We start from the raw sequence: 110,763 nt of genomic DNA, 5'->3' as shown, positions 1-110,763 counted from the left end.
AACTGGCTTGTCGGGAAACTCCATGTTCACGCAACTGCATCATCTATCCTCTTTGCTGGTGACTGAGTGATACACTCCATCACTCAGAGATGCAAGAGGAAAATGATATAGTGACTCATCGCCTCACTACCGTTTGGCTAGGTTGAGCCCGTGACCGACAGTCGAGGGTGGCGGCGGCGCATTCGACATCAGTACGGCTCCCATCGCACCGGGCGATCAAGTTTGAACACGGCTCTGCCGTTCTAACACGCTAAAACACGGATACGCCCATCAACAAATACCCTCGCCAACGAACTCTGTCGGCTGGTACTCGTCGCTTCGGTCGTTCAAAACACGATGAAGGAAATCAACGGGCAGCTACCCACATGATCATAGTGCTCGATACCAACATTTGGAAATCTAACCTGTACCTAAAGGCCGGCGCCGCAGCCGCTCTCCGGTTTTACATGCAACAGAAGGGCGCTAAGGTGGGGCTCCCGGAGGTCATACGCTTGGAAGTTGAGCATCACCTTCGAGCCGACCTAATGGGCCTGCGGTCTAGGCTAGCTGCGGACCACCAGCGTCTCCTCGGCATCGTCGGCGATTTGACCGAACTGGCCCTACCCGACGACGCCCGCATCGACGACATCGTCACTGGGTTCATTGCGCGGTTGGGGTTTGATACGCACGAGGTTCCTTTGACGATCGAGGCCGCACGATCGTCGTTTTTGCGCACAATCGACAAAGTCCCGCCGAGTCGTAACAGCCAACAATTCAAGGATGGAGTAATCTGGGCCGAATGTTTAAATTTTGCCCAGGTGGAAAACGTAATCTTGGCAACGAATGACAAGGCATTTTTTGAAGGCGAAGACACGAGGCGTGGTCTAGCAGCGCCGCTTGAGCAGGAAGCGGCTGGCCTCCCACACAAGATCATCGTGGTAGCATCGCTGGGCGATCTTCTGGCAGAAATGAAAGCGCCTGTGAGCATAGACGATGACCTCCTGCTGCGCGCGATTGACGAGCAACTTGCCTCACAACTGGACGGTCTGGCAGAACAGAATGGCTTTAGTCGCGCTGGTGCCGCGACCGTCACCAAGAATTTCTATGCCACAGAGACGGCCAACGCACTTTTTCTGGAGTTTACCGCACAAATCCCCTACGAAGACACCACTGGCACCGGCCGGGTAGAGGCCATGATGACTGTGGTCGGCGACGGTCAGTTCTCCACGTCTGAACGGCGCTTCGTTGGACTCAGTCCGACTGAGATGGGAATAACTTACCACACGGCCGAAGGCATCCCTGAAGAGCGCCGAAACGTCTACCTTCGCGCGATGGGCATGACGCTCGGCTCTCGTACTGTTCGCCACAAAGTCCGAGAGCCACTCTGATTACAACCTGCTTTACACAACTTTCGTCAAATCCACACGCTGGCCGTTCCGCTATTTTTATCAACTAAAATTACCCCAATCTGACTGAGATAATAATCTAATGTTTATTACAAATAACTTGGACCCTGGCGAAATGCTTGCCGAACTCCTTAAAGGACGCCGCGTGCGGCCCGACGAAACAGATGCATTCAGTAAACTTACCCACGACAAGGATCTTTGCCCACAATTCAAGACCCAAGTGGAAACGATGCTCCAAGTATATCGAGCATACGGCCAGGATGTTCATGATATCCAGGGCATGCGGGATGACGGCATCGATGTTTTGCTGCGATACGAGACACAAGATGGCACTCAGCGCCGGGTGGGACTCCAGGTCAAAAGCGAAGCCGAATTTCAACAGTGGGCCGACAAGAAGCTTGCACTCCCTCAGCTACTAAAAGCACAATATGCAACAGCAATAGAAAATGTCGGACTGAACGATTTTTATGTTCTCCTCTGCGTAAATGCAACCAGGCACAAAAAGAGAATTCGCATGCTTTGTTCTGAGATGAAGAAATTCAAAGTATGCACGATTATTGAGCCAATATATATTCTAGATTTTTACGAAATGGGTTATGTTGACCTCTGGGGACGCGCAACTCGTCTCCTTTGCAATAACGACACCATCCTAAAGAAGGCTACAGATGAGGTCGACGAAAGGGATGCCGATGTAGCCTTTTTCCTAGTCGCCCTTGTCTGCAAGGCGCTTGGCGAAGGCTACCATGTCTCCGATGCGGACTTGAACGATTTATGGACCGAGTGGTTGGAATTCTCCGAGGAGGACGCCGGCTCGGACCGCCTCGCAGTCATTGTTGACGACCTGAGCGAAGAGGAAATCCTCAAATACGAAGGTGGGATTTATCTCTTGCAGGTGCATCAGCTCCCACCTGGCCTTTGCGCCTTGTATTTCGATCAAAGCATCCGAATGCCCGGCTTACACCCGGATGTCAGAAGCCAAATGCTGAGCTTACTCGAACTGAGAGACCGCCTGATGATCGACGAATAGGGCTGCGAACCACACGAAGAAAGCGAAATCAGATCACTCGCAGTTCGGGTGACGACGTGCCATAGTTTCGTCGTCCTGATCCAGCCGTTTCCTCAGCACGCCAACGATCGCCTCCTCACAGGAGACAAAGACTGTCTCCTCGAAAAGACTCCGCATGGGCTGGCGCGACCCAGACGGAGGGACGACCGTATCAAGGCTCGCTGATCGGAGAGTGTTTCGCCATCCTGCTGGCTAAGATTGACTACGGCTAGGCTGAGCGCGGCGATATGGACCAGTTCAATCCCGCCGGTGCCAGAACTGGATACGGGGCCGGCCGGGATTACCGCTTGTAAGACTTCGCGCACAGAGGTCTTCCGTCGACAATGATCTCGGCCTGAAACCGCAACACCGGTCCGGTTACGGCCCGACCGGCATCGTGCTCAAATTCCCGGCATGGGAGCGCCGGTTGAGCCGGCGGTCCTGATACCTGCCGCGATAGTTCATGAGCACGAGCAATTGCATCTCGAGCAGCCATTGCGACGCATTCCACACGTCAAAAATGTCGTGGTCATATTCGAACACGCCCGGATGTGTGACGCCATTCCTGAACTCGGTGATCAGACTGAAGCCGTCGCGTCCTTGAGGCTGCCCTTTCCTCGGCCGAAGCCTCTTGGCCAGCAGCGCCGACTGGTCGGCAGGGTCACCCTTGATCCCGAGCAGCCGTGTACAGGCCCTAATCTGCTCTGCGAGCGTAATGTTCTTGATCAAGTTCGGCGTCCAGCCGCCGGCAGTCCCGAGGACGTGGCCGGCAAGGGTTTCAAGCCCAGCCGCTGACATGATGACAGCAGTCTCGACCGCATCGTAGCGGGTCACATTGGAAATCTGGTAGTAGGCGAGCGCGCGGCCAAGGCTCCGTCGGGCCTCGTTCGTCGAGAAGAGCTTCATGTAGTTCTGGAAGATCTTTGGAAGCTCCTCCTGCAGAGCCCAGTGGTACCAGCCGGGCAGCGTGCGAAGGCGGTCCGCCTTGGTAAACCCAAGACAGCGGAAGCCATTGAGGGCGTCGTTCCGCACTTGGCCGTATCCCACTCGAGTTCCCTTTGTGAAACCAAGAAATCCACAAACCTGACCAAGAAATTCATACAAACGTGTCGCCCTGAAGGGTTTGCTGTTCAACGTCCGTAGCATCGTGATGTGCGAGATGGTCGGTTGCAGTGGCAGCCGTTCCTTTCGGGAGTCCATGGCACGAAAGTGCTCAAACGGGGCGAGTGACGCCTCGTGGTTTTCGTACCCCAGGACGATCGGGCCCGCCTTCGGGTGCAAGTGAGGTCCGTTCAGGATAAGGGCCGTCGCCGAGCCCTTCGACTTTCCAGCCAAGTCCAAGGGCGAAATTCTGGACGTGGCTACGAACTCCTCATGACCTACAAGGTGCATCAGGTGACTGCTCATTACGAATTCAGCGGTGGTACCGCCTTCGAATGTGATGAGCAGTTCTTTATTTATCTTGTCGGATCCGGGTTCTAAGGCTCCCTGCCACTTCAGTTCAAGCTCGAGATAGTTATCGAGCCGCAGGGCCACGTCTCGCGCGGCCATCGGCTTGCCATCGAGGGTAATGGCCAAGACCCTGTCGTTCATCCCCACGGGTCCATGGGGATGACCTTCGTAGATCGCAGTTGGCGACCGGTCCGCAGCCAATGCATCCTCCCGAGGCGTGGAGCCGTCCCGATAACCTTATCGAGTCAAAACGGCAGCTCGCTCAGTCAAATATGGCAGCAAAAGCCGCGGTTCGGCAGTGGTGCCTTGAAATTCTCGCAAGGCCGCAAGACACCAGCGCCCTGTCCACACTGCTTCGCGGTTCGCAAGGGGGAGATTTCTTCTCGAAGCAAGCTATGAACAGCACTGTGTGAAAACGCGAAAAGGAGCCACCGTTTTCGGACGAAAATAGTAGCAGTCTTCTTATCGAGCTTACGGCCGACATCGTCTCCGCCTACGTCAGCAAGAACTCTATGCCAGCCGGGTCGCTTCCGGATCTCATCGAGAGCATCAACGCCTCGCTATCAAATATCAGACAGCCGACCCAACCCGGGCGCGCGCCGTCAATCCCAAGCGGTCGGTGTTTCCTGACTAAATCGTCTGCCTTGAGGACGGGAAGAAATTTAAGTCGCTAAAGCGCCATCTCAATGTGCACTATGGGCTGACGCCCGATGAATATCGGCAGAAGTGGGGTCTGAAGACGCATTGTCCGATGGTGGCCCCGAACTACGCCGCCCAACGGTCGGCGCTGGCGAAGTCGAGCGGACTCGACCGGAAAGCGCCAGCGAAGTCGGCGAAGAAGGCAAGCAAGAAGGGCAGACTGTAGGCAGGCAGTTTGCGATCGGGCAGGACCTTTTCACTGATCCTGAGCGGACCGGGAGTCTTACGTATATCATCGAGAGCGCACCGTGTCCGCGGGGCAAAAACGTCAGAAAGCGCTTCTCGGGGTGAGAACAATAAACTCACCAACGGCGACAATGTAATCGCGAGAGCAAGCATACCGCCGAGCTTCAGCGGGGTCATGTAGGTTCGGAGAAACTTTGTTGACTGACCCCGCCAACATCAGCCGTATCCTCTCTGTACCCGCATTTCCAAGTTGCAAGATTGCCGTACAGCGAAAAATAGCTAAGCTCTTGCCTGTAGGGGTGTTTGCTTGGCCATTCCAACCACGAACTTTAGTGCAGCTCCATCCGCTGCGGGCTATCTGTATCAGGCCCGCTTAGCGCTGGCGTTGTGTCTGAAATACGTGAATACCGATGCAAGCGTCGAGGTGGGCATCGAACGATTGGATGATGTATCGTTCGAAACCGAAGGAACGGCGCTGGAGCTTCTTCAGGCGAAGCACCACATCAATCGCGTCGCGAGTCTTTCAGACAAGAGCGCCGACCTCTGGAAGACGCTGCGTGTGTGGAGCGAAGCGGTTGCCAAGAACCCGACCCTTCCAGCGCGGACCCGGCTAGCGTTGATGACTACGGGCTCTGCGCCAGACGCCAGTGCAGCCGCAAAGCTCCGTTCAGCGGGCAGCTATGAACCAGGAAAAGCACGAGACCCAAGGGGAGCGGCGTCGCAACTTGAGGCGGTCGCCTTAGCAGGAGGCAATCAGGAACTGCAGGCCGCCTACGCGGCTTTCCTGGCGCTCAGCCCGACTATGCGTGCTTCGCTTCTAAGCTCAATCGAGATCCTAGACGATCAGCCGTTGGTAACGGATTTGGACGTCGCGATAGAGACCGACCTGCGCATGCTCGCACCGCGGGGACAAGCCGCAATCGCTCGCGAGCGATTGGAGGGCTGGTGGTGGCCGCGCGTCTGCAAGGCGCTTATGGTCAGTCCTGCCGAAGCCATATCTGTGCTGGAGATCGAGGCGAAGCTAGACGACATTCGCGACGGTTTGAGGCGTGATGCCTTGGTCGCCGACCAGGAGCATGTTGATCCAACCTCAGAGGAGATCGCGGACTACGAAGGGCGCCCATTTGTCCGCCAGTTGAAAGCGGTTGGCGTCGGCGGAAACCGCATCGAGTATGCCAAACGGGACTACTACCGGGCATTCACCCAGCGGTCAAAATGGGTCCGCGAGCATCTGGTGTTCGACGGAGAGATCGCGAAGTACGAGCTAACCCTGATCGAGGAGTGGGAACCGCGGTTTCAGCAGATGCGTGACAAGTTCCGCACCGGGGAGACCTCGGATGCAGCGCGACGTCTGGCCGGACAGGAACTGTACAGTTGGGTGGAGGCCGATGCCCGCTTCCCCTTTCGTGCCGTCAGCCATCGCTTCCTGACCGTCGGGTCCTATCATATGCTGGCCAACGAGCTACGCGTCGGATGGCATCCGGACTATCTGACGGCCTGTGCCACCGAGGAGGCCTAGCCATGGCGGCACGATGGAGTTTAACGTGGCGCGACCGCCCTCCTGAGGAAGCGGCTCTGCTCAATCCCGCCTTCTGCGGGGAGTTAATTGCTCGCGCCACGAGGGAATATGAGCGGCTTCGCGCCGCGGCGTTTCCCCTTCCCCTAGGTTTTCTTGTCTTACCCTTGGTTCTGCACCCACCAACTCTTGCCAAGTTGCCCGGCCGAGCGAATACAACCTTTGCTACCTGGTCGGCGGACAATGAAGCCCTGCTCGTCGAGTTGCCGGAACGCACGCTGCGTCTCAGACCCATCAGCCGTGAAGCCCTGCTCTTCCTCACCCAGCATCGAGCTCTGATGGTGGACGCCGCGGGCCTGCGGACGGGAGAGAAGCCCATAAGGCTAACGGCGAAGTTGGCTACGGTAACGAAAGATGTCGACGACATCCGCCGCGCTGCCGGCCTCCTCGGGCGATGGTTCGCTAACCAGGGCGCGCCAGTCCAAATCCTCCAGACGATGGGAGTTACCCCTTGACGCTGCAGCTGCGAGCCATCGCGATCTATTCCCACGTCGGCGAACGCCGCGACATCGAATTTGCCCTCGGCCGGCTCAACATCGTTACCGGGGCTTCGAAGACGGGAAAGTCCGCCTTGCTCGATATCGTCGACTACTGCTGGGGGCGAGGCGAGTGCACCATCGCGGAGGGCGAGATCCGACGCAGCGTGTCATGGTTCGCAATCCTCTTAGACCGCGACGGAGAAGGTATCCTGGTTGCCCGGCGCAATCCTGGGCCGGCAGGCAAGGCCAGCGACGACATCTTCTTCGAGCGCGGCGTAGCGGGTTTCCCCGAGACGCCGGAGCCTTTCATCAAGAACGTGACTTCAGAAGGCTTGCGGGCCCAGCTCTCTATGGTTTTGGGCATCGCCGAAAACAGGCATGTTCCCGAACCTGGGTCGACCCGGGCGCCGCTGGAGGCATCGGCGAGCCAGGCGATCTTCTTCTGCCTTCAGGCTCAAGATGAAATCGCAAATCGTCGCCTGCTTTTCCATCGCCAAGGCGAACAGTTCATCCCATCACACATCAAGGACACGTTGCCCTATTTCGTCGGCGCCATGGGTGAGGATCACTATCTCCAACGCATGCGCTACGACGAGGCTCGGGCACGCTTGCGTCGGCTCGAACGCGACTACGCCGAGGCTCGCGCCTTAACGAACGAGGCGTCCGGGACCGCCCAGTCGCTGCTTGTGGAAGCCAAGCGAGTGGGCCTCTTGCCGGCCGACGCGTTCGCCGAGAGTTCCGCCGATTTGCGCAACCTCCTGGCCACCGCTGCGGCGCCCCGCGAGCTTGCCTACGCTCGCGATGACGATCCGGCCGCGGACTTGACCGACTTGGAAAACCGCCGTCGTCGTCTAAGGGGTGAGATGCAGGAGGTGCGGGAGGAGATTGCAGACGTTCAACGGCTTGAACGCGAGGCTTCGGAATTTCAGATTGAGGCCCGTGAACAGGAGGCTCGCCTGGCGTCGATTGGCTTGCTCTTCGATGACAGCGGCGATGCCGAGACGTGCCCGCTTTGCGACAGTCACCTATCCACTCCCATACCCTCGGTCAGCGAGGTTCGTAGATCGCTCACGGCGCTCGAAGGCCAATTGAGGTCGGTGCGCCGAGACAATCCGCGACTGCAAGCCCGGCAGGCAGAGCTTGAGGCGCGGCGGAATGCCCTCGACGAACAGCTGAAGAGCGTCCAGGCCGACATCCTGACGCGGATCTCAGAAAATGAACGGCTGAGGATCGAACAGGATCAGTTCACCGAACAAGCCCGCACTGCCGGGCGGATCGGCTACTATCTTGAAAATGCTCGTGCGATTGCGTCCGATGAGGGCATCCGGCTGGCCATCGCGCGGGCCCGGGCCGAGGTGTCCGAGCTCGAACAGTTGCTGGATCAAGAGGCGCTCGAAGAGCGACTCACTACCGCACTGGGTCTCGTGGGGCGCGATCTCACCCGATATGCGCGTTTGCTTGAACTTGAACACGGCGACAATGCTCTGCGGCTCGATCGCAAGAACCTAACCGTCGTTGCTGACACGATTGATGGTCCGCTGGCTCTTCCGCAGATCGGAAGCGGTGAAAACTGGGTCGGCTACCACGTTGCCGCTCACCTCGCGCTCCACGGCCTGTTCCGCGCTCGGAAGCGGCCCGTTCCTGCGTTCCTGATGCTGGATCAGCCCTCGCAGGCACATTATCCGCCCGAACGAGACGTTGGGGAGATTGACGGCAGGAGCGATGAGGACCAAGCAGCCGTCGCTCGGCTGTATAGGCTTCTTTTTGACTATTGCGCTGAGCACTACCCGGACATGCAGATCATCGTGATGGACCATGTCGAGCTACTCGAGGACTGGTTTCGAGACTCTACGGTCCAGAAATGGCGGGACAACATCAAGCTGGTGCCAGTCAGCTGGCTGCGGTCCACATAAGACAATCGGTCAGAACGCCTCACCGGCGAGCGGGCGGTCACGACCGGACGAAATCGCGCTATTTCCTAAGTGAAAGATATACGGAAAGCAGGCCCGTCAATGATCCGATGATGCCGACAATGACACCCGACCAGGTGATGGCCACCTCGCGCCGCTCGCGTTTTTCCTGCCGGATCGCCTTAGGTCATTAGTTGATGTGATTGTCGCCAATGCGAGCTCTGGTCGGAGGGGCTTTCAAAAGGAACCTCCAGCCGCATTGCCTTGCGCAATATCCTGCGTGTTTTGATTTCCTCTATCTGGTCGTAATACAGTTCGGTTTCCCACCGCCGCCGGTCGGCTATCCTCTCGCGGTCTCTTTCCTTGCTGGCATCGGAAAGTTCCGGTTCGTAGGCGCGATCAATCTTCCTGATCTTTGCAAGATGTTGACCGATTTCAAATGTTTCCCGCAAGCGCAATGGGAGCCACATATCGTTTCTCTATCTTGGCAACGTCCCGAGCAGGCCATAGAAGAGATGCCACGTCCATGACGTGCGCGTCTCGACAGTATTAAGGCACTGGATGTCGGGCAGAAGTGGAGCGCTTTTCGTCTCGTCAAACAGAACAGGCATCATCGACAAGACGGTCGGCGCCATCCGCAACCACAAGATCGCTTTCACCGGCTACGGCAACAAGAAGCTGATCATCCAGACACACCTCCAGGACATGGTGCCCGTCGAGCTGCCGGAACAACCGGCCAAATGGGTCAAGCTCACCGGCGACGACCACTTCTTCCACGCGGTTGGCTATCTCCTCCATTCGCTGCGCGTTCACGACTACATCATGACGCTGGCAGACGAGGAAGAAAGGCAGATGGCCAGCATCTTCGGCCTCATGCCAACGGTGCCGCAAAGTGAAGCAGGGCTCAATTACAGAACCCGCGTCCGGTCCCCATCTGTGTTGGGTCTCGGGTAAGGGGAGCCTGATGGCTGGTTCAGACCGGCGAGTTCGCTTGTGCTGTACAAATTATTGTAGTTTATTGCTTTTTACAAATGTTGTTCAAGGGGGACGAGGTCTGGATGTTAGACAGGTTTGTGCTGGGAATTGTCACCTTCTTGGCTTTGATGAAGCCAATTGATTCGAACGCAGACGTAGTAAATCCAATAGTGATTTATCCTCAAGTCGTCTCCGTTGGCACGACGTCGGACAACCCAAGGAAAATCAGCAGTTACGCGCTGATTATCGCCGAAAACTCAGAGATATTTAACTGTATGTTTTGGATCGATAATCTCCATTTGCCACAGCAAATGCCGGCAATAATATGTAATAAAAATGGCAGCCTTTTATCAAACGCGCAGCCGAATTTTAGTTATTCAACTAACCCGGGAACTGTCGCCAATCTTGGTTCCGGTGTGCGCTCGAGTAACGTTGTGTGGGGAACTCAGCGGAACATTGCAACTCAGCAGATCGAGGTTTCTGCCTGCTACGTGATGATCACTACAACCGCCATTGCCCCCGTATGTGCTGCGACGAGTTTTCGATAAGATCATTAGCGAGTTAAGTCACCCACCAGCGGTGATGCGACACCTTTCGCCTATCAGCTGATCCAGGACAGTGGCGCCGTAGACGCGGCAGGCCTTACCCGCGCAGGGGCTTTAGCCGGCGGGTAAGGAAAAGTCCTTTGTCGATGATCAGAACTTGGGCACGGTAGATTTTTCGAGTTCCTCTTGCGCCTTTCGATCCGCGTCGAGGAGCGAGTCGTTCCAGATGCTCAAACTGAGGCCAAGCTCGTCGAAGGTACACCCGTTGTGGACTTTCTCCTTCAAATAGGCTTGGAGGCCGTCACTACGCACTGTAAGATCTGGAGGCACGCCATAAGCTTGCTCGATCTCCGCAAAAACCAGCTCTTGTGTTGACGTGGTGCAGAACCATAGTTCTACACCGACGACGTGTTCAGTTTTTGAAAAGCGCAGCCAATAGAATTCCTTTTCACAGAACATCGCAAATTCTGGCCTCGGCCTGCAGTCCGGCCTAGCTGCAACGACTTCGGCAGGTAACATCCCCAAGGCCACGCCCCGAACGTCAGTCTTTGGCTCGGCAAGGGCCAAAGAGGACGAAACGCCAAAAATAACGGCGACAAGGCAATATGTCAGTGATCTTGGTAGCACGCTACACCCCCAGCTTCCTTCAAGACAATAGTGGACCACATCGTTGATCTGCGGGCAACTATACGCGACTGCAGCACTACGCAGCACACCCGAGTGTCCATGCCGTCGGGTCGTCCCCATCTGACGGGGAACGACATAAGGACACGTTGTGGCGGTACTCGATTTTCTCAGCGCTATCATCCCGCCCAAGAAAAAAGCCAAAGCTGGCGGCACCGCCTCCACGCCCACTTTCAACCCGCAGCAGACCGACCGAGTCCTGACCGTCCCGCAATACCGGGACCATCTCACGGACCTATTCACCTCCCGCCAGTCCGACGACAGCCGGACCCTCCTGCAATCCCTGTTCAAGTTCGACCCCGACGTCTCGGCGGCGCTCAACGCCTACCTCACGATGGCGAACACCGACTGGATCATCCTGGCGCGCGACCTGGAGAGCAACATCGATCGGGACGCCACCAAGAGCCTGATGCTGGCCATCGAGAAGATTGGCCGGCCGACCGATTACACCTTGGGCTTCCAGCTCAAGAAATCTATGGAGACGTTGGCCCGCAGGGTAACCATGGCCTGAAGGGCGGCCAGGGAGACGTTGGCCCACAGGGTGAGCAAGGCATTCAGACTCCCGCCGGACGAAGCAACTGCCGGAACCGCTGTGGGCCTGCTGGAAAACCAGCACGCCGCAGGACACAGGCCTACGTCCGCGTCTAAGCATTGGAAGGCGCCGTCTCAGCGTCAAGATTTACTTATCCTATAGTAGTAGATTTGCAATTCAAATTTGAGCCTCCACATAGTCAGCCTCGCGGTAAACCACGTTAATCATGGGATGAGCTACCGCATAATTCTGAACTATCCACGAGGTACTAGATGAACGTTTTCTCCGCTGTAGCATCGAAATATTGGGCTCTCGGCAAGCCCGCGATCCCGCTCAGGCCGCGGTTCAAGAACCCCTGGATCGACAGCTGGCAGCTTTTTGCCGATCGTATGCCCACTGAGAGCGAGCAGAAGCTCTGGCTGGCTCAGAAGGGCCACGGCAACATCGGTCTGCCGATGGGGGCCGCTTCCGGCGTCGTCGCAATCGACATCGATACCGAGGATCCGCGGGTTCACCGTATCGTCGAGCAGCTTTTGCCCAAGTCTCCTTGGCGCCGCGTCGGCCGTAAGGGCGCCGTCCTGGCGTTCCGCTTCGAGGGTGAACGCACGTTCCGCATCAAGGACGCATCAAGCCAGATGCTCCTCGAGTGTTTGTCCAAGGGCACCCAGATCGTGCTCCCGCCGTCGATCCATCCGGACACCGGCAAGCCCTATACTGCTAACTGCCATCTCCTTGAGGTCATTGGCTCCCTCCCGGCGCTCCCCAGGAACGTCGAGAGCCTGCTCCGCGAGGCCCTGAAGGCCGAGGGCATCGAGCTCTCGTCGTCGGGCAACACGAAGATCACGTCTTTCGTGCCCGCCGGCGCGCGCGACAACGCGCTCGTCTACAACGCCGGCCTGCTGGCGCGGGCAGTGACGAGGGGTGAGCGCACCTTGGTCGAAGCCATGGGCGAGATGAAGGCCTGGGTCGAGGGCTACACCGAAAAGGTGGCCGGCGATGAGGTCGACATCGGTAAGGCGCAGACAAAGGTCGTCGACTTCCTGATGCGCGACGTGCTTGGAGACAAGCGCAAGGCCCTCCCGCTGGGTTGGGACGACGGCCTGACCGCCGAGGATAAGGAGAAGCTCGGTCTCAACTTCACCGAAGAGAACGTCGTGTGGGATAAGGCCAGGATCATCGCCTTCCTGCAGGGTGAGTTCGAACGCCACGTCTCGCCCGAGGCGGACGGCTGGACGCGTGCAATCGAGGTTGTTATCGACCGCATGGCACGCAACCACGAGCTGGGCAGCATCGACGAGGAGCGCATCCTCAGGTTTATCGTCAGCCAGTCCAGGGGGGTTCACTCTTTCGGCGTGCTTCGCATGGAGCTCAAGAAGCGGCGTTCCGGCGACATCAACGGTAACGACCACTCCGAGATCGCCAAAGCGGCGATTAAGGACCTGGAGGCCTTCGGAGACATCAGGTTCGACAAGGGCCAGCTCTGGCAGTGGAAAGGCGCAGCTTGGGAAACCCTGCACAAGAAGACCTTGGTCAATCATTTGAGTGAGGAGTATGGCCACTTGCCGGCAAGCAAGCGCTATGGCGACCTTACCCAGATCGCGAACTTGATGAGCAGCTTGGTCACCCGCCCGCTTCAGACGATTGCCTTGCCCGGCGTGAACTTCGCCAACGGCTTCTTGACCACCGACCTCGAGTTGAGGAAGCACTCGCCGGAGTACGGTTGCACCTACGTGCTGCCTTACCGCTACCAGGAAGACACCCGCTGCCCGCAGTTTCTCCAGATGCTCGATGATTGCTGGGGGGATGACGCTGACTACTGCGACAAGGCTAGGGCTCTCCAGGAGGCCATCGCCGTCACGCTGATGGGCCACGCTTCCCGCTACCAAAGGGCGTTCTGCCTTTTTGGCGCAGCTCACAGCGGGAAGTCGCGCATCCTGGAAATCCTCAAGGGCCTGGTGCCCCACGGGAGCTTCTCGTCAATCCCGCCGACCGATTGGGACGACAAGTTTCTGCCGGCACAGATGGCTGATAAGCTGGTCAACTTCGCGGGCGAGATCTCCGAGAAGCGTGAGATCGCAGGCGAGACCTTCAAGCAGATCGTGTGCGGGGAGTCGATGACCGCCCAGCACAAGAACCAACCACCGTTCGACTTCCACTCGAAGGCGGCTCAGTGGTTCGCATCGAACCATGTGCCCAAGACGAGGGATGCTTCGGATGGCTTCAATCGTCGTTGGCTCTTCATCGAGTTCCCGCGCAGGATCCCGGACGCGAAGAAGGTAATCGGTATCGACCAGATCATTCTGGCCTCAGAGCGCGAGCAGATCGTTGCCTGGGCTCTTCAGGGGCTTTCGCGGCTGAAGAAGAACAAGGACTACACCATCCCCGCCAGCCACCTGCTGGTGATCGAAGAGATGGCGAACCAGAACAGCTCGGTCCGCTATTTTGTGTCCCAGGGTCATCGTCTGCGGGTCGGGAAGCCGCAGCACGAGGGTGTTCACGCTTCAAAAGCGCGTACGTCGGGGTCCGCTCTCTACGACGAATACTTGAACTTCTGCGCGATCTCAGGTGGCGTCAGGAGAGTGTCGCTGACCAAGTTCCACAGTGCGATGCGGGGGCTGGCGGAGGCCTTCAAGTTCGAGGTCGTTCGGGAACAGCGGAACGGTGGCGTCGACTTCGTGTACAACTACATCACCGTGATGTCGTCACCACGGTAACCACCCTCGAGGGCGGGCGCGGACAAATCCGCGCCTGCCCTCTAATGTGTTGGGCACAGCTATGGCGGTCGCCAGGGGAAACCCGATTACGCTGCGGCGCGAGCCCGTCGGAGGATCTCGGCCAGCATCTCGGGGTTGGACGTTACGTCGATGACATCATCCTCGGTCACCTCGCCTTCGATCAGGCTCTGGACCTCAAGCTCGATCATTTCGCGCTCTCGCTCACTGAAATTGTCCGACCTGCTTATCCGGGGGTCGCGCCAGGACGACTTCGGTCTGTCGTGGTGCCTAAACGAAACCTCCTCGATCACGCGGTAATGGTGCAGGTGGATGCACGCCTCTAGGCCGCAGTTGTTCCGAACCTGAAAGCCGCGATGATCAACGAGACACAGGGCCACTCGCACCGGGTTACCGACACCCTTAAGGTGTGGTCGACCCTTTTTGAAACGGCCGTCCCAGACCACGTGGTCGCCAACGCGGCGGGACAGGCGGCTGACGCGAACAGGAAGCGGTACTTTGGGGCGGGCCATTAGTCACTCTGCAGATTAACGTCTCCGTCATGTGGGGTGTTTGGGGGGCTCCGGCGAGGTCGTTTTTGAAATCAATAAACCGACTTTTATCCTATAGTATCTCCTGCTTCTGTCAGTCCTGAACTAGGAAGAATTGGTACCCCCTTTATCCTTCACCAAGGTGGGTAAAAGGAGAGAACTGTAGGTTGAACCTCACTCGACGTACGGAATTCCAATCCGTGGCTGTCAGCTCTTTGACCCAGCCGGCCTTCCCGACCCATCGGCCCACCGCAGGTTCCCCTCCCGACGTTTTTGGCCTTCCTGACTGACAGAAGCATGAGGGTGATCCTCCAGAACCTCCCTGCGCGCACGCGAGAAGAAAAATTGGTGGAGAACCGTTTTTGTCGGTCTCCCGCCCGCGCCACCACCCGATCCCGGTTAGGTCCCCGAGACGTCCCGTTGAACGACCATCACCGGATCCGAGCTTGAACAGGCGCAGGCGCTAGCGCTGTCGGGATCCGCTAGACCCCAGCCACCGGCTGGAGCAGCCCCGTAGGCCAAAGATACAACAACTCAGGTAGCTTGCCGACCTGGCCGACGCTCGAATGGAGCGCGCCTCAGCGTCTGTCTCCGCTCGCGCCAACACCCGACGCGGTCGGCGGCGCACCTTGGAGCCTCCGCTAACGATCCTGGTGTCCAGATCTGGTGCGGGGACGAGGTGCAGGCCGGCGCCTCTCCGGTGTCAGTCGAGCTTCAGCCTCTGCGAACCGATCGCTTGGAGGCACTGGGCGAACCAGACCGCAGTGAAGCTTCCACGTGCGAGCTTGTTGGCTATGTTGACCTCTTTTTCGTCGACCCCGATGGCGGCAAGCTTTTGGACCAGATCGGCGTAGCTGAGGCCCCGGAGCTTAAGCTCGGCCTTCACGAGCCCGCTGAGCAGCTGCTCCCATTCGGTCTTGGTCATCGGGATAGTCTCCGCGAAAAAAATTTCGGTCGACCCATTGCGCTGCGCGGCTTCATATTTATCTATCTCAAACCTTCAGTTATATACTGATTAAGATATATTCACGATCACTCAAACTCGCCTAGGAACCCGCTTATGATCATCAACCAGACAACAGCAAAAGTGCTGACCGACCTGCTGCGCGAACTCTCCTCGGAACTAGACCTCCACTACGATGACGAGGATTTCCACGCCCTTAAGGCCACGATCGAGACGCTGCGACAGGCCGCCACCCTGATGACGGACGCCGGCCACGAGGCCCCTGAAGTCTACCACCATGTGATGGGCCGCTTTGAACGGGCGACTCGCTCCTAACATAGCGATCCGACAGCGGAATTTCACGGCGCGCAGCCTTTCTTCTCCACAGGACTTTTCAAACATGATTGAAGCATTCGATCCGACTACCCCGAGCTCCAAATATCTGGCCATGGCGCGTGAGCGCCACACCGGAACAGCCAGGTTGAGCGGGGAGTTGGCATGGATGCTGGAAGACGAGACCTATGACTGCGGGCTCAACAGGGAGCATGTCGCGATCCTGGTCGACCAGCGCAACTGGAGCGGTGCCGTGCGCAACGCGAATGGCAAAGCCAGGGTGTTCCTGGATGCTCGAACAAATCAAAAGGGCAACGCGGAGATCGGATGGGTGCGAGGTGACCACGACATACTCTATGACGAGGACTTCCTTGTCCGATACGTGAACGCGGCCCGGACACACGACGCCGTTCCATGGCGGAGCCTGGGGGAGCTGATGTGGTGGAAAGGCTACGAGATGATGGCCAGCCTTGCCACCTTTCGGCAGTCGCCGTTAGCAACAGTTCTACTCTATGCGCACGCGGCCCGGCTCAATGATCTCGCGGCCCACCTCGCCCAGCACGTGACACTGGTCGGAGCCGTGAAGCTCCACTTCACCTACGACCAGGATCATCTGTCGTCGGTCGAGTTCGTCCCGACCATCCCACCTGAGCGCTTGCGGGAGATGACCCAGGAGCGTCGTCACCGGACGGGTCAAAGGTTGCGGGAAGCCGTTGAGCGAATGGCGAAGTTTGATCCTGAGGATCCTGAATAATCCGCTCAAGTTCTGCCGTCCATCCTTCCTCAGCAGCCAATGATCGCCCAATGGTCCTCCTCAGCGCCCTTTCCCCCTTGGCCACTCGCCGGGTCCTTCGTACTGCGCGGCGCCTCCAGGCGTCTCGCAGGCGCCGCCTCCTCGACGGGGCTGTCCAGCTGCGGGGCAAGCACGGCATGGCCAGCTATCTTCGGTCGGCATTTCCGTCCTGTCGCTCGGCCGCCGGCCCGAACGTTTTGGAACCGGCTCGGCCGCGGATCTTTCGATCACCCGCGCGCCTCAAGCCGGCGCGCGGAAGGAGTACACCCTTTTTCGTGAGGAGGGGCCGGGTTGGGGCGGGAATAGACCGACCCACGGCCCGAAAAAAATTTTGCGTTTTCAGGTAATAGCACTCGCCGCAGCGAGCCCCTCCGGCTGACAAAACGGACTTCCCCTAGAATACCGCGCAGATGGCCCATAGAACCAAGACACGGGCGGAATTAGATCGAGGGCCTTCCAAATGATTGGGCCCGCACTGCATGAGACGACCGTCAAGCCGACTGCCAGACAACCTCCCACCTGTTGGGGTCAACCTTGACCAAGCTGCCGCGCTCATCGGGATCGGCACGTCGCTGTTCACTCAGCTAGTGACCGCCGGCCAAATGCCAGAACCTCGGCCGATCGCTTCACGCCTTCTTTGGGACGTGGATGAGGTTGTAGCCGCCTTTCGGGCGATCCCACATCGAGGCGAGACCAACAGAACAGGGCCATCTTCCCCGACCAACAACCCCTGGAACTGATGCCGAGAAAACTACCAAAAGGCGTTACCCACGATCGTGACCGGCATGGAAACGTGCGCTTGTATTTTCGCACCCATGGCCGGTGGAAAGTTCGACTTCGGGAACGGCCCGGGACGAAGGAGTTCGAGGCCGAGGTGGCCTGCGCTCGGCTTAACGTCCCGTACTCACCCCTCAAAACCGGCGCCACTGTGGATCGACCTGAAGCGGTGTCCCAGAGGTCCTTCCGCTGGCTGTGTCAGGAGTACAAGCGACGCGTAAGGCTCTCCCCCAAAATTCTGGCCCGGCGGTCATCGGTTCTCGATGAAATCTGCAACAGCGAGCACAAGAGCGGCAACAAGCGGGGTACGCTACCCTTTGACCTCCTAGAGCGGCGGCACGTCCTCGAAATGCGTGACGATCTCCGCTCGACGCCAGGCGCCCAGAACGAGGTCGTCAAGGTCATCTCGGCCATGTATGGGTGGGCCATTGAGAACGATATCCTTCGGAGCAACCCAGCCCTCGGCATCAAGCGGCTGAAGTCTGGCGATGGATTTCACACATGGTCAGTCGAAGAGGTGCTCCAGTTCGAGGCCCGCCACCCAATCGGCAGCAAGGCACGCCTGGCACTCCACCTGGGACTGTTCACAGGGCTGCGTCGCCAGGATCTCGCGATCCTTGGGCGCCAGCACGTCAAGAACGGGTGGCTCCACATCCGCCCTCAGAAGACCAGTCAATCGTCGGGCGTGGAGGTGGAGCTCCCAATCCTCCCCCAGTTGAAGGCAACCATCGACGTCAGTGCCTGCGGTGACCTGACCTTCTTGACGTCTGAGTGGGGAAAACCGTTCACCGTTAATTCACTTGGTAACAAAATGCGAGACTGGTGCGACCAGGCCGAGTTGCCCCATTGCACCCTCCACGGGCTCCGAAAGGCAGGAGCCACCATCGCGGCCGAGAACGGGGCCACCGACGAACAGCTCATGGCGATCTTCGGCTGGACCACCAAGCAGCAAACGACGCACTACACCAAGAAGGCGCAACGCCGCCGAATGGCTGAGCATGCCGTCCATCTACTGGTCATCCCAGAACAAAGTCAGGACAAAATTGTCCCACCGAAAAAGGCGCGGGCCACAGGTGGGACAAAAATCAGAAAAAGTCCTGATGACTCAACACCTGCATAAAGGTGGTGGTGCCCCTAGCCGGAATCGAACCAGCACTCCTTGCGGAACTCGATTTTGAGTCGAGCGCGTCTACCAATTCCGCCATAGGGGCTCAGGCCCAAAGGCCTGGATGGGCGCGGACTATACGGTTGGAGGCCTGTTCGTCAACTGGCCAAATGCGCCGCCGTGCCCTGCTTGCGGCAAAAGCCCGCCTTTCTGTTTCATGAAGCTCCTGCCATTGTGCGGCGCGGGAAATCTTTCTAAACAGACGCGCATCAAAGCGCGTTGCGTGTGGCAACCTGCATCCAGGAGAGCCGATGCTTCGCGGACTTTACGACTGGACCTTGTCGCTGGCGGCCCGCAAATCCGCCGAATGGTGGCTGGCCTTCATCGCTTTCGTCGAAAGCTCGGTGTTTTTCATACCTGCCGACGTCTTGTACCTGCCCATGGCGTTGGCGCGGCCCGAACGCGCCTATCGGTACGCGCTGACCGCCACCGTTGCGTCCGTGCTGGGCGGCATTGCCGGCTGGCTGATCGGTTACTATGCCTACGACACGATAGCACGGCCGATGCTGGAGCACTTTGGCGGCCTTGACGCGTTCGAGAGGTGGCAGTCGGCCGGCACCGGGCTGATGCTGGTGCTGCTCGTCACATCGGGTGCCGCCCACCTGCCGCCGATCAAGGTGGTCACCATTCTGGCAGGCGCCCTCCACGTCAATCTTGTCGTCTTCATCGTCTCCGCCATCCTGGCGCGTGGCGCTCGTTTCCTGCTTCTTGCCTGGCTGCTGCGCCGCTATGGCGAAGAGATCAAGGAATTCATCGAGAAGCGTTTGGGATTGATCGTCGGCGCCGGCGCCGCCGCCCTGATTTTGCTCTATATCGTCGTCAAATACGCCTTCTGACCGCCCAAGGCGGGCGGTGGTTTCAGGACTATGCCGGCGGACGGCGAATTCAACGGACGAAACATGACAGCCACGATGACAGCCGATACCGGACGCCAGCGCACGCGCACCGCTTTGTTTCTCGCCGTCGCCATGGCCGCCACGGTCGGCTCCGCGCTCGCCTTCCAGCACATAGGCGGCTACATCCCCTGCCATCTCTGCCTGGAGCAGCGCACGCCCTATTATATCGGCGCCCCGCTGATGCTGCTGGCGGTGATCGCCTCGATGTTCAGCGCACCCGCATGGCTGACGCGCGGCCTGCTTGCCGTCGGCGGCCTGCTGATGCTCTACGGGCTCTATCTCGGCGTCTATCATTCGGGCGTCGAATGGGCCTGGTGGCAGGGCCCGGCCGATTGCACGGCCGGCGCCGGCCCGGTCGATACCGGCGGCAAAGGCGTGCTCGACGCGCTCGACAAATTCGTGCCGCCATCCTGCGACAAGGCAGCCCTTCGTATCCTCGGCCTGTCGCTGGCCGGCTGGAACGCCATCGCCAGCTTCATCCTCGCCGCCGTCGCCTTTCGCGGCGCGCTGGCCCGCGATTAATCAAGTGCGAGGTCGCGCCATACGGCCAGTCTCTAAATGTTGGCACCGCCCCTCATTGCCCTGCCGGGCATTTCTCCCCGTATAGTGACGGGGAGAAACACGCAGTCATCAATGGTTTCGCCAATCCCGAACGCTGAAAGAAGGGCGCCAAATTTGCAGCCAATTCCCTTCTCCCCGTCAATATACGGGAGAAGGTGGCGGCAGCCGGATGAGGGGCAGCACCTGACATCGGCGATTGCCCTGGCAAGGCCGATCGCGCCAATCCCTACGGCTCCAACTCCACATCCCAGTAGAGATAATCCATCCAGCTTTCATGCAGATGGTTAGGCGGGAACAGCCGGCCATTGTTGTGCAGGTCGTGCACGGTCGGCTGGTAGGGCTTCTGCAGCGGCCACATCTTGGCGTGCGCCGGCATCATGCCGCCCTTCCTCAGATTGCAGGGTGAACAGGCGGCCACGACATTCTCCCACGTCGTCGCCCCGCCGCGATGGCGCGGGATGACGTGGTCGAAGGTCAGATCCTCGGGCGTGCCGCAATACTGGCACTGGAAGCGGTCGCGCAGGAACACGTTGAAGCGGGTGAATGCCGGGTGCCTCGACGGCTTCACATAGGCCTTCAGGCTGACGACGCTGGGCAGCTTCATCGAAAAGGTCGGCGAAGACACCGCATGCTCGTATTCGGCGACGATGTTGACCCGGTCGAGGAACACCGCCTTGATGGCATCCTGCCAGGACCAGAGCGACAAGGGGTAATAGCTGAGCGGACGGTAATCCGCATTCAGCACCAGCGCAGGAAGCCCATCCGGAGATACGGCAACCGTCACCTTGTTGACCTCCTCGTTCTAGAACCGATCGGCGCGGATACTGTAAGCCCGACATGACAGGGATGTGAAGCGGATTGTCATCAGCCAAACGCGGCAAAAATGCAGGATTTTCATGCTTTTTTACGGTTTCAGGCCGGAGGTGCTGCGTCCCGGCCCCTGGTTTCGCGATAATAGGACCAGAAAAGCCGCGATGCGACGCCTCGCCACGGGCTCCATGATTCGGCCAGAGCGATCAGCGTTTTCTCCGGCGGACGCGGCTCGATGCCGAGCGCGTGGCCGACCGCGCTCTGCAGCGCGACGTCGCGCGCGGGGAAAATATCGGGGTGGCCGGCGGCAAACAGGAGATAGACTTCCGCCGTCCACGGGCCGATGCCCGGCACCGCGATCATAGCCGCGATCGCCTCTTCGGCGTCGAGCGAACAGAGGTGATGCAGGTCGAGCCCCTCAACCACGGCCTGCGCAACCGCGATCAGACCGCGCTGCTTCGGCCGCGACAGCCCGGCCTCGCGAAACATGTCCTCGCCGGCGGCAAGGATCGCCTGCGGCGTTAGCGGATCGACCAGTTTCACCAGCCGGCCGAAAATCGCATCGGCGCTCGCACGGGATACTTGTTGCGAAACGATAATGGAGGCCAGGCTTCGAAAACCGGGTTCCGACAGCCGCAGCGGCACCTCTCCGGCCATGCCGCGCACCTTTTCCAGGCGCGGATCGATTGCGCAAAGCGCATCCAGCCCGCGCGCAATATCGTCCAGTGTCGCGATGCGTTGCATGTTTTCTTGTTCCTGAACCGACCTCACGGTAGCAATTGGCAAAACCGCTGCACAACCCGATTGCCGCTTGTGAGATGACGCTCCTGACATTCCGCTTCGCGCCGAGCCCGAATGGCGAACTGCATCTCGGCCATGCCTATTCGGCACTGCTCAACCAGCAACTGGCGCGTGCGGCCGGCGGCCGCCTGCTGCTGCGCATCGAGGACATCGACACGATCCGCTGCACGCCTGAATTCGAGGCCGGCATCTTTCGCGACCTCGAATGGTTAGGTCTCGAATGGGAACAGCCGGTGCGGCGCCAGGCCGAGCATTTCACCGACTATCAGGCCGTGCTCGACCGGCTGGTCGGCGAAGAACTCGTCTACCCTGCCTTCATGAGCCGTGGCGAGATCAGGGCCTTCATCGCCGACAGCGAAAAGCGCGGCCGCGACTGGCCGCGCGACCCGGACGGCGTGCCGCTTTATCCCGCCGCCGACAAGGCGCTGCCGGTCAGCGAACGCAACCGCCGCATCGCCGAAAATGCGCCCTTCGCCTGGCGCCTCGACATTGATGCGGCGCTGGCGCGCGTCGGCACGGATTTGTCCTGGCGCGAATTCACCAACGAGACGCTTTCGGCGACGCAGCGTGTCGAGGCGCGTCCGCAGGACTGGGGCGACGTCATTCTGGCGCGCCGCGACATCCCGACCAGCTATCACCTGGCCGTCGTCGTCGACGACGCTCTGCAAGGCGTCAGCCATGTCGTGCGTGGCCGCGACCTCTATTCCGCGACCGGCATCCAGCGCCTGCTGCAGGAATTGCTCGGCCTCGGCCAGCCGCAGTATTTCCACCACCGTCTCATACTCGGTCCGGATGGGCGCAAACTGTCGAAGAGTTTTGCTGATACCGGCCTTGCCGCGCTGAGGCAGGCAGGCATGTCGCCGGACGAAGTCAGGCGGCTGGCCGGGCTATGACTAAAGCCGGGCCAGCCCCGCCTTGAGCAGCGCCAACGCGCCGATAAACGCGAAGGCGCCGCCCAGTCCCCAGGCAACCGCGAGCTTCAGATCTCTCAGGACGATGCCATGTTCGTTCGCGGCCATGACCGCGGCGAAAAAGCCGAGCGTGAACAGCAGCGTGTTGCCGGTCGACCCAAAACCGTCCTCCTGCATGATGGCGTCGAGCGCTGAGCCGAAGAAGAAGCCGAACACGGCCACACTGGCCACCGTCATCAACAGCCAGCTTGTATCGAGATGCAACAGCATGCGCGCTCCCTGTCGAAGCCAAAACGCCATGTCGCCGGATCGATCGACAGAAGTCGATTGCCCTGACGCCGCCCTTTGAATTCGGCCACCTCCTACATCAGGATGAGCTTATGTACCAATTGTTTCACTTTGCTTGCCGGATTGAACCGCATTAGAGCAATTGCCGTATTTGTCTCTTCACCGAATCGGACCTCTCCACCGGAAACGGCTTCCCCGAAATGCACAGTCTCAAGCGGTTCATCCCCGCCTCGTTTGTCGTCCTGTGGGCGACAGGTTTCATCGGCGCGCGCTACGCCATGCCCTGGGCGGAGCCCTTCACCTTTCTGGCAGCCCGCTTTGTCATCGCCGCCTTGCTGCTTGCCGGGCTGATGCTCGTGCTTGGCTCGAAGCGAGCCACAAGGGCAGAAGCGCTTCACGCCACGGTCGCCGGCATCCTCATGCATGGCATCTATCTCGGCGCCGTGTTCTGGGCGATCCACAGGGGCATGCCCGCCGGGCTTTCGGCGCTGATCGTCGGCCTGCAACCGCTGATCACCGCCGTGCTTGCCGGCCGGTTCCTCGGCGAGGACATCCTGCCGCGCCACTGGGCCGGCCTTGCCGTCGGCCTTGTGGGAGTGATCATCGTGCTGTGGCCGAAGCTCGGTGCTCTCGGCGGCGGCGTTACGCCCGAAACCCTGACGGCGTCGCTGGTCTCGGTGCTGGGCATGAGCGCCGGGACCATCTGGCAGAAGCGCTATGCCTCGGGTGGCGACCTGGTGGCGGCGACGATGTGGCAATATATCGGCGGCGGCTCGCTGATGATCCTGGCTTCGCTGGCACTGGAGACCCACACGGTGATCATCAACGGCGAACTGATCTTCGCCATGGCCTGGCTGGTCCTGGTGCTGTCGATCGGCGCCATCTTCCTGCTGATGGTGATGATCCGCGACGGCGAGATGTCGAAGGTCGCGTCGCTGTTCTACCTGGTGCCGGCCGTCACCGCTGTCATCGCCTGGGCGCTGTTCGGCGAACAGCTCAGCCTCGTGCAGATCGTCGGCATGGCAATCGCGACGCTCGGCGTCGGGCTGGCCACGGCTCGGCCAGCCAAAACCTAGCTGCCGACACGTGCGCGCGCTTCGAGAAAGCGGCTGATCGCCGCATTGAGTTCGCCGCCGAGGATGAAGATCGCCGACAGCATATAGAGGAAAACCACGGCGATCATGATCGAGGCGAGGCCGGCATAGGTCGTCACATAGGACGAGAAATGGTCGAGGTAGGTCGCGAACATCGTCGAGCCGACAAGCCACGCAGCCAGAGTGAAGATGATGCCAGGCACCAGCGAGACAAAGCGGCGCTTGCCCGCCGGCAGCCAGTAGTGGACGGCAAACAAGCCACCAATGATGACGGTTGAGGCGATGACGTAGCGCCACAGCGTGATCGTGCCCGTATAGGGTTTGATCCACTCGAAATGAGCTTCCGCCAGCCGCGCCAGCAAAGGCGCAAAGACCAGGAGCACGCTGATCGCCAGGAAACCGGCCGTCGCGATCAGCACGAAGAAAATGCTCTGCACCCGGCGGTAGATGATGCCGCGCGTTTCGGCGACGCGGTAGGCGCGGTTGAGCGAGGTGCGCAGCGCCTCGATGCCGTTGGAGGCGAAATAGGCCGCCAGAAGCACGCCGTAGGTCAAAAGGTCGGTGCGCCGCACGGTCAGCACGTTGAGCACTTCGCGCGCGATAGGCTTGGCGATCTGTTCGGGCCAGGTGTCGAAGACCAGGTGCACGGCAGTATCGGCGAACGCCTGCGCGCCGAGGAAGCTCGCCAGCGTGGTGGCGAAGATCAGGAACGGGAACAGCGCCATCAGCGAAGTGATCGCCAGATGGCTGGCCATGGCCCAGCCGTCATCGGTGTTGAAATGGCCAAGCGCGTCATAGAGCACGCGGCGCAGCACGACGATATTCCGCATCAAGAGCCGCGTTCCCTTCGATTGTCTCGACGCCGCGAATATGGGAAGGGATTGTGGCAAATGGCAACCCTTGCTCAAACCACGATCCCGCCTGCCAAAGAGTTGCGCACCATCATCGTCACCGGCGCCTCGTCCGGGATAGGCGCCCACTGCGCCCGTGCGCTGAAGGCGGATGGCTGGCGGGTGCTTGCAACGGCGCGCAAGCCTGAAGACATAGCCGCACTCGAAGCAGACGGCATCGAAGCGTTTTACCTCGATTACCGTGAGCCGGACTCTATCGAAGCCCTTGTGGGCTCGGTGCTGGAGCGGACAGGCGGACGCCTCGACGCCCTGTTCAACAACGGCGCCCATGCACAGCCCGGCGCCGTGGAAGACCTGCCGGTTGCGGCATTGCGCGAGCAGTTCGAGGCCAATTTCTTCGGCTGGCACGACCTCACCCGACGCATCGTACCGGTAATGCGTCGCCAGGGACATGGCCGCCTCGTTCATTGTTCCTCCATCCTTGGGCTCGCGCCGGTGCCTTTTCGCGGCGCCTACTCAGCCTCCAAGCACGCGCTCGAAGGCCTGATGCTGTGCATGCAGCAGGAACTCAGGGGCAGCGGCATCCATGTCTCGCTGATCGAACCGGGGCCAGTGACCTCGAAAATCGCCAGCAACGGGCTGTTCTGGTTCCTGAAGAACATCGACCACAAGAATTCCGTCCACCACCTCGCCTATGCCTCGCAGCTGGCGCGGCTTCGGGCCGGCGGCAGCTCATCGCGGCTGAAAAAGGGGCCGGAGGTGGTCTATGCGGCCTTGCGCCATGCACTTCTGTCGCGGCGCCCGCGCCCGCACTATGTGGTAACAGTGCCGGCCAGGATCGGCGTGATGCTCAAGCGCATCCTGCCGGCATCGATGCTCTACCGCGTTCTGGCCAGACGCGCCTGACCGCAACAGAACTGGGAACAGATCATGGCAACCGTCATCAAAGTCCTCCTCGTCCTCGTCATGGTCGCCGTGGTGATCGTGCTTGTCCGCGGCCTCATCAACATGATGCGCGGCGGCTCCGGTGTGAGCTCGAACAAGCTGATGCAGGCGCGCGTGCTGTTGCAGGCGCTGGCGTTGGCACTGATCCTGCTGGTGGTGTACTTCACCCGCAAGTGACGGCCGTTCGGGAGGCGACGTGGTCAAGCTCAACAAGATCTACACCCGCACCGGCGATGACGGCACCACTGGCCTCGGCACCGGTGAACGCAGGCTGAAATCCGACCTGCGCGTCGATGCCTACGGCACCGTCGATGAAGCCAATGCCTGCATCGGCATCGCCCGCCTGCACACAGCGGCAAGTTATCCCGCCATCGACGCCATGCTGTCCCGCATCCAGAACGATTTGTTCGACCTCGGCGCCGATCTCGCCGTGCCCGACGACGGCAAGCCGCTCGGCTACGAGCCGCTGCGCATCATCGCCTCGCAGACCGACCGCGTCGAAAAGGATATCGACCTTCTCAACAAGGATCTGCAGCCGCTCAAATCCTTCGTGCTCAATGGCGGCACGCCGGCGGCGGCAGCACTTCATCTTGCCCGCACCGTGGCGCGACGGGCCGAGCGGATCATGGTGGCACTGGCGCAGGACCCGGCCGAACATGTCAATCGCGAGGGGCTGAAATACATAAACCGCGTCTCGGACTTTCTGTTCGTCGCCGCTCGTGCGGTCAATGACAACGGAAATGCCGACGTGTTATGGGTGCCCGGCAAGAACCGCTGAATTTTCGAAGGCGGGAAAGGGCTTGGGGCATGTTCATCCCGCTTTACGACTCCAACAGGTTGCGCCACATCCGGCTGCAATATGTGACGATCGGCCTGATCGCGGCCAACGTGTTGGTCTTTCTCATCACCACGATCGGCGGCGAAAATTTCAACAACGCCGCCGTGCTCGGCCTCGGCTTCATCCCTTCGGTTGTCCACGACACGGCAGAACTCTCGCCCCAATTCGTCGTCATTCCGGAGAGCCTGAGTTACCTCACCTATGCCTTCCTGCATGCCGATATCTTTCATCTCGGCGGCAACATGCTGTTCCTGTGGGTGTTCGGCGATAATGTCGAGGACGCACTCGGCCACATCCGCTACCTTATCTTCTACCTGCTTTGCGCCATCGCCGGCGCCTTCTTCCAAGGGCTCGTCGCCTGGAGTTCGGAGGTGCCGCTGATCGGCGCCTCCGGCGCCATTGCCGGCGTCGTCGCCGCCTATCTGGTCCTCTACCCCCGGGTGAAAGTGTGGGTGCTGGTCTTTGCCCGCATTCCGCTGCGTATCCCGGCCTTCATCCCGCTGATCCTGTGGATCGGCTTCCAAGTGGTGATGTTTGCCGCCGGCGGCGAAAACCAGATATCCTGGGCCTGCCATATTGGCGGCATCATTGCCGGTGGCGTGCTGGTGCTCATCATGCGCAGCCGCGGCGTGCCGCTGCTCGCCGGTGACGACGGCGAGCCGGAACCCGCCGATCAGCCAGCCGCTTCTACTGGGCCGGCGCCAGCCGGTCCCGCTCCCGTGCAACCTGAGACGCGTTGGGGCCGGGGTGGCGCTTCCGGTCACAACTGAACCGATTTGAGCGGTTTGGCCGCTGCCGTGGCATATTGACGTGTTGCGTCTCCACAACTACGGAGAGCGCCACCGCTAGGCGGCAGAAGACAAGAATTCCGTCCGGCCAGAATTCCGTTTGGCCGCAATTCAGTCAGGAATGTCGGCTTTCGACAACTCTGCGGAGGCGCACGCTGCTATAGCGCGCCCGGATATCTCAGGAGAGGTGACAGGCAAATGAAGATCCTTGTGCCCGTGAAGCGGGTTGTGGATGCGAACGTCAAGGTTCGCGTCAAGGCTGATGGTTCGGCGGTTGAACTCGCCAACGTCAAGATGGCGATGAACCCGTTCGACGAGATCGCGGTGGAAGAGGCGCTCCGGCTGAAGGAAGCCGGCAAGGCCGAAGAGATCATCGTCGTGTCGATCGGCCCGCAGCAGGCGCAGGAAACGCTCCGCACCGCGCTCGCCATGGGCGCCGACCGCGCCATCCTGGTCAAGACAGACGAACAGACCGAGCCGCTCGGCGTCGCCAAGGTGCTGAAGGGCGTCGTCGACGCCGAGCAGCCCGGTCTCGTGATCCTGGGCAAGCAGGCGATCGATGATGACTCGAACCAGACCGGCCAGATGCTGGCCGCCCTGCTCGGCTGGGCACAGGGCACTTTCGCCTCCAAGGTCGTGATCGACGGCGACAAGGCCAAGGTGACGCGCGAAGTCGACGGCGGCCTGCAGACGGTAGAGCTGAAAATGCCGGCGATCATCACCGCCGACCTTCGTCTCAACCAGCCGCGCTATGCCTCGCTGCCCAACATCATGAAGGCCAAGAAGAAGCCGCTCGACGAAAAGAGCCCGGCCGATTACGGCGCCGACGTCAAGCCGCGCCTGAAGGTGCTCAAGACCGAGGAGCCCAGCGGCCGCAAGGCGGGCGTGAAGGTCAAGAGCGTCGCCGAACTGGTCGACAAGCTGAAGAACGAAGCCGGCGTGCTCTGAGACTGGAAGGAACAGATAAAATGACCATTCTCCTCATCGCAGAACACGACAACGCAACTCTTTCCGACCAGACCGCCAAGGCGCTCTCGGCGGCGCTGCAGATCGGTTCGGACGTGCATGTGCTGGTCGCCGGCAAAGGCGCCAAGGGCGCGGCCGACGCCGCCGCCAAGCTCGAGGGCGTGAGCAAGGTGCTGCTGGCCGAGGCCGACGAACTGGCCGAGCGCCTCGCCGAACCGCTCGCCGCACTCGTTGTCTCGCTGGCCGGCGCCTACGACACCATAATCGCGCCGGCGACCTCGTCGGGCAAGAATGTCGCGCCGCGCGTGGCGGCCCTGCTCGATGTCGCGCAAGTCTCCGAGATCATCGAAGTGGTTTCACCAGACACGTTCAAACGGCCGATCTATGCCGGCAACGCCATCCAGACGGTGCAGTCGAGCGACGCCAAGAAGGTCATCACCGTGCGCACCGCCTCCTTCCAGGCTGCCCCCGAGGGCGGCTCGGCAGCTGTCGAGACGGTCAAGGCCGCGTCCAATCCGGGCCTGTCCACCTTCGTCGAGAACAGGCTGTCGGAAACCGACCGTCCGGAACTGACCTCGGCCAAGATCATCATTTCGGGCGGCCGCGCGCTCGGCTCCTCGGAAAAGTTCCAGGAAGTCATTCTGCCGGTCGCCGACAAGCTCGGTGCAGCCGTCGGCGCCTCGCGCGCTGCCGTCGACGCCGGCTACGCCCCGAATGACTGGCAGGTCGGCCAAACCGGCAAGGTCGTGGCGCCGGACCTCTATATTGCCGTCGGCATTTCCGGCGCCATCCAGCACCTTGCCGGCATGAAGGATTCGAAGGTCATCGTCGCCATCAACAAGGACGAGGAGGCGCCGATCTTCCAGGTTGCCGATTATGGCCTCGTCGGCGACCTGTTCGTCATCCTGCCGGAACTGCAAAAGGCGCTTTGACGCTCTCTGCCAAAGCGTATTAAATTGTGAAAGGGTGGGGTAGACGAAGCTACCCCACCCTTTTAGTTTGCACTGCACAAAAAGCAGGCCGCAAAGGCCTTTTCGACGGGATCGCTGCAAATGGCCAAGATCGAGACGATCGGCATCATCGGCGCCGGCCAGATGGGCGGCGGCATCGCGCATGTATCAGCACTTTCGGGTTTCAAGGTGCTGATCTACGACGTCTCGCCCGACCGTATCGAGAAGGGCATTGCCACGGTCAGCGGCAACATGGCCCGTCAGGTCGGCTCCGGCAAGCTTGAGGAAAAGCTGCGTAACGAAGCGATGGCGCGCATTTCCGCAGCCCCCACCATGGCTGATCTCGCCGGTGCCGATCTGGTTATCGAGGCGGCGACCGAGGACGAGACGGTCAAGCGCAAGATTTACGCGCAGCTCTGTCCCCAGCTCAACCCGGAAGCCATTCTGGCGACCAACACCTCGTCGATTTCGATCACCCGGCTTGCGGCGCAGACCGACCGTCCCGAGCGTTTCATCGGCATACATTTCATGAACCCCGTGCCGCTGATGAAGCTGGTCGAACTGGTGCGCGGCATCGCTACCGAGGATCAGACCTTCGAGGCGGCCAAGGCCTATGTGAAACAGCTCGACAAGACGATCACCGTCTCTGAAGATTTTCCGGCCTTCATCGTCAACCGCATTCTGTTGCCGATGATCAACGAGGCGATCTACACGCTCTATGAGGGGGTCGGCTCGGTCGATGCCATCGACACCGCCATGCGGCTCGGCGCCAACCATCCGATGGGACCGCTGCAGCTCGCCGATTTCATCGGCCTCGACACCTGCCTGTCGATCATGCAGGTGCTGCATGACGGCCTGTCGGATTCGAAATATCGCCCCTGCCCGCTGCTGGTGAAATATGTCGAGGCCGGCTGGCTCGGCCGCAAGACCGGGCGCGGCTTCTACGATTATCGCGGCGAGCATCCGGTTCCGACGCGCTAACCACCAGACCGAAAGTTCCGTGCTACCTCAGGACGCCGCTGCAAGCGGCGGCTCTGCTTGGCCTCTTGACCCGGTATCGTCAGGCGCCACGGAAACACAGCCGCGGCCGGCGGCCTTGGCCGCATAGCAGGCAGCATCGGCCCGGGCGATGATCTCGTCGACTTCACCGCTGTTGCTGTGGATCGGCGCCAGCCCGATGCTGGCATCGATCGCATGCGGCCGGCCGTCCCAGCTGAACTGCAGGCCGCGGATGGCGTCGATGACCGAGCGTGCGGCAATCCTGGCGCCGGCGCTCGACCCGGCTTTCAGGATGACCGCGAATTCGTCACCGCCGAGGCGGGCCACGATATCCTCCGGCCCAAGCGCACCGCGAATGGCCTCGGCAACCCGCTTCAGCAAGGCGTCGCCGGCGGCGTGCCCGCCAGTGTCGTTGACCAGCTTGAAATGGTCTAGATCGATGAACATGAAATGATGCTCGCCCGCCGGCCTGGCCGTGCCGGCCTTGCGGCTCCGGTCGACCAGTTCCTCCATGGTGCGGATAAAGCTCGAACGGTTGGCAAGGCCGGTCAGCGCATCATGCGCGGCGGCATAGGCGAGTTGGCGCTGCAAGGCGCGCGCATCTGTGAAGTCCTGGAAGACGATGACCAGGCCGCAGAACTCCTGGCGGTCGTTCATGATCGGCGACACCACCTGGCGGATGCTGCAGCGCGTGTCGTCGCGACGGATGAGGACGGCGCGACTGTTCTGGTCGGCAGGGCTGGCGCTGCCGAGCGCCGGCCGCGTCATGCCGATCCTTTGCCCGGTTTCTTCGTCCACCGCCCAGTAGACATGGCCAAGCGTCTTGCCGAGCGCCTCCGCGCCAACAACGCCGGTGAGCTTTTCGGCGACCGGGTTCATGAAGGTGATGCGGTTGGCGGCATCGGTGCAGATGACGGCGTCGCCGATCGACTGCAGCGTCACCCTCAGCCGCTCCTTCTCGTCGGCCAGCATTGCCGCCGATACGATGAGGCTTTCCTCGGTTTGCTTGCGCTGGGTGATGTCGGTCAGGCTGCCGATGGCCCTGACCAGCCGTCCGTCCTTGTCGCGTTCGAGCGTCTTGCCGCGGTCGAGGATCCAGACCCAGTGGCCATCCTTGTGGCGCATCCGGAACTCGGCTTCGAAGAACGGTGTCCTGCCCTCCAGATGGGCACGATCGGCTTCGGCGACGTTTTCGCGATCGTCGGGGTGGATCATCGCCAGCCAGCGGTCGGGGTCGCCGTCCAGTTCGCCATCGGCATAGCCCAGCATCTTCACCCAGGTGGCGGAGTAGGTGGTGCCGCCCTTCCGCATATCAAGATCCCAGACGCCTTGTCCGGCGCTGGCCAAGGCAAAATTCCAGCGCGTTTCGGCTTCGGCTATGCGCGCCTCGGATTGCTTGCGCGCATCGATATCCTCGATCTGGGAGACCAGGTAGAGCGGGCTCCCGCTCTTCTCGTCGCGAATGACGGAACCGGCAAGATGGGCCCATACCGGCGTGCCGTCCTTCCTGAGGTAGCGCTTTTCGAAGTGGAAGGCGTTGACGGTGCCCGCCCGCATGCCTTCCATCGTCTCACGGCCGATCTGCACATCGTCGGGATGGGTGATCTGGAAGAAGGTCAGCGCCTCGATCTCCTGCTTGCTATAGCCGAGCATGGCGGCGAAGGCCGGGTTGGTTTCATGGATGCGGCCGTCGAGGCCGACAATGGCGATGCCGATCGCCGAATCCTCCATGGCGCGGCGGAAACGCTGCTCGCTTTCGGCGATCTGCCGGCGGTCGTCCAGTATCCGGTAAATGAACAGGGCGGCGAGAATCAGCGCAACGGCGGCGACCGGCACCGATATCTGCAGGCAGAGTTTCAGCACTTCGGCGCTGACATCGAGCCGCGACAGCAGGAGCGCGACCACGGCAGCGCAAAGCCCTCCGGCCGCAAGCACCAAAGCCACGTGACTGTCAGCCCGCAGGCTTTTTCGCTCTCGTCGCATCACTGTGCATGCCATCCCATGCGCAACACATTTCTGCAAAAAACACTGGATGATCGATTTTAAGGAAAGGTTGCGCCGGAGCCACCGGCAACACGGTGAACCCGCAAACAATTCCCGGCATGATTAAGGATCGGTGATTATTGGGCGATCTTGGACGGCCCGGTCACCAGCGCACGAAGAACCGTCCCCCGAGCGCGCCCAGACCGGCGAGGACGGCGATGGCGAGCGTGTACCAGGTGGCGACGAAAAGCGGAGAATCGTCGAAGCAGTGCGCGGCGTAGAAGGTCGCCGCCAGGCCGCCGGCGAGCAGTCCCGCGACCGCCCCGGCCAACACCGGCCGCGTCGGCGCTCCATAGCGCAGCATCCACAGGAAGACGGCAAGCGGGCCGATTCCGATCAGCGGGATGAAGCCCATGCAGATCATCATGTTGGAGCCGACCATGCGCGTGCTCCACATCGGCTCCGGCACCATGAACAGTTCGAGAGCCACCGCCACGGCCACCAGCAGCGGCGCCGCCAGCATCCAGGCCGCGGCTCTTGCCGTCGAAGCGCCCGGCGTCGACAACGCCCGGACCAGGCCAAAGGCGGTGACGGCGAGCACGATGGTGAACACGAACTTCGCCAGGAACCGCATCGTGTGCATGGCGGTCATGATGTCGGGACGCGGGCCGATGGTGAGAAAGAAGACCAGAGCCGCGATCACCGCCGCGGCTGCCGCCGCCATCAACCAGGCCGAGCGCAGCGGCATCGCCTTGCTGCTTGTGTCGGCGTCGAGTGCCTTGATGAGATCCTCCGTCCTCATGTCACTGCCGCCCGAAGCGCCCCTGCCCAAATCGCTTGGCGATCGCGGCAAGCCCGCGATGCAGCGACACCCGCACCGCCGTCTCGCTGACGCCGAGCCTGGCCGCCGTCTCGCCGATGGAGCGGCCGTCGACCGAGATCGAAGAAACGACGGAACGCTGCGCAGCCGGCAGTCCGTCCAGCGCCCGGTTGATGTCGCGTTCGCTGACGGTCTCGGTTTCCGGCTCGGCAAAGGTCTCGGCGATCTCGTCGATCTCGATTTCGATGCGCCGTCCGCGCCGCCGGAAAGCATCGATCAGCTTGAAGCGGGCTATCGCATAGATCCATGGCAACACCGGCGCGTCCTGGCGCCAGGTATGCCGTTTCACATGAATGGCCAGCAAGGTTTCCTGCACGACATCCTCGGGATCGACCCCGCCCTGTACGATCTTGCGCCTCGCAAAGCCGCGAACCAGCGCGGCGATCCGGTGCAAAAAGTCGGCGTAGGCCCTTTCATCTCCCGCGATCGCGGCCCGCATCAGCCGGGAAAGCTCGGCCTCATCCTTGCCGCTCACAAGAGTTCACTCCCCGATCTTCGCGCCTCGGCACCGATTTGTTACGTGTCCGGCGAAATGATGTCCAAGCCAAAGTGCCGCAAAATCACGAAAGTTTGCGGGAGCGGCGACCGATTGAAGCAGCCGAGCAATGTTGACTACTGCTGTCAGGTATCGATAGGTGCAGCCTGCGAAACCAGAACCACCGAGACTGAGGATGACGCCATGAGATACACGCTCTCCACCCTAGCGGGGGCCACAGCGCTGGCCGTGAGCATGATCGCCGGGCCGGCGATGGCCGCGGATGCCGGCATCATCGTCTACAACGCCCAGCATGAGAGCCTGGCCAAGGAATGGGTCGAAGGTTTCACCAAGGAAACCGGCATCAAGGTCACGCTGCGCAATGGCGGCGACAGCGATTTCTCCAACCAGATCGTCGCCGAGGGCGCTTCTTCGCCGGCCGACGTGTTCCTGACCGAAAACTCGCCGGCGATGACCCTGGTCGAAGCGGCGGGCCTTTTCGCGCCGGTCGACGCCGACACGCTGGCGCAAGTCCCGGCCGAATTCCAGCCGAGCAGCGGCAGATGGGTGGGTGTCGCGGCGCGCAGCACCGTCTTTGCCTACAACAAAACCAAGCTCACGGCCGAAAAGCTGCCCAAATCGATGCTCGATCTCGCCGATCCGAGCTGGAAAGGCCGCTGGGCAGCCTCGCCTTCCGGCGCCGATTTTCAGGCCATCGTCAGCGCGTTGCTCGAGCTCAAGGGCGAAGCCGCAACCGCCGACTGGCTGAAGGCCATGAAGGAGAATTTCACCGCCTACAAGGGCAACGGCACGGTGATGAAGGCGGTCAATGCCGGCGAGATCGAAGGCGGAATCATCTACCACTATTACTATTTCGGCGATCAGGCAAAGACCGGCGAAAACAGCAAGAACGTCGAACTGCATTATTTCAAGAACCAGGATCCCGGCGCTTTCGTCTCGATCTCCGGCGGCGGCGTGCTCGCCTCGAGCAAACACCCGAAGGAAGCCCAGGCGTTCCTCAAATGGGTGACCGGGAAAGGCGGCCAGGACGTGCTGAAGACCGGCACGTCCTTCGAATACGCTATCGGCAAGGACGCGCAGTCCAATCCCAAGCTGGTGCCGCTGGCCGACCTGCAGGCGCCGAAGGTCGATCCGGCGACACTGAACTCCAAAAAGGTGACGGACCTGATGACGGCAGCCGGCTTGCTTTAGGCTGGGTTCGTCCTAAAAGGGCAACGATTGCGCTCCTGCCGGACTTTCCGCAGGAGCGCTCTGTTTTCGAGATGGCATTGTCCATGACAACACATTGCGTTTCCGGCCGCGCCTGCGGCGCCCCCGCCCCGGCGGCAGTGGCGCGGTCGAGCTGATGCAAACTGCGGTCGATCTCGCACGTTCAGGCCAGACAGTCGGGCGGTCCCGCCGGAAGCCCATGTCCTGGATCGCGCTTGCCGCCATAGTTGTCTCGCTGCTGTCGCTGCTGCCGCTGGCGTTCATCATCTGGATCGGTGTGCAGATCGGCTGGGACACTGCTTCGGCCCTGGTCTTCCGGCCGCGCGTCGGCGAACTTCTGGTCAACACCGTGCTTCTGGTGGCGCTCACCGTGCCGATCGCCACCGTGCTGTCGGTGACGCTGGCATGGCTGACCGAGCGCAGCGACCTGCCCGGCGCCCGCCTGTGGGCCTGGCTGTCGGTCGCGCCGCTCGCCATCCCCGCCTTCGTGCACTCTTATGCCTGGATTACCCTGGTGCCGGGGCTGCACGGCCTGTGGGCCGGCGTGCTGGTGTCGGTCCTTGCCTATTTCCCGTTCCTCTATCTGCCACTAGCGGCCGCATTGCGCCGGCTGGATCCCGCCCTGGAAGATGCGGCCGCAGCGCTTGGCCTCGGACCATGGCGCGTGTTTTGGCGCGTCGTGCTGCCGCAGCTCAGGCTCGCCATTTGCGGCGGTGCGCTGCTGGTTGGACTTCATCTGCTGGCCGAATACGGCCTCTATGTCTTCATCCGCTTCGACACTTTCACCACCGCGATCGTCGACCAGTTCCAGTCGACCTTCAACGGCCCAGCCGCCAACATGCTGGCCGGTGTCCTGGTGACATGCTGCTTCGTGCTGCTCGCGCTGGAGGTGCTGGTGCGCGGCGAGGAACGCTATGCCCGCGTAGGCTCGGGTGCCGCGCGCCACCGGCAGCGCACCAGGCTCGGTCGCGCCACCCTGCCCTGCCTGGCTCTGCCTACCGTCACCACGCTGCTCGCCATCGGCGTGCCCTTCGTAACCGTCGGCCGCTGGCTGGTCGCCGGCGGGGCCGATGTCTGGCGTTTGGACGAGATCGGCCTGGCGCTGGGCCAGACGCTGTTCCTGGCGCTGGCCGGCGCCTTGCTTGCGACCATCGCCGCCATGCCGATGGCCTGGATCTCGATCCGCGCGCCGGGACCGCTGCAGCGGCTGCTCGAAGGCTGCAACTACATTGTCGGTTCGCTGCCCGGCGTGGTCATCGCGCTGGCCTTGGTCACCATTACCGTGCGCATCGCCATGCCGCTCTACCAGACGCTGTTCACAATCCTGGTCGCCTATGCCCTGATGTTCCTGCCGCGCGCCTTGATCAGCCTCAGAGCCTCGATCGCACAGGCGCCGGTCGAGCTCGAACGCGCCGCCGCCAGCCTTGGCCGGCCGCCGCTGAAGGCGCTTTGGTCGACAACGATTCGACTGTCGGCGCCGGGGGCTGCGGCCGGCATGGCGCTGGTCGCGCTCGGCATCATGAACGAGCTGACCGCCACCCAGATGCTGGCGCCCAACGGCACGCGCACGCTGGCCATGGCGTTCTGGTCCTATAGCGGCGAGATCGACTATGCGTCGGCCGCCCCTTACGCCTTCATCATGGTGACGATGTCGCTGCCGCTGACCTGGCTGCTCTATGTCCAGTCGAAACGGATGGCCGGGCGATGAGCTTTCTCGAAATCAGTGGCCTCACCAAGCACTACGGCCCGGTCGCAGCCCTTGCCGGCATCGAGCTCAGCGCCGCAAGCGGCAGTCGCACCGCGATCGTCGGCCCGTCCGGCTGCGGCAAGACGACGTTGCTGCGGCTGATCGCCGGCTTCGAGGCGCCCGACCAGGGCCGCGTCGTGCTCGACGGCGAGGTGCTGGCCAATGGCGGCCAAGCGGTGCCGGCGCACCGCCGCGGCATCGGCCTGGTGGCGCAGGACGGCGCCCTGTTCCCGCATCTCAGCATCGGCGACAATATCGGCTTTGGCATGGCCCGCGGCGAGGACCAGCGCGCCGAGCGCATCGCCGAGCTCGCCTATACCGTCGGGCTGGACAAGGCGATCCTCAAGCGCCGCCCGCACCAGCTCTCCGGCGGCCAGCAGCAGCGCGTGGCGCTGGCCCGCGCCATGGCGATGAAGCCCAGGCTGATGCTTCTCGACGAACCGTTCTCGGCGCTCGACACCGGTCTGCGCGCCTCGATGCGCAAGGCGGTCGCCGAACTACTCGAAGCCGCCGGCATCACCACCATCCTGGTCACCCACGACCAGGCCGAGGCGCTGTCCTTCGCCAGCCAGGTGGCGGTCATGCGCGACGGAAAGTTCTCTCAGATCGGCACACCGCGAGAACTCTATCTGCAGCCGAAAGACCGCATGGTTGCCGAGTTTCTTGGCGACGCCATCATCTTGCCGGCAAAGATTTCAGGCGGCTTCGCCACCTCCTCGCTTGGTCGCATAGCCGTCGACTCGAAGGAGCGGCGCGACATCGCCCGCATCATGCTGCGACCGGAGCAGGTGCAGGTAAAGCGCACGTCGCGCGAAGGCATGTCGGGTCCTGCGGGCACGATATTCGCCGAGGTGACGGACTCGGAATTCGCAGGCTCGATGTGCACCATTGCCGTGCGGCTGTTGAACAACCCCGATCCGCCGGACGCCGCGGCGATCGGCAGCACACCGCTGACCTTACGCAAGCCGGGAATCGACGCGCCTTCCGTCGGCGAGATCGTGCGCCTGACAGTTTCCGGCAAGGCGCATGTCTTCGCCTGAACTGCCGATGCGTCGGATTGGCGCGAGCGGCTGCGTCAATCGACTCGTTTCCCAGCATTGTCGAACCAATGCAGCTTCTCGGCCCTGGCCACGACGCGCAGTTGATCGCCGGGTTTGGCCGTGGCGCGGCCGGCCACACGCACGACGATGCGGTTGCCGCCGGCGGCACAGTGAAGAAAGCTTTCGGCTCCCACAGGTTCGACCGCCTCGACCGCCGCAGGCAGAATAAGCGCGCCGGATGATGCCTCGGCACTGAAGGTGACGTCGGCATCCTCAGGGCGGAAGCCAAGCGTGGCGGCGTTCGTAGGCGCGAAGTCAACCGTCTTGCCGTCGGTCAGCGCCGGACCAGCCGGTCCTTGCGAAAGAGGCAGAAGGTTCATCGGCGGCGCTCCGATGAAGGAGGCGACGAAGGTCGATGCCGGCTTCTCGTAGATGTCGAGCGGCGCGCCCGTCTGCTCGACCAACCCGCCATTCATGACGACGAGAATATCGGCCAGCGTCATCGCCTCAAGCTGGTCGTGGGTGACGTAGACCGAGGTGACACCGAGCGAGCGCTGCAAATTCTTGATTTCGACCCGCATCTGGCCGCGCAGTTTGGCGTCGAGGTTGGAAAGCGGTTCGTCGAACAGGAAGACTTTTGGATTGCGCACGATTGCGCGACCCATGGCCACGCGCTGGCGCTGGCCGCCGGAAAGCTCGCGCGGGCGCCGGTCGAGCAGCGCCGTGAGCTCCAGCACCTTGGCGGTCGAGCGAACCCTGCTGTCGATCTCGTCCTTGGGAGTACCCCGGTTGCGCAACCCGTAGGCCATGTTGTCGTAGACCTTCATATGTGGATAGAGCGCATAGTTCTGGAACACCATGGCGATGTCGCGCTCGGTCGGACCGATCGTGTTGACGATCTTGCCGTCGATGGCGACGGTGCCGGAAGAAATGGTCTCAAGCCCGGCGATCATCCGCAGCAGCGTGGACTTGCCGCAGCCGGACGGCCCAACCAGCACGCAAAGCTCCTTGTCGGGAATGGCGATCGAGACACCCCTCACCGCCTCGACGCCGCCGGGATAGACTTTCTTCACATCCTTCAGATCGACGGTCGCCATCGGCTTCTCACTTTTCGGAATCGACAAGTCCGCGCACGAACCAGCGTTGCATCAGCACCACGATCAGGATCGGCGGCAGTATGGCCAGCATCGCGGTGACCATGACCAGATGCCATTGGGTATCGGCATCGGCGAAGGAGACCATCTTTCTAAGTGCGATGACGATGGTGTTCATGTCGTTGCTGTTGGTGACGAGCAGCGGCCACAGGTACTGCGTCCAGCCATAGATGAAGAGGATGACGAACAGTGCTGCGATGTTGGTGCGCGACAGCGGCAGCAGGATGTCGAAAAAGAAGCGCCATGGTCCGGCGCCGTCGACACGCGCCGCTTCCACCAACTCACCTGGGATGGTCATGAAGAACTGGCGAAACAGAAGCGTGGCGGTGGCCGAGGCGATCAGCGGAATGATCAGGCCGGCATAGGTGTCGATCATGCCGAGATCGACCATCACCTTGTAGGTCGGCAGGATGCGCACCTCGACGGGAAGCATCAGTGTGATGAAGATCAGCCAGAAGAAGACCATCCGAAGCGGAAAACGGAAGAACACGATCGCATAGGCCGAAAGGATCGAGATGAAAATCTTCCCCACCGCGATGCCGAGCGCCATGATCGTGGTGTTGAGCAGCAATCGGCCGACACTGACGCCGCCGATGCGGCCGACACCGCCGAACAGCGCCTCGCTGTAATTATTCCAGACCTGGTCGCCGGGCAAAAGAGGCAATGGCGGCTTGAGGATGGTCTGCAGCGTCTGCGTGGAGGCAACGAAGGTGTAGTAGATCGGGAAAGCGACGATCAGGATGCCCAGGATGAGCACGGCGTGGGCGATGAGGGCGCGAAGCGGGGACTGACCAATCATCGCTCGCGCTCAACCGTAGTGGACTTTGCGTTCCACATAGCGGAACTGGATGGCCGTGAGTGAGATGACGATGACCATCAGGATGACCGACTGCGCGGCCGAATCGCCGAGGATCAAATTGACGAAACCGTCATTGTAGACCTTGTAGACCAGCGTCTCGGTGGCCTTGCCCGGCCCGCCGCCGGTGACGGCATGGACGATACCGAAAGTGTCGAACAGCGCATAGACCGTGTTGACGACCAGCAGGAAGAAGGTCGTCGGCGCGAGCAGCGGGAAGACGATGGTCCAGAAGCGCTTCGTCTCCCCGGCGCCGTCCATGGCCGCCGCCTCTATCAACGTCTTCGGCACCGCCTGCAGCCCGGCGACGAAGAACAGGAAATTGTAGCTGATCTGCTTCCAGGCAGCCGCAGACACCAGCAGGATCATGGCTTGGTTGCCGTTAAGCAAAGGATCCCAGGCAATGCCGAGACCTCTCAAGGCGTAGGCCAGCGAACCGATCGAGGGGTTGAACAGAAACAGCCACAACATGCCGGCAATCGCCGGCGCCACCGCATACGGCCAGATCAGCAGCGTGCGATAAAGGCCTTTGCCGCGCACCACCTTCTCGGCCATGACGGCAAGCAACAGGGCCACACCCATGGCGACCATCGCGGTCGCCAGAGAGAACACCAGCGTAACTTTGATCGAGTTGAGGTAGGCCGGGTCGGCCAGCACCTTGCGAAAATTGGCGAGCCCGACGAACTTGCTCTTCAGCCCGAACGGGTCTTCCCTAAGCATCGACTGGTAGAGCGCCTGCCCCGTCGGCCAGTAGAAAAAGATCAGCGTAATGGCGAGTTGCGGCGCCACCAGCAGGTAAGGCAGGGTCTTGTTGGGAAAGACGACGCGTGGAGACAGTGTGGATCCTTCGCTGTTCAGGAAGTCGTCCACGCGGGTCCGCGTGGACGAGGTTCAACTGACAAATCGCTTCAATTTCCGATCGCTTCCTGAATCGCCTTGTTGCCGCGTGCGACCGCGTTGTCGAGCGCCTGCTGCGCAGTCTGCTGGCCGGCCAGCATCTTCTCGAACTCCTCGTTCTCGATGTCGCGCACCTGCGGCAGGTTGACGAGGCGCACGCCCTTCGAGTTCTCGGTCGGCGCCTTGCCCAGCATCTGCAGGATCGGCGTCTCACGGCCCGGATTCTTGTCATAGAAGCCGGACTTCTTGGTCGCTTCATAGGCAGCGAGCGTCACCGGCAGATAACCCGACTTCTGGTGCAGATACTCCTGCACTTCGGTCTTGGAGAGGTAGGAGAAGAACGCCGCGACGCCCTTGTATTCCTCGTCCGATTTGTTGCCGAACACCCACAGGCTGGCGCCGCCCGGCGTGGTGTTCTGGGGCGCGCCCTTGGCGTCACTATCATAGGGAAGCTGGCCGATGCCGTAGTTCATGCCCGACTTGACGATGTCACCGAGACCCCCCGACGATTCGGTGAAGATGCCGCATTCGCCGGCAAGAAAGATCTGCTTGGCTTCGGAGGTACGGCCGCCATATTTGAAGGTGCCATCCTTGGCCATGTCGGCGAGCGCCTGGAAATGATTGACGAAGATCGGCGCATTGATCTTGAGCTCGACGTCGGTTCCGGCAAGTCCGTTCTGGTTGGTGCCATAGGAAACGTCGTTCCAGGCCGCGAAGGCCTCAAGGTGGATCCAGGTCAACCACGTCGAGGTATAGCCGCAGGAAGCGGCGCCGCTCGCCTTGATCTTCTTGGCGGCTTCCCACACCTCGTTCCAAGTCTTTGGCGGGTTGTTCACATCAAGCCCGGCCTTCTGGAAAATATCCTTGTTGTAGTAGAGGATGGGCGACGAGGAATTATAGGGGAAGGACAGCATGGTCCCGTCCGGCTTCGAATAGTAACCGACGATGCCGGGCAAATACTGGCTCTTGTCGAAGGTCACGCCGGCGCTGGTTAGCACATCGGCCACCGGTTTGATCGCACCTTCGGCTGCCATCATGACGCCGGTACCCACGTCGAACACCTGGATGATGTCGGGCGCTTGCCCCGCACGATAGGCAGCGATGCCGGCATTCAGCGTTTCGGGATAGGTGCCCTTGAAAACAGGGAGAATTTCATAGTCGCTCTGGCTGGCATTGAAATCCTTGGCGATCTTGTCGACCACCTCGGCATTCGCGCCGGTCATGGCATGCCACCAACTGATCTGGGTGGCGGCGAAGGCGGAGGTGGTGGAAAGCAGGGTCAAGGTGGCGGCAACACCGGCCGCAAAGCCGAACAACTTCATGTTTCATCTCCCGTTTGTCATTGGCGAAAGGGGCACTCCCGCAAAGGCAATATGTGTCGCTGATGACAATCGGACAACGGATTTGTTGCTGTTTCGTGAATTTCATACCCGGCTAACTTCGCGCCCCCTCGCTCTGCAACGAGGACAGAGAGAAATGCCAAGCCGGCTCAGCGATACATGGGCGCGGTGGGCCTGCGACGATCGCCGACCGCCGGCGATGCATGAAGGGCCCCCGTGACAGCGCCACGCACCTGTACCATGCGGCCGCCATACCGGCGCTCGGCCAGATCGAGATGGTAGAGCGGCATCGCGCCAAGCGCTGCTGTGACCCTGTCTGGAATGAGACAGGATCGCCGCAAGGTACAACCCGAAAAACCCGCTGTAGTTGTAGCTCGCATAACCGATTCTTCGTCAAGCGCGACATACTAATCAAGTGGACGGCTTGATTGCTGTGGGAGAGCAGGTGGGGCGAGATGCTGACGGTCTATAATTGTATCGTGCATGAGCACGATCTGAGACTGGTCGCACTGGCAGCGCTCATTTGCGGTATTTCTTCCTTCTCGGCGGTCAACCTGCTTCGCCATGTCGACCGCTCGAGCGAGCGCAACCGCTATACCTGGCTGATGATAGCAGCCACTTCCACCGGCTTCGGTATCTGGGCGACGCATTTCATCGCAATGCTTGCCTTTTCTCCCGGAATCCCCAACGCCTACAATACGGAAATGTCGGCGCTTTCGCTCGCCGGTTCCGTCGCCCTGACCGCCGCGGGCATGTGGATCGCCACCTTGCGCCGGGGCATCGACTACCCTCTGGTCGGCGGCGCGGTCCTCGGCGCCGGTATCGCCGCCATGCACTATATCGGCATGGCCGCCTTCGAGGTCGAAGGGCGCATCGTCTGGAACCCGCTGCTGGTCGGCGTCTCGGTGCTGACAGGCGTCACCCTCGCCGCGCTGGCGCTGCTGGTCGTGTTGCGACGGCCGTCCATGCAGGCCACAATCGCCGCCGCCATCCTGTTGACGCTGGCGATCTGCAGCCTGCACTTCATCGCGATGGGCGCGGTGTCGATCTTCCCGGACTCCTCCATCGAGATATCGCAGTTCACGGTCGAACCGGTGTCGCAGGCCTTCGCCGCCGCTGCAGTCAGCATGGCTATCCTGGTGCTTTCAGCCGCAGCATTGTGGATCGACCTGCGTTTCCGTCGTCACAAGCTCGAGGCAGAGCGCATGCACGGCCTCGCCAACGCCGCCGTCGAGGGGCTGATCGTCTGCGACGGCGCCCGCATCGTCAGCGCCAATGACAGCATCGCGGCACTCACCGGCATTGCGCCGGAAGTGCTGAACGCGATGCTGCTTGGCGACCTCTTCGGCGAACGCACCGCGGCCGGCATGTCCGACTGCAGCGGACAGGCACAGGAAGCCGAACTCAGAGCCCATGACGGCGCCACCATCCCCGTCGAACTTATCGCTAGAAGCATCGACTATTGCGGCAAGCGGCACAGCGTGGTCGCCGTGCGCGACATCCGCGAACGCAGGAAGGCCGAGCAGGAGATCCTGCGCCTCGCCCATTTCGACCCGCTGACCGGGCTCCCCAACCGCCGCAGTTTCTCCGGCCGGCTCGAGGCCGAAATTGCCGCAATGGACCGCGGCGGCAAGGGTGGGCATCTTGCGCTGCTGCTGCTCGACCTCGACCGCTTCAAGGAAGTGAACGACCTGTTCGGGCATGGCGCCGGCGATGCCATGCTGCAGAAGGTGGCGCTGTGCGCCTCCGCCGTGCTCCGCCACGGACAGATGCTGGCGCGTCTCGGCGGCGACGAGTTCGCCATCATCGCTCCGAACCTTCCCGATCCGCAGGCGGCCGGCCGCATCGCCGAGGCGGTGCTGGCGGCCATGCGCGAGGAAAACCGGCTGTCGGTCGGTGGCGGGCTGGTGTCGGCCAGCATCGGCATTGCACTTTATCCGCTCGACGCCGATGAGCCGACACTCCTGGTCAGCCACGCCGACACCGCGCTCTACCGCGCCAAGGCCGAGGGCAAGGACACCTACCGTTACTTCGAGGCCTCGATGGGCGCCGAGGCGCGAGACCGGCGCGTGATGGAGCACGAACTGCGCCAGGCCATGGCGCGCGATGAGTTTCGCCTCGTCTACCAGCCACAAAAGGAGATCAGCAGCGGGCGGATGGTTGGGTTCGAAGCGCTGATCCGCTGGCGCCATCCACAGCGCGGCGACGTGTCGCCGGCGACCTTCATCCCGGTGGCCGAAGACAGCGGCGTCATCATCCAGATCGGCGAATGGGTGCTGGCGACGGCCTGCGCCGAGGCAGCGCGCTGGAAGAACCCTCTCACCGTCGCGGTCAATGTCTCGGCGGTGCAGCTCCACAATCCGAATTTCAGCCGCAAGGTGCATGAAGTCCTGCTCGGCTCCGGCCTGACGCCCGGCAGGCTCGAACTCGAGATCACCGAAACGGCGCTGGTCAAGGACATGCCGCGCGCGCTGGCGACCTTGCGCCAGGTGAAGGCGCTTGGCGTGCGTGTGGCGATGGACGATTTCGGCACCGGCTACTCCTCGCTGTCCAATCTCCGCGCCTTCCCCTTCGACAAGATCAAGATCGACGGCTCATTCATCAAATCAGTCGACAGCAACGGCCAGGTGGCAGCCATCGTGCGCGCCGTTCTGGGGCTTGGCCGCGGTCTCGGCCTGCCGGTTCTGGCCGAGGGCGTCGAGACGCTGGGCGAGCTGAAATTCCTCGACGCCGAGGCCTGCGAGATCGGCCAGGGCTACTATCTAGGCCGGCCGAGCCCGATCGAGGCGTTCAGCGAACTGACCGGCGTCGCGGCGCCGGCGGCACACGACGACGCCAGCGTCAAACAACGCGGCGGCAGCATCTTGATGCTGCCGCCGGCGGCGGCCCTGCGCTCAGCCTAGAGCAATTTCAGGAAAAGTGTGAAACGGTTTTCCGTCCGAAATTGCGTCGAAACAAAAAAGTTAGCGCGGGTAGCCGTTTCGACGAAACGGTGAACCGCTCTAAGGGGCGAGTGCGGCCTCGACCAGGCGCTTGGCATCCGGTCCCGACCATTCGGCCGGTCCGTTCATATGCGCGATCAGGCAGCCTTCGCCGTCGATCAGCATGGTGACGGGGAGGCCTAGCGCCAAGCCACGCGTCTTGACGTCGTTGAACAGCGCCAGCGTCGAATCGCGGTAGTAGCCGAGCGACCCGATGCCGATTTCGGCTAGGAACTTCTTCGGCTTCACATCGTCGCCGGCATCGACATTGACCGCGACCACTTCGAAGGCATCGCTGCCCTTTTCCTTCTGCAGCGTATCGAGCGCCGGCATTTCGGCGCGGCAGGGCGCGCACCACGTCGCCCACAGGTTGAGCAGCACGGTCTTGCCGACATGATCGGCGATCGTCATCGGCTTGCCGTCTGGGCCGTTGAAGGCGAGGCTTTTCAGCGATTGCGGCGGATCGGCGGGCAGCAATGCCGCCACCTGGCCGGTGGCCGCGGCGGCAACCTTTTTGGCGCGGTCGCTCTTGGCGGCGCAGGCGACATCGTCCTTGCTGTTGCCCGCGCCGGCCGCAGGTGCGCTGCCGGTGGCTGCGTTGTTGCCAGACCCGCTCTCGCTGACATATACCGCGACCGCGCCGGCCAGCACGCCCGCCAGCAAAGCGGCGAGGATCAGGCGCGGGGCCGGGAAGTATCTGTTACCGTCTGCCATTTTCTAAGACTGCTCCGGAGCACGGGTTATAGCGATGAGCGACAAGAAGGCCAGCAACCAGATGTGGGGCGGACGTTTTGCCTCGGGTCCGGCCGCGATCATGGAAGCGATCAACGCGTCGATCTCGTTCGACCGCAAACTTTATGCGCAAGACATAAGAGGTTCGGTCGCCCACAGCGAGATGCTGGCTGAAACGGGCATTATTTCGGCGGCCGATCAAGAAAAGATCGCTCACGGGCTGAACACGATCCTGAAAGAGATCGAGGCCGGCACGTTCGAGTTCTCGACCCGGCTGGAAGACATTCACATGAACATCGAGGCCCGCCTCGCCGATCTGATCGGCCCGGCCGCCGGCCGCCTGCACACGGCGCGGTCACGCAACGACCAGGTGGCGGTGGATCTCCGGCTCTGGGTCAAGGACGAGTGCTTTCGCGTCGCCGAGGCGCTGAAGGGGCTGATCTCAGCCTTGGTCGACCGCGCCGAGGAGCATGCGGCGACCGTGATGCCCGGCTTCACCCACATGCAGGCGGCGCAGCCGGTGACCTTCGGCCACCATTGCATGGCCTATGTCGAGATGTTTTCGCGCGACCTGTCGCGCGTCCGCGACGCCATCGAGCGGATGGATGAAAGCCCGCTCGGCGCGGCAGCGCTTGCCGGCACCAGTTTTCCGATAGATCGCCACAAGACCGCCAAGGCGCTCGGCTTCCGCGAGCCGATGCGCAATTCCCTGGACAGCGTCTCCGACCGCGATTTCGCGCTGGAGTTTTTGAGCCTGGCGGCGATCTGCGCCACGCATCTATCGCGGCTCGCCGAAGAAATAATCATCTGGTCGACGCCGCAATTCGGCTTCGTAAGGCTGTCGGACAGTTTCTCCACCGGCTCCTCAATCATGCCGCAGAAGAAGAACCCGGACGCCGCCGAACTGGTGCGCGGGAAGACCGGCCGCGTCACCGGTCATCTCGTCGGGCTGCTGACGGTGATGAAGGGCATGCCGCTGACCTATGGCAAGGACATGCAGGAAGACAAGGAATCCGTCTTCGACGCCGCCGAGACGCTCGATCTGATGCTGGCGGCGATGACCGGCATGGTGCGCGACATGACGGTCAATGCCGCCGCCATGAAGAAGGCCGCCAGCTCGGGCCACGCGACCGCGACCGACCTCGCCGACTGGCTGGTGCGAACGCTGGGCCTGCCCTTCCGTGAGGCACACCATGTCACCGGCCGCGCGGTGGCGGTGGCCGAAGAGAAGAAGGTGAGCCTTGAAAAGCTGTCGCTGGAAGATCTGCAGTGGATCAACCCCGGCATCACGGCAGACATCTTCTCGGTTCTGGCAGTGCAGAACTCGGTGAAGAGCCGCACCAGTTTCGGCGGCACGGCGCCGTCGGAGGTCAGGAAGCAGATCCGCAGCTGGAAAAAGCGCATCGCCAAGGCATGATGCCGGGGTGCAATGCGCCTAAAACTCGGTTAAAAGCGCAGCACATAAAGTTTCGGACGGATGGATCGATGACCGCAAGAAGGATTTTGGTGACGCTGACGCTGCTGACGGCGATGGCTGCCGTGACCGCTTGCGGCCGTAAGGCCGGTCTCGACACGCCCTATGAAGCGGCCGTCCAGGCCCGCAAGGACGCCGAGCGCGCCAAACAGCCGGTGCCGCCGGAGCCGGAAAAACCGGTCGTGGACAAGAAGTTCATCCTCGACCCGCTGATCTAGAGCCGATGAGACCGGCTTGATCTTTCTGGCCAGGTCTCGTGCTCCAACTTCCGGAAACACTCTCGTGAACCATTTCGATTACCGCGACGGCGTGCTCCATGCCGAGAACGTGGCGATACCAGACATCGCCGCAAGCGTCGGCACGCCGTTCTATTGTTATTCGACGGCAACCTTGACGAGGCACTACCGGGTGTTCGCCGGGGCCTTTGCCGGGCTCGACACGCTGGTCTGTTACGCCTTGAAGGCGAATTCCAACCAGGCGGTGCTGCGAACGCTGGCAAAGCTCGGCGCCGGCGCCGACACCGTCTCGGAAGGCGAAATGCGCCGCGCGCTCGCCGCCGGCATCCCGGCCAGCAAGATCGTATTCTCGGGCGTCGGCAAGACCGCGCGCGAGATGGATTTTGCGCTCGAGGCCGGCATTCTCTGCTTCAATGTCGAATCCGAGCCGGAGCTGGAGTTGCTGTCGGCCCGCGCCACCGCGCTCGGCAAGGTGGCGCCGGTCTCGCTGCGCATCAACCCGGATGTCGACGCCAGGACGCACAGGAAGATCTCCACCGGAAAGGCCGAGAACAAGTTCGGCATTCCATGGCAAAGGGCGCGCCAGGTCTATGCCCGCGCGGCCGGTTTGCCGGGCACCAAGCCCATCGGCATCGATACCCATATCGGCAGCCAGATCACCGAGTTGCAGCCCTTTGACGATGCTTTCGCGCTTCTGGCGGAACTGGTCGGCGCGCTGCGCGCCGATGGCCACGCCGTCGAGCATGTCGATCTCGGCGGCGGCCTCGGCATCCCCTACCGCACCGACAACAGCCCGCCGCCTCTGCCCGATGCCTATGCCGAGATCGTCAGGAAGCACCTGACAAAGCTTGGAGTGAAGGTGATGTTCGAGCCGGGCCGGCTGATCGTTGGCAATGCCGGCATCCTGGTCTCGGAAGTGATCTTCGTGAAGGAAGGCGACGCCAAGAACTTCCTCGTCGTCGACGCCGCCATGAACGATCTGATCCGGCCGACGCTCTACGATGCCTTCCACGACATCAAGCCGGTGGTGCAGCCGCCGGCCGACACGCCGCGCATGGGGGTCGACGTCGTCGGCCCGGTCTGCGAGACCGGCGACTATCTCGGCCTCGACCGTGACCTGCCCCGGCTCAAGTCTGGCGACCTCATTGCCGTCACCACCGCCGGCGCCTATGGCGCGGTGCAATCCGGCACCTACAACACCCGCCTACTTGTGCCTGAGGTTCTGGTCGACGGCGACCGTTTCCATGTCGTACGCCGGCGCCAGACCTATGACGAGCTTATCGGCCTGGATTCGGTGCCCGACTGGCTTGCATAGGAGCCGCCACGGCGGCTGCGCTACAGCCGGTTTTGGATGAGCATCCTTGTGTCGGCGATCCTGTCCTCGTCGCGGCGGTAGAACGTCCATTGCTTGATGCGCTTGGGCCGCAGCAGGCCGGCCTGGGTAAGCACGCGCATATGTTCGGAGAGCGTCGCCTGCGTAATGCCGAGCTTCTCCGCGATCAGCAGCGCGCAAACGCCGTCCTCGACCAGATCGCCGTCTGCCTGGGCCGGGAAATGCGCCTGCGGATCCTTCAGCCAGTCGAGGATCTGCAGCCTGCGTTCATTGGCGATCGCCTTGAAGACATCAACCTCTTGCATTTAGCCATTTTGCCAAGTTACTAATTGCTGTCAATCCCAAGGAGATGGTCATGACGAACGGCAACACCGTCACGCGCGAACGCATTGCCGCGATGGAACCGCGCATCCGCCCCTATATCAGGCACACGCCGGTGCTGCGCGTCGACATGGCCGATTTCGACCGGCCGCCGCAGGCGGTTGACCTCAAGCTCGAATGCCTGCAGCATTCCGGCTCGTTCAAGGCGCGCGGCGCCTTCACCAATCTGCTCGAACGGCCGGTGCCTGCGGCCGGCGTGGTTGCGGCTTCGGGCGGCAATCATGGCGCCGCGGTCGCCTATGCCGCCATGCGGCTTGGCCACAAGGCGACGATCTTCGTTCCCGAAGTCAGCCCACCGGCCAAGCTGCAGCGCATCCGCGGCTACGGCGCCGAACTGATGGTCGGCGGCGCCCGCTATGCCGAGGCGCTGGCCGCCAGCGAGGCTTTTGCCGAAAAGACCGGCGCGCTGCAGATCCATGCCTTCAACCAGGAGGAAACATTGGTCGGCCAGGGCACGCTCGGCCTCGAAATCGAAACCGATCTGCCAGACATCGACACGCTGCTGGTCGCTGTCGGCGGCGGCGGCCTGATCGGCGGCATCGCCGCCTGGTTTGCCGGCCGCATCAGGATCATCGCCATCGAGCCCGAAGGCGCGCCGACGCTGCATCGCGCCTTCGAGGCCGGCCACCCCGTCGATGCGCCGGCCGAAGGCGTCGCCGCCGATTCGCTGGCGCCCAAACGCGTCGGCGAGATGATGTTCCCGATCGCCGAGGCCTTCGTCGAACGCTCCATCCTGGTCACCGACGACGCCATCATTGCCGCGCAGAAGGCGCTGTGGGAGCGGGTGCGGATCATCGCCGAGCCGGGTGGCGCCGCAGCCTTTGCGGCTCTCTTGTCCGGCCGCTACACACCGGCGCGGGGCGAGCGGATTGCCGTCCTTGTCTGCGGCTCGAATACCGATCCGGCGAAATTCTAAACCTTGCTTCGACTGAAGTGGGACGCAAACCCGTCAAAGCTTTTCAAGTTTTCCGGAACCGCCTCGCCTTTGCCGTGTTTGCTGGTAAACTTCTGCTTGTTGAGTCCGGGCTATCCCGCCCGGGCAGGAAGGGCCGATGACGGAACGCCCCATTTCCAGTGGCGATCGCAGCCTGGCCGGGCGGCTTGCCCTGAGCCGGCTGGCGACACGGGTCTCGATGACGGTCGAGCGCGGCTGGCCGCTGCTTCTGCCGCTGCTCATCATCGCCAGCCTGTTTCTCAGCCTCTCCTGGCTCGGCCTTTTCCCCCGGCTGCCTGACATTGCGCGCATTATCCTGGTCACTGCGTTCGGTATTGCCACGCTGGCGGCGCTCTATCCGCTGCGTTTCTTCAAGCTTCCATCCGCCGCTGAAATCGACCGCCGTATCGAGGCCGCCAACCAGCTGCAGCACAGCCCGGTGCTGGTGCAGACCGACCGTCCCAGCGGCAAGGAAAGCATCTTTTCCCAGGCGTTGTGGCGCGAACACCAAAAGCGCATGGCCGACAAGCTCGGCAGCCTTGGCGCCGACCTGCCGCGTACCCGCGTGCCGGAGCGCGATCCGTGGGCATTGCGCGCCGTGGCGGCGCTGCTGTTGGTCACCGCTTTTGCCTTTTCCTTCGGACCGTCCGGCGGCAGGCTGTCCGATGGTTTCAGTGCCCATGCGGCGCGCGACATCGTACCGCCGCGCATCGATGCCTGGGTGACCCCGCCGGCCTATACCGGCAAGCCGCCCATCTTCTTGACCGCGCCAGTCATCGATGGCAACGCCAAGCAGGCGGTTGCCACCTTCACCGTGCCGCAAGGCAGCGACGTCTCGCTGCGCGTGACCGGCGGCTCCGGCGAGGAAACGCTAAGCTTTGCCGACAAGGGCGGCAATGCTCGCGCCATCGACCCGTCGGGACCACAGGTGGCGGCCGTCAAGGCAGCGGCGGTCAACCCGGCGACCCCCAAGCTGCGCCAGTTCACCGGCAAGCTGACCGCCGACGGGACACTGACGCTGAAGTCGGGCGAAGCCGATCTCGGTCGCTGGGCCTTCGCGGTGATCCCCGACAAGCCGCCGACGATCCGCTTCGTCGGCGAGCCCAAGCGCGCCGTCAACGGCGCCTTCGAGCTCAACTACCAGATCGACGACGACTATGGCGCGGCCACCGCCAAGGCGGTTTTCGCGCTGGCCGATCCGGCGGCGCCCGATGCGCATCCGCTCTACGGCCCGCCTGACCTGCCGCTGGCGCTGCCGCGCCGCGGCGGCAAGGCGAACGCCGCCAAGACCACCAAGGACCTCACCGAGCACGTCTGGGCCGGCGCCAGCATCAAGCTGTCGCTTGTCGCCACCGACGATGCCGGACACACCGCGACCAGCGAAACCAAGACTATTGTGATGCCGGAGCGGCCCTTCGCCAACCCGCTGGCGCGGGCCGTGGTCGAGCAGCGCCGCCTACTGGCGCTCGACGCCAATGCCAAGCCGCGCGTGCTCGACCTGATGGACGCCATCACGCTGCGGCCCGAGGACACGTTCGACAACATGTCGCATTACCTCGCCATCATGAGCGCCCGCAGCCGGCTGAAGATGTCGGACAGCGACGATCAGTTGCGCAACGAGGTTGCCTATCTCTGGGAAATCGCGCTCGGCATCGAGGAAGGCAATCTCTCGTCCGCCGAAAAGCGGCTCCGCCAAGCCCAGCAGGCGCTGCAGGACGCCATCAAGCGCGGCGCCAGCGACGAAGAGATCGAAAAGGCGATGAAGGAACTGCGCGAGGCGATGAACGAATTCCTGCAGGAATTCGCCGAGCGCGCCAAGCAGAACCCGAACGCGCCGCAGATGCAACAGAATGGTCGCGAGCTGCGTCAGAGTGATATCGACCGCATGATGGACCAGATCGAGAACCTGGCGAAGTCGGGCGACCGCGACAAGGCGCAGGAGCTGCTGTCGCAGCTGGAAAACATGATGAACAACCTGCAGGCCGGCCGTCAGCAGCAGGGCGGCGAGCAGGACAGCGAGATGCGCCAGCAGACGGACAAGCTGGGCGAGATCATGCGCCGCCAGCAGGAGATGATGAACGACACCTACCGCATGGACCAGATGCAGCGCGGAGATAATCAGCAGCCCGGCGAAGGCAATGGCGACGACCCGGACCAGCCGGGCGTCGGCAAGGATCGCGATCCTCTCGCCCGGCCGAAGTCGATGACACCGCAGGAATTCGCCGATGCGATGAAGCAGCTGCAGGAAGGCCAGGGCCAGTTGCAGAGCGAACTCGACAAGCTGAAGAAGGGCCTGGAAGGCATGGGCATGCAACCCAATGAGGGGTTTGGCGACGCTGGCAAATCCATGGGCAATGCCGAAAAGTCGCTTGGCGAAGGCGAAGGCGACCAAGCAGTCGGCCACCAGGGTCGCGCGCTGGAAGCGCTGCGCAAGGGCGCCAAGGAGATGATGAAGCAGCTGCAGGCGATGCAGGGGGACCAGGGCGGCAGCCAGGAAGGCGGCCGCCAACAGGACGCCGGCCGCGATCCGCTGGGCCGACCGCGCGCCAGCCGCGGACCCGATTTCGGCGATTCGGTGAAGGTGCCCGACGAGATCGACGTGCAGCGCGCCCGCCAGATTCTCGAGGCGATTCGCAAGCGGCTCGGCAACGCGCTCAGCCCCGACATCGAGCGCAGCTACCTCGAGCGGCTGCTGGAGCTGAAGTAGCCTCCAAGGCAACATCCGTCGAACTGAATGGTATCAGCGCCATGCCGAAACTCGGTGCCGTCACGCCCATCCTGCGCATCTTCGACATCGCCAAGGCACGCGAATTCTATGTCGACTTTCTCGGCTTCAAGGTCGAGTTCGAGCACCGCTTCGACGACAATGCGCCGCTCTACATGGGTGTAATCCGCGACGGCTGTGTCCTGCATCTGAGCGAACATCATGGCGACGGCGCGCCGGGTATAGCCATGCGCATCAAGGTCGAGGACATCGCGGCATTGCACCGCGAACTGATCGGCAAGAGATACCGCTACGCCCGGCCGGGCCTCGAAACCACGTCGTGGCAGACCCGTGAAGTGTCGGTCGGCGACCCCTTCGGCAATCGCCTGCATTTCTACGAGGATGCAACAGACTAAGCCGGCCGGTTGACGAACGCCTCGCGGATCGCCTCCTGCATGCCGTCGATAGCTTCGCCTGAGGCATTTGGGCTGCGGTGCATCACCACATTCGAGGAATCGATATGGCCGAACCCGTCAGCGGCGGTGAGTTCACGACAGCCATCCGGAATATTGCTGTGCGAGATCGGCGCGATCGCCAGGCCAGAGGTGACGGCGAGCTTCAGGCCGCCGGTGGTGTCGCTGGTATAGGCGACACGGTAGGCCAGCCCACGCTGCTCAAGCGATTTGATGGCAAAGTCCTTGCACCAGCCGGCCCGGTTGTAGAGCGCGATCGGCACCGGCCGCTCCTCATGCATGTGATGCAGGCTCGATGTCACCCACACGGTCGGATCGTGCATCAGCACCTCGCCGCCGGAAGGATCCTGCCATTCGAACACCACGGCGAGGTCGAGTTCACCGGCCGCCAACGCTGCCAGCTGGGCGCCCGAATGTGCATAGCGCACGGTGACCTCGACCTTGGTGTGACGCTTCGAGAAGGCGCCGAGCGCGCGCGACAGGATGGCGTGACCATATTCCTCGGGAATGCCGATGCGCACAGGCCCGCCAAGCGGTGCCGCCGCCATCGATGCCGCCGTCTCGTCGAGCAGAGAGACGATGCGGCGGGCATTGACGATCAGCTCGCCGCCACGGCGCGTCAGCGCCACGCCGCGCGAGCCGCGTTCGAACAGGCTGTCGCCGACCAGCTCCTCGAGCTTCTTCATCTGCATCGACACCGCCGACTGGGTGCGCCCGGCCTGCTCCGCCGCCCGGGTGAAATTGCCCGCTTCGGCAATGGCGACGAAGGTGCGCAGGAGATCGCTGTCGAGGGGTGGCCGCATCGAATCCGTCATAAGCAAATTTGATCGCTGGTATCATTCCAATTCGTTTGCAACATGTCAAACGCCGCAGCATAGTCCGCTCGCCCATTGGATATGCCGCCGCGAAATCGGCTGCGGACCAATCAAAGAGTCCTCACTCATACCCGCTGCCCGAAACGGTAGCGGGTTCTTTTTACCCCATGGCCGGGCGGCTGCGGGCAGTTAAGGCAAGGGCCGGCAGAACAACATGCGCAACCGGATCGTTCTCGGCATCATCAGCCTGTGCCTTGGCGTGCTGGTGTTCTCGCTCCAGGACCCGCTGGTCAAGGCGGTGTCGGCCGGCTATCCCGTGACCGAGGTGATGTGGATCCGCTCGATCGTCGCTTTGCCGATCCTGATCTTTCTCGTTCGCGCCGACGTCGGCCTGCGGGCCATCGCCTCGAAGCGGTTCGGCCTGCTGACGATACGCGCCTTCATCCAGTTCTCCTCCTATACGGTTTACTATCTGGCGATCGCTGCCTTGCCGCTCGCCGACGCGGTGGCGCTCTATTTCATGGCGCCCCTGTTCATCATGGCGATAGCCGGGCCCTATCTCGGCGAGCGGGTATCCTGGCAGGCTCTCGCCACCGTGCTGATCGGCATGCTGGGCGTGGTCGTGATGCTGCGCCCGGGCGCCGGCCTGTTCGACTGGGCGGCGCTGCTTTCGTTGGGCTCGGCTTTGCTCTACGGCTTTTCACAGCTGATGGCGCGCAAGATCGGCGACACCGAATCCTCCACCGTCATGGCCTTCTACCAGAACGGCGCCTATCTGGTCGGCGCCGCTGCGGTTGCCGGCACATTCTGGCTTGCCGGCATAACCCATGCTGTCCACCCCAGCCTCGAATTCCTGGTGCGGCCGTGGGTCTGGCCGACGACCCCGGATTTCCTCAAGATGGCGGCCTGCGGCTTCGTCGCTTCGGCCGGCATGATTCTGCTGTCGCAGGCCTACAGGCTGGCGCCCGCCAACCGCGTCGCCACCTTCGAATACACCGGGATTATCTGGTCGCCGCTGTGGGGCTTCCTGTTCTTCGACGAGGTGCCGCGCTCGACCACCGCCATCGGTGCGGCGCTGATCATCGGCGCCGGTCTGCTGGCGCTCAACACCGAACGGCGCCGGAGCGCTGCGCCTGTCCTCGCCGCGTCTCAGGATGCCGCCTGAAGCGTGTCAGGCGAAGCAGGCGAGCGCCTGGTCGACCCGCGAGCGGATTTCGGCCAGCGTGAAAGGCTTTTGCACGACGTCGATAATGATGCCGTTCAATTCCTCGGCGCGCTCGCGCTGGTCGGCATAGCCGGTCATCAGCAGGATCTTCATGTCAGGGAAAAGCCTGGCTGCGGCGATCGCCATCTCGATGCCATCCATTTCCGGCATGCGGATATCGGAGACGACGAGGTCGTAACCGCCGCCTGCAGCACTGACCATCGCCAGCCCCTGCGCGCCGTCGGCGGCGATATCGATCGAGTGCCCGGCGCGTTCGAGCGCGCGGGCGGCGAGGGTGCGGACGGACTCATCGTCCTCGACGATCAGAAGCTTTGCCATGGGCCGGAATTTGGCGGGCAAAAGTTGACTTTTTCTGAAAATTTGAAGCGTCGGGGGCCTTTTCTCAGGCATCGCCTTTGACGACACCGACAAACGGCAGTTCGCGAAAAGCGTGAGCGACGTCCATGCCGTAGCCGACGACGAAGTAATCGGGACAGTCGAAGCCGACATAGTCGGCGTTCAGCTCGGTCTGGCGGCGCATGCGCTTGTCCAACAGCACCGCGATGGCGCAGCTTTTGGCGCCGCGCGACAGCATCAGGTTGCGGGTGAAGGAGAGCGTCTTGCCCGACTCCAGGATATCGTCGATCAGCAGCACGTCGCGGCCGGCGACCTCATTGTCGATGTCGCGCAGCACCCTCACCTCGCCGCTGGTGGTGCCGGCGCCATAGCTGGAAATGAAGATGAACTCGACCTCGGGCGACAGCCCGACATCGTGCATGGCGCGGATCAAATCGGCGGCGAAGATGAACGAGCCCTTCAGCACCGAAATCACCAGCAGGTCGTGATAGTCGTGCTCGGCGATCTCCTTGGCGAGTTCGAGATTGCGCCGCGCGATCGCGGACGCCGAAAACAGGACCTCGATGTCCTTGCCGCGCACAACTGGCATCAACAACCTTTCCAGAGAACCGACTAGCCGGCGAAGGTGACCGCCACGGCCTTGACGCCGTTTCTAGGCACATCGAGGCGGCTGGAAAAGCCGAATCTTTCGCCGGGCGCCAGAGAACGGTTGGATGTCCCCAGAGTATAACGGGTGATGCGGCTGTCATTGCCGGTGACACGTATCTCCAGCGGCGGCAATTGTCCCGCCTTCAAACCGTCATTGACGGCCTCGCCATCCACGAACAGCACCGGGGCGGGTCCTGAGGCGTCGACACGCGACGTGACGCCGGCAATGCTGAGTACGGCGCCCTCCGGCTGTTCGACTGACCAGAACGGCGTCTGGCGCACCAGCGCATGGCCACCCGAGACCCAGAAGGCGGCAAGCGCCGCACCGATGCCGGCAATCCAGAAGATCGGCCCGCCACGCGATGCCGGCCCCCCGGCTGACGCATCTGATTTGCGCAGCATCTCCATGCCTTCCATCGACGGCGTCGCGACGTCGCGCGCCGGCGTCGGCATGGCTTCTATCAGTGGGATCAGCTGCGGCAGCACCTCATAATCCGCATCGACGATGTCGGTCGCCACAGGACGCGATTCCGGTGCGACACTTGTCCCGGTCATGATTTCGCCGGAAACCGGGCGCGCGGTTCGTTGCTCAGCCATCATGGCCCCGCTGTTGCCTCTTCGTTTCTTTTGCGTAAATGGAAATGGTTAACGCTTCCCCACCGGAACCCTTGTGACGCATTCAAAAACAGCGAAAATTAACCGACGGTTAACCATGGCGGCCGATGGTCGTTGGACAGAAAGGGTTGGCACGCCGCCGCCACACACCTCAGGTCGTCGCACGTGATCCGCTTCGAAAATGTCGGCCTTCGCTATGGCATGGGTCCGGAAATCCTCCGCGACATCTCCCTGCACATTCCGGAGAGCTCCTTCCAGTTCCTGAGCGGGCCCTCGGGCGCCGGCAAGACGACGCTGCTGCGCCTTCTGTTCATGTCGCTGAAGCCGACACGCGGGCTGATCACCATCTTCGGCAAGGACCGCTCGCGCATCTCGCGCGCTGAACTGCCGCATCTCAGGCGCCGCATCGGCGTGGTGTTCCAGGATTTCCGCCTGCTCGACCACATGACCACCTATGAGAATGTCGCTCTGCCGCTGCGCGTGCGCGGCCGCGAGGAAGCGAGCTACCGCACCGACGTCACCGAACTTTTGAAATGGGTCGGCCTGGGCGAGCGCATGCATGTGCTGCCGCCGGTCCTTTCGGGCGGCGAAAAGCAGCGCGCGGCAATCGCTCGGGCCTTGATCGAACAGCCCGAAATCCTGCTTGCCGACGAGCCGACCGGCAATGTCGACCCGCCGCTGGCGCGCCGGTTGCTCAGGCTGTTCATTGAGCTCAACCGGCTCGGCACCGCGGTGGTGATCGCCACTCACGATCTCGGCCTGATGGAGCAGGTCGACGCGCGCCGCATGATCCTGGCCGGCGGAAGGCTGGATATTTATGACTGAGCTATCGGCCGAACAGCTGCATGAAGACGCCGCCGAGCCCGCAACGACGACGCAGCGCGTCCAGCGCCGCATGGCGCCGATCGTGCCGGCGCAGAATATTGCCGGCCGCGCCTTGGTGCTGGTCATCGCCATCATGACCTTCCTGTCCTGCCTGACTTTCGGCGCCGTCACGCTGGTGCGCGACACTGCCTCGGTCTGGGAAAACCAGATCTCGCGCGAGGCGACGATTCAGATCAAGCCGGTCGACGGCCTCGACATGGAGGCAGCCCTTGCCCAGGCCTCGCAGATCGTCGGCGAATTCCCCGGCGTGAAGGAAACCCGGATCATCGATCGCGACGCCACCGCGCGCCTTTTGGAGCCATGGCTGGGCTCGGGCCTGAATATCGACGAATTGCCGGTGCCGCGCCTGATCATCGTCACCATCGACGAGACCAGCCCGCCCGACTTCAGCGCCATCCGTGCGGCGCTCACGCCCAAGCTGCCGAGTGCTTCGCTCGACGATCACCGTACATGGGTCGACCGGCTGGTCGCCATGGCCCGCACCACGGTCACCATCGGCATCGCCGTGCTGGTCCTGATGCTGTCGGCGACGGTGCTGACCGTAGTGTTTGCGACGCGCGGCGCCATGGCGGGTAACGGCCATATCATCGAAGTGCTGCATTTCGTCGGCGCCGAGGCGCGCTTCATCGCGCGCGAATTCCGCTGGCATTTCCTGGTCACCGGGATGAAGGGCGCGGCCGCCGGCGGCGCAGCCGCGATCCTGGTTTTCATCGTCTTTTCCTGGTGGTCGTCGCGCAACATGGCAACGCCGCAGGCCGACCAGGCCACCGCTTTGTTCGGCAATTTCGCCATCGGATCGGCAGGCTATCTCGGCGTCGGCCTGATGGTGCTGGTGATCGGCGGACTGACGGCGGCGACCTCGCACGCCACCGTCGTCGCCTATCTCAGCGACATCGATGTCCGCCAGCCGGATGCGGGGTGACCCGTGAGGGCAGAAGCGAAAACAGTTCGGGGGCAAGGACAGGAATGGAAGGGACGATCACGGATCGAAAACCGACGTAACGCAATGTGCGCTTTTTTCCTTACCAAAAAGGCATTTCAGGATTAACCATAGGATGATGAACGCGCGGGAGTCGACCGGAACGGCTGGACAGATGCCAGTGGTGCGTTTGCGTGTGCGTACCGGGCTGGGCCGTTTGCGCACCGCCCTGCGTCTCGCCTCCCTCTGTCTACTGCTGCTGGTGGCCCTGTTTGCCGGTGGCTTCGGCTGGTTCGCCAGCAAGGTCAGCCACATGACGACCCCGACCAACCCGGCCAAGGCCGATGCGATCATCGTCTTGACCGGCGGTCAGGCCCGCCTCGACGCAGCACTCGATCTGCTTGCCTCCGGCAAGGGCGAGCGGCTGCTGATCTCAGGCGTGCATCCCTCTGCCAGCCGCCGCCAATTGCAGGCTGCTACCGGCGGCGACAAGGCGCTGTTTTCCTGCTGTGTCGACATCGACCGCGCCGCGCTCGACACGATCGGCAATGCCGAGGAAAGCGCTAAATGGGTGGAGAGCCACGCCTATGGCAGCGTCATCCTCGTCACCAACAATTACCACATGCCGCGCAGCCTGCTCGAGATGGGCCGCCTGCTGCATGGCGCCAGGCTTGAACCCTATCCGGTGGTCAACACCAATCTGGACAATGGCGACTGGCTGACCAAGCCGGAAGCGCTACGCGTGCTTCTGACCGAATACAGCAAATACCTGCTGGCGCTTGCGCGCGGCGTCGTCCCGGTCCGCCAGACCGCCGACAGCGTCGCACTGGCCGAGGTTTCGACCGCCAAGGACTAAAGCAATTCCAGGAAAAGTGTGTAGCGGTTTTCCCGGGAAAAGCACGTACGCTTTCCCTTGGGAATTGCGTCCAGACAGACGACTCTGACGGCGCTCGATTACCCCTTGGCCGTGCCGTCTTCCGCGCCACGCAGCCGCGTAATCTCCTGTTCGAGGCTTTCAATCCGCTTGTCGCGTTCGGCGAGTGCGGCCGCGACATCGGCGGCCTCGAATCGCTGCGGAATGTGTTGCGGGCAATTGGCATCCCAGGCCGAGACGGTGAACAAGATGACCTGCTCGGGGCGCGCCTTGTAGTCCTGCGGCATCAGCCTTGCCAGAAGATCGGCATCGTCCTCGACGACGCGCGCCGTGCCCCAGATCTTGACGCGCTGGCGATGCGCATAGTCGATCAGGAACAGGAATGCCTGGTTGTTGTCGGCGAGATTCCCTTGCGTGATGAACTGCCTGTTCCCGGAGAAATCGGCGAAGCCGATGGTCTTTTCGTCCAGCACCTTGAGGAAGCCGGCTGGCCCGCCGCGATGCTGGATATAGGGCTGACCCTCGCCATTTGCGGTCGACAGGAAGACGCTGGTCTGCGCCGCGATGAAGTCGGCGAGGTCGGGCGTGATATGGGCGCGCCATCCGCCGCGCTCCTCGGCGCTGGCATAGCCCTTGCGCGAACCTTTGCGGGTCTGGATCGCCTTGACGGTCGGCGTGAAGGCGACATCGCTGGTGAAAGTATGAGCATTCATGGAAGCCTCCGCGAGGCCGAAACACGGCCATTGTACGCGAAGAGGTAGATCCTTCCATGTTTTGGATGTAGATGGCATAGTTGCAAGCTATCCTTCCAATTTCCGGAAGAAAGTATGGATCGTCTCGAAGCCATGTCGCTGTTCGTCGCCGCGGTGGAAGCGGGCAGCCTTTCCGCTGCCGGCCGCCATTTCGGCATTCCACTGGCAACGGTCAGCCGCAAGGTTTCCGACCTCGAAAAGCACCTTCAGGCGCGCCTGCTGAACCGTTCGACCCGGCAGCTCACGCTGACCGATGCCGGCCAGGTCTATCTCGCCGCCTGCCGCCGCATCCTCGGCGAGGTCGGCGAAGCCGAACGCACCGCTGCCGGCGAATACAGCACGCCGACCGGCGACCTGTTCATCACCGCGCCGGTCGTCTTTGGTCGCCTGCACGTGCTGCCTGTCGTCACCGAATTCCTGGCGGCTTATCCTCAAGTCAACATTCGCCTGACGCTGGCTGACCGGATAACCCAACTGGCGGAGGAACATCTCGACCTTGCCATCCGCATCGGCGAGCTTGCGCCTTCGAGCCTCATTGCCATCCGCGTCGGCGCGATCCGTCGCGTCGTGTGCGCCAGCCCCGCCTATGTCGCCGCGCATGGCATGCCGCGGACGCCGGACGATCTGGCCGCGCATGAATGCATCAGTTTCGAAGGGCCTGCAGCGCTCGCCAGCTGGAGCTTTGCCGGCGACAAGGGCGAACTGATCGTGCCGATCCGCTCACGGCTGCGCGTCAACACGGCGGAAGCTGCAATCGATGCCGCGATTGCAGGCGCCGGGATGACGCGGGTGCTCTCCTACCAGATCGCGGACGCAGTACGTTCCGGCGTACTCGTCCCGGTCTTGCGACCCTTCGAGCCGCAGCCGTGGCCGGTGAGCCTCGTCCATGCCGGCCAAGGCCTGCTGGCGGTGAAACTCAGGGCGTTCCTCGATTTCGCCGCTCCGCGGCTGAAGCAGCGGCTATTGCAGGCGACGTGGTGAGTTGAGACTGGCTTGAGTCAGTGGCGAGCCGGCCTATGTCAGGCCATTGCGGCGTTTCCTTTTTGCCCGCGCTTGGTGTAACCAACGCACACCTCCTCAACGGGCCCTTCCCCGCATGCTCTATATCCGCTCGCTGGCGTTCAACTTCGTCTTCTATGTCAATCTGATCGTCCAGATGGTCCTCTGGACCCCTTACTACTTCCTCTCGCCACGCCATCGCGCCTGGTTCGTGCCGAAATTCTGGTCGCGCACCAGCCTGTGGCTCTACGACAAGATCGCCGGCACCAGGAGCGACATCACCGGCGTCGAGAACCTGCCGGAGGGCTCTTTCATCCTGGCGCCGAAACACCAGTCGTTTTGGGACGCGATCGCTTTCTTTCCCTTCCTCCACGATCCGCTTTATATCCTGAAGCGCGAGCTGACCTGGATCCCCTTCTTCGGCTGGTACATCCTGAAGATGCGGATGATCCCGGTTCACCGCGGCAGCCGCTCCAAGGCGTTGAAGCAGGTCGTTGCATCGACAAAGCAGGAGATGGGGCGCAATCCGCGCCAGCTGATTATCTACCCCGAAGGCACGCGCCGAGCGCCAGGCGACGAGCCGGCTTACAAATACGGCATTGTCGAGCTCTATACGCAGCTTGGCGTCCCGGTGGTACCGGTCGCCCATGTCGCCGGCCTCTATTGGCCTCGCCGCAAATTCTTGCGCTTTCCCGGCACCATCAAGGCCCGCTTCCTGCCGCCGATTCCGCCCGGGCTCGGCAAGGACGAATTCATGGACCGGCTGATCGGCGATACGGAAGCCGCCTGCGACCAGCTGCTGATCGAGGCATCGCAGGCTCCTAACCCGCCGCAAATGCCGCCGACGGCGGTCAAGCGGCTGGCCGAACTCGCCGCGGCCGCCAAAGCAATTCCAGGAAAAGTGTGAGCGGTTTTTTCCGTCCTGAATCGCGCCAAAACAAAAAAGACCAAAGCTTGATCTCTTCTGCGGGCCGGCTCAAGGCCACGCCGCCAGCGCCGTGGTCAGCACCAGCGTCGCCGCGAAGGCCAGATTGATGATCCGCGACGTCAGCGGCTGGCGCAGGGTGCGGGCGAAGGCCGCGCCGGCCAGCAGCCACAGCACATGGATGGCTACGATCATCAGGGTGAGAACCGCCAGCCTGGCCGGGATGCCGAGAGCATCGGCGCCGGCTGCTGTCGCGGAGCCAGCAAGGACCGCAGCAATCGCCACATAGGCTTTCGGGTTGGCAACGGCGAGCAAGAAGCCGCCGAGGAAGGTCGGCAGAACCGCGCTGTTGTCACGCGCGGCCAGCGGCGGCGCTGTCGCTATTCTGTAGGCGAGGTAGAGAATATAGGCGGCGGAAGCGACCGCCAGCACTGGCGCTACGCCCGGCATCGAGGTGAGGATAGCCTTGATGCCGGTGGCCACGACCAGCAGCACCGCGACCGTGCCTAAAATGATCCCCGATGTGTAGTGAAGCGAATTGCGCAGGCCGAAGGCGGCCCCTATCGCCGTGACGCTGATCGTCGCCGGGCCAGGACTGCCCATGACGACGGTTGCCGCCAGCACCAGCGCCAGCAATTGCTGCCAGGGCTGCGCCTGCGAAAGAATGTCTGCGGCCACGCTGCCTCTTCTCCACAATAATGGAGAACAGTGTGGCAAGGCGGACAGCCGTCGTCTTGAACGATCGTGCCGAACCTGCGCGGCTAGGCGCTGGCCTTGTCCAGCGCCACGAGATCGTCCGCGCTGAGCTTCAGCGATGCGGCGCGCACCAGGCTGTCGACCTGGTCCAGCGTCGTGGCGCTGGCGATCGGCGCAGTGATGCCGGGCTGCGCCATCACCCAAGCGAGTGCTACTTCCGCCTGCTTGGCCGAATGGCGCGCCGCCACAGTGTCGAGTGCGGCCAGAATGCGCATGCCGCGCGCATTGAGATAAGCCTTCACGCCGCCGCCGCGTTCACTTTTGCCGAGATCGGCCTCGCTACGGTATTTGCCGCTCAAAAACCCCTTGGCGAGACTGAAATAGGTGATGACGCCGATATCCTCGGCCACGCACAGATCATGCAGCGGCCCGTCGAAGAATGAGCGGTCGTAGAGATTGTATTCCGGCTGCAGCACGCTGTAGCGCGGCAGCCCGCGCAGGCTGGCAACATCGAGCGCGGCGCGCAGCTGGCCGGCGTCAAGATTCGAGGCGCCGATATGGCGGACCTTGCCGGCAGCGAGCAGCTTCTGGTAGGCGCCGAGCGTCTCCTCATAAGGGGTTGTCGGGTCCGGCCAATGCGAGAGATAAAGGTCGATCACGTCGGTCTGCAGTCGCTTGAGCGACGCCTCGACTGCCCTTTCGATATGGGCAGCGGACAGATCCTTCTTGCCTTGTCCCATATCCGAGCCGACTTTGGTGATGACGATGATCTTGTCACGGTTGCCGCGGCTTTTCATCCATTTGCCGATGATGGTCTCGGACTCGCCGCCCGCGTGGCCGGGCACCCAGCGCGAATAGGCATCGGCCGTATCGATAGCGTTGAGGCCGGCGTCGCCGAACCGGTCGAGCAGGTCGAAGGAGGTCTTCTCGTCCGCGGTCCAGCCGAAGACATTGCCGCCCAGGACCAGCGGCGCGATGGAAAGGTCGGTTTGACCGAGACGGCGTTTTTGCAAGACGGGGCTCCGTGGGCTGGCGGCGGGCGACCCGAATGCTCCGGGCCGCAGCTAAGCTAGGTCTCGCCGCGCCGAGGTCAAAGGCCTCAGCCAATTTTTCCAGCGGGCCAGCGCTTCACAAAGGCGCAAGAGCTTCGCCTGCAGGCTCGCCGTGGTCTACTGGCTCACGAGGCGATCCGCTTCGCCACCTCTTCCAGCCAGTGGTCGCTGATACCCAGCGCCGCGAGATGCTGCAGCGTGTTGAGCACATAGTCCTCGTTGTTTCCGGACTGGCCGACGGCGCCACGGATAACACCTGCCGCATGCGCGGGGTCGAGCCCGCCGGCATACTGCTCATGCTGGCGGTCGACGATATAGGCGACCGCTTTCACTCTCTCTCCCGCGGCCGCCCCATTCCCGTCGAGGCTGATATCGAGCACACGCTCGAGGTAGACGCTGGTCACCAATTCGCGCTCGCGCAGATAGGTCAGCACCTCATCGCGCAGCTCGCCGGGCACGCGAAAGGCCAGCCCGATGCAGGAGCCGCCACGGTCGAGGCCTAGCACCAGGCCCGGCCGCTGGCGCGTGCCGCGATGCACGAAGGAATAGACGCACAGCGACCGGCGGTAGCCGTAAAGCCGCGCGCGCCGTGTCTCGACATGGGCGAATCCCGGTCGCCAGATCAGCGAGCCGTAGCCAAAAACCCAAAAATCGCCCATATCGCCAAGCCTGATTGCACGAGAGTGACGCCGCCGCATCGGAATCGGTGCTCTTCTGTTCTTTTTGCTTGTTGCGTAAGCCACAGTCCACCCGCAACACGCCCGCGTTAATGAAAGCCGCAGCATGACGTCAAGTGACGAGCGTCCGTCGAAGTTTCGCCGCCGGCTAATGTGGCTCGCTGCCTTGGTCGTTATGCTGTTCGGCGTCTACAGCGCGGTCTGGTTCTATGTCGCCGGTCGCGTCAGCAGCGAAGCCGACAAGGCGGTGGCCTCGCTCAAGGACAAAGGCATCGAGGCCGGCTGCGCCAACCTCACCGTCAGCGGCTACCCCCTGAGTTTTGCCATCTCCTGTGACAATCTGGCTTACGAGGACGACGCCAGGAACGTTGCCGCCTCGGCAGGCAGCTTCAACTTCGTTGCAGAGCTCATCCGGCCTTTGTCGCCTGCCGCCGAGTTGCGTGGGCCGCTGCGCACCTCGGTGCCGGGGATGGCGCCGCTATGGATCGACTGGGACAATCTGCAGGCCAATGCCAAGCTCTCCTGGCCCCTGCCCCGGAGCATTTCGCTGCAGGCGGAGAGCTTGTCCGGCCAGACGGATCCGGCCGACGACACTGATCCGGTTTCACTGTTCAGCGCCGGAACCGCGGCGGGCGAGTTGCGACCCGACGGCCAGGACATCGGCTACGTCGGCAGCTTCACCGATCTTGAGATCGACGCCGACGCGATCGGCGGGCGCGTGCTGCCGCCGCTCGACGGCAGCGGCGACGCGACGCTGAAGAACGGCGTCGCGCTGATGAAGACGCAGGCCAGGAGCCTGCGCGGCCAGGCGGTCGACATCCACAAGCTCGATCTGTCGTCGGGAGCCGCGCGCATCACCGTCTCCGGCCCGGTGTCGGTCGACGCCAACGGCCAGGTCAATGCCGACCTGACGATCAAGCTGCAGGATCCCAAAGCCGTGGCGGCAATCCTCGCCACCGCAATCCCCGAGCAGAAGAGCCAGATCGAGCAAGGCTTTGCCGGTCTGGCGCTGCTCGGCAACGAACCGTCAATGCCGCTCAAGGTGGTGAAGGGCAAGGTCTCGCTCGGCTTCATTCCGCTGGGCAAGATCAAGCCGCTCGATTAGAGCAATTCCAGGAAAAGTGTGAGCGGTTTTCCGTCCGGAATTGCGTTAAAACAAAGAGATAGAGCATGATCGCAAAGAGCGGGAACGGCTATTGGGGAGAGATCATGCTCGAGCAAGCCGACGCATGAACCGACCGGTGAAACTGCTGAGCGTTGGCGCGCTGACGCTGGATACCATCCTGCGCGTCGAAACCCTGCCCACGCATCAGGGCAAGTTCATCGCCTCGGACGGCATCCAGATCGCCTCGGGCATGGCGACAAGTGCTGCCTGCGCCGCCCGCCGTCTCGGCGCCGAGGTGTTCCTGTGGGCAAGTGCAGGTGGCGATGCCGTCGGCGACCAATTGCTGGCCGGCATCGAGGCCGAGGGCGTCGATTGCGGCTTTGTCCGCCGCGTCGAAGGCGCCCGCTCGGCGCTGGCCGCGATCCTGGTCGACGCTCATGGCGAGCGCATCATCGTGCCCTTCTACGACCCAAAGGCGCAGGCCGACCCCGAGGCGGTGCCTGTCGCCGATCTTTCCGGCTTCGATGCCGTGCTGGTCGATGTGCGCTGGCCGGGCGCCGCCGCTCTTGCCTTGACCGCCGCGCGCGACGCCGGTTGCCCGGCAATCCTCGACGCCGACACGGCGCCGGTTGAGGTGCTGGAGCGCCTGCTGCCGCTGGCATCGCACATCGTCGCTTCGGAGACGGCGGCACGCATCGTCTGCGGCCATGCGCTGGACCCCGAAACCGCCTGTGCCGACCTCGCCAGCCGCACCGATGCCTTCGTGGCGGTGACCGGCGGCGCCGCGGGAAGCTGGTGGCATGACCGGTCCGCCGGATGCGTGCGCCACATCGCGGCGCCGAAGATCAAGGCGGTTGACACGCTTGCCGCCGGCGACGTCTTCCACGGCGCCTTTGCTGTCGCGTTGGCGGAAACCATGCCGATTGAGCAGGCGTTGCGCTTTGCCAGCGCGGCGGCCGCGCTCAAATGCCAGCGCTTCGGCGGCCGGCTGGGGGCGCCAAACAGGGACGAGGCAATGGCCATGGTCGCGGCGACCTGGCCCGTCTGAAACAGATTTAACTTTTCACCGCCTGCCGGCCGAAATCCGGCACGTCGATATCCTGGCCGGCCTCGATGATCGAACGGCGAACGGCCCGGGTGCGGGTGAACAGGTCGAACAGCTTGTCGCCGTCGCCCCAGCGGATCGCCCGCTGCAGCGAGGCGAGGTCCTCCGAAAAGCGCGCCAGCATTTCCAGGATGGCATCCTTGTTGTGCAGGCACACGTCGCGCCACATGGTCGGGTCGGAGGCGGCCAGACGGGTGAAGTCGCGGAAACCGGAAGCCGAATATTTGATCACTTCCGACTTGGTCACCGATTCCAGATCGTCGGCCGTGCCGACGATGTTGTAGGCAATGATGTGCGGAAGATGCGAAACGATGGCCAGCGTCATGTCATGATGCTGCGGGTCCATCGAGTCGATGTTGGAGCCGCAGCGCCGCCAGAATTCCGACAGCTTTTCCAGCGCGGCCGGATCGGTTCCCGGCAGCGGCGTGAAGATGCACCAGCGGTTTTCGAACAGGTCGGCGAAACCCGCATCCGGGCCCGATTTCTCCGTACCTGCCAGCGGGTGCCCCGGAATAAAGTGCACGCCGTCCGGTACATAGGGCTGCATTTGCGCAATGACGGAGGCCTTGGTCGAACCGACATCGGTGAGGATGGCGCCCTTTTTCAGCCCCGGCGCGATCTCTTGCGCCACCTCGCCCGACGATCCCACAGGCACCGAGACGATGATCAGGTCGGCGTCGCGGACCGCTTCCCTGGCGCCGGTGGTGTAGCTCTCGCCAAGACCGAGCTCCTTCGCCCGCGCCAGCGTGGCCGGGCTGCGCGTCGCGATGGCGACATGGCGGGCCAGGCCCTCGCGGCGGATGATGCGGGCCAGCGACGAGCCGATCAGGCCGATGCCGACCAGCGCGATCTTTTCAAAAATCGGTGATGTCATTGTTTCAGCTTTTCAGGAACGTCGTGAGGGCGTCGATAACGCCGCGATTGGCTTCTTCGGTGCCGACGCTCATGCGCAGCGCATTGGGAAAGCCATAGCCGGTAACGCGCCGCAATATATAGCCGCGCTGGGTGAGGTAGTCGTCCGCCGCCTCAGCCGAATGCTTCTTGTCGTCGGGAAAGTGGATGAGGACGAAATTGCCGACGCTGGGCGTCACCCTGAGCCCAAGCTTCGTCAGCTCTTCATTCAGCCAGGTAAGCCAGGTCTCGTTGTGCAACGAACTGCGCTCGACATGGGCGCGGTCGCGGATGGCGGCAATGCCGGCCTCGATCGCTGTTGCGTTAACGTTGAAAGGGCCGCGGATACGGTTGATGGCATCGACGATGTGCAGTGGGCCATACATCCAGCCGATGCGCGCGCCGCCAAGGCCGAGCTTGGAGAAGGTGCGGGTCATGACCACATTCTGTGCGCTGCCCGCCAGCTCGATGCCGGCCTCGTAGTCATTGCGCCTGACATATTCGGCATAGGCCGCGTCGAGCACCAGAAGCACGTTGCCCGGGAGCGTGGAATGCAGGCGGCGGACCTCCTGGAACGGCAGATAGGTGCCGGTCGGATTGTTGGGATTGGCGAGAAAGATGATTTTGGTCCGCGGCGTCACCGCGGCCAGGATCGCGTCGACGTCGGCGCGCTCCTCGGTTTCCTTCACAGCAACCGGCTTGGCCCCCGCCGACTGAATGTAGATCTTGTAGACCATGAAGGCATGTTCGGTAAAAATCGCCTCATCGCCTGGCGCAAGATAGGTCTGCGCCAGCAGGCCAAGTATCTCGTCGGAACCGTTGGAGCAGATGATGTTTGCCGGGTTGAGGCCATGCACTTCGGCGATCGCCTCGCGCAACCGGCGGGCGGTGCCGTCGGGATAGACATCGAGCTTGCCAGCCACTTCGCGCGCGGCCTCGATCGCCTTCGGCGACGGGCCGAGCGGGTTCTCGTTCGACGACAGTTTATGGACCTTGGCGATGCCGGCCGGTGCCGTGCTCTTGCCCGGCACATAGGCGTCGATGTCCATAATGCCCGCGCGGGGCGTCGGCCGTGCCTTGTCCGCTGTCTTGTCCATGTCGCAAATCCATCGAGAATGCCTCCGTCCGGAGGCCGCAGCGGAAATACAAGCCGTAGCCGCGAATGTCGAGAGGCGGGCAATAGCTGGCCGTTGACGCCGGGCCGCACGAGTTCTAGAAGAACGCAACAGTTCCGTGGTGATTTGGCCGGTCGGCTTGCAGCCACGTTAAACAACTCGCTAAAGGGCCGTTTGCGTGACGTAACCGGCTTTGCGATCGCATTGCCGGTTTTTTATTGCCTGACGGCGGGCAAGGAGAGTCACATGGCCGCGCTCCGCGCTACAAAAACCAACAACGAGGCCGACAACCCGTCGAGCCCTGTGTTGCGTTTTGGCCCTGACAAGCCGCTGAAGCTCGACGCCGGCACGCTTTTGTCGCCGTTCCAGATCGCCTACCAGACATATGGCGCCCTCAACGATGCCCGCACCAACGCCATCCTGGTCTGCCACGCGCTGACCGGCGACCAGCATGTCGCCAGCACCAATCCGGTGACCGGCAAGCCCGGCTGGTGGGAAGTGCTGATCGGTCCCGGCAAGATCATCGACACCAACCGCTTCTTCGTCATTTGCTCCAACGTCATCGGCGGCTGCCTCGGTTCCACCGGTCCGGCCTCGACCAATCCCGCCACCGGCAAGCCCTACGGCCTCGACCTGCCAATCATCACCATCCGCGACATGGTGCGGGCGCAACTGATGCTGGTCGACCATTTCGGCATCGAAAAGCTGTTTTGCGTGCTCGGCGGCTCGATGGGCGGCATGCAGGTGCTGGAATGGGCGTCATGCTATTCCGAGCGCGTCTTCTCGGCCCTGCCGATCGCCACAGGCGCACGCCATTCCTCGCAGAACATCGCCTTCCACGAGGTCGGCCGGCAGGCCGTCATGGCCGATCCGGACTGGCATGGCGGCAAATATTTCGAGCACGGCAAGCGCCCGGAAAAGGGGCTCGCCGTGGCGCGCATGGCCGCCCACATCACCTATCTGTCGGAAGCCGCCCTGCATCGGAAATTCGGCCGCAATCTGCAGGACCGCGAAGCGCTGACCTTCGGTTTCGACGCCGACTTCCAGATCGAAAGCTATCTGCGCCACCAGGGCATGACATTCGTCGACCGCTTCGACGCCAACTCCTACCTCTACATGACCCGTTCGATGGATTATTTCGACCTCGCCGCCGACCATGGCGGCCGGTTGGCCGATGCCTTTGCCGGGACCAAGACCCGCTTCTGCCTGGTGTCCTTCACCTCGGACTGGTTGTTCCCGACCGAGGAGAGCCGCTCGATCGTGCATGCGCTCAACGCCGCCGGCGCCTCCGTCTCCTTTGTCGAGATCGACACCGACCGCGGCCATGATGCCTTCCTGCTCGATGAACCCGAACTGTTTGCCGCCATCAAGGGCTTCATCGGCTCGGCGGCCCGCGCAAGGGGGCTCGCCTCATGAGCGTCAATGGCAGCCAGCGCGTCGACCTCGAAGTCGTGGCCAACCTGATACCGCCGCAGTCGCGGGTGCTCGATGTCGGCTCCGGCGACGGCCTGCTGCTCGAACTCCTGCAGGAGACCAAGCAGGTCGACGGCCGCGGGCTGGAGCTGTCACAGCGAGGCGTCAATGAATGCGTTGCGCGCGGCCTCTCGGTCATCCAGGGCGATGCCGACACCGACCTCGAATTCTATCCGGACAAGGGTTTTGACTTCGTCGTCCTGTCACAGACGCTGCAGGCGACCCGCAACCCGAAGCTGGTGCTCGACGAGCTGCTGCGAATCGGCAACCGCGCCATCGTCTCCTTCCCCAATTTCGGCCACTGGCGGGTGCGGCTGTCGCTGTTCGTCAAGGGCCGGATGCCGGTGACCGCGGACCTGCCCTATTCCTGGTACGACACGCCCAACATCCATTTCTGCACCATCCGCGACTTCGTCAATCTGGTCGAGGAACTCGGCGCTTCGGTCGAGAAAGCCACCGCGCTCGACGGCAACGGCCAGAAGATCGGCCTGTCGATGCCATGGTGGTTCTGGAATTTCTTCGGCCAGCAAGCGGTGTTCTTGCTGAAGCGGTAGTTTGCCCCTATTCCAGCACGTCCGTCGCCTTGTGCGGGTGCTGAACGCCATCGGCGATGATCACATCGGCGTGGGAGTTGTCGGTGCGCAAGACCAGAATCTCCCGATAGGCTGATGAATCGTACCAGCCCCACGCATGCGCCCTGTCCGGAAACTCGATGACGATCAGATGCCCGGGCCATTCGTTTTCGACCACGTCCATGTCGCCGCCGTGGACAAGGAAGCGGCCGCCGAACGGCTCCAATGTGGCGTCGATCCTCTGCAGATACTCGACAATCTGCGGGCCCATTGTGACTTGACGCATATGGGCGACGGCGTAGGCGGCCATGGCTGAACTCCCTGTGAGATCGAAGCCCGACGACCGGCTTCGTTGGCGCAATCTGCAGACATGATGGCCATCGGTCGATTACGTCTGGGGTAATCGGCCGGCTTACCGGCGTCCTGGCTCAACAGTTTGTGATGACATTGCCGCTGGTTTTTTGTAGCGTCGAATCGAATGCCATCCCGGGGTAAGGCTTGGACGGCGACCATCAAAACCTCCGGCCTCCAGGCATTTCGGGGCACAATCGAAGCAACATGTCCAAGGCAACCGACCTCGCTCCGCTGATCTCGGTGATCACACCGACGCACAATCGCCGCAGCAAGGTGGTGCGCGCCGTGGAGAGCGTGCTGGCGCAGAATTTTCCCCGGTTCGAACACATTGTCGTCGATGACGGCTCGACCGACGGTACGGCAGCCGCACTTGCCGAAATCCGCGATCCACGGCTGATCTATGTTGGCTCGAAATGGCGCGGCGCCAATGCCGCCCGCAATGCCGGCATCGAGCGGGCGCAGGCGCCGGTGGTGACATTCCTCGATTCCGACGACGTCTATTTGCCGGATCGCCTGGCGCGGACGCTGGAGCAGTTCGACAACAATCCCTCGCTCGAAGTGCTGATCAGTTCCTTCGTGTCGCTGAAGGGCAATCGCCGCACCAACTGCGTCAACCGCGAAGCGCTGCTGAGCCGCGACTCGCTGGAGCGGGCCCTTGTCGCGCAGACCATCTTCATTGCCGGGTCGGCAATCACCGCCCGGCGCGAGTCGCTGCTGGCCATCGGCGGCTACGACAGTGACGTCACGCGCATGCAGGATCGCGAATTGTTGCTGCGCTTTGCCCGTCGCAGCGGCGCGCAGCTGTCCGAAGTGATCGACTGGAAAAAGTACAACTCGGAGAATTCGATCTCCGGTCGCCGGGACGGCTATGTCGAAGCCTATGCGAGCTTGATCGACAAGCACCCCTATATCGCCGACCGCTACCCCTACATTCCGCCTTACATGATCGCCCGGCAGCTCATCGCCGATGCACTCAAGGGCAGGGTTTCGCAGGCGTTCTCCGGCTATATGGCCAACCGGTCGTCGAAGGCGCTTGGCTATTCGCTGCCGCAGCTGTTGCGTGGCTATGTCGGCGGCCGGCGCTGGCGCCGCGATCTCTATGCCGAATTTCGCGACAAATACGGTGCACGGCCGGCCTGAAGTTTGCCGACAAGCCGCGCAGCGGCTTTCCCCTCCGAACTGCCTCAAACCTCATTTGTCGAGTTCCGGCAGATATGGGTCGGAATATAGCCGCCGGTCGCGTTCGCCCTGCAGGCAGTCCATGGGTGCGGCGGCATCGATCGGGACCACGGTCGCATCGGCGATGCCGCTCACCTCCAGGATCAGCTTGCGGCGTATGGCGGTGGCGAATTCCGAGGCCGCATAGATCGGCAACACGAAGGAGCCGGGCCCACCGGTGACGCAGTCGTCATAATACTGGTCGAGATGGCTGAAGGTCGGCGACGGGCTGATCAGGATCGGCAGGCCGTTGATGACGATGCCCTTGGCCACCGCCGCATCGCGTGTCGTGGCGACGGGCAGCCCGGTGTTGTTGGGACCGTCGCCGGAAATGTCGATGACGCTGCGTGGCGCATCGAACCCCGTGCCCTCGAACAGCCCGGCGCCGAAGGCAAGCGCACCGGAAATCGAGGTGCCGCGAAAGCTGCGGAACGGCCGCGCTTCTATTCTGTCGGCGAAGGCGTTGGCGCTCTCTGCGCTGTCGATCACCTGCCAGGCGATGACGCCATCCTCGCGCACGACGCCCGCCCATTCGAAATAGGCAAGCGCGATGCGCCCGGTGGTTCCCGAGCGCACGGCCTTGATGAAATCGGGATGCCTGAGCGCCTCGACATAGCCAGCGCGCTGCAGCGCGAACTCCCTCTCGTCCATCGACTGTGAGATGTCGACGGCCAGCACCAGTTCGACATCCACGGCAACGGCCGGGGCAGCCACGGGCGTGGTGCAGGCAAGGCAGGCAAGCAGGCTGAGCGCATCGAGCATGGCCGCACCACGGATGTTTCGACCCGTGAATCTTCGCCGCGATCGCGGCGAAATAAAGCCCCTTCTACTTCTTTCGCCGCACGGCCGCTTTCGGCGGCGGGTCGATGGCGCCGGTCCTGACTCGGGCGGGTTTCAGTGGCGCAGCACCCGTATCCTTCACGATGTTCAATGCGCGTGGAAAGAAATGACCATTGTGCAGTCCGCGCCCGATGTTGAGGATCGCGGTTTCCGGCAGGCGTTTCTCCAGCATGGACAGTACCCTTCGCAGCGAAGGACCATCGAACGCGTCCATCGCTTCGTCGATGATCACCCATTTCGGCTGCCGCAAGGCCAGCCTGGCGAAGGCCAGCGACCGCTGTTCGTCATCGTTGAGTTCACGCTCCCAGCGTGCGGAACGGTCGAGCGAGGATGACAGCCGCTCGAGGCCGACCTCGGCCAGCACCGCCCCAAAATCAGCATCGCCAGCCGGCGCCGAGCCATTCGGATGCAGCACTTCGCGTAACGTGCCGGCAGGAAAATACGGAACACGCGGCACGAAAATCGGCGTTTCTCCGGCCGGCAAGCCGATCCGCCCGCTGCCCCAGGGCCAAAGGCCGGCAATGGCGCGGAAGAACAATGTCTTGCCGGCGCCTGGGTCGCCGGTGATCATGACGCGCTCACCGGGATGGATCTCGACATGGCTGTCTAAAAGTTTGGTGCAGCCCTCCGGCGAGGCCACTTGGAGCTTCTCGAAGGTCAGGCTGCCATTGGCGTTATCGCCGAATTCGATGCGCTTTTCCTTGTCGTGCAACACATCGGTTTCATCGAGCGCAATGCGGAAGTCGGCAACGCGCATCAGCGTGGCGCGCCAGTCGGCGATGCCGCCGATATTGTTGATGAACCAGCGCAGCGACGAGTGCACCTGGTTGAAGGCGCCGACCGCCATCATCAACCCGCCAAAGCTGATGTCGCCTGAAAAATAGACCGGCGATGCAACCAGGATCGGCGCCACCACGGTGATCCAGCCATAGGTATCGGTCACCCAGGAAAGGTTGATCTGCGCTTTGTAGATGTTTCGCATCGCGCCCAGCACCGTGCCAAGGTCGATTTCGAGCCGTCTCTTGGCATCGGCTTCGCCGTGATAGAGCGCGATGGCGTCGACATTCTCGTTGACGCGCACCATCCCGGAACGCAGCTCGGCCTCGCGGGTGTAGCGGTCGCTGTTGAGGCGGATNACATTCTCGTTGACGCGCACCATCCCGGAACGCAGCTCGGCCTCGCGGGTGTAGCGGTCGCTGTTGAGGCGGATCAGCGGCCGCCCGACCAGCCAGCTCAGCCAGGAGGCGATGCCGGCATAGAGGAACGCGGCCCAGACCATGTAGCCCGGTATCGCCAGCGACCAGCCGTTGATGTGGAAGACGAAGCCCGACGAGAGTTGCCAAAGCACGCCGACGAACGACACCAGCAGGATGAAGGATTGCAGCAGGCCGACGCCGAGGTCCGTCGACAGATCGGACAGATGCGCGGCATCCTGCTGCATGCGCTGGTCGGGATTGACGCCGATGGCGCCGGCATTGGCGAGCCGGAAGGCCCGCGCCGGCCGCATCCATTGGTCGATCAGGTCGAGCGTCAGCGCCTCGCGCAGCTTCAGCCGGATCATCTGGTTGAGCCAGGTCTGAGCGATGTTGAGCAGCAGCAGCGTGCCGGCAATCACGGCAAAGATCATCAGCTGATGCAGGAAGGCCGCCATGTCGCGACGCGCCAGCGCATCGTAGAANCCGGCAATCACGGCAAAGATCATCAGCTGATGCAGGAAGGCCGCCATGTCGCGACGCGCCAGCGCATCGTAGAAAGGCTGGTTCCAGCGGTTGAGCAGAACCTGGCCGATCGACGTCGCGACGATGACCGCCATAATGCCGACCGACGTCCAGACCAGCCACTTGCGCACCGGTGAGCCTATCAGCGCCCGTTTGATCGTCGCCACCTGATCGCGCAGGCTGCTGGCTTCCACGGCTACGGTAGCCAGCGGATGTCGATCGCCACCNGCCATAATGCCGACCGACGTCCAGCCCAGCCACTTGCGCACCGGTGAGCCTATCAGCGCCCGTTTGATCGTCGCCACCTGATCGCGCAGGCTGCTGGCTTCCACGGCTACGGTGATCGGCTGAACAGTGGCCTGATTGTCCATTTGGTCAGTCTTACCGAGATCCTTGCGTTCATGTGCGATGCTGAACCAGATGAAGAGAGCCGACGGCCGCCGCTCCCCAACCAGTCCGCCACCCCAGAACTACAGACACGTTCGGTAAATTCCGGGCGACGCAATTTTCCACCTTGATCACCAAGGTTCCACGTGGCGAGACGATACTGCCGCGCCTACGTCCCTCGGCCCGGCGGCCGAGCGCTGTCGGCGACATGGACTTCGGTCACTTGGATGTCGGTTCAGCGATGCCGACACGATGCCCGTACTGCCCGACACGGTCCATAGCACCTTGGTGTCGGTGGCAGGTTGAGGGCCGCCATCCCGATGCGGTAAGTCTTCAGGCGTGGTTACGGTGATTGCGGTCAAATCCGGCTTGCGTCAATTCGCTCGTGAAGGCCTGACTAAGATGCAATCGCGTCCCTGCGAGCGCGCCTATACCTTCGTCTGATTGGATCAGAACACGGCATTTCGTATTCTGACGTATCGAAAAGACGCCGGTGCGCGGCCTGTAGAGAGACCTGGGATCATGACGCAACAGTTGAGCAAGACAGCCGGCTCGGATCGCTTCCTGCGCACTCCGACAGATCTTGGTTCCGACGCGACCCGCGACATCGCTGCCGGCCTGGCCGGTCTGCTCGCTGACGTCTTCACCTTGTATCTTAAGACCAAGAATTTTCACTGGCACATGAGTGGTCCGAATTTCCGGGACTATCACCTCCTGCTCGACGAGCATGGCGATCAGATCTTCGAGATGACCGACGCGATCGCCGAGCGCGCGCGCAAAATCGGCGGCACCACGATCCGTTCGATCTCCGATATCGCGCGACGCCAGCGCATCCTCGACAACAATGCCGACTATGTTGATCCGCAGGACATGCTCGCCGAGCTTCACGGCGACAATAAGCAGTTGGTGGCCGAGCTGCGTCGCGTCCATGAGCTGTGCGATAGCTATTCGGACATTGCCACCGCGAGCCTGATCGAAGGATGGATCGACGAAAGCGAACGGCGCAGTTGGTTTCTCTACGAGATTTGCCGCGCCTGAGCGAAAAAGCGGGCAAGGCGGCGGATGCGATTCTGCACGCCCGGCAAGGATCGCGCATTCGGTGCTGATGCAACGTCCTCCAGTTGGAGTGCAACGCGGTCGGGGGCATTTTGCTGACCGCTGGTCGGGTGGCATTGATCCGCATCGACTTTCCTGCGCGAAGTTGGCTCAAGCTCATGGAAACGCGCGCGTTCTGATAAGAGCGCAGACCGCGTTGCTGGCAGTTTTGGTGTAGAAGCTTTCGGGTGCAGAAGCTAAGGCGTGATCAGAGGGAAGCGCACACCCGCAACCGATCCACACGGGGTGAATTTCCACTGCACAGAGCCGCCAAGTTCCGCCGTCAGCGCGCGTATCAACCGCCACTCATGTCCCTCAGGCGGATCAGAGGCGGCGCATCCGTCGTCGCAGACAACGCACCAGGCGCTGCTGCCACTCCTGTTCAGTGTGACACGGATGGAACCCTGGCGATCCTTCAGGCCACGGCGAGCCGCGTTGCGGACAAGTTCGGAGACGATCAGACCGACGCGCCAGCACCGCGCGGCCTCGAGCGGGATTTCGTCCATTGCAACGGTCAGCTGAATGCCCCGCTCGCTGAGGTATGCGCGCGACAGGCTGGAGCACAACTTCCCGACATGATGACCGAGGTCGATGTTTTCCTCGGCGATCGGTACGAGAAGGGATCGATGCGCCTCAGCCATCGCATGCAGACGGTCCGCGGCGCGCCTCAACGCTGGCGCGGCCGTCGCTTCTCCCCGGGACGCGGCCAGCGACAGGATCGCGATCGCTTCGCTATATTCGTTGATCACCCGGTGGCTGATCTCTTCGAACAGATGCGATGCCAGCGGCTGGTCCGACGCGGGTGATGGATTCGCAAATCCAGTTAGCATGGCCAGATCCTCCGGTAACGCCGCCCCACCACAAGAGCGCCATTCGCGATGTTCTGTAAAAGACCACAGCAGACCCCGTCGAAACGTTCCATTGCGCCAAGGTGTCGGCAATACTTAAGACGGAGGTACGCCGCGTGGATTGGCGCTCTGAGTATCTCCGGGCAAAGCCCGTGCGGGCGAATTAAGACAAATCTCCGCCCCATATTGGTCGGCACTGTGGGGCGCCGCTCGATTACCAATAATGTGGCGACAGTCACGTTATTACCGCCAATATCAAAGTATCCGCGACACCATTGGACAATGGTTGCAGGCCTTGATTGTCCACATGTTCACTCCGGGAAGAGACGCGGCGCAGCTGGGTCCGTGGTCCCCAACATCATCGAGGTCTGTCATGCAAACTGAACAAAAAGTGGTTCTCATCACCGGCGGGTCGCAAGGCATTGGCGCGGCGCTGGTTGAGGCCTATCTCGGCCGGAACTATCGCGTCGTTGCCACCTCTCGCTCTATCAAACCTTCCGATCGATCGGATTTACTCGCGATCGCGGGCGATATCGGCAACCCCTCTACGGGGCCGAGGGTGGTCGAGGAAACACTCCAGCGTTTCGGGCGGGTCGACACGCTGATAAACAACGCCGGCATCTTCCTTGCTAGCAGTTTCACGCATTACTCGGCAGAGGATTACGGCCGCGCGGTCGCGACCAACCTGACCGGTTTCTTCTTCGCCACGCAAGCCGTGATCGCCGCAATGGAACGTCAGGGCGGCGGCCACGTCGTCAATATCACCACGAGCCTTGTTAAGCAGGCCAGTTCAAAGGTGCCATCGGTGCTCGCTTCGCTGACAAAGGGCGGGCTCGACGCTGCGACCCGGAGTCTGGCGATCAATATGCCCGCAGCGGAATCCGGGTGAACGCCGTGTCGCCGGGCGTCATCAGGACGCCGATGCATGCGCCGGAGACGTACGAGGCGCTGGCGGGCCTGCATCCGCTCGGCCGCCTTGGTGAGATTTCCGACATCGTCGGCGCGGTCCTCTACCTGGAGGATGCCCCTTTCGTGACGGGGGAAACCCTTCATGTCGACGGCGGCCAGAGCGCTGGCCACTGACCCACCAGTCAAAGGAGAGTCTTCATGCCTATTGTTACCGTCCAGCTCACGCGCGAGGGCACCGAGCCCGGTGTGGACCATGTTACAAAGGAGCAGAAAGCAGCCATCTACATGGGCGTGAGCGAGGTACTGCTCGACGTTCTCGGGAAGCCGCTGGACTGGACGTGGGTAGTGTTTGAGGAAGTGGAGATGGAGAATTGGGGTTGGGGCGGAATGCCCGTCGCCGAATACCGCAAGCTGTTGGCAGTAAAGGGCGTTTGAGTCCCACTGCGTCTCCCCCGAAAGGCATGCCGGTGTTTCAGTTGACATGGTTTGCCTTCGACGTCGGCGACCGTGACGTATCCCACCGTCGAGGTGGATCGGTTGGGACTATTCTACCGTGAAGCGGGCCCGTGCGATGCGTTGACCATCCTGCTGCTCCACCGCTTCCCGTCGTCGTCGCGCATCTACGATTCGCCGCTGCCGCTGCTCGCCGACCCGCTATCACTTCGTTGCGCCCGACTATCCTGGTTTCAGCCGTATTGGCAGTGAAGTGGCGCTGGCCGCGGACATACGCTTCGCCTGCCGCGAAAAGGTAATTATTTCGCAATTCGATGTCGGCGCGGTATTTGCCCCAGGCGGCGGGCCAATGCCCCAGGTGCCACGCGTGATTGGGGTAGCCGCGCTATGGAGATGCTGGTGGGGCCGGCGAATTCAACGGTGAGTTGGCGAAGCGCTACGGCCATGTGAATCGGGCGCTGCCCGGGATCAGACCAAGGCGCTTCAATAGACCAAGGTATCGCCGACACGTTCGTCCAATATGAAAGGTCTCCTGCGCCAGCCTAACTCTGCGACACAACGAAAATAGGAGTGATCGCAATGCGCCGACAAAAATGGCCTGCCGTGCGAGGTTTAGCGACCGCAGTTTCGGCGGTAGCGTTGGTGGTCAGCAGCGGCCAACCCGGGCGAAGCTCCGACCATTTCGACTCTCCGGCCATGACCGGCAACCCGCAGGCAGATATCGGCGATGTCTATGCCTGGACAGCGTCAGAGGGCGATCGGTTGAACCTGGGCATGACCGTTGTCGGGCACACCTTCTCGGACCGGCTCCAGTACATATTTCGCATTGACAGCGGGAAGGCGTTTGGCCGCACTACTGCCTCGACGGAGATCATCTGCCGGTTTCCCGCGCCAAAAATGGCAAGCTGCCAATTGGGCACCGTGGATTCAGTGGAAGGCGATGCCAGCGACGCGGAGGGGCTGGAGAGCCGCAACGGTCACTTCCGGTTGTTCGCCGGGTTGCGGGACGATCCGTTCTACAACAACGTCAAGGGGTCATTGGCCGCCTATGGGGTTGTGTTGGCCGCGCTAAAGAGCGGTGCCGCGCAACCCGACGAAGCCGGATGTCCGCAGCTGGACGAGGAAACCATCGCAAAGGTTGGCGACCAATGGCGCCATACCGACGGCGGCCCGGCCACGAACCTCCTCGCCAACTGGACCGCCTCCGCCATCGTCGTCTCGGTCGACCTTGCGGTCGTGTCGAAGGGCGGGGCGATACTGGCGGTGAGGGGTTCATCGACAACATCGGCCAAGACTCTCGATCAGATGGCGCGGCCGTTCGTGGGCAACACGCTGCTCGGCGTTTCACCCTTCTCAACTGATGATGCGAGCGGTGACGAGCGGGAAGCGTTCAACACGGCGAGCGCGAAAGCCAGGATGTCGTATATGGCGCGGATCGAGAAATCTCTGGCGTTCCAGGACAGCCTCGACGGCAAGTGCGGCAATCAGTTGCTTACGGAAAGGTCCCCGGCACCGGCACAACGCTACCATGCCCTTGCCACCATGTTCGTGGACGATCGCCTATGGGTGAACAGTGCGGCGCGGGTCTGCCGGCAGTTTCTAGCGGTCGAGCTCGCATCACTGGCCAAACTTTCGCAGTTCGACGGCGATTGCGGTGGTCGCAGCCCGACCTACGACACGCCAAACATGTGGCGGTCGTTGCTGGTCAGCGGGACGACGCACGGTATCGCCTGGGACGGCTTGCGTGGCGACGAGTATCCGGCTTCGGCGACGATCTTCCCGTTCCTGGCGCCGCCCGATCCCAAGGGCGTGGACCATTGACCGTGAGGATGTCCGACCGAAACTTTCGAATGTCCGCGGCGGTGGCGGCCGTCGCCGGTGTGCTGCTGATGTCCGGTTCGGCGCAAGCGCATACGGGAACCGGACTGCCCGGGGGATTCGGTTGGGGGTTTTGGCATCCCCTGAGCGGCGCTGACCATCTGCTGGCAATGGTGTCGGTGGGTCTTTGGGGCGCGTTCCTGGGGCGCCCTCTCATTTACCTGCTGCCGGTGGTCTTCCCAACGGTCATGGCAGTCGGCGCGGTACTCGGCATGGTCGGGTTGCCGGCACCATCGGTGGAGATCGGCATCGCGCTATCGGTTCTGGTGCTCGGGAGTTGCATCGCCCTGGCCATCAGGGCTCCCGTATGGGCCGCGGCCATCGTGGTGGCTGCCTTTGCGCTGTTCCATGGGTACGCCCATGGCAGGGAGCTGCCGTCGGCAGCCGATCCCGTCGCCTACAGCGCAGGTTTCGTCCTCGCGACCGGCCTGTTGCACGTTGCGGGCATCGGCATCGGCGCGCTGAATGCTTATCGCTGGGGTAGTATTGCGGTACGCCTGGTGGGCGGTCTTATCGCCGCTGCCGGCTTGTGGTTTCTCCAAGCGGCGGTGAGCGTGTGAGGGGCGGAGCACTTCCTCCAGCCCTGCTGCTGGCGGCGCTGGCTCTCGCGCTCGCTTTTGCCACGCCGCGCGTTCGGATCGTCAGCCTCATTGCGTTGGCCATCACGCTTGGCGCGCTGTCCCAACTGGAGCTTCCGCGCGGCTGGTTGGAGATCGCCTTTCTCGGGTGCTGGGCAACCACCGTGGTGAATGCCGCCACTGTGCACTTGCCCGGCGGTGTTGGGTGGCGTAGCGGGCTCGCCCTCTCGCTCAACTCGGGGGTGTGGGTCACCGCAGTGGTCCGGCTCGCCGGCTCGCCATCGGACCTGCCAAAGGCGTGCTTGATGTTGATCGTGCTGATACCCGCCGGCTGGCTGGTCGCTCGGCGGGCGCCGATCGCCGTCAAGGTCGGGTCGAGTTGGCTCATCGCCATCGCCATTCTGTGCGCCACGCTGCCGTTCCTCCCCGTTACACCGGGCTACTTGCCCGATCATCTCGAATAGAGCGCCGCCATGAACCTTGATCATCCCAAACGCTCCATTCGACGCCGACGCGCGCGCTTGGCGCTCGCAATCGTGCTGTGCTGCGGTGGCGCGCCGGTTAATGCCCATGACTTCTGGGTCCAGCCAAGCGCGTTTTGGCTGTCGCCCACGGCCATCACGACCATGACGCTGCAGGTAGGACACGGTCCTGCCCGCCAGCGTTCACCGATCACGCTTCGCCGCATCATACGATATGAAGCGTTTGCTCCAGATGGGTCCAGGGTCGATCTCAAAGAGCGATTGCAATTGGGCGCGCCGTCAGCAGATGGATCCTTCGTCTTGCAGAAGTCCGGTGCCCATGTAATCGTCTTCCAGACGGACGATCGCGCCCAAGTGCACCTCCCGTTCATCAGATTCAACGATTACATCAAGGCCGAAGGATTGACGCCGGCGATAGACCTACGGGTTCGGCTCAATCGGATGGACCGCGACGGATCGGAGAATTACAGCCGGTGCGCGAAGTCGATCGTGCAGGTGGGGGGCGCAGTTGAGGGTAACCAGTCGCAGGCCACCCGTATCTTAGGCTTGCCCCTCGAGATCGTACCGGATCGCAGCCCCTATGCGCTGCCACGATCCACCACGCTTCCCGTGCGCGTTCTTTATCTCGGGCGGCCGCTGGTGGGCGCGTTGGTGAAGCTGACGCGCTTGGAGGACGACGCCGTGCCGTTCGAGATGCACCGCACGGATCACGCGGGACGCGCCACCTTCGCCATGCCGTCCGGTGGGACTTGGTTGCTGAATGTCATTTGGACAAGGGTCCAGCCGAGCTCGGCCGAGACCGATTTCGACACGACGTTTTCCAGCCTGAGCTTCGGTTTTTCACCGAACCGGGCAGTTCGGGTTCCTTAGCCATGGCGGCTTGAGCCTCGGAAGCGCCAGCTGCCGTGTGCGAGCTACGTTGCTGCCAGCGCATGGTCACGAAAGACGTCGTTCATGGCTCCAAAATCCTCTGGTGGCCGGGTGCGGGCCAGATAGAGCTGAAACGGGTGCGAATAAGCATCGTGACGCCGCGGCCACCATACGCTTTGCACACCAGGGCTATGATAATACATGCGGACCATATTTTCCCAGCCGTGCCATTGAGCCGGCTCCAGAATCCCAGCCTCGCGCTGGTACCAGGCATTCTCCGCGAGCTTGAAATAGGAGAAAAGGAAGTAATGCGCGATGATCCGTTGCTCGCGGCTCGACGCGTTCCAATCCTGAGTTACAATCGCCAAGGCTTCGCCCAGGGCCGGCGCTTCCATCCCCGGAATATTGAGGCAGGCGATCGACGTGGAAAGCGAGTCGATGACCGCTAGTTTCTGAAAACGCACGCTTTGCCGAACCTTAAGTCCGACGAAGAACAGCGAACCCAGCACCCCGAGTGCCGCAATTACCTGGCCGAGGGAGGCAGCGTCTTGCAGCGACATTTTGGTCTCCTCGTCCAGGCCGTCTTGGCCTTTAGAATGTCAGCTCGCTCCTTCAGCCCGGCCCCGCTCGGCCAAGCGGCCGCTTATGTGGGTTCGGGCAATGCCGAACCCAGTTCGCCGCTCGGCCCGCCGGCGATCAGGCCCTTCATTTGGGCGCCGACATTGAACTCCTCGGTCTCATCGACTTTCTGGCGTCGCCCACCCGTGTAGTTCCACGCTGCTTCCGAGATGTAGTGGCTGCTGACAATGATGCCCTCGCTTGCGAGGAGGGGCTTCAAACCAAGCCAGTCGCCGCCCAACCCGATTGGCTCGCCAACTTGGTTCGGCGCCGAAGGAGGCCCGGCCGCCGACCCATCATCCTCGGCATCCGTAGAGATCCCAGTCGTACCAGCTGATTGTCCGCGAGCCGCTCCGGCAAACGCGACGGGCGCCAGAAACGTAAAAACGGTGATCATCTTTATTGCCCGGGTCACTCGCCCTCCGTCGGAGATCAAGACCTTCTTCAGGATGGGAGATCGTAGCGAATGTTAATAGGGCTATTGTTCCTTGGTATTGCTTCGAAAAGGTATCTGAGCTCCAATACGAAGGGTGTGATTGTGTACGTCGTTCGATCGACCCAATTCTTGAGATCGGGTTTTCGGTAAAAGAACGGAGTGAACGATAGCATTCAAAGTACGGTGATCCTCGCGCTCGCGGGGCTAGGCTGCCTGGTGGCGGTGAATTAGTTCAGTGGCCGCTAGATCGGTGGTCGGCACCGTCTCCGATACCAGGCCAGCGGATGGTAAGCAGTTCCGTACTACACGTGTCACCCGGCCTATTGGCGAGTGACGATCAATCGGCTGCCCTTCAATATCTCTGGCCCGACGCGGGACCGGAGTTAGCGCGCGTTCTGACGTCCGGCCGCTTACCGGCACTGCCTGATCTTTTCGTGCGGCTGAGCCGGGCGCCGGTTGTGTCGATCGTCTCGATCCGTGGCCGGGCGTCGGGCGTCGGCAGCGAAAGATCTCGGCTACAGCCACCGCGATCTGCCGAGCCAGGCCGGCCACGATGCCCCTTTCATGGCGCGCATCAAATCCGGCACTGAGGCCATAGGACGAAAGTATCAGTAACGATTGAAGAGGCGACGCGAAGAGCCAAGGGGGTAGGGCCCGCACCACCACCTTCGCCCTTCTCGCTCTGAGGCGCGGCACAGGACCCCTATTGAGGTAGGTTCTCGGCGTGCCAAGGCGTCGCCCGCGCCGGGTCAGAGACGGACCGAGACCAAAGGCCAACTTAAAACCCGTATCAGGGAAGCCACATTAAACCTGTCGGCGCGCGCCGTGGCGGCCCGGGAAGACTTTGAAAACTCTCTCAATAGGAGTCGCGGATGCCCCAAGTACGCGTTGAGGATGAAATCTATGAAATGCCCCCGCACAACGGCTTTATTGTCGCGCATTTTCTGACAGTCGCCGACATTGAACGCTCGGCACGATTCTATGAGATGGTCTTCGGAGGCCGCATCCTGAGCCTGGGCGATAGCAGTGGCGCGCCGGGATACATACAGATCGCCAACACGTGGCTCATCGTCAACATCGGGGGCGGCCCCACACCTGACAAACCGTCGGTGACGCTCGGTGTTCCCCGCGATCTTGATTCATTCAGCAGCTTCATGAACATCCGCGTTGCTGACATCCACGGCTGCTATGAACGCTGGCAAGCCCGGGGCGCTGAATTCATCACAGAGCCGATGGAAAAGTACGGCGAGACTCGCTGCTACATTCGCGATCCAGACGGCTACATCATCGAAGTGGGTCAGAGTAAGCCGGGTGTCGTTTACGGTTAGCCTTGGAAGGACGCACCAGTCCGCAAAGATCCGCTTTTCACTATAGATTGCTGGGCTGTACGGCGAGGGGTTTGTCGGCGCGGGGCCGAGCGGTCCGGAGCCCGGCGCGTAGTATTATCTATGTTACCCCACCGGGCTTTCTGAACCATTTCGGCGGCGGCACGGATGTCGCGTTGGAAACGGCAGATGGGCTGTGTTGCATGGCCGCGTCAGAGACGTCGCTGCGATGATAAGCCTGTCTCAAGCGATTATGGCCAACGGCAGAACATCACGATGGCGCTGGGGCTGAAGGCGGTGTTTCTGGTGACCACCATAGCCGGCTTAACTGGCCTGTGGCCCGCCACTCTGGCCGATACCGGCGCGACGGTGCTTGCGACGGCCAACGCCATGCGTTTGCTGAATTAGAACTGTACGCTATGGTCGCGCCCTTACATCTGGCATCGTTCAACTCGCCGGCGGCTGAGAGAAGCGTGCTCTCATCCCTTAGGAGAGCGCTATGGATCTACATCTTGACACGACAAGGAACGCGCTTTTGCAGCGCCTTGATCCCGCTGATCTGGACAGGCTGGAGCCGCGCTGAGGCTCGATGGGCTGAACATGCCAGGCGACTCTTTTAAAAGCTAACCGACAGAACCAGACGACGACATAATCGGCCACGTCATCGCACGAAAATAATCGTCTCAAGCTCCGTCTGCAGCGGTCCGCAATGGATGCCTTCCCGCTGTCGACCAACGGCAACGGTCGGGGCCGCGCTTTCCTTCCTGGGGTGGCGTGGGCCGCTTCGGATCCGAAATTGTGTCAATCGCCCGACGGGCCTGTTGCCGCGCCTTCCGCGAGCCGGAATGCATAACGATTGCGGATGTGGCTGTTGAAATGACGACCTTTTGCAAAGGCAGATTTGAACGCAGCAAAGGCCTCAACCGGCACGTCAAGAACTCGTAGTGTTTCCCGCTGGCCAGCCGCTTGACGACGTCAGGATAGAGCTGCCGGCGCTCCGGCCAGGTGTCGGGAATCGCCTCGGCTTGCAACTTCGTGCGGGGACGTTGATCAGTTCCATGACCTGAGGGTGCGGAACTTTTTCCGCCGGCCAGCCCGCGCAACATGCCGTAGCCGCAGCCTCATCGGCTTCCAACCAGACCGTGGCAGCGCGATCCTCGTCCTCGGTAGGCTTGTCGTCTTCTGGAAAGCCTTTGATATCCCAGCCTTCCAACGCGAACAGTCCTTCCACGCCTTGCAAAGCCGTAATGCCGGCGCGTGCAAACACCGTTTCGGCTGCCGCGATGCCGCGTGCGAGCTCTTGGGGTGTGGCGTCTTCAATGTTCAAGCGAAGTTCCATGTTTCGCCTCTATGGCTAATTCTGCCAAATGCGAACAAAAAGGGAACACAGAGTCAAGTGCGCCCTTGACGAGAGAGGAATATGTTCCTTATTTCAGCGTGATCTGGAGCAGCAAAGGGACCATGGTTCGGCGTGAAACGCGCTGGCCGGCGAAGCTATGGCAAAAACCGCGGAAGACAATTTTCGGATCGAGGTATGGGATCGCGACGAGAAGGCTCTGTCCGAAACTATTTCGCGTTCCCCCGATTCAACCGTGAGTCAGGCCGCATGGCAGGCTGCCATCCGGCGCCGGCCGGGCATGTTGCTGATCCACTACAACAGTCGGCATGTGATGGAGAAAATCCTGACACCAGGCGAGGTCAAGATCCCGCCGCAGGCCATCATCGATGGCAGCGTTCACGCTGGCCTGGATGTGGCGCTCGGTGATCTTCGCGAGTGGCATGTGTTGCGGGCTTGGTGCAGATCCTGTTCGCACCATGCAACGGTAAAGCCAGCCGGCCTCATTGAGCGCTATGGGAAAGGCGCTCTGTTCAGTTCGGTCGAGCGAGCGCTCTTCTGCACAAGTTGTGACAGGGGAGGGCCTGTCAGGTTGGAAATTCACAAGCTGCCACGCAATTGAGGGGTGAAGATGCAAGACCTCATCGATTTCGTCCAGGCCAACTCGGCGCTGGGTTGGACAATCCGATCGCGATCAGCAGCCGGATTGTCGAGAGCCTGAAATGCGCGCGATCTCCGCCGGTCGGCTTCGACGCAAAAACGCGGACCATCGCGGACGGGGACAGTCGGTCCCGCGTCCCGTCCTGCGGCCGGCGCTATGCTGACGCTCCTACGGCTGTCCTGATAACCGCCCGCGGCGGAGGCGAATTTCCTCCGTCCTGCGCGCGACAATCGTCATTGTTGCGGACGAGCGCAGGACTGCGGCTTATACGCCGTTGTACCTTGGAGCGCCGACGGTTGCCGGCGCGGAGATGCTTGGGCATGGAACCGAATCCCAGGCAGGGTATTGAATCGCACCACGTATCCGAGTTCCGCATGTCGGCTGTAGATGGCACCCTCAGCATCAGCAAAAGGCGCAAACGCCGCAGAGACTCAGACTCTATCCCTACATATCCGCTGCCGGGGTTTCGGTCCTTCCAGCTCTGCACATTGACAGACCACATACCGGTGGGCGGGGATTGGCTCTTCGAGATGAAGTTCGACGGCTATCGTGCCCAAGTCGCCATCTCCGGCTCGAACGTCGTCGTCTATACCCGCAATGGCCACGACTGGACCCGACAGTTCAAGGTCATCTTGCCGCCGCTTCAGAGACTGACCAAAGGCGCGGCGCTGATCGATGGAGAGATCGTCGCCATCGACAGCCAGGGCCGCACGAACTTCTCCATGCTGAAAACCGGCATCGCCGCGGGTATGCCCCTCAAGTTCTACGCCTTCGATCTGCTTGAATTCGATGGCGAAGATCTGTCGACCCTGCCGCTCCTTGAGCGCAAGGCGCGACTTGAGTCCCTGCTGGGCGCGCGCCGCCCTGACGACAGCCTGCAATTCTCCAGCCACATCGTCGACCAGGGCAGAAGGGTGTTCGACGCCATGTGCGAGGGCGGCCACGAAGGCGTCATCGCCAAGCGCGCCGACAGCTCCTACGTCGGCGACCGCACCGGGAGTTGGCTCAAGATCAAGTGCACGAAGCGACAGGAATTCGTCGTCGGCGGCTACCGCCCAAGTGACACAGGACGTGGCATGGCATCGTTGATCCTCGGCACTTACGAGAATGGCAAGCTCATCTATCGCGGCCGCGTCGGCACGGGGTTCACCGCGGCGATGCGCAAGGACATCCTCGCGAAGCTCGAGAAACGCCGTGTTGAGAAACCGGCTTTCGTTTCCGTTCCGAGAGACATTGCCCGCCGTGCCCGGTGGGTGAAGCCCGAGCTAGTTGCCGAAGTCACCTATGCCGAAGTGACACCGGACGGCAGCTTGCGACATCCAAGCTTTGAGGGCATGCGCGAAGATAAGCGAGCCGACCAAGTGGTAATGGAAATGCCGAAGACGCCGGCAACTCCTGGCTCCGCCAATCTCGATCCGGGAATCGGCAAGGAGATCGCCGCTGCTGTCGGCGTCAAGCTGACGCATCCAGACAAGGTCATGTATCCCGGGACCAAGGTGACCAAGGCCACGCTCGCAGCCTACTACGCCGTGGTCGCCGAGAAGATGCTGCCGCACATCCAGGATCGACCGCTGTCGCTGGTGCGCGATACCGATGGCGACCTGCAGCAGACCTTCTTTCAGAAGCACAGACTGCCCGGCATGCCCAAGGCCATCCATGACGGCCAGTTGGAGAAGATGTCCGGGAAGGAAAGCCGCATCTTGTGGGTCGATGACCTGGCTGGGCTGATCGCAGGCGTCCAGATGAACGTGCTCGAATTCCACATCTGGGGAAGCCTGCGCCAGCAGCCGGATCTGCCGCATCGCGTGATCTTCGACATCGACCCCGACGAAGGCTTGGGCTTCACTGCCGTCAAACAGGCAGCCCTCGACATTCGAGGCATTCTGGAAGCGCTTGGACTGCAGTCGTGGCCGTTGCTGTCCGGCGGCAAGGGCGTTCATGTGGTCGTGCCGCTCGTCCCCGAGGCAGACTGGGACGAGGTCAAGAGCTTCTGCCAAGACTTCGCCGAACTACTGGCCCGTACAGATCCGTCGCGCTTCGTCGCCAACATGAGCAAGGCGAAGCGCAAGGGCCGAATATTTCTCGACTACTTGCGCAACGGCCAGGGCTCCACCGCAATCTGTCCTTGGTCGACCCGGGCACGCGCGGGGACATCATGCGCGGTGCCCGTCAGTTGGGAGGAGTTGCCCACCTGCGAAAGCGCCAATGGTTTCGATGTTTTCGCCGCCGCCGCGCGGGCTCAGTTGCCCGAAGCCTGGGAGGGCTATTCCGACGTCGAACAAACGCTTACCGACCGCATCCGCCACGCAGTCCGGTAGCAATATTTACTAGATGGTCAGCGACATTTGCTGATTTGGCGCGGACCGCCTTTGCCCAAATTCGGGAGCGTCCCCCTTCTGCGGGATGCCCCCGCAACGCCGTCTAGAGTGAGAGTACGGACCGGTTTGCCGTGACGGGTTGAGGGCTGGAGGAGAGGCCTCCGGCGCCCGTCGCGGAGAACCGCGATGTCCAGACATTACGCTCGCGCCGGCGCTGACCGGACAAGCCTCTATGACGATATCACCAACAAGATCATCGCGGAGCTGGAAGCCGGCCGCTTCCCCTGGGTGCAGCCCTGGGGAACGACGGCGGGGCAAGCGCCCCTCGCCGTGCCGGCCAATGCCACGACTGGCCGCGCTTATTCCGGGATCAACGTGCTGATCCTGTGGGGCGCGGTCGTAGAGCATGGCTTTCCCGTCCAAAGCTGGCTGACTTTCCGCCAGGCGCTATCGCTGGGCGGCCATGTCCGCAAGGGCGAACACGGGACCACCGTCATCTATGCTGACCGCTTCATTCCTGACGACGAGAAGAATCGCGCCCGGGAAACCGGCGAGGCAGCACAGGCCATACCGTTCCTTAAGCGCTCCACCGTGTTCAACGTCGCGCAATGCGAAAATCTGCCAGACGATCGGGCCGCGGCTCCGCCTGCACCGGCACCCGGACTGATCGAGCCTACAGTCGAGGCGCTGATCAAGGCGACAGGTATCGATTTCCGCATCGGTGGCAGCAGTGCCTATTATGTGCCGGCGCAGGACTACGTGCGGGTGCCGCCCCCGCAGACCTATTTCGAGACCATCGACTGGCACCGCACCGCCCTGCACGAGCTTGGCCATGCGACCGGCCATCCCTCCCGCGTCGGCCGTGACCTCGGCGGCGCCTTCGGCACCAAGAGATATGCTTTCGAGGAACTGGTCGCAGAGATGAACGCAGCCTTCTGCTGCGCCTCGCTTGGCATCGTGCCGACCGTGCGCCACGCCGACTACCTGGCCTCCTGGCTCGAGGTCCTGCGCGAAGACAACCGCGCCATCGTTCGTGCCGCCTCCCAGGCCAGCAAGGCGGCCGACTGGCTGCTCGCCTTCCTGCCGCAACCTGACGGTGCAGCCAGGGCAGGCCCGGCCGACGTCGATGAGGCCGAGATCGAGAGGAGGGCGGCATGATCCTCCTCACCGACGAACTGCGCAAACGCCTGCTGGCCAATGGCCGCAACGCCGATCACGTACCGGTCGTGAAGCTCTTCAATCCGCTCGACGGAGGAACCTGGCTCGCAACCGAGCTGAGTGCCGATGGTGACACCATGTTCGGTCTCGCCGGTCTCGGATATCCCGAGCAGGGCAGTTTCTCGCTCTTCGAGATGACGTCGGTCCGGCTGCCTATCGGCATGGGCATCGAGCGCGACATCCTCTTTACCACCGACCTACCGATTTCGGTCTGGGCAGAGGCCGCCCGCCGGGCCGGAAGCCTTCGCGACGCGGAACGCATCCTCTACCACGCCGCCCAGTCTGGCCGAGACGGCGCGTGAGATCTCAGCTTGAAATCTCCAATGCCGCAGATGCGCAAAGTCGTGTCTGCGGCCCTGTCGCCCTCCGGATTTTCGGTGTGCGGCGCAGTCCTCAGAGTGAGAGGGCTGCGCCCGTTTCTTTTGACGGGTTTGGAGGTCGAGAGAGTCTCGGCCGCCCGTCGCGGAGACAGTCGACATGGCTACGCCCAAGCAGAAGATCACCCTCAACGCTTCACGTAACATCCCCTTCAACAAGCTGGTGCTGAGCCAGTCCAATGTCCGGCGCATCAAGCGCGGGGAAACGATAGAGGACCTCGCCGCCTCGATCGCACGACGCGGCCTCTTGCAGAGTCTCAACGTCCGGCCAGTGCTGGATGGCGAGGGCAATGAGACCGGCATGTTTGAGGTGCCGGCTGGTGGGCGCCGCTATCGCGCGCTGGAACTGCTGGTCATGCAGAAGCGCATGATCAAGACCGAGCCAGTTCCCTGCGTCGTCAGCGACGCCCACAGCGCGGTCCCGATCGAGGAGGATTCGCTGGCCGAGAATTTTCAGCGCGAAGATTTACATCCCCTGGATATGTTCCGGGCCTTCCAGACCTTGCACGACCAAGGCGCCAGCCACGAGGAGATTGCGGCACGCTTCTTCGTGTCCGCTAGCTTTGTCCAGCAGCGCTTACGGCTGGCAAAAGTTTCGCGCAAGCTGCACGAGGTCTACGAGCAGGAGGGCATGCAGCTCGAGCAGCTCATGGCCTTTACCGTGACCGACGATCACGCCCGTCAGGAGCAGGTCTGGGAGGCGCTCGAAAACTCCTGGTCGAAGGAGCCGCAGCAGATCCGGCGCCTGCTGACGGAGACCACCGTGCGGGCAAACGATCGCCGGGCGCTGTTCGTCGGTGTCGAGGCCTACGTCGCCGCCGGCGGCGTGGTGCTGCGCGACCTGTTCGAGGCCGACAATGGCGGCTGGCTGCAGGACCCCGCGCTGCTCGACCGCCTGGTCCGCGACAAGCTCAAGTCCGCAGCCGACGAGATCGCGGAAGAGGGCTGGAAGTGGATCGTGGTCGATGTCGATCTGCCTTACGGCCACAATCACGGCCTGCGGGCACTCGCCGGCACGGCTGTCGATCTGACCGACGCGGAGCGGGCGGAACGCCAAGCCCTGCGCGCCGAGCTCGATCGACTGCAAGCCGAGTATAGCGAGGTCGACGAACTCCCCGACGCGGTCGATCAACGTCTCGGCGAGATCGAGTCTGTGCTGGAGGCGTTCGAGAGTCGCCCGATGAACTACGATCCCGCCGATATCGGCCGCGCCGGTGCCTTCATCAGCATCGACCGTGACGGTGACCTGGTCGTCGATCGCGGATATGTGCGCCCCGAGGACGAAGCGCCGGAAGCGGTCGACGGCGACGCCGCCGAGCCCGACGGTGCGATCGAGAGCGAGGACGGCAGGGACGATCCTTGGGTTCGCCGCGCCACCATCACCATCGGCGCGCAAACGTCCGAGCCCGATGAGGATGACGGCGACGCCATCAAGCCGCTGCCCGAACGCCTGGTGATCGAGCTCACCGCGCATCGCACGTTGGCGCTGCGCAATGCCGTGGCCGAGAACCAGCATGTGGCCATCACGGCGCTGTTGCATCGGCTCGTCCTCGACACCTTCGGTCATCGCTCCGCGACCGGCTGCCTCGAGGCGTTCGTCCGACATGTCAACTTGCCGACGCAAGACTCCGAGCTGAAAGACAGCCCCGCGGCCAAGGCGATCGATGAACGCCATGAGGCTTGGAAGGGCGACATCCCGCTCGGTGACGACCAGACTCTGTGGACCTGGCTCGACAATCTCGATGAAGCCAGTCGGCACACGCTGCTGGCGCATTGCGTCAGCTATGGGATCAACGCGCTGTTCGAGAGGCCTAACCCCTATGGCAGCGGCGTTTCCCAGCACGGGCTGGAGCAGCGCTTGCGCGAAGCCGACCGGCTCTCCCACGCGACGGGGCTCGACATGGTCGGTGCGGGTTGGCGTCCGACGGTCGAGAACTATCTCGGCCGGGTCACCAAGTCCCGCATCCTCGAAGCCATACGTGAGGGCGTCGGCGAGCAGGCTGCTCAACTCATTAACCACCTCAAGAAGGGCGACATGGCCAAGGAGGCCGAACGCCTCCTTGCCGATAGTGGCTGGCTACCCGAACCGCTCCGTCTGATCGATCAGGACGCACCGCCCGCGCAGCCGGGCGAGGGCGAAGAACCTGACCTGCCCGAATTCCTCGCCGGCGATGACGAAGACGACTCCTCTGCAGCCGATGAGGTCATCGCTCACGCGGTCGCTGCCGAATAGCACCCATCGACGGGGCGGCTCCGGTCGCCCCGCTCCCCTTCACCTCACGGCCCGGCTCCCCGCCGGGCCTTTTTCATTTCAGGAGACATCCATGTCCGCCCACATCGTCTATGACAACGCCCCGCTCGGTTCGCTGATCCGCTATTCCGACGGCACGCCCAAACCGCCGGCGCGCTTTACCCGCAAGCTCGCGGACTGGGAGCGTCGCAACGGCCTCGGCCGCCTGGTCCGCAAGGCACCTCCGCGCGACCGTCCGACCTACAGCGCACCGGCCGCGATCACGCTCAACGAAGGGACCTTCTCCTCCGGCGGCATCATCCTCGTGACCGTTATGCGCACCCACTCGGTCGACAGCGACCTCTGCTTCAAGATCGTCGAGCAGCCCAGTATCGGCATGGTTCGGGTCTTGCAGCAGATCGGCGACGATGACGAGTTGCTGTACCTCGCCGAGAGCCGGGAGGCGGCCGCACTCTGGTTGGCCAAGACCGGATATTGCAATGCGCGTCTTGAAGACGTCACCGCCGACGAGGTCGGCGCGGATGTCGTCGAGGGGAGGGCGGCAGCGTGAGCCGCATAGCGTCACACCCGCGCGCATAGAGCAAACCCTCAAAACACCAAGGCCCCGGCTCGGAGACGAGTGCCGGGCCATTGTTTTTCAGGAGCGGCACGATGCCCGAATTTACCATCGAGACCACCTACCATCTGCCGGTCTTCCGACAATCAACCTATTCGGCCGACACGCCTGAGGCCGCCTGCCGGCTCGCCATCGAGGACAATGACTGGTCCGGTCAGAAGGAGGACTACGAGTCCTCCGGCGAATCCCATGTCACCGGCATCTCCGAAGGAGCCGAGGCCGCCTATCGCGGACAGGCCATTCCGGTTCCTGCGCATTTCGAGGAGGAAGTACAGCGTAAGGCACAATTCGAACTCATGCTGGGCATGCTCAAGATCATCGTCGGCGATGCGAAGGCCCGCCGACCGCCGCCGCCGGGGTGGCTCGGCAAGGCCGAATGGGCGATCGCGCGCGGCGAAGCGATCGTCAAGGGCGCCCGCGATCCAGTTGAACCCGTGGATGCGAAGGACTTGCCATGAGCATTCCCGACCATGCCCGCAGCAACTTCCAGACGCTGCTTCGCGCCGCCAGCGACGGCAACCTCGCGCTGTTGGAGTGCGCCGACGCTACGACCGGGCAACCGCGCTATGTCATCCCGGTCGGACGAGACGACACGGACTACGTGTTCACGCCGTTCGGCCATCTTGCCGATGGCAATCCCTATGATGCCTACCTGCCGCCCTTCCCCGATGACGCCAATGGTTTCCTCAGAAGTCGGAGCCTGACGGCGGAATATGATCGGATCGGTTGATACCGGCGAGCGCTCCACCTCATGGCGGGGCGCTTGTTTCATTTTAGCTTCGGCGGGTTCCTGAGAGGGAGAGGCTGGCCGGGATGGGTTTGAATCCGCGCGGTCCAGAGAGAGCGCCGCGCGGCTCGATCCTGTCCCCGCTCTCCCGAGGTTCACACCATGTACATGATCTCGCCCGCTGCGACGGTTCCCGCTGCCGCGCCGCTCCCGCTCGCCCAAACCCGTGCAGCCGGCGCTATCTTCGCCGCCGCCGGCCTGCTGCTTCCCCGTCTCGAACGCGGCGAGTGCATCGACGTGCCAAAGCTGCGCTCGGCGATGGAAGCCGCATTCGGCGCCTCCGACGCCGCCGGCGCCTGGGACTGGAAGCAGGCCTACGATGCCTGCGAGGCCGCGACAGTCCTTTTCCTGCGCAAGTACGGAAAGGCGTTGTTCCGCAAAGCCGCGTCGCCGGCTCTCCGGCTTTCCGCATTGTCGAAGATTGCCGGGCTCATGCCGACGCATACCCGCCGATCCGAAGAGGCGCAGACCTTCCAGCAGTTCTCGACGCCGATTCCGCTCGGCCTGGTCGCCGCTACGGCCGCCGCCATCACGCCCGCCGACCGTGTGCTGGAGCCTTCCGCCGGCACCGGGCTGCTCGCCATCCTGGCCGAGATAGCCGGCGCCTCGCTCGTCCTCAACGAGCTTGCCGAGACGCGCGCGGCACTTCTCTCCTGCCTCTTTCCGGCGGTCTCCGCCAGCCGCTTCGACGCCGCCCAGATCGACGACCATCTCGATCCATGTGCCGTGCCGAGCGTGGTGCTGATGAACCCGCCCTTTTCGGTCATGGCCAATGTCGAGGGCCGCATGGCCGACGCGGCCTGGCGGCATATCGCCTCGGCGCTGGCGCGCCTTGCGCCCGGCGGGCGGCTGGTGACGATCACCGGTGCGAACTTGGCGCCCGACCGTCCGACCTGGACCGCCGGCTTCACTCGCCTGCAGGAGCGTGGTCGCGTGGTCTTCTCCGCCGCCATCGATGGCTCGGTCTATGCCAAGCATGGCACGACCTTCCCGACGCGCCTCACCGTCATCGACAAGCTGCCAGCGGACAATCCCACCGTCTTCGCGGATGCTCCCGGCATCGCCCCGGATGCCGCGACGCTCCTCGCGTGGATTGAGGAGCGCCTTCCCGCGCGGCCGCCGGTCGTGATGGCCGCCGTTTCCAGCGCGGCATCGGCGGTCGCCGCGCCCCGCACCGTGCACGGCCATCTCACACGCGCGGCGAGTACCACGCCACGCATGTCGATCGCCGAACCGGAAGCCATCGACCTCGCCTATAAGGCTGTCGACTGGCAGGCTGCCGAGGGGGCCCAGATCAGCGACGCCATCTATGAGGCCTACGGGCTTCAGGCGATCCGCATCCCCGGCTCTCGGGCTCACCCCACCCAGCTCGTTCAATCGGCGGCCATGGCCTCGGTGGCGCCACCCAAGCCAAGCTACCGGCCGCGCCTGCCGAAGAACGTCCTTGACCTGCTCTCGGATGCGCAGCTCGAGACCGTCATCTATGCCGGCGAGGCTCACGCCGAGTATCTCGCCGGCACCTGGACGCTCGACGATACCTTTGACGTGGTTAGCGTAGCGGTCGATGACACCGCGGGTGCCGTGCGCTTCCGGCAAGGCTTCATGATCGGCGACGGCACTGGGGTGGGCAAGGGCCGCGAGTCCGCGGCCGTAATCCTAGACAATTGGATGAAGGGCCGTCGTAAGGCGGTCTGGATCTCCAAGTCCGACAAGCTCATCGAGGATGCGCAGCGCGACTGGTCCGCGCTCGGCATGGAGCGCTTGCTGGTCACCCCGCTCTCCCGCTTCCCGCAGGGCAGGCCGATCGTGCTGCCGGAAGGCATCCTATTCACCACCTATGCCACGCTGCGCTCCGACGATCGCGGTGAGAAGGTTTCGCGGGTCAAACAAATTGTCAAATGGTTGGGTCCGGATTTCGATGGGGTCATCATTTTCGACGAGGCGCACGCGATGCAAAACGCCGGTGGCGGCAAGAGCGAACGGGGCGATGCCGCCCCCTCGCAGCAGGGCCGTGCCGGCCTGAGGCTGCAACACGCGCTGCCGAATGCCCGCATCGTCTATGTCTCGGCGACTGGCGCCACCATCGTCCACAATCTCGCCTATGCCCAGCGGCTCGGCCTCTGGGGCGGCGAGCATTTTCCGTTCCCGACGCGGGCCGAATTCGTCGAGGCGATCGAGGCCGGCGGCGTCGCGGCGATGGAAGTGCTGGCGCGCGACCTCAGGGCGCTCGGTCTCTATACGGCGCGGTCTTTGTCATTCTCCGGCGTCGAATACGAACTGCTCGAGCATGAGCTGACGCCCGAACAGGTCCGCATCTATGACGCGTACGCTGGGGCCTTCGGCGTCATCCATAACAATCTCGATGCGGCGATGCAGGCGGCCAACATCACCGGTAGCACCGGCACGCTCAATGCCCAGGCCAAGTCGGCCGCTCGCAGCGCCTTCGAGTCCGCCAAGCAGCGCTTCTTCGGTCATCTCCTGACGTCGATGAAGACGCCGACCCAGATCCGCTCCATCACCCGCGATCTGGAGGAGGGCCATGCGGCCGTTGTCCAGATCGTCTCGACGGGCGAGGCGCTGATGGAACGGCGGCTGGCCGAGCTGCCGACTGAGGACTGGAACGACGTCCGAGTCGACATCACGCCGCGCGAATACGTCCTCGACTATCTCGCCCATTCCTTCCCGGTGCAGCTCTATGAGCCCTTCACCGGCTCCGAAGGCAATCTGTCATCGCGCCCGGTCTACCGCGATGGCCAGCCGGTCGAGAGCCGCGAGGCGGTCGCCCGGCGCGACGAACTGATCGCCAAACTCGCCAGCTTGACGCCTGTCCCCGGCGCGCTCGACCAGATCGTCCAGCATTTCGGCACGGACCTCGTGGCCGAAGTCACTGGCCGCTCGCGCCGCATTGTCCGCAAGGGCGAGCGCCTTCTCGTTGAAAACCGTGCCGGGTCAGCCAACCTCGCCGAGACGCAGGCCTTCATGGATGACCAGAAGCGCGTTCTGGTTTTTTCGGACGCGGGCGGAACGGGGAGGAGCTACCACGCCGAACTGTCGGCCCGGAACACGCGGCTGCGTGTGCATTATCTGCTCGAAGCCGGCTGGAAGGCCGACACCGCCATCCAGGGCCTCGGCCGCACGCATCGCACCAATCAGGCGCAGCCGCCGCTATTCCGGCCGATATCAACCAATGTGAAGGCGGAAAAGCGCTTCCTCTCGACGATCGCCCGCCGTCTCGACACGTTGGGCGCGATCACCCGCGGCCAGCGCCAGACCGGCGGCCAAGGGCTGTTCCGGCCAGAGGACAATCTGGAAAGCCACTATGCCCGCGATGCGCTACGGCAACTCTATCTGCTGATCGTACGCGGCAAGGTCGAGGGCTGCTCGCTTGAGCGTTTCGAGGCGGCGACGGGTCTCAAGCTGATGGATGCCAATGGCATCAAGGACGAGTTGCCGCCGATCACCACCTTCCTCAATCGCCTGCTCGCACTGACCATTGCGCTGCAGGTCGTGCTGTTCGGTGCCTTCGAGCAACTGCTCGCGGCGCGCGTCGAGGGCGCGATCGCGTCAGGCACCTACGATGCCGGGCTGGAGACGCTGCAGGCCGAAAACTTCGTCGTCACTGATCGGCAGGTGATCTACACCCATCCGCGCACCGGCGCCGAAAGCCGCCTGCTCACGATCACCGAACGCAAGCGCAATCGGCCCGTCACGCTCAATGCGGCGCTCGATCATCTCCGCGATCCGCGTGCCTTACTGCTCATCAACAAGCAATCGGGCCGCGCCGCCGTGCAGATCCCAACCCCCAGCGTCATGCTCGACGATGGCGAGGTCGAGCGCCGTGTCCTTCTGATCCGGCCGATGGAAGGCCAGAACATGCCGCACAAGGCCATGGGCGAAACACGCTGGGTCGAGGCCGACCGCGAGGCGTTCACAACTGCCTGGACCGCCGAAATCGCCGGGGTGCCGGAGTTTTCGGACTCGGTCTTGCACATGGTCACCGGCCTGCTGCTGCCGATCTGGAAGCGCCTGCCCAAAGAGTCGACCCGCGTTTATCGACTTCAGACCGACGAGGGCGAGCGCCTCATCGGCCGCCGCGTCTCGCCGGCATGGGCCGCCAACGCCTCTGCGACGAACGTGGCTGCGCTGTCGCCGGAGCAGGCGTTTGCGGTTCTGCTGGACGGCCGGACCATCCTCGAACTTGCCGAGGATCTCCAGCTTCGCCGCAGCCGCGTCATGGGCGCATGGCGCATCGAATTGTCCGGCTTCACCGACACGATGCGCGAGCGCCTCACCGCCTACGGTCTCTTCCACGAGATCATTTCGTGGAAGCTCAGGATGTTCGTGCCGATAGACGCCAACGGGCTCGCCGTGCTGGAGCGCGTGCTCGACCGCTTTCCAATCGAGCGGGTCAGTGAGCGGGAGGCTGCATGATTCCGCGTCACGCTGCATCCGACCTCGCACACCGCCTCGGCGAATACGCCGAGGCGGTGTGCCGCCACTACCTCTCCAATGGCCGTCGCCAGGGCAACTATTGGACCGTCGGCGACGTCCGCAATGCGCCGGGCCGCTCGATGTTCGTGCGTCTGCAGCCATCCCCGAAGGGACCGCCAGGTAAATGGACCGACGCCGCTACCGGCGAGCATGGCGACCTGCTCGATGTCATCCGCGAATCCTTGGCTCTCGTCGACTTCAAGGACGTGGTCGGCGAGGCGCGGGCCTTCCTCGCCATACCGCCTTCTGAGCCACTACGGCCTAAAGAGGCGACGACGCGCCTGCCAACTCCGATCGGATCTCCGGAAGCAGCTCGCCGACTGCTTGCCATGTCGAGGCCCATTATCGGCACCCTCGTGGAAACGTATTTGCGTGGACGTGCCATTACGACTTTGCACGGAACCGCAGCCTTGCAGTTCCATCCACACTGCTACTATCGGCCAGACGATCACGGACCGACCGAGACCTGGCCGGCGATGATTGCCGCTGTCACCGACCTCGATGGACATCTGACCGGCGCGCACCGCACCTGGCTCGCACCGGACGGCACGGGCAAGGCACCCGTCGACACACCGCGTCGGGCAATGGGTGACCTTCTCGGTCATGCCGTCCGCTTTGGCGTACCCGGAAACGTTATGGCGGCAGGCGAAGGCATCGAGACGACGCTATCGCTCAGATGCGCCTTGCCCGACATGGCGATGGCGGCAGCACTCTCCGCAGCCCATCTTGCCGCCATCCTGTTCCCGCCGAACCTGCGGCGGCTCTATGTCATTCGCGACAACGATCCGGCCGGTGACGGTGCCCGAGACAGCCTGCTCGAGCGTGCGACGGACGCCGGAATCGAGGCAATCGTGCTGTCGCCGGCGATGCAAGACTTCAACGAAGACCTCCGCCATTTCGGACTTGCCGCCTTCCAGGCCTCGATTGCGGACCAGCTCATGCGCAAAGATCGCACCCGCTATCTGACACAGGCGGCATGAGCCGTGAGGGGAAGCGCCCAGCGCACTGTGCCGGCTGCGCCGCATGGATGCGTGGCCCGCCGGCAGAGAACCGCGACCCGGCCTTCAAGAGGGCGATCGGGCCCACAAACTGGCCGGCCAGGCAATGGCGGCCGCCGACTATTTTCCGGCGGCGCGCGACTGCTCGCGAATGGCAGCGATTGGGCGCGACGCCTTTCCATCGCGAGGCAAAATAGTCGGCCGCCGCCATCCTCCGCTGCGCTCCGGCCCTCCGCTTCGCTGCGGGTGTCGGACCGTCCCGCCCGTGGACTCTCGTCGCCATGAAGGCCGCGAGGGTCGCGGTCAAACCGACGGGAGCAGCCCCATGAGCGAGCACGACGACACCGAACCGCACCACGCCGCTTCTCCAACCGATCACATCCTGACCGAACTCCAGCTCTATGGCTGGCGCCCCTTTGCGGATGAGCCAGATCCGCGACCGCTCCCCGCTGGCGACCACGTGGCCGGAGCCGTGGCCGACATCTTTGACGCCCTCATCGCAACCCTGGTCGACACGCGCCTCGAACCCGACCTCGATGACCTGCTCTGGTCCGTCACCAATGTCTTCCACCGAGCTGTTCAACGGATCGAGCGGCTACTGGACGACAACGAGCAGGCCCAGCGCCGCCTGCAGCGCGAACAGGACGGCAGCGAGATCAAGGCGGTTGAACTCGAGAACCTCACCGCCCAGGGCCAGACCATGATCGAACGGCGCGACGCCTTCGAGCTCATGCGTGACCAGGCCGCCGACCACTACGATCAGTACACCGGCTCGGCCTGGCGACCGCGCACGGGGTCGATGATCAACCACCACCATCTCACCGCCGCAATGATCGATAGCCGCGACTTCCTCGCGGCCAGGCGGCGCGCGGAAACCGAGGTCATGTTACCCGCCGGCCCCAAGATCGCCTTCTCCGGCGGCGATACCGCCGATCACGAGCTTATCTGGGCAAAGCTCGACCAAATCCGCGCCAAGCACCCCGACATGGTGCTGATGCACGGCGGATCACCGAAAGGCGCCGAAAAGATCGCCGCCCGCTGGGCCGATCATCGCAAGGTTCCGCAGATCGCCTTCAAGCCCGACTGGAGCAAACATGCCAAGGCCGCTCCCTTTAAGCGCAACGACCAGATGTTGGCGGTCATGCCGATCGGCGTCATAATCTTTCCGGGCACCGGAATTCAGGAGAACCTCGCGGACAAGGCCCGCAAGGTCGGCATCCCGGTCTATCGGCTCGGAAACGGCGGCGCGTAAGCGCCGTCGGAACCTACCCCCCTATAAATAGCAGGGGAGGCACGGCATTCTTCAAGCCGTGTCGTTCGAATCCTTTCCCGAAAGCTTCACGCCGGACATCGCGCTCGCCGACACCTTCTTGCGCAATGCCGCCGCCCACCTCGATGGCGCCGACCGGGCGGCGGATCTAGGCAGGCACAATGCGGCCCTTCACGCCATCGCCATCGCCATTGAATTGCTCCTGAAGCCGCATCTTCTCAGAGTCGTGACCGACGATCCCTGGAACCGCCGCCATATCGGGCACGATCTCGGCAAAGCGGCTCTTTACGCCGAGAGAGCTGGATTGGGCCTGCCACCGCAATTGCACAGCGTCATCGCCCAGCTTCATCCTCATTTTCAGCGTGGCGGCTTCCAACGGGACCCATCGCGATCATGGCCGCCCGGTTTCTCGCTCGACGCCCGCCACATCGCGCGACAGCTTGCTCAGGCTCTCCTGTAGCACGGGCGTCGCGCCAACAACGCCCGCTGCTCCTGACTTGAAGATGACCACACCCGCGATCCATTGCGCTGATCCTTGGTCCGGCCGACGGCCTGACGCCATCAACCCGCAAGGCGTCGGACTACGCGAAGCGTGCCGCCGCTCCGGCTTCACCTTCGCGGTGATTGCGGCCATCGGCCGAACACATCGGGCGCCTGTCAGCGGGGGAGGGTCCTCCGCTTCAAACAGGAGCCGGATCGATGTCCTTCGCCGACGCACATGCCTTCGCCTTCAGCCTCGCCGCCACTCTCATGGTCACCATCGTCATCTTTCGTGCTGGCGACGGCACTCTCTCGGTCGTCCCGGCGAACGAGTATGACGGCGACGACACTGCCATCATCGGCGAAATTGACCCATTCACCCCATGACGGGGCGGACATCGCGCTTGGCGATGCAAGAACACCGGCGGGTTTCGCCCGCGCTTTTCCCTTGCTATGCTGTGCACTGCGCCAGGTGGTGGAAGGCGCAATCACCAGAGTCATTCTCTCGGAGACACCACCATGATCATCCTCGGCATTCTCCTTTGCATCGCGGCCATCGGCATCTTGTGCTGGTTGCTCTTCACGCTTGCTATCGTCGCCCTCCCTTTGTTCGTCGGCGTCAACGCAAGTACATGGGCATTCAACACCGGTACCGGCTGGCTTGGCGCGATCCTTGTCGGCATCCTCGCAGCCGGGTTGACACTCGGCGTCGGCCAAATCCTCCTCTGCGTTATCAGGCCAATGTGGGCAAAGCTGGCGATCGCGATGGTCTTCGTCGCTCCCGCGATCGTTGCCGGATACCATGCCACTCATGGCATCGCGAAGCACATGATGCCTTCGGAAGTCTGGCAGGTCGTCTTTTCCGTCATTGGCGCGATCGCCGTCGGCGTCACGGCATATCTGCGGGTCGCGGGCATGGCCGCCGCCGACCAATCCGGTAGGGACATGGTTCGAGCTTAAACCCGCGCGAGCGAGGCGGGTGGACCAGAGCGATGAAGGCTTGGCCTCCTTGTCATCGGTGGTTGGAGCACTCGGGATGCATGCCATGGATCGAGCAACGGCCACGTGCCGGCGCGGCCCCGTCTGTGGACTTGGACATTCTTCGGTCGATGCCGCATGGCAGGCCGACCAATCGGTGGCAGGACGGCAGCGCGGCCGGTGACTGCGCGCTGGAGGTGCGTGGGGTTCCCGGCGTTTGGAATGCGTGGACGACGCCAGTGAACTCGCAACGATCTGCTGGAGGCGCGTTGTTCGCCAACGTCTCCGTTGCCAATCTGTCCCAAGAGCGCTCCAAACGGCCTCTTCAATGGGCTGATCTGGCCGAAGGACGGCTGAAGCCTCGACCGCCTATGCCGCAACGGCGCGTCTCGACTTTCTTCCCCTGCCGGCGCCCACCCCATGCGGCAAGCGCATGGGGACCCCGAGCGCCGCCATTCCTCGCGAGACAAGAAAGTCGTTCTTGCGCCGTCCTCCGCTTTGCTCCGGTCGCATGCGATGCGTCGTCGGTCGCCTCCGGCCAACCGATCGCCATCGAGGCCGCATGGTGCGGGCTCGGAACAGAAAACGGAGACTTACAATGGCTACTATCGGCACCTTCAGGAAGTCCGCCTCGAACGAATTCACCGGTGAAATCGTCACCCTCAGCGTCCAGGCCAAGAACGTGCGCATCGTCCCAGACACCCGCGCCACTGGCGAGAACGCTCCCAGCCACCGGGTGCTGGTCGGCCGCGCCGAGATCGGCGCCGCATGGTCGAAGACCTCCAACGAGGGCCGCGACTACCTGGGCCTCAAGCTCGACGATCCGAGCTTCAACGCCCCGATCTACGCCAACCTCTTCGACGACGAGGAAGGTGAGGGTTTCTCGCTCATCTGGTCCCGCCCGAACGCGCGGCGGGGTGACTGAGGACCCGCGCAGGCCCCGGCCGGAAGGCCGGGGCCTCTTCCGCGGACGGTCCGGTTCGGTTCACCCAAGCCGAGAGCGATGCCGAAGCCGCATCGCCTGATGCTGATCAACCGGCCTCCGTTGGCAGAATTGTTCTGTAAAATGCAGGCTTTCACTCTGGGAATCGAGGCAAGCGATGATCGAGCCGTTTGACGAAACCGCGCCGACCAGTGACGAACTCACCGAATACGATCGGGAACACGTCAAGCTCTATATGCGCCTGCTTGACGCCGCCGACGACGGTGCGGACTGGCGCGAGGTGGTCGAAATTCTCTTCGGCATTGATCTGACGAAGGAGCCGCAACGCGCCCGGCGCATCCATGACAGCCATCTGGCGCGAGCGCGCTGGATGGCGCGTGCAGGCTACCGTCATCTCTTGCGTCGGCCCGGCAACTAGCACCACAGCGCCTGCGGTTCCCGGGTGATGCCGGAGCGGCATCACCCGATGCCCGGCGAGGGTCTTCCGCCAATCGCTACAACCCGGAATCGTTTGGAGGCGGGGTCTACGCGTTGTTTGCGAGGAGCTCTTGGATGAGGCCGGATACGTCGCATTGGCGAGACAATGCCAGCTATGATTATTTCGATACATTACCCATCGAAGGGCTCGCCTGGGAGTGTCTGCGGCGTCACGAACCCTATCAACGGCACTACCAAGCGCTCCTGACCACAAGAGCCGAAAAAGCACCCTTCCACCCTGAGACACAGCGGCTGTGGGGGTTACGATTTCCCGGCCAGGCCGGATTTGTCCACCTTGGCGCAAGACGTTTTCTGGTCGCCTGACGTCGATCCAGCTGTGGTTTCTCTCGTACCGGCGCCGGAATTTTTGTCTTCCTTGCGATCGACGCCGTTGACCGGCGCGGGCGTGTTCCACGACAGCCCGGAAGGACGTCACACTGTCCATAGTGCAGGTGTCGCCACTCAACTTTTGCTTCTGCCCGGTAGTGAGCCGCACGGTCCTTTGGCGGCGCTGATCCCCCTGGATGCAGAGACGTTGGGACGGATCGAAGCACTCGCCCGTTTCTGGCGTTCCTTGCAGGGGCGCCCCACACCCTCGGACACGCGGATGACCCCGCAGCAGCGCCGCCGCTTTCGACTGATGGTGCAGGCCGCTGACGGCCACTCGAATGGCGCGAGCTACCGCGACATTGCGATCGCGCTTTACGGGTCTAAGCGCGTCGCCGCCGATCCCTGGAAGACCTCCGCGCTGCGCGATGCGGTGATCGGCCTGGTCGAAGGCGCCACCGCCATGATCGGCGGCGGCTATTTGCAAATCCTGCGTCATCGCCGTCGATCCTAGCGGGTCTGGCCGCGCAAAGGGGGTGGAGTTTTAGCCCCCTCAACTTCCCCATCCCTGTCGAAGCTTACTCTCCGCCACCGTGGTCTCCGCCCACCGCTGAACGCCAGCGGTTGCCCAAAACCCCACGGAGGTCCGACCCATGCGACCCGATATCGCCGTTTTGCCGCCGCGCTTCCTGCGCACCAAGGAAGCCGCGGATTTCCTCAGCCTGTCCGCCCGCACGCTCGAAAAGCACCGTACCTATGGCACTGGCCCTTCCTACCGCAAGCTCGGCGGCCGTGTCGTCTATGCCGTCGACGATCTTCAGGCTTGGGCCGAACGGGGCGCTGTCACCTCAACATCCGACCCGCGTGGGTCGGTCCTGCCGGCCAAGCGTCACACGCCGACGCCGCAGACGCACGGCGGACGATACGCACGCTGATCGCGCGCGGATTCCAAATGGCGACGCGAAACCAATCCCTTTCGGAGCGCGGGCAGCTTGACCTGTTCAGGGCGCTGCCTGGCGACTTCGCCCCACGAGATGCGCAGGATCTCATGGCCTATCCGTTCTTCTCCCTCTCCAAGACCCATCGCGTCGCGCCAATCGACTTCACGGCCGGCAACGTCACGATCCGGGTCGAAGCCGTACCCGATCATGGCATGGCGACCATCTGGGACGCCGACATCCTGATCTGGGCCGCAAGCCAGATCGTCGAGGCGCGCGACGCGGGCCTTCGCACCTCGCGTCTGATGGCCGCCACGCCCTATGAGATTCTGACCTTCGTTGGCCGCGGCAAGAGCATGCGCGACTATCAGCGCCTGAAGGCGGCGCTTGATCGGCTGCAGTCGACCACCGTCTCGACGACGATCCGTCAGCCCGCCGAAGGCCGGCGTCACCGCTTCTCATGGATCAATGAGTGGCAGGAGCGCATCGATCGCCATGGCAACCCCGCGGGGATCGAGTTGATCGTCCCCGACTGGTTCTACCAGGCAGTCCTCGATGACGCGCTCGTACTGACGATCGATCGCGCCTATTTCGACCTGACTGGCGGGCTGGAGCGCTGGCTCTATCGGCTTGTGCGCAAGCATGGCGGACGCCAGCCCGACGGCTGGCGCTTCGACTTCCGTCACCTTCACCAGAAATCCGGCAGCCTGTCACCCCACAAGCGCTTTGCCTTCGAGCTACGCGACATCATCCGCCGCCAGCCGCTGCCGGGTTACACGCTCTTCCTCGAAGTGGAGATGGGCGGCCGGACGCTGCTCGCTTTCGAGCGGATCGGCTCCTGTGGAAAGCCTGTGGGCGGCATCGTGCTATCCGGAACCGGAACTATCGTGCCATCGGGAACCGCAGGCTCGTGCTATCAGGAACCCAAACGGGGCCTAACCCTTGGAAGGCAAAGCCGAAATCGCGCCCTTAACTTAGACTCTAACCCCGACTCTAACTCTGAAGAGCGCTCGCGCGATGTGCAGAGGCTCGTCCGGCGAGCCAGCCACGCACTCAGCGTAACCACCAACAACACCCCCCAAACGTCGACGGTTTCTGGCGGTCGCAACACGGCAACCAGCGTCTCTGACGCCCCGAATCCGCCTCTTGATCCGCGCTCGAAAGCCACCCGATGATCGCCGCACTCCGCAATCAAAAGAGCCGTGTCGGCAAGGCAACTTTGACGCTGCTTCTCGCCGGTGAATTGACCTGCAAGGGAAATCAGTTCGCGACCTTCGTCGTGAGCCCGACCACCGACATGACGACTCAGGAGCACGCACGCATCGCCGCTTTCCAGCACGACGTCCTCGTCGCCAACACGCTGCCCGCGAGGCTCGCGCGCGCATTTCCCACCGCATCAGGAGAACCGAAATGACTGGCACCGCGGCTCCCCGCATGCGCGGCGCGTTCCCGGCCACGCACCACGCTGCCGATAATCTCGTCCATGTCGAACTGACCTGGGTCGAGAAGAGGATCGAGAACTGGATACGGTTCGGCGCGCCCGCCCACGAACAGATTGTTGATCGTCGCCGGCGCATCCTGTCCTATCGTCCCGGCGCGGTCTTCGCCTTCGTGCGGTGGGCCGCGAACGACTTCGGAACGATCATCTCACGCATCGATATCGTGCGTGCGGTATCACGTGGCGAAGCCTATCAGACACTGCCCTTCGTGCGGCCTGGCGGCGACATCCTTCTGAAGGTCGAGAGCTGGCCCAAGGTCGAACGCGTGCTGCAGGCGATCGACGCCATCCAGCGCCTCGACATCGAGCCTGAGTTGGTGTCGCCCGATCATTGGCGGCACATCCACAACCGGATAACCGCAGGCCACGCGCCGCGCAGCTACACACTCGACCAACATCGCGCCTTCCTGCTGCGCAAGAGGACCGAGCCGTGACGCGCGCCGGGATCATCCTCGCCAGCGTTGTCGCAACCATGGGCGTCGGCTATCCCGGCCTCACTTCGATGCCCACGAAGCTCATCTGGAATGCGTCAGCCAGCGCACCGATCGGCTTCTATACGATCGACTTTCACGGACCGTTCGAGGTCACCGATCTTGTCGCCGTCGACGCCCCCGAGCCACTCGCGGCGTTCCTCGCCGATCGCGGCTATCTGCCGAGGGGCGTGCCACTCTTGAAGCGCATCCTTGGCGTTTCCGGGCAACGAGTCTGTCGCTCGAACCTCACCATCACCGTCGACGGTATCGAGGCGGGCGCGGCGCTCGAGCGTGATCGGGCCGGCCGTGACCTGCCGGTCTGGCAGGGCTGCCGCCGCATCGCGAGCGGCGAAGTCTTCCTGATGAACTGGCAGGTCCGCGACAGTCTCGATNACGCTACTTCGGCCTCCTCGCCACCAGCCAGATCATCGGCCGCGCCGTCCCACTGTGGACGGACGAGGGCGGCAACGGCCGCTTCGAATGGCGCGCGCCAATGCGGTGAGCGCGCGACCGGCGGCGCGCGTCGTGCCACCAGCCTTCATCACCGCACTACTGAAAACAGGAGCCAGACATGCAACAGATAGGGGAATTCACGCGCCAGAAGATTGGCTATAGCGGGCGCATCCACACGCTCAGCCTCAACCTGGATATCGCCATTGTGGCGGCAGAGGCGAGCGAAACGGAGAATGCGCCTGACTACCGCGTTCACGTCGGAAGCAAGGACGGCCCCGAGATTGGCGCCGGCTGGAAACGCTCCAGCGAAAAGGCCGGAGACTATGTCTCGATCCAGCTCGACGACCCGACCTACGCGCAGCCGATACGCGCAAACCTCTTTCGCAATGGCGACGGCCAGACGTCCTGGTCGCTGCACTGGACGCGCCCGCGTGATCGCAGCGAGAAGGATTGAACGATGCGCGCTCGCCGTCCGTCGACGAGCCATCGAAAGGCGCCCGGGCCGCTTCGCGCTGCCCGGCGCATGGCTCTGCTCCTCCTTTGCGGCCTGTCCGTCGCGACCGTCATGCCGGCGGCGACAGTGGCGCAGGACTTGGCCATCGCGCGATCGTCGCAGCGCGATCCGTTCGGCGCGCACATCGCAGAAGCCTCGCACCGCTTCGGCGTTCCGACCGCGCTGATACGGGCCATTATACGCAAGGAGAGTGCGGGCGACGCGCGCGCCGTGTCCAGCGCAGGCGCCCGCGGCTTGATGCAGATCATGCCGGGCACATGGGACTATCTGCGCGCTCGGTGGTCGCTTGGCCGCGATCCGTTCGATCCCCAGGACAACATCCTGGCCGGAACGGCGTATCTGCGCGAACTGCACGATCGCTTCGGCTCGCCGGGGTTTCTGGCCGCCTACAATGCGGGACCTGCACGCTACCAAGCCTACCTCACTGGGCGTCCGTTACCGGCCGAGACCCGCGCCTATGTCGCAGCACTTGCCCCCCTGATCGGTGAAAGCGAGGGTATGCGCCCTTTCGCCGTTACGTCTGTCGAGCCCATTCCGTGGAAGCACGGCTCGCTCTTCGTCGGTCAGCCGGATCGCATACAAGCTGTCGCTTTCGTGCCGGCCGAGCGACCACCAAATGACGCGAGCTCTGCACCCATCGTGCGCGATATCTCCGCCATCGTGCGCGATATCTCCGCCATCGTGCCGCTGTCCGAAGGCCTCTTCGTGGCGCGAGCCGGCGACAGGATCCAGCCATGAGCGCGCATGGGCGTTTTCGCGCAACCGCATGCTCCCGCGCACCGTGGCGTGGATGGAGGCGGAAGGTGTGCAGAACAACCGGAAGATGGCGAGATAAAAGGCCGCGAGGTGCGGCGTCGGTCGGTTGTGTTGTTTCAATAGGTTATGCAGCATTTCCGCGAGGTGCGAAGGTTTCGCGCACCTCGGCGGAACACCGATTTACCTGTGATTTCCGTGTTTTGACACGATGTGCGGATCTTCGTCATGAACGGTGAGGATGGATTCCGAATCCGGCCCGGCCGCATCCGCTCATCGGGCACCCAGCGCGCCAGGCCCTTCATCGCGCAGGCGCTTGCCGCCGCCCAGAAGGCGGGCGCCCGTATCTCTCGCTCCGGCCGGATCCGTCCGGGTAATCGCTCGACCTTCGGGCGTGGCCGCTCGGCGAGCGTGCGCGCCAATCGTCTCCTCACCAGCCGCTCGCGCACCGTGATCATCAAGACACGGCTGGTGCGACATCACGCGCGCGCCGCGCCGCTTGCCGCCCATCTCAGCTATCTGCGCCGCGAGGGCGTCACCCGTGACGGGGAGAAGGCAAGGCTGTTCGGGCCGAAAGTCGGGGAGGTGGATGACGGTGCTTTTGCCGAGCGGTGCAGCGATGGTCGGCACCACTTCCGCTTCATCGTCTCCCCGGAAGATGCCGTCGACATGGCGGATCTCAAATCCTTCGCCCGCGATCTGATGGGCCAAATGGAAAAGGACCTCGGCACGAAGCTCGATTGGGCCGGCGTCGATCACTGGAACACCGACAATCCGCACCTTCATATCATTTTGCGCGGCCAGACTGATGATGGGCAGGATCTTGTGATCTCCCGCGATTACATCAAGGAGGGGATGCGCGCCCGCGCCGCCGACCTCGTTACCCAGGAGCTTGGCCCGCGCACCGATGTCGACATCCGCCGCAATCTGGAGCGCCAGGTCGAAGCCGAACGCTGGACCCAACTTGATCGGCAGCTTGTTCGCGATGGCCGCGACACAGGCGTTGTCAATCTTGCGTCCCCGGCGAACGCTCAGCCCGATGAGTATCACGTGCTGAAGGTCGGGCGGGTGCGCAAGCTCGAAACCCTTGGCCTTGCCGAACAGGTCGGCACAGGCCAATGGATGATCGGCGAAAAGGCCGAGGAGACGCTGCGCGAGCTTGGTGAGCGCGGCGACATCATCAAGCGTATGCATCGCGCCTTGACAGAACAGGGCATCGAGCGCGGCGCGGCGAACTATGTGCTGGCGGCGGAGCGCCTTGACTCGCCTATCGTCGGTCGGCTGGTCGACCGCGGCCTTGATGATGAGCTGAAGGGCAGCGCCTACGCCGTGGTCGATGGCACCGACGGCCGCACCCATCACATCAAGCTGTCCGATCTCGATGCCGCCGGCGACAGCGCTCCGGGTTCGATCGTCGAGCTGCGCAAGTTCAGTGACGCGCAGGGACATGGTCGCGTGGCGCTCGCTGTCCGTTCCGATCTCGATATTGAGCGGCAGACAACCGCCGCCGGCGCCACCTGGCTCGACCGCCAGAACATCGCCCGCGAACCAATTGCGTTGTCGGAAGGCGGCTTCGGCGCCGAGGTGCGGCAGGCGATGCAGCGCCGCGCGGACCATCTCGTCGAACAG

At 62.7% G+C, this 110,763-nt stretch carries 114 protein-coding genes, 1 tRNA gene, 6 pseudogenes and 1 riboswitch (2 of these 122 cut by a window edge); of the genes and pseudogenes, 82 read left to right on the top strand and 39 right to left on the bottom strand.

Annotated features, from left to right (window positions below; translation table 11 throughout):
- On the bottom strand, nt 1-43 hold the beginning of the coding sequence (locus X730_RS1000000168165; protein WP_196814820.1) for a hypothetical protein. The gene continues 884 nt to the left of window position 1, outside the view; only the first 43 of its 927 coding nucleotides appear in the window; the start codon lies at nt 41-43; its stop codon lies off the left edge, out of view.
- 322 nt (nt 44-365) lie between these two features.
- Here X730_RS1000000168165 and X730_RS152385 point away from each other — a divergent pair, with 322 nt between their 5' ends.
- Together X730_RS152385 and X730_RS152390 are read left to right on the top strand one after the other, a co-directional pair.
- Nucleotides 366-1,367, top strand: a complete 1,002-nt coding sequence (locus X730_RS152385) for a PIN domain-containing protein (RefSeq protein WP_023826283.1) — start codon at nt 366-368, stop codon at nt 1,365-1,367.
- Between the two features lie 133 nt (nt 1,368-1,500).
- Nucleotides 1,501-2,412 carry a hypothetical protein gene (locus tag X730_RS152390; protein ID WP_155922444.1) on the top strand — a complete coding sequence of 304 codons (912 nt, stop codon included), beginning with the start codon at nt 1,501-1,503 and terminating at the stop codon, nt 2,410-2,412.
- Nucleotides 2,413-2,808: 396 nt separating this feature from the next.
- Here the strand turns inward: X730_RS152390 and X730_RS152395 are convergent, their stop codons facing one another.
- Nucleotides 2,809-4,023 (bottom strand): hypothetical protein, encoded by a 1,215-nt coding sequence (locus X730_RS152395; RefSeq protein WP_023826281.1) that lies wholly within the window; start codon nt 4,021-4,023, stop codon nt 2,809-2,811.
- Nucleotides 4,024-4,346: 323 nt separating this feature from the next.
- Between X730_RS152395 and X730_RS1000000166155 the strand changes: the two are divergent.
- Nucleotides 4,347-4,747: pseudogene (locus X730_RS1000000166155) on the top strand (MucR family transcriptional regulator).
- Here X730_RS1000000166155 and X730_RS1000000168160 read toward each other — a convergent pair.
- A complete protein-coding gene (locus X730_RS1000000168160; protein WP_023826280.1) occupies nt 4,648-4,944 on the bottom strand; it encodes a hypothetical protein in 297 nt (98 codons plus the stop codon). The pseudogene X730_RS1000000166155 and the gene X730_RS1000000168160 sit on opposite strands and share 100 nt — an antisense overlap.
- A 130-nt stretch (nt 4,945-5,074) precedes the next feature.
- On the opposite strand from X730_RS1000000168160, the gene X730_RS152405 reads away from it, so the two are divergent.
- Genes X730_RS152405 through X730_RS152415 form a run of 3 tightly spaced genes read left to right on the top strand, consistent with a single transcriptional unit; the run spans nt 5,075 to nt 8,735 of the window.
- The gene (locus X730_RS152405; RefSeq protein WP_023826279.1) at nt 5,075-6,286 is read left to right on the top strand and encodes an ABC-three component system protein; all 1,212 of its coding nucleotides are present in this window, start codon (nt 5,075-5,077) and stop codon (nt 6,284-6,286) included.
- Between the two features lie 2 nt (nt 6,287-6,288).
- Nucleotides 6,289-6,798: a three component ABC system middle component gene (locus tag X730_RS152410; RefSeq protein ID WP_023826278.1), complete on the top strand. Its 510-nt coding sequence runs from the start codon at nt 6,289-6,291 to the stop codon at nt 6,796-6,798.
- The gene (locus tag X730_RS152415) at nt 6,795-8,735 is read left to right on the top strand and encodes a DUF3732 domain-containing protein (RefSeq protein ID WP_023826277.1); all 1,941 of its coding nucleotides are present in this window, start codon (nt 6,795-6,797) and stop codon (nt 8,733-8,735) included. Before X730_RS152410 ends, X730_RS152415 begins: the two co-directional genes overlap by 4 nt.
- Before the next feature lie 179 nt (nt 8,736-8,914).
- Here X730_RS152415 and X730_RS152420 read toward each other — a convergent pair whose 3' ends face one another.
- On the bottom strand, nt 8,915-9,202 hold the full coding sequence (locus X730_RS152420; protein ID WP_023826276.1) for a hypothetical protein: 288 nt from the start codon (nt 9,200-9,202) through the stop codon (nt 8,915-8,917).
- A 91-nt stretch (nt 9,203-9,293) separates the two neighbouring features.
- Here X730_RS152420 and X730_RS152425 point away from each other — a divergent pair, with 91 nt between their 5' ends.
- Nucleotides 9,294-9,686, top strand: coding sequence for a hypothetical protein (locus X730_RS152425; RefSeq protein ID WP_023826275.1), 393 nt, complete (start codon nt 9,294-9,296; stop codon nt 9,684-9,686).
- Between the two features lie 104 nt (nt 9,687-9,790).
- Entirely contained in the window at nt 9,791-10,255 is a 465-nt protein-coding gene (locus tag X730_RS152430) for a hypothetical protein (protein WP_155922443.1), read from the top strand.
- Nucleotides 10,256-10,402: 147 nt separating this feature from the next.
- Here X730_RS152430 and X730_RS0133660 read toward each other — a convergent pair whose 3' ends face one another.
- Nucleotides 10,403-10,771, bottom strand: coding sequence for a hypothetical protein (locus X730_RS0133660; RefSeq protein ID WP_155922442.1), 369 nt, complete (start codon nt 10,769-10,771; stop codon nt 10,403-10,405).
- A 256-nt stretch (nt 10,772-11,027) separates the two neighbouring features.
- Between X730_RS0133660 and X730_RS152435 the strand changes: the two genes are divergently transcribed.
- Complete coding sequence (locus X730_RS152435) at nt 11,028-11,447, top strand: hypothetical protein (RefSeq protein ID WP_023826272.1); 420 nt, start codon at nt 11,028-11,030, stop codon at nt 11,445-11,447.
- Nucleotides 11,448-11,740: 293 nt separating this feature from the next.
- Nucleotides 11,741-14,182, top strand: coding sequence for a phage/plasmid primase, P4 family (locus tag X730_RS152440; RefSeq protein WP_023826271.1), 2,442 nt, complete (start codon nt 11,741-11,743; stop codon nt 14,180-14,182).
- Between the two features lie 86 nt (nt 14,183-14,268).
- Here the strand turns inward: X730_RS152440 and X730_RS1000000169100 are convergent, their stop codons facing one another.
- Entirely contained in the window at nt 14,269-14,391 is a 123-nt protein-coding gene (locus X730_RS1000000169100; protein WP_023826270.1) for a hypothetical protein, read from the bottom strand.
- A gap of 1,042 nt (nt 14,392-15,433) precedes the next feature.
- On the bottom strand, nt 15,434-15,655 hold the full coding sequence (locus tag X730_RS152445; protein ID WP_023826268.1) for a DUF6471 domain-containing protein: 222 nt from the start codon (nt 15,653-15,655) through the stop codon (nt 15,434-15,436).
- Between the two features lie 135 nt (nt 15,656-15,790).
- Between X730_RS152445 and X730_RS152450 the strand changes: the two genes are divergently transcribed.
- The 3 genes from X730_RS152450 to X730_RS152460 all read left to right on the top strand — a co-directional run bounded on the left by X730_RS152450 (nt 15,791) and on the right by X730_RS152460 (nt 18,696).
- Nucleotides 15,791-16,009, top strand: a complete 219-nt coding sequence (locus X730_RS152450) for a hypothetical protein (protein WP_023826267.1) — start codon at nt 15,791-15,793, stop codon at nt 16,007-16,009.
- Between the two features lie 64 nt (nt 16,010-16,073).
- Nucleotides 16,074-16,760: a hypothetical protein gene (locus tag X730_RS152455; protein WP_023826266.1), complete on the top strand. Its 687-nt coding sequence runs from the start codon at nt 16,074-16,076 to the stop codon at nt 16,758-16,760.
- 838 nt (nt 16,761-17,598) lie between these two features.
- Entirely contained in the window at nt 17,599-18,696 is a 1,098-nt protein-coding gene (locus X730_RS152460) for a site-specific integrase (protein WP_023826265.1), read from the top strand.
- A gap of 6 nt (nt 18,697-18,702) precedes the next feature.
- On the opposite strand, the gene X730_RS152465 is transcribed toward X730_RS152460, so the two are convergent.
- Nucleotides 18,703-18,787, bottom strand: a tRNA-Leu gene (locus X730_RS152465).
- Between the two features lie 205 nt (nt 18,788-18,992).
- Here X730_RS152465 and X730_RS152470 point away from each other — a divergent pair.
- Complete coding sequence (locus X730_RS152470; RefSeq protein ID WP_023685316.1) at nt 18,993-19,577, top strand: YqaA family protein; 585 nt, start codon at nt 18,993-18,995, stop codon at nt 19,575-19,577.
- A 63-nt stretch (nt 19,578-19,640) separates the two neighbouring features.
- On the top strand, nt 19,641-20,159 hold the full coding sequence (locus X730_RS152475; RefSeq protein WP_023686688.1) for a disulfide bond formation protein B: 519 nt from the start codon (nt 19,641-19,643) through the stop codon (nt 20,157-20,159).
- 265 nt (nt 20,160-20,424) lie between these two features.
- Here X730_RS152475 and X730_RS152480 read toward each other — a convergent pair whose 3' ends face one another.
- Both X730_RS152480 and X730_RS152485 read right to left on the bottom strand, forming a co-directional pair.
- Complete coding sequence (locus X730_RS152480) at nt 20,425-20,982, bottom strand: HNH endonuclease (RefSeq protein WP_008874122.1); 558 nt, start codon at nt 20,980-20,982, stop codon at nt 20,425-20,427.
- A gap of 128 nt (nt 20,983-21,110) precedes the next feature.
- The gene (locus tag X730_RS152485) at nt 21,111-21,752 is read right to left on the bottom strand and encodes a DNA-3-methyladenine glycosylase (protein WP_023685318.1); all 642 of its coding nucleotides are present in this window, start codon (nt 21,750-21,752) and stop codon (nt 21,111-21,113) included.
- Nucleotides 21,753-21,826: 74 nt separating this feature from the next.
- On the opposite strand from X730_RS152485, the gene gluQRS reads away from it, so the two are divergent.
- Nucleotides 21,827-22,702: a tRNA glutamyl-Q(34) synthetase GluQRS gene (gene gluQRS / locus X730_RS152490; RefSeq protein ID WP_023826264.1), complete on the top strand. Its 876-nt coding sequence runs from the start codon at nt 21,827-21,829 to the stop codon at nt 22,700-22,702.
- On the opposite strand, the gene X730_RS152495 is transcribed toward gluQRS, so the two are convergent.
- On the bottom strand, nt 22,703-22,990 hold the full coding sequence (locus X730_RS152495) for a hypothetical protein (protein WP_023671677.1): 288 nt from the start codon (nt 22,988-22,990) through the stop codon (nt 22,703-22,705). It abuts the gene before it with no gap.
- Between the two features lie 218 nt (nt 22,991-23,208).
- Between X730_RS152495 and X730_RS0133655 the strand changes: the two genes are divergently transcribed.
- On the top strand, nt 23,209-24,084 hold the full coding sequence (locus X730_RS0133655; RefSeq protein ID WP_031195766.1) for a DMT family transporter: 876 nt from the start codon (nt 23,209-23,211) through the stop codon (nt 24,082-24,084).
- Here the strand turns inward: X730_RS0133655 and X730_RS0133650 are convergent.
- Nucleotides 24,081-24,932: a YihY/virulence factor BrkB family protein gene (locus X730_RS0133650; RefSeq protein ID WP_023671675.1), complete on the bottom strand. Its 852-nt coding sequence runs from the start codon at nt 24,930-24,932 to the stop codon at nt 24,081-24,083. The two genes, X730_RS0133655 and X730_RS0133650, sit on opposite strands and share 4 nt — an antisense overlap.
- Nucleotides 24,933-24,992: 60 nt before the next feature.
- On the opposite strand from X730_RS0133650, the gene X730_RS152500 reads away from it, so the two are divergent.
- From X730_RS152500 to X730_RS152530, 7 genes are all read left to right on the top strand, one after another.
- Nucleotides 24,993-25,859, top strand: coding sequence for an SDR family oxidoreductase (locus X730_RS152500; RefSeq protein ID WP_081731565.1), 867 nt, complete (start codon nt 24,993-24,995; stop codon nt 25,857-25,859).
- Between the two features lie 24 nt (nt 25,860-25,883).
- Nucleotides 25,884-26,075, top strand: a complete 192-nt coding sequence (locus X730_RS152505; protein ID WP_023671673.1) for a twin transmembrane helix small protein — start codon at nt 25,884-25,886, stop codon at nt 26,073-26,075.
- 19 nt (nt 26,076-26,094) lie between these two features.
- Complete coding sequence (locus X730_RS152510) at nt 26,095-26,676, top strand: cob(I)yrinic acid a,c-diamide adenosyltransferase (protein ID WP_023671672.1); 582 nt, start codon at nt 26,095-26,097, stop codon at nt 26,674-26,676.
- Between the two features lie 29 nt (nt 26,677-26,705).
- The gene (locus tag X730_RS152515; protein WP_023737459.1) at nt 26,706-27,506 is read left to right on the top strand and encodes a rhomboid family intramembrane serine protease; all 801 of its coding nucleotides are present in this window, start codon (nt 26,706-26,708) and stop codon (nt 27,504-27,506) included.
- Nucleotides 27,507-27,722: 216 nt separating this feature from the next.
- Nucleotides 27,723-28,472, top strand: coding sequence for an electron transfer flavoprotein subunit beta/FixA family protein (locus X730_RS152520; RefSeq protein ID WP_023737458.1), 750 nt, complete (start codon nt 27,723-27,725; stop codon nt 28,470-28,472).
- A gap of 20 nt (nt 28,473-28,492) precedes the next feature.
- Nucleotides 28,493-29,422 (top strand): electron transfer flavoprotein subunit alpha/FixB family protein, encoded by a 930-nt coding sequence (locus tag X730_RS152525; RefSeq protein ID WP_023737457.1) that lies wholly within the window; start codon nt 28,493-28,495, stop codon nt 29,420-29,422.
- A 120-nt stretch (nt 29,423-29,542) separates the two neighbouring features.
- Complete coding sequence (locus X730_RS152530; protein ID WP_023671668.1) at nt 29,543-30,421, top strand: 3-hydroxybutyryl-CoA dehydrogenase; 879 nt, start codon at nt 29,543-29,545, stop codon at nt 30,419-30,421.
- A 27-nt stretch (nt 30,422-30,448) separates the two neighbouring features.
- On the opposite strand, the gene X730_RS152535 is transcribed toward X730_RS152530, so the two are convergent.
- The 3 genes from X730_RS152535 to X730_RS152545 form a co-directional block, all read right to left on the bottom strand.
- Nucleotides 30,449-32,383, bottom strand: a complete 1,935-nt coding sequence (locus X730_RS152535; RefSeq protein ID WP_050588105.1) for a PAS domain S-box protein — start codon at nt 32,381-32,383, stop codon at nt 30,449-30,451.
- A 202-nt stretch (nt 32,384-32,585) separates the two neighbouring features.
- A complete protein-coding gene (locus X730_RS152540; protein WP_023671666.1) occupies nt 32,586-33,224 on the bottom strand; it encodes an NrsF family protein in 639 nt (212 codons plus the stop codon).
- Between the two features lies 1 nt (nt 33,225).
- Nucleotides 33,226-33,777, bottom strand: coding sequence for a sigma-70 family RNA polymerase sigma factor (locus tag X730_RS152545; RefSeq protein WP_023671665.1), 552 nt, complete (start codon nt 33,775-33,777; stop codon nt 33,226-33,228).
- A 204-nt stretch (nt 33,778-33,981) separates the two neighbouring features.
- Between X730_RS152545 and X730_RS152550 the strand changes: the two genes are divergently transcribed.
- The 3 genes from X730_RS152550 to X730_RS152560 all read left to right on the top strand — a co-directional run bounded on the left by X730_RS152550 (nt 33,982) and on the right by X730_RS152560 (nt 37,794).
- Entirely contained in the window at nt 33,982-34,989 is a 1,008-nt protein-coding gene (locus X730_RS152550) for an iron ABC transporter substrate-binding protein (RefSeq protein WP_023685327.1), read from the top strand.
- A gap of 154 nt (nt 34,990-35,143) precedes the next feature.
- Nucleotides 35,144-36,715, top strand: a complete 1,572-nt coding sequence (locus X730_RS152555; protein WP_023826262.1) for an iron ABC transporter permease — start codon at nt 35,144-35,146, stop codon at nt 36,713-36,715.
- Nucleotides 36,712-37,794, top strand: a complete 1,083-nt coding sequence (locus X730_RS152560) for an ABC transporter ATP-binding protein (RefSeq protein ID WP_023826261.1) — start codon at nt 36,712-36,714, stop codon at nt 37,792-37,794. The genes X730_RS152555 and X730_RS152560 overlap by 4 nt, the downstream gene beginning before the upstream one ends.
- 35 nt (nt 37,795-37,829) lie before the next feature.
- On the opposite strand, the gene X730_RS152565 is transcribed toward X730_RS152560, so the two are convergent.
- The 4 genes from X730_RS152565 to ugpB form a co-directional block, all read right to left on the bottom strand.
- Complete coding sequence (locus tag X730_RS152565; protein WP_023742882.1) at nt 37,830-38,891, bottom strand: sn-glycerol-3-phosphate import ATP-binding protein UgpC; 1,062 nt, start codon at nt 38,889-38,891, stop codon at nt 37,830-37,832.
- A gap of 7 nt (nt 38,892-38,898) precedes the next feature.
- The gene (gene ugpE, locus X730_RS152570) at nt 38,899-39,747 is read right to left on the bottom strand and encodes a sn-glycerol-3-phosphate ABC transporter permease UgpE (protein WP_023698704.1); all 849 of its coding nucleotides are present in this window, start codon (nt 39,745-39,747) and stop codon (nt 38,899-38,901) included.
- Nucleotides 39,748-39,756: 9 nt separating this feature from the next.
- Complete coding sequence (ugpA, locus tag X730_RS152575) at nt 39,757-40,641, bottom strand: sn-glycerol-3-phosphate ABC transporter permease UgpA (RefSeq protein ID WP_023685330.1); 885 nt, start codon at nt 40,639-40,641, stop codon at nt 39,757-39,759.
- A gap of 71 nt (nt 40,642-40,712) precedes the next feature.
- Nucleotides 40,713-42,023 carry a sn-glycerol-3-phosphate ABC transporter substrate-binding protein UgpB gene (gene ugpB / locus X730_RS152580; RefSeq protein WP_023826260.1) on the bottom strand — a complete coding sequence of 437 codons (1,311 nt, stop codon included), beginning with the start codon at nt 42,021-42,023 and terminating at the stop codon, nt 40,713-40,715.
- Nucleotides 42,024-42,496: 473 nt separating this feature from the next.
- Between ugpB and X730_RS152585 the strand changes: the two genes are divergently transcribed.
- The gene (locus X730_RS152585) at nt 42,497-44,944 is read left to right on the top strand and encodes an EAL domain-containing protein (protein WP_023804538.1); all 2,448 of its coding nucleotides are present in this window, start codon (nt 42,497-42,499) and stop codon (nt 44,942-44,944) included.
- A 99-nt stretch (nt 44,945-45,043) separates the two neighbouring features.
- Here X730_RS152585 and X730_RS152590 read toward each other — a convergent pair whose 3' ends face one another.
- Nucleotides 45,044-45,736 (bottom strand): TlpA disulfide reductase family protein, encoded by a 693-nt coding sequence (locus X730_RS152590; protein ID WP_023826258.1) that lies wholly within the window; start codon nt 45,734-45,736, stop codon nt 45,044-45,046.
- Nucleotides 45,737-45,770: 34 nt separating this feature from the next.
- Here X730_RS152590 and argH point away from each other — a divergent pair, with 34 nt between their 5' ends.
- The 3 genes from argH to lysA all read left to right on the top strand — a co-directional run bounded on the left by argH (nt 45,771) and on the right by lysA (nt 48,779).
- Complete coding sequence (argH, locus tag X730_RS152595; RefSeq protein WP_023826257.1) at nt 45,771-47,171, top strand: argininosuccinate lyase; 1,401 nt, start codon at nt 45,771-45,773, stop codon at nt 47,169-47,171.
- Nucleotides 47,172-47,239: 68 nt separating this feature from the next.
- Nucleotides 47,240-47,446, top strand: coding sequence for a hypothetical protein (locus X730_RS152600; protein WP_023826256.1), 207 nt, complete (start codon nt 47,240-47,242; stop codon nt 47,444-47,446).
- Between the two features lie 64 nt (nt 47,447-47,510).
- On the top strand, nt 47,511-48,779 hold the full coding sequence (lysA, locus tag X730_RS152605) for a diaminopimelate decarboxylase (RefSeq protein WP_023826255.1): 1,269 nt from the start codon (nt 47,511-47,513) through the stop codon (nt 48,777-48,779).
- Nucleotides 48,780-48,799: 20 nt separating this feature from the next.
- Here the strand turns inward: lysA and X730_RS152610 are convergent, their stop codons facing one another.
- Nucleotides 48,800-49,102, bottom strand: coding sequence for a metalloregulator ArsR/SmtB family transcription factor (locus X730_RS152610; RefSeq protein ID WP_023694025.1), 303 nt, complete (start codon nt 49,100-49,102; stop codon nt 48,800-48,802).
- Nucleotides 49,103-49,152: 50 nt separating this feature from the next.
- On the opposite strand from X730_RS152610, the gene X730_RS152615 reads away from it, so the two are divergent.
- The 3 genes from X730_RS152615 (at nt 49,153) to X730_RS152625 (ending at nt 53,232) form a co-directional block, all read left to right on the top strand.
- Nucleotides 49,153-50,094 (top strand): threonine/serine dehydratase, encoded by a 942-nt coding sequence (locus tag X730_RS152615; RefSeq protein ID WP_023826254.1) that lies wholly within the window; start codon nt 49,153-49,155, stop codon nt 50,092-50,094.
- A gap of 136 nt (nt 50,095-50,230) precedes the next feature.
- A complete protein-coding gene (locus tag X730_RS152620) occupies nt 50,231-52,819 on the top strand; it encodes a TIGR02302 family protein (RefSeq protein WP_023826253.1) in 2,589 nt (862 codons plus the stop codon).
- 41 nt (nt 52,820-52,860) lie between these two features.
- A complete protein-coding gene (locus X730_RS152625) occupies nt 52,861-53,232 on the top strand; it encodes a glyoxalase superfamily protein (protein WP_023685340.1) in 372 nt (123 codons plus the stop codon).
- Here the strand turns inward: X730_RS152625 and X730_RS152630 are convergent.
- On the bottom strand, nt 53,229-54,092 hold the full coding sequence (locus X730_RS152630) for a LysR substrate-binding domain-containing protein (RefSeq protein WP_023698713.1): 864 nt from the start codon (nt 54,090-54,092) through the stop codon (nt 53,229-53,231). The two genes, X730_RS152625 and X730_RS152630, sit on opposite strands and share 4 nt — an antisense overlap.
- Nucleotides 54,093-54,318: 226 nt before the next feature.
- Between X730_RS152630 and X730_RS152635 the strand changes: the two genes are divergently transcribed.
- Nucleotides 54,319-55,269, top strand: a complete 951-nt coding sequence (locus tag X730_RS152635) for a DMT family transporter (protein ID WP_023694029.1) — start codon at nt 54,319-54,321, stop codon at nt 55,267-55,269.
- Between the two features lie 6 nt (nt 55,270-55,275).
- On the opposite strand, the gene X730_RS152640 is transcribed toward X730_RS152635, so the two are convergent.
- From X730_RS152640 to X730_RS152650, 3 genes are all read right to left on the bottom strand, one after another.
- Nucleotides 55,276-55,647, bottom strand: a complete 372-nt coding sequence (locus X730_RS152640) for a response regulator (RefSeq protein WP_023673316.1) — start codon at nt 55,645-55,647, stop codon at nt 55,276-55,278.
- Nucleotides 55,648-55,711: 64 nt separating this feature from the next.
- Nucleotides 55,712-56,254, bottom strand: a complete 543-nt coding sequence (hpt, locus tag X730_RS152645) for a hypoxanthine phosphoribosyltransferase (RefSeq protein ID WP_023673315.1) — start codon at nt 56,252-56,254, stop codon at nt 55,712-55,714.
- 23 nt (nt 56,255-56,277) lie between these two features.
- Complete coding sequence (locus X730_RS152650; protein WP_023711720.1) at nt 56,278-56,913, bottom strand: hypothetical protein; 636 nt, start codon at nt 56,911-56,913, stop codon at nt 56,278-56,280.
- A 180-nt stretch (nt 56,914-57,093) separates the two neighbouring features.
- On the opposite strand from X730_RS152650, the gene ftsE reads away from it, so the two are divergent.
- The 3 genes from ftsE (at nt 57,094) to X730_RS152665 (ending at nt 59,588) form a co-directional block, all read left to right on the top strand.
- Entirely contained in the window at nt 57,094-57,753 is a 660-nt protein-coding gene (ftsE, locus tag X730_RS152655; protein WP_023685344.1) for a cell division ATP-binding protein FtsE, read from the top strand.
- Nucleotides 57,746-58,735 (top strand): ABC transporter permease, encoded by a 990-nt coding sequence (locus tag X730_RS152660; protein WP_023673312.1) that lies wholly within the window; start codon nt 57,746-57,748, stop codon nt 58,733-58,735. Before ftsE ends, X730_RS152660 begins: the two co-directional genes overlap by 8 nt.
- Nucleotides 58,736-58,868: 133 nt before the next feature.
- Nucleotides 58,869-59,588, top strand: coding sequence for a YdcF family protein (locus tag X730_RS152665; RefSeq protein WP_023673311.1), 720 nt, complete (start codon nt 58,869-58,871; stop codon nt 59,586-59,588).
- Between the two features lie 98 nt (nt 59,589-59,686).
- Here the strand turns inward: X730_RS152665 and X730_RS152670 are convergent, their stop codons facing one another.
- Complete coding sequence (locus tag X730_RS152670; protein ID WP_023826252.1) at nt 59,687-60,319, bottom strand: pyridoxamine 5'-phosphate oxidase family protein; 633 nt, start codon at nt 60,317-60,319, stop codon at nt 59,687-59,689.
- A gap of 114 nt (nt 60,320-60,433) precedes the next feature.
- Between X730_RS152670 and X730_RS152675 the strand changes: the two genes are divergently transcribed.
- Nucleotides 60,434-61,339: a LysR family transcriptional regulator gene (locus tag X730_RS152675; RefSeq protein WP_023826251.1), complete on the top strand. Its 906-nt coding sequence runs from the start codon at nt 60,434-60,436 to the stop codon at nt 61,337-61,339.
- 115 nt (nt 61,340-61,454) lie between these two features.
- Nucleotides 61,455-62,264, top strand: coding sequence for a 1-acyl-sn-glycerol-3-phosphate acyltransferase (locus X730_RS152680; protein ID WP_023673308.1), 810 nt, complete (start codon nt 61,455-61,457; stop codon nt 62,262-62,264).
- Nucleotides 62,265-62,333: 69 nt separating this feature from the next.
- Here X730_RS152680 and X730_RS152685 read toward each other — a convergent pair whose 3' ends face one another.
- The 3 genes from X730_RS152685 to X730_RS152695 form a co-directional block, all read right to left on the bottom strand.
- The gene (locus X730_RS152685) at nt 62,334-62,960 is read right to left on the bottom strand and encodes a LysE family translocator (protein ID WP_023826250.1); all 627 of its coding nucleotides are present in this window, start codon (nt 62,958-62,960) and stop codon (nt 62,334-62,336) included.
- An 83-nt stretch (nt 62,961-63,043) separates the two neighbouring features.
- Nucleotides 63,044-63,991 (bottom strand): aldo/keto reductase, encoded by a 948-nt coding sequence (locus X730_RS152690; RefSeq protein ID WP_023826249.1) that lies wholly within the window; start codon nt 63,989-63,991, stop codon nt 63,044-63,046.
- Nucleotides 63,992-64,155: 164 nt separating this feature from the next.
- Complete coding sequence (locus X730_RS152695; RefSeq protein ID WP_023673305.1) at nt 64,156-64,689, bottom strand: gamma-glutamylcyclotransferase; 534 nt, start codon at nt 64,687-64,689, stop codon at nt 64,156-64,158.
- 124 nt (nt 64,690-64,813) lie between these two features.
- On the opposite strand from X730_RS152695, the gene X730_RS152700 reads away from it, so the two are divergent.
- On the top strand, nt 64,814-65,812 hold the full coding sequence (locus X730_RS152700; protein ID WP_023826248.1) for a DUF2125 domain-containing protein: 999 nt from the start codon (nt 64,814-64,816) through the stop codon (nt 65,810-65,812).
- 124 nt (nt 65,813-65,936) lie between these two features.
- The gene (locus X730_RS152705) at nt 65,937-66,860 is read left to right on the top strand and encodes a sugar kinase (protein ID WP_023673303.1); all 924 of its coding nucleotides are present in this window, start codon (nt 65,937-65,939) and stop codon (nt 66,858-66,860) included.
- A gap of 7 nt (nt 66,861-66,867) precedes the next feature.
- Here X730_RS152705 and X730_RS152710 read toward each other — a convergent pair whose 3' ends face one another.
- Together X730_RS152710 and hisC are read right to left on the bottom strand one after the other, a co-directional pair.
- Nucleotides 66,868-67,791: a prephenate/arogenate dehydrogenase family protein gene (locus X730_RS152710; RefSeq protein ID WP_023826247.1), complete on the bottom strand. Its 924-nt coding sequence runs from the start codon at nt 67,789-67,791 to the stop codon at nt 66,868-66,870.
- 4 nt (nt 67,792-67,795) lie between these two features.
- Complete coding sequence (gene hisC, locus X730_RS152715) at nt 67,796-68,905, bottom strand: histidinol-phosphate transaminase (protein ID WP_023826246.1); 1,110 nt, start codon at nt 68,903-68,905, stop codon at nt 67,796-67,798.
- A 126-nt stretch (nt 68,906-69,031) separates the two neighbouring features.
- Nucleotides 69,032-69,109: riboswitch (SAM riboswitch) on the top strand.
- Between the two features lie 60 nt (nt 69,110-69,169).
- On the opposite strand from hisC, the gene X730_RS152720 reads away from it, so the two are divergent.
- A complete protein-coding gene (locus X730_RS152720; protein WP_023685352.1) occupies nt 69,170-70,339 on the top strand; it encodes a homoserine O-acetyltransferase in 1,170 nt (389 codons plus the stop codon).
- Nucleotides 70,336-70,950: a methionine biosynthesis protein MetW gene (metW, locus tag X730_RS152725; RefSeq protein ID WP_023685353.1), complete on the top strand. Its 615-nt coding sequence runs from the start codon at nt 70,336-70,338 to the stop codon at nt 70,948-70,950. Before X730_RS152720 ends, metW begins: the two co-directional genes overlap by 4 nt.
- 7 nt (nt 70,951-70,957) lie before the next feature.
- On the opposite strand, the gene X730_RS152730 is transcribed toward metW, so the two are convergent.
- Nucleotides 70,958-71,278, bottom strand: a complete 321-nt coding sequence (locus tag X730_RS152730) for a DUF1330 domain-containing protein (RefSeq protein WP_023826245.1) — start codon at nt 71,276-71,278, stop codon at nt 70,958-70,960.
- A gap of 248 nt (nt 71,279-71,526) precedes the next feature.
- Here X730_RS152730 and X730_RS152735 point away from each other — a divergent pair, with 248 nt between their 5' ends.
- Complete coding sequence (locus tag X730_RS152735; RefSeq protein ID WP_023673297.1) at nt 71,527-72,462, top strand: glycosyltransferase family 2 protein; 936 nt, start codon at nt 71,527-71,529, stop codon at nt 72,460-72,462.
- Between the two features lie 51 nt (nt 72,463-72,513).
- On the opposite strand, the gene X730_RS152740 is transcribed toward X730_RS152735, so the two are convergent.
- Both X730_RS152740 and X730_RS152745 read right to left on the bottom strand, forming a co-directional pair.
- Entirely contained in the window at nt 72,514-73,302 is a 789-nt protein-coding gene (locus X730_RS152740; RefSeq protein ID WP_023714977.1) for a DUF1194 domain-containing protein, read from the bottom strand.
- A gap of 64 nt (nt 73,303-73,366) precedes the next feature.
- Nucleotides 73,367-75,331: an ABC transporter ATP-binding protein/permease gene (locus X730_RS152745; RefSeq protein ID WP_031196870.1), complete on the bottom strand. Its 1,965-nt coding sequence runs from the start codon at nt 75,329-75,331 to the stop codon at nt 73,367-73,369.
- Between the two features lie 676 nt (nt 75,332-76,007).
- Here X730_RS152745 and X730_RS152750 point away from each other — a divergent pair.
- Entirely contained in the window at nt 76,008-76,523 is a 516-nt protein-coding gene (locus X730_RS152750; RefSeq protein WP_023826243.1) for a DNA starvation/stationary phase protection protein, read from the top strand.
- Between the two features lie 254 nt (nt 76,524-76,777).
- Here the strand turns inward: X730_RS152750 and X730_RS1000000165320 are convergent, their stop codons facing one another.
- Nucleotides 76,778-77,410, bottom strand: coding sequence for a sensor histidine kinase (locus X730_RS1000000165320; protein WP_023669186.1), 633 nt, complete (start codon nt 77,408-77,410; stop codon nt 76,778-76,780).
- A gap of 391 nt (nt 77,411-77,801) precedes the next feature.
- Here X730_RS1000000165320 and X730_RS01000000164410 point away from each other — a divergent pair.
- The 7 genes and pseudogenes from X730_RS01000000164410 (at nt 77,802) to X730_RS152775 (ending at nt 82,598) form a co-directional block, all read left to right on the top strand.
- A pseudogene (locus X730_RS01000000164410) lies at nt 77,802-78,511 on the top strand (SDR family oxidoreductase).
- A gap of 24 nt (nt 78,512-78,535) precedes the next feature.
- The gene (locus X730_RS152755; protein ID WP_023669184.1) at nt 78,536-78,772 is read left to right on the top strand and encodes a 4-oxalocrotonate tautomerase family protein; all 237 of its coding nucleotides are present in this window, start codon (nt 78,536-78,538) and stop codon (nt 78,770-78,772) included.
- Nucleotides 78,773-78,823: 51 nt separating this feature from the next.
- A pseudogene (locus X730_RS1000000169230) lies at nt 78,824-79,254 on the top strand (enoyl-CoA hydratase-related protein); the annotation flags it as partial.
- A 115-nt stretch (nt 79,255-79,369) separates the two neighbouring features.
- Nucleotides 79,370-80,611, top strand: a complete 1,242-nt coding sequence (locus X730_RS152760; RefSeq protein ID WP_155922440.1) for a hypothetical protein — start codon at nt 79,370-79,372, stop codon at nt 80,609-80,611.
- A gap of 29 nt (nt 80,612-80,640) precedes the next feature.
- Nucleotides 80,641-81,228 (top strand): HupE/UreJ family protein, encoded by a 588-nt coding sequence (locus X730_RS152765; RefSeq protein WP_023669182.1) that lies wholly within the window; start codon nt 80,641-80,643, stop codon nt 81,226-81,228.
- On the top strand, nt 81,225-81,710 hold the full coding sequence (locus X730_RS152770; protein WP_023669181.1) for a hypothetical protein: 486 nt from the start codon (nt 81,225-81,227) through the stop codon (nt 81,708-81,710). The genes X730_RS152765 and X730_RS152770 overlap by 4 nt, the downstream gene beginning before the upstream one ends.
- Nucleotides 81,711-81,719: 9 nt before the next feature.
- The gene (locus X730_RS152775) at nt 81,720-82,598 is read left to right on the top strand and encodes a DUF4198 domain-containing protein (protein ID WP_050589071.1); all 879 of its coding nucleotides are present in this window, start codon (nt 81,720-81,722) and stop codon (nt 82,596-82,598) included.
- Nucleotides 82,599-82,642: 44 nt separating this feature from the next.
- Here the strand turns inward: X730_RS152775 and X730_RS152780 are convergent, their stop codons facing one another.
- Both X730_RS152780 and X730_RS152785 read right to left on the bottom strand, forming a co-directional pair.
- A complete protein-coding gene (locus X730_RS152780) occupies nt 82,643-83,158 on the bottom strand; it encodes a hypothetical protein (protein ID WP_023826241.1) in 516 nt (171 codons plus the stop codon).
- An 83-nt stretch (nt 83,159-83,241) separates the two neighbouring features.
- Nucleotides 83,242-83,613, bottom strand: a complete 372-nt coding sequence (locus X730_RS152785; protein ID WP_023826240.1) for a hypothetical protein — start codon at nt 83,611-83,613, stop codon at nt 83,242-83,244.
- 354 nt (nt 83,614-83,967) lie between these two features.
- On the opposite strand from X730_RS152785, the pseudogene X730_RS1000000168620 reads away from it, so the two are divergent.
- The 3 genes and pseudogenes from X730_RS1000000168620 to X730_RS152795 form a co-directional block, all read left to right on the top strand.
- A pseudogene (locus X730_RS1000000168620) lies at nt 83,968-84,158 on the top strand (enoyl-CoA hydratase/isomerase family protein); the annotation flags it as partial.
- 366 nt (nt 84,159-84,524) lie between these two features.
- Nucleotides 84,525-84,980: a VOC family protein gene (locus X730_RS152790; RefSeq protein ID WP_023669176.1), complete on the top strand. Its 456-nt coding sequence runs from the start codon at nt 84,525-84,527 to the stop codon at nt 84,978-84,980.
- Nucleotides 84,981-85,132: 152 nt separating this feature from the next.
- Nucleotides 85,133-85,385 (top strand): annotated as a pseudogene (locus tag X730_RS152795) (heavy metal translocating P-type ATPase); the annotation flags it as partial.
- A 393-nt stretch (nt 85,386-85,778) separates the two neighbouring features.
- On the opposite strand, the gene X730_RS1000000166140 reads toward X730_RS152795, so the two are convergent.
- The gene (locus X730_RS1000000166140; protein ID WP_081731574.1) at nt 85,779-85,907 is read right to left on the bottom strand and encodes a KTSC domain-containing protein; all 129 of its coding nucleotides are present in this window, start codon (nt 85,905-85,907) and stop codon (nt 85,779-85,781) included.
- A gap of 1 nt (nt 85,908) precedes the next feature.
- On the bottom strand, nt 85,909-86,304 hold the full coding sequence (locus X730_RS17635) for a hypothetical protein (protein WP_245261348.1): 396 nt from the start codon (nt 86,302-86,304) through the stop codon (nt 85,909-85,911).
- 169 nt (nt 86,305-86,473) lie between these two features.
- Between X730_RS17635 and X730_RS152800 the strand changes: the two genes are divergently transcribed.
- The 26 genes and pseudogenes from X730_RS152800 to X730_RS152910 all read left to right on the top strand — a co-directional run.
- Nucleotides 86,474-86,935: a hypothetical protein gene (locus X730_RS152800; protein WP_023826238.1), complete on the top strand. Its 462-nt coding sequence runs from the start codon at nt 86,474-86,476 to the stop codon at nt 86,933-86,935.
- A 359-nt stretch (nt 86,936-87,294) separates the two neighbouring features.
- Nucleotides 87,295-89,292, top strand: a complete 1,998-nt coding sequence (ligD, locus tag X730_RS152805) for a DNA ligase D (RefSeq protein ID WP_245261347.1) — start codon at nt 87,295-87,297, stop codon at nt 89,290-89,292.
- 186 nt (nt 89,293-89,478) lie between these two features.
- Complete coding sequence (locus tag X730_RS152810) at nt 89,479-90,450, top strand: zincin-like metallopeptidase domain-containing protein (protein ID WP_023826236.1); 972 nt, start codon at nt 89,479-89,481, stop codon at nt 90,448-90,450.
- Nucleotides 90,447-90,812, top strand: coding sequence for a DUF2958 domain-containing protein (locus X730_RS152815; RefSeq protein WP_023826235.1), 366 nt, complete (start codon nt 90,447-90,449; stop codon nt 90,810-90,812). The genes X730_RS152810 and X730_RS152815 overlap by 4 nt, the downstream gene beginning before the upstream one ends.
- A gap of 175 nt (nt 90,813-90,987) precedes the next feature.
- Nucleotides 90,988-93,120 (top strand): ParB/RepB/Spo0J family partition protein, encoded by a 2,133-nt coding sequence (locus X730_RS152820; protein WP_023826234.1) that lies wholly within the window; start codon nt 90,988-90,990, stop codon nt 93,118-93,120.
- Nucleotides 93,121-93,211: 91 nt separating this feature from the next.
- Nucleotides 93,212-93,688 (top strand): hypothetical protein, encoded by a 477-nt coding sequence (locus X730_RS152825; RefSeq protein WP_023725064.1) that lies wholly within the window; start codon nt 93,212-93,214, stop codon nt 93,686-93,688.
- 101 nt (nt 93,689-93,789) lie between these two features.
- A complete protein-coding gene (locus X730_RS152830; RefSeq protein ID WP_023703901.1) occupies nt 93,790-94,212 on the top strand; it encodes a hypothetical protein in 423 nt (140 codons plus the stop codon).
- Nucleotides 94,209-94,484, top strand: a complete 276-nt coding sequence (locus X730_RS152835) for a DUF6117 family protein (RefSeq protein WP_023826233.1) — start codon at nt 94,209-94,211, stop codon at nt 94,482-94,484. Before X730_RS152830 ends, X730_RS152835 begins: the two co-directional genes overlap by 4 nt.
- Before the next feature lie 159 nt (nt 94,485-94,643).
- A complete protein-coding gene (locus tag X730_RS152840; RefSeq protein ID WP_023826232.1) occupies nt 94,644-98,972 on the top strand; it encodes a strawberry notch family protein in 4,329 nt (1,442 codons plus the stop codon).
- A complete protein-coding gene (locus tag X730_RS152845; protein WP_031196863.1) occupies nt 98,969-100,012 on the top strand; it encodes a toprim domain-containing protein in 1,044 nt (347 codons plus the stop codon). Before X730_RS152840 ends, X730_RS152845 begins: the two co-directional genes overlap by 4 nt.
- 343 nt (nt 100,013-100,355) lie before the next feature.
- Entirely contained in the window at nt 100,356-101,282 is a 927-nt protein-coding gene (locus tag X730_RS152850) for a DUF2493 domain-containing protein (protein WP_023826230.1), read from the top strand.
- A gap of 58 nt (nt 101,283-101,340) precedes the next feature.
- Nucleotides 101,341-101,760, top strand: a complete 420-nt coding sequence (locus X730_RS152855) for a hypothetical protein (RefSeq protein ID WP_023826229.1) — start codon at nt 101,341-101,343, stop codon at nt 101,758-101,760.
- 239 nt (nt 101,761-101,999) lie between these two features.
- Nucleotides 102,000-102,167: a hypothetical protein gene (locus tag X730_RS1000000168155; protein ID WP_023731559.1), complete on the top strand. Its 168-nt coding sequence runs from the start codon at nt 102,000-102,002 to the stop codon at nt 102,165-102,167.
- Between the two features lie 132 nt (nt 102,168-102,299).
- On the top strand, nt 102,300-102,740 hold the full coding sequence (locus X730_RS152860) for a hypothetical protein (protein WP_023825243.1): 441 nt from the start codon (nt 102,300-102,302) through the stop codon (nt 102,738-102,740).
- 616 nt (nt 102,741-103,356) lie between these two features.
- A complete protein-coding gene (locus X730_RS152865) occupies nt 103,357-103,683 on the top strand; it encodes a DUF736 domain-containing protein (protein WP_023715496.1) in 327 nt (108 codons plus the stop codon).
- A 175-nt stretch (nt 103,684-103,858) separates the two neighbouring features.
- Nucleotides 103,859-104,119, top strand: coding sequence for a DUF2285 domain-containing protein (locus tag X730_RS152870; RefSeq protein ID WP_023715497.1), 261 nt, complete (start codon nt 103,859-103,861; stop codon nt 104,117-104,119).
- A gap of 134 nt (nt 104,120-104,253) precedes the next feature.
- Nucleotides 104,254-104,502: a DUF6499 domain-containing protein gene (locus X730_RS1000000168615; protein ID WP_081731562.1), complete on the top strand. Its 249-nt coding sequence runs from the start codon at nt 104,254-104,256 to the stop codon at nt 104,500-104,502.
- Complete coding sequence (locus X730_RS152875; protein WP_245261346.1) at nt 104,474-105,019, top strand: DUF2285 domain-containing protein; 546 nt, start codon at nt 104,474-104,476, stop codon at nt 105,017-105,019. The genes X730_RS1000000168615 and X730_RS152875 overlap by 29 nt, the downstream gene beginning before the upstream one ends.
- A gap of 139 nt (nt 105,020-105,158) precedes the next feature.
- Nucleotides 105,159-105,440 (top strand): helix-turn-helix domain-containing protein, encoded by a 282-nt coding sequence (locus X730_RS152880; protein WP_023685963.1) that lies wholly within the window; start codon nt 105,159-105,161, stop codon nt 105,438-105,440.
- Between the two features lie 17 nt (nt 105,441-105,457).
- Complete coding sequence (locus X730_RS152885) at nt 105,458-106,618, top strand: replication initiator protein A (RefSeq protein ID WP_023826227.1); 1,161 nt, start codon at nt 105,458-105,460, stop codon at nt 106,616-106,618.
- Nucleotides 106,615-106,857 carry a hypothetical protein gene (locus X730_RS152890; protein ID WP_023826226.1) on the top strand — a complete coding sequence of 81 codons (243 nt, stop codon included), beginning with the start codon at nt 106,615-106,617 and terminating at the stop codon, nt 106,855-106,857. The genes X730_RS152885 and X730_RS152890 overlap by 4 nt, the downstream gene beginning before the upstream one ends.
- Nucleotides 106,854-107,375 (top strand): DUF2840 domain-containing protein, encoded by a 522-nt coding sequence (locus X730_RS152895; RefSeq protein ID WP_023826225.1) that lies wholly within the window; start codon nt 106,854-106,856, stop codon nt 107,373-107,375. Before X730_RS152890 ends, X730_RS152895 begins: the two co-directional genes overlap by 4 nt.
- A pseudogene (locus X730_RS01000000164405) lies at nt 107,372-107,916 on the top strand (S26 family signal peptidase). Before X730_RS152895 ends, X730_RS01000000164405 begins: the two are co-directional and overlap by 4 nt.
- Before the next feature lie 69 nt (nt 107,917-107,985).
- Nucleotides 107,986-108,321 (top strand): DUF736 domain-containing protein, encoded by a 336-nt coding sequence (locus X730_RS152900; protein WP_023826224.1) that lies wholly within the window; start codon nt 107,986-107,988, stop codon nt 108,319-108,321.
- A 3-nt stretch (nt 108,322-108,324) separates the two neighbouring features.
- Nucleotides 108,325-109,119, top strand: coding sequence for a lytic transglycosylase domain-containing protein (locus X730_RS152905; protein WP_023826223.1), 795 nt, complete (start codon nt 108,325-108,327; stop codon nt 109,117-109,119).
- A gap of 243 nt (nt 109,120-109,362) precedes the next feature.
- Nucleotides 109,363-110,763, top strand: the 5' portion of a protein-coding gene (locus X730_RS152910; protein ID WP_023826222.1) for a VirD2 family relaxase/mobilization nuclease. It continues 339 nt past the right edge of the window; the window shows 1,401 of its 1,740 coding nt (coding positions 1-1,401); the start codon lies at nt 109,363-109,365; its stop codon lies off the right edge, out of view.

Source organism: Mesorhizobium sp. L103C131B0, assembly GCF_000502275.1.
Lineage (GTDB): Bacteria > Pseudomonadota > Alphaproteobacteria > Rhizobiales > Rhizobiaceae > Mesorhizobium.
Note: the sequence above shows the minus strand (reverse complement) of the source record. Positions and strands in the feature narration are given on the sequence as shown.

What these genes read in the sequence shown, in the direction of transcription:
- X730_RS1000000168155 (WP_023731559.1), top strand. Translation starts at nt 102,000, where the DNA reads ATGTCCTTCGCCGACGCACATGCCTTCGCCTTCAGCCTCGCCGCCACT.
- X730_RS152440 (WP_023826271.1), top strand. Translation starts at nt 11,741, where the DNA reads ATGAACGTTTTCTCCGCTGTAGCATCGAAATATTGGGCTCTCGGCAAG.
- X730_RS152485 (WP_023685318.1), bottom strand. Translation starts at nt 21,752, where the DNA reads ATGCAACGCATCGCGACACTGGACGATATTGCGCGCGGGCTGGATGCG.
- X730_RS152710 (WP_023826247.1), bottom strand. Translation starts at nt 67,791, where the DNA reads ATGACATCACCGATTTTTGAAAAGATCGCGCTGGTCGGCATCGGCCTG.
- X730_RS152810 (WP_023826236.1), top strand. Translation starts at nt 89,479, where the DNA reads ATGTCCAGACATTACGCTCGCGCCGGCGCTGACCGGACAAGCCTCTAT.
- X730_RS152445 (WP_023826268.1), bottom strand. Translation starts at nt 15,655, where the DNA reads ATGACCAAGACCGAATGGGAGCAGCTGCTCAGCGGGCTCGTGAAGGCC.
- X730_RS152820 (WP_023826234.1), top strand. Translation starts at nt 90,988, where the DNA reads ATGGCTACGCCCAAGCAGAAGATCACCCTCAACGCTTCACGTAACATC.
- X730_RS152750 (WP_023826243.1), top strand. Translation starts at nt 76,008, where the DNA reads ATGACGCAACAGTTGAGCAAGACAGCCGGCTCGGATCGCTTCCTGCGC.
- X730_RS152865 (WP_023715496.1), top strand. Translation starts at nt 103,357, where the DNA reads ATGGCTACTATCGGCACCTTCAGGAAGTCCGCCTCGAACGAATTCACC.
- X730_RS152625 (WP_023685340.1), top strand. Translation starts at nt 52,861, where the DNA reads ATGCCGAAACTCGGTGCCGTCACGCCCATCCTGCGCATCTTCGACATC.
- X730_RS152780 (WP_023826241.1), bottom strand. Translation starts at nt 83,158, where the DNA reads ATGTCGCTGCAAGACGCTGCCTCCCTCGGCCAGGTAATTGCGGCACTC.
- X730_RS152755 (WP_023669184.1), top strand. Translation starts at nt 78,536, where the DNA reads ATGCCTATTGTTACCGTCCAGCTCACGCGCGAGGGCACCGAGCCCGGT.
- X730_RS152740 (WP_023714977.1), bottom strand. Translation starts at nt 73,302, where the DNA reads ATGCTCGATGCGCTCAGCCTGCTTGCCTGCCTTGCCTGCACCACGCCC.
- X730_RS0133660 (WP_155922442.1), bottom strand. Translation starts at nt 10,771, where the DNA reads ATGTTACCTGCCGAAGTCGTTGCAGCTAGGCCGGACTGCAGGCCGAGG.
- X730_RS152640 (WP_023673316.1), bottom strand. Translation starts at nt 55,647, where the DNA reads ATGGCAAAGCTTCTGATCGTCGAGGACGATGAGTCCGTCCGCACCCTC.
- ligD (WP_245261347.1), top strand. Translation starts at nt 87,295, where the DNA reads ATGGAACCGAATCCCAGGCAGGGTATTGAATCGCACCACGTATCCGAG.
- X730_RS1000000168615 (WP_081731562.1), top strand. Translation starts at nt 104,254, where the DNA reads ATGAGGCCGGATACGTCGCATTGGCGAGACAATGCCAGCTATGATTAT.
- X730_RS152505 (WP_023671673.1), top strand. Translation starts at nt 25,884, where the DNA reads ATGGCAACCGTCATCAAAGTCCTCCTCGTCCTCGTCATGGTCGCCGTG.
- X730_RS152830 (WP_023703901.1), top strand. Translation starts at nt 93,790, where the DNA reads ATGCCCGAATTTACCATCGAGACCACCTACCATCTGCCGGTCTTCCGA.
- X730_RS152385 (WP_023826283.1), top strand. Translation starts at nt 366, where the DNA reads ATGATCATAGTGCTCGATACCAACATTTGGAAATCTAACCTGTACCTA.
- X730_RS152635 (WP_023694029.1), top strand. Translation starts at nt 54,319, where the DNA reads ATGCGCAACCGGATCGTTCTCGGCATCATCAGCCTGTGCCTTGGCGTG.
- hisC (WP_023826246.1), bottom strand. Translation starts at nt 68,905, where the DNA reads ATGGACAAGACAGCGGACAAGGCACGGCCGACGCCCCGCGCGGGCATT.
- X730_RS152540 (WP_023671666.1), bottom strand. Translation starts at nt 33,224, where the DNA reads ATGAGGACGGAGGATCTCATCAAGGCACTCGACGCCGACACAAGCAGC.
- X730_RS152815 (WP_023826235.1), top strand. Translation starts at nt 90,447, where the DNA reads ATGATCCTCCTCACCGACGAACTGCGCAAACGCCTGCTGGCCAATGGC.
- X730_RS152470 (WP_023685316.1), top strand. Translation starts at nt 18,993, where the DNA reads ATGCTTCGCGGACTTTACGACTGGACCTTGTCGCTGGCGGCCCGCAAA.
- X730_RS152615 (WP_023826254.1), top strand. Translation starts at nt 49,153, where the DNA reads ATGACGAACGGCAACACCGTCACGCGCGAACGCATTGCCGCGATGGAA.
- X730_RS152765 (WP_023669182.1), top strand. Translation starts at nt 80,641, where the DNA reads ATGTCCGCGGCGGTGGCGGCCGTCGCCGGTGTGCTGCTGATGTCCGGT.
- X730_RS152835 (WP_023826233.1), top strand. Translation starts at nt 94,209, where the DNA reads ATGAGCATTCCCGACCATGCCCGCAGCAACTTCCAGACGCTGCTTCGC.
- X730_RS152675 (WP_023826251.1), top strand. Translation starts at nt 60,434, where the DNA reads ATGGATCGTCTCGAAGCCATGTCGCTGTTCGTCGCCGCGGTGGAAGCG.
- X730_RS152885 (WP_023826227.1), top strand. Translation starts at nt 105,458, where the DNA reads ATGGCGACGCGAAACCAATCCCTTTCGGAGCGCGGGCAGCTTGACCTG.
- X730_RS152585 (WP_023804538.1), top strand. Translation starts at nt 42,497, where the DNA reads ATGCTGACGGTCTATAATTGTATCGTGCATGAGCACGATCTGAGACTG.
- X730_RS152845 (WP_031196863.1), top strand. Translation starts at nt 98,969, where the DNA reads ATGATTCCGCGTCACGCTGCATCCGACCTCGCACACCGCCTCGGCGAA.
- X730_RS0133655 (WP_031195766.1), top strand. Translation starts at nt 23,209, where the DNA reads ATGCACAGTCTCAAGCGGTTCATCCCCGCCTCGTTTGTCGTCCTGTGG.
- X730_RS152450 (WP_023826267.1), top strand. Translation starts at nt 15,791, where the DNA reads ATGATCATCAACCAGACAACAGCAAAAGTGCTGACCGACCTGCTGCGC.
- X730_RS152760 (WP_155922440.1), top strand. Translation starts at nt 79,370, where the DNA reads ATGCGCCGACAAAAATGGCCTGCCGTGCGAGGTTTAGCGACCGCAGTT.
- metW (WP_023685353.1), top strand. Translation starts at nt 70,336, where the DNA reads ATGAGCGTCAATGGCAGCCAGCGCGTCGACCTCGAAGTCGTGGCCAAC.
- X730_RS1000000168160 (WP_023826280.1), bottom strand. Translation starts at nt 4,944, where the DNA reads ATGACCCCGCTGAAGCTCGGCGGTATGCTTGCTCTCGCGATTACATTG.
- hpt (WP_023673315.1), bottom strand. Translation starts at nt 56,254, where the DNA reads ATGCCAGTTGTGCGCGGCAAGGACATCGAGGTCCTGTTTTCGGCGTCC.
- X730_RS152610 (WP_023694025.1), bottom strand. Translation starts at nt 49,102, where the DNA reads ATGCAAGAGGTTGATGTCTTCAAGGCGATCGCCAATGAACGCAGGCTG.
- X730_RS152850 (WP_023826230.1), top strand. Translation starts at nt 100,356, where the DNA reads ATGAGCGAGCACGACGACACCGAACCGCACCACGCCGCTTCTCCAACC.
- X730_RS152530 (WP_023671668.1), top strand. Translation starts at nt 29,543, where the DNA reads ATGGCCAAGATCGAGACGATCGGCATCATCGGCGCCGGCCAGATGGGC.
- X730_RS0133650 (WP_023671675.1), bottom strand. Translation starts at nt 24,932, where the DNA reads ATGCGGAATATCGTCGTGCTGCGCCGCGTGCTCTATGACGCGCTTGGC.
- X730_RS152700 (WP_023826248.1), top strand. Translation starts at nt 64,814, where the DNA reads ATGACGTCAAGTGACGAGCGTCCGTCGAAGTTTCGCCGCCGGCTAATG.
- X730_RS152860 (WP_023825243.1), top strand. Translation starts at nt 102,300, where the DNA reads ATGATCATCCTCGGCATTCTCCTTTGCATCGCGGCCATCGGCATCTTG.
- X730_RS152705 (WP_023673303.1), top strand. Translation starts at nt 65,937, where the DNA reads ATGAACCGACCGGTGAAACTGCTGAGCGTTGGCGCGCTGACGCTGGAT.
- X730_RS152720 (WP_023685352.1), top strand. Translation starts at nt 69,170, where the DNA reads ATGGCCGCGCTCCGCGCTACAAAAACCAACAACGAGGCCGACAACCCG.
- X730_RS152880 (WP_023685963.1), top strand. Translation starts at nt 105,159, where the DNA reads ATGCGACCCGATATCGCCGTTTTGCCGCCGCGCTTCCTGCGCACCAAG.
- gluQRS (WP_023826264.1), top strand. Translation starts at nt 21,827, where the DNA reads ATGACGCTCCTGACATTCCGCTTCGCGCCGAGCCCGAATGGCGAACTG.
- argH (WP_023826257.1), top strand. Translation starts at nt 45,771, where the DNA reads ATGAGCGACAAGAAGGCCAGCAACCAGATGTGGGGCGGACGTTTTGCC.
- X730_RS152660 (WP_023673312.1), top strand. Translation starts at nt 57,746, where the DNA reads ATGACTGAGCTATCGGCCGAACAGCTGCATGAAGACGCCGCCGAGCCC.
- X730_RS152495 (WP_023671677.1), bottom strand. Translation starts at nt 22,990, where the DNA reads ATGCTGTTGCATCTCGATACAAGCTGGCTGTTGATGACGGTGGCCAGT.
- X730_RS152430 (WP_155922443.1), top strand. Translation starts at nt 9,791, where the DNA reads ATGTTAGACAGGTTTGTGCTGGGAATTGTCACCTTCTTGGCTTTGATG.
- X730_RS152680 (WP_023673308.1), top strand. Translation starts at nt 61,455, where the DNA reads ATGCTCTATATCCGCTCGCTGGCGTTCAACTTCGTCTTCTATGTCAAT.
- X730_RS152500 (WP_081731565.1), top strand. Translation starts at nt 24,993, where the DNA reads ATGGCAACCCTTGCTCAAACCACGATCCCGCCTGCCAAAGAGTTGCGC.
- X730_RS152890 (WP_023826226.1), top strand. Translation starts at nt 106,615, where the DNA reads ATGATCGCCGCACTCCGCAATCAAAAGAGCCGTGTCGGCAAGGCAACT.
- X730_RS152600 (WP_023826256.1), top strand. Translation starts at nt 47,240, where the DNA reads ATGACCGCAAGAAGGATTTTGGTGACGCTGACGCTGCTGACGGCGATG.
- X730_RS152735 (WP_023673297.1), top strand. Translation starts at nt 71,527, where the DNA reads ATGTCCAAGGCAACCGACCTCGCTCCGCTGATCTCGGTGATCACACCG.
- X730_RS152870 (WP_023715497.1), top strand. Translation starts at nt 103,859, where the DNA reads ATGATCGAGCCGTTTGACGAAACCGCGCCGACCAGTGACGAACTCACC.
- X730_RS1000000165320 (WP_023669186.1), bottom strand. Translation starts at nt 77,410, where the DNA reads ATGCTAACTGGATTTGCGAATCCATCACCCGCGTCGGACCAGCCGCTG.
- X730_RS152695 (WP_023673305.1), bottom strand. Translation starts at nt 64,689, where the DNA reads ATGGGCGATTTTTGGGTTTTTGGCTACGGCTCGCTGATCTGGCGACCG.
- X730_RS152515 (WP_023737459.1), top strand. Translation starts at nt 26,706, where the DNA reads ATGTTCATCCCGCTTTACGACTCCAACAGGTTGCGCCACATCCGGCTG.
- X730_RS152895 (WP_023826225.1), top strand. Translation starts at nt 106,854, where the DNA reads ATGACTGGCACCGCGGCTCCCCGCATGCGCGGCGCGTTCCCGGCCACG.
- X730_RS152390 (WP_155922444.1), top strand. Translation starts at nt 1,501, where the DNA reads ATGCTTGCCGAACTCCTTAAAGGACGCCGCGTGCGGCCCGACGAAACA.
- X730_RS152395 (WP_023826281.1), bottom strand. Translation starts at nt 4,023, where the DNA reads ATGAACGACAGGGTCTTGGCCATTACCCTCGATGGCAAGCCGATGGCC.
- X730_RS152560 (WP_023826261.1), top strand. Translation starts at nt 36,712, where the DNA reads ATGAGCTTTCTCGAAATCAGTGGCCTCACCAAGCACTACGGCCCGGTC.
- X730_RS152785 (WP_023826240.1), bottom strand. Translation starts at nt 83,613, where the DNA reads ATGATCACCGTTTTTACGTTTCTGGCGCCCGTCGCGTTTGCCGGAGCG.
- X730_RS152425 (WP_023826275.1), top strand. Translation starts at nt 9,294, where the DNA reads ATGTCGGGCAGAAGTGGAGCGCTTTTCGTCTCGTCAAACAGAACAGGC.
- X730_RS152565 (WP_023742882.1), bottom strand. Translation starts at nt 38,891, where the DNA reads ATGGCGACCGTCGATCTGAAGGATGTGAAGAAAGTCTATCCCGGCGGC.
- X730_RS152840 (WP_023826232.1), top strand. Translation starts at nt 94,644, where the DNA reads ATGTACATGATCTCGCCCGCTGCGACGGTTCCCGCTGCCGCGCCGCTC.
- X730_RS152670 (WP_023826252.1), bottom strand. Translation starts at nt 60,319, where the DNA reads ATGAATGCTCATACTTTCACCAGCGATGTCGCCTTCACGCCGACCGTC.
- ugpB (WP_023826260.1), bottom strand. Translation starts at nt 42,023, where the DNA reads ATGAAGTTGTTCGGCTTTGCGGCCGGTGTTGCCGCCACCTTGACCCTG.
- X730_RS152620 (WP_023826253.1), top strand. Translation starts at nt 50,231, where the DNA reads ATGACGGAACGCCCCATTTCCAGTGGCGATCGCAGCCTGGCCGGGCGG.
- X730_RS152420 (WP_023826276.1), bottom strand. Translation starts at nt 9,202, where the DNA reads ATGTGGCTCCCATTGCGCTTGCGGGAAACATTTGAAATCGGTCAACAT.
- X730_RS152555 (WP_023826262.1), top strand. Translation starts at nt 35,144, where the DNA reads ATGCAAACTGCGGTCGATCTCGCACGTTCAGGCCAGACAGTCGGGCGG.
- X730_RS152905 (WP_023826223.1), top strand. Translation starts at nt 108,325, where the DNA reads ATGCGCGCTCGCCGTCCGTCGACGAGCCATCGAAAGGCGCCCGGGCCG.
- X730_RS152550 (WP_023685327.1), top strand. Translation starts at nt 33,982, where the DNA reads ATGAGATACACGCTCTCCACCCTAGCGGGGGCCACAGCGCTGGCCGTG.
- X730_RS152790 (WP_023669176.1), top strand. Translation starts at nt 84,525, where the DNA reads ATGCCCCAAGTACGCGTTGAGGATGAAATCTATGAAATGCCCCCGCAC.
- X730_RS152520 (WP_023737458.1), top strand. Translation starts at nt 27,723, where the DNA reads ATGAAGATCCTTGTGCCCGTGAAGCGGGTTGTGGATGCGAACGTCAAG.
- X730_RS152825 (WP_023725064.1), top strand. Translation starts at nt 93,212, where the DNA reads ATGTCCGCCCACATCGTCTATGACAACGCCCCGCTCGGTTCGCTGATC.
- X730_RS152775 (WP_050589071.1), top strand. Translation starts at nt 81,720, where the DNA reads ATGAACCTTGATCATCCCAAACGCTCCATTCGACGCCGACGCGCGCGC.
- X730_RS152590 (WP_023826258.1), bottom strand. Translation starts at nt 45,736, where the DNA reads ATGGCAGACGGTAACAGATACTTCCCGGCCCCGCGCCTGATCCTCGCC.
- X730_RS1000000169100 (WP_023826270.1), bottom strand. Translation starts at nt 14,391, where the DNA reads ATGATCGAGCTTGAGGTCCAGAGCCTGATCGAAGGCGAGGTGACCGAG.
- X730_RS152455 (WP_023826266.1), top strand. Translation starts at nt 16,074, where the DNA reads ATGATTGAAGCATTCGATCCGACTACCCCGAGCTCCAAATATCTGGCC.
- X730_RS152730 (WP_023826245.1), bottom strand. Translation starts at nt 71,278, where the DNA reads ATGGCCGCCTACGCCGTCGCCCATATGCGTCAAGTCACAATGGGCCCG.
- X730_RS152800 (WP_023826238.1), top strand. Translation starts at nt 86,474, where the DNA reads ATGGCAAAAACCGCGGAAGACAATTTTCGGATCGAGGTATGGGATCGC.
- X730_RS152665 (WP_023673311.1), top strand. Translation starts at nt 58,869, where the DNA reads ATGATGAACGCGCGGGAGTCGACCGGAACGGCTGGACAGATGCCAGTG.
- X730_RS152475 (WP_023686688.1), top strand. Translation starts at nt 19,641, where the DNA reads ATGACAGCCACGATGACAGCCGATACCGGACGCCAGCGCACGCGCACC.
- X730_RS152630 (WP_023698713.1), bottom strand. Translation starts at nt 54,092, where the DNA reads ATGCGGCCACCCCTCGACAGCGATCTCCTGCGCACCTTCGTCGCCATT.
- X730_RS152650 (WP_023711720.1), bottom strand. Translation starts at nt 56,913, where the DNA reads ATGATGGCTGAGCAACGAACCGCGCGCCCGGTTTCCGGCGAAATCATG.
- X730_RS152410 (WP_023826278.1), top strand. Translation starts at nt 6,289, where the DNA reads ATGGCGGCACGATGGAGTTTAACGTGGCGCGACCGCCCTCCTGAGGAA.
- ugpE (WP_023698704.1), bottom strand. Translation starts at nt 39,747, where the DNA reads ATGATTGGTCAGTCCCCGCTTCGCGCCCTCATCGCCCACGCCGTGCTC.
- X730_RS152525 (WP_023737457.1), top strand. Translation starts at nt 28,493, where the DNA reads ATGACCATTCTCCTCATCGCAGAACACGACAACGCAACTCTTTCCGAC.
- X730_RS152900 (WP_023826224.1), top strand. Translation starts at nt 107,986, where the DNA reads ATGCAACAGATAGGGGAATTCACGCGCCAGAAGATTGGCTATAGCGGG.